75 protein-coding genes are annotated in these 87,144 nt (G+C 66.6%); 47 read left to right on the top strand and 28 right to left on the bottom strand.

The window, feature by feature from the left end:
- Window positions 1-1,761, bottom strand: a 1,761-nt coding sequence (locus ACKAE7_RS03880) for a beta-galactosidase (RefSeq protein ID WP_408978551.1), incomplete at its 3' end; no start/stop codon positions are given.
- A 25-nt stretch (window positions 1,762-1,786) separates the two neighbouring features.
- On the opposite strand from ACKAE7_RS03880, the gene ACKAE7_RS03885 reads away from it, so the two are divergent.
- Entirely contained in the window at window positions 1,787-2,812 is a 1,026-nt protein-coding gene (locus ACKAE7_RS03885; RefSeq protein WP_408978552.1) for a LacI family DNA-binding transcriptional regulator, read from the top strand.
- 29 nt (window positions 2,813-2,841) lie between these two features.
- Here the strand turns inward: ACKAE7_RS03885 and ACKAE7_RS03890 are convergent, their stop codons facing one another.
- The 3 genes from ACKAE7_RS03890 to ACKAE7_RS03900 are packed head-to-tail and all read right to left on the bottom strand — an operon-like array spanning window position 2,842 to window position 6,590.
- A complete protein-coding gene (locus tag ACKAE7_RS03890) occupies window positions 2,842-3,795 on the bottom strand; it encodes a carbohydrate ABC transporter permease (protein ID WP_408978553.1) in 954 nt (317 codons plus the stop codon).
- Window positions 3,792-4,880: an ABC transporter permease gene (locus ACKAE7_RS03895; RefSeq protein WP_408978554.1), complete on the bottom strand. Its 1,089-nt coding sequence runs from the start codon at window positions 4,878-4,880 to the stop codon at window positions 3,792-3,794. Before ACKAE7_RS03895 ends, ACKAE7_RS03890 begins: the two co-directional genes overlap by 4 nt.
- A gap of 12 nt (window positions 4,881-4,892) precedes the next feature.
- Window positions 4,893-6,590, bottom strand: a complete 1,698-nt coding sequence (locus ACKAE7_RS03900) for an extracellular solute-binding protein (RefSeq protein WP_408978555.1) — start codon at window positions 6,588-6,590, stop codon at window positions 4,893-4,895.
- Window positions 6,591-6,785: 195 nt separating this feature from the next.
- Between ACKAE7_RS03900 and ACKAE7_RS03905 the strand changes: the two genes are divergently transcribed.
- Entirely contained in the window at window positions 6,786-9,743 is a 2,958-nt protein-coding gene (locus ACKAE7_RS03905; protein WP_408978556.1) for a glycoside hydrolase family 3 C-terminal domain-containing protein, read from the top strand.
- A gap of 20 nt (window positions 9,744-9,763) precedes the next feature.
- On the opposite strand, the gene ACKAE7_RS03910 is transcribed toward ACKAE7_RS03905, so the two are convergent.
- Together ACKAE7_RS03910 and ACKAE7_RS03915 are read right to left on the bottom strand one after the other, a co-directional pair.
- Window positions 9,764-10,618, bottom strand: a complete 855-nt coding sequence (locus tag ACKAE7_RS03910) for a hypothetical protein (RefSeq protein WP_408978557.1) — start codon at window positions 10,616-10,618, stop codon at window positions 9,764-9,766.
- Between the two features lie 102 nt (window positions 10,619-10,720).
- Window positions 10,721-11,836 carry a LacI family DNA-binding transcriptional regulator gene (locus ACKAE7_RS03915; RefSeq protein ID WP_408978558.1) on the bottom strand — a complete coding sequence of 372 codons (1,116 nt, stop codon included), beginning with the start codon at window positions 11,834-11,836 and terminating at the stop codon, window positions 10,721-10,723.
- 185 nt (window positions 11,837-12,021) lie between these two features.
- On the opposite strand from ACKAE7_RS03915, the gene ACKAE7_RS03920 reads away from it, so the two are divergent.
- From ACKAE7_RS03920 to ACKAE7_RS03955, 8 genes are all read left to right on the top strand, one after another.
- Window positions 12,022-12,888 (top strand): transporter substrate-binding domain-containing protein, encoded by an 867-nt coding sequence (locus tag ACKAE7_RS03920; protein ID WP_190612782.1) that lies wholly within the window; start codon window positions 12,022-12,024, stop codon window positions 12,886-12,888.
- Window positions 12,889-12,975: 87 nt separating this feature from the next.
- Window positions 12,976-13,764, top strand: coding sequence for an amino acid ABC transporter permease (locus tag ACKAE7_RS03925; RefSeq protein WP_066279665.1), 789 nt, complete (start codon window positions 12,976-12,978; stop codon window positions 13,762-13,764).
- Window positions 13,761-14,534, top strand: a complete 774-nt coding sequence (locus ACKAE7_RS03930; protein ID WP_202884286.1) for an amino acid ABC transporter ATP-binding protein — start codon at window positions 13,761-13,763, stop codon at window positions 14,532-14,534. The genes ACKAE7_RS03925 and ACKAE7_RS03930 overlap by 4 nt, the downstream gene beginning before the upstream one ends.
- Complete coding sequence (locus ACKAE7_RS03935; protein WP_408978559.1) at window positions 14,534-15,577, top strand: Gfo/Idh/MocA family oxidoreductase; 1,044 nt, start codon at window positions 14,534-14,536, stop codon at window positions 15,575-15,577. The genes ACKAE7_RS03930 and ACKAE7_RS03935 overlap by 1 nt, the downstream gene beginning before the upstream one ends.
- A 61-nt stretch (window positions 15,578-15,638) precedes the next feature.
- Window positions 15,639-16,820, top strand: coding sequence for an FAD-binding oxidoreductase (locus tag ACKAE7_RS03940; protein WP_188812157.1), 1,182 nt, complete (start codon window positions 15,639-15,641; stop codon window positions 16,818-16,820).
- Window positions 16,821-17,032: 212 nt separating this feature from the next.
- Entirely contained in the window at window positions 17,033-20,518 is a 3,486-nt protein-coding gene (locus ACKAE7_RS03945; protein ID WP_408978560.1) for an SNF2-related protein, read from the top strand.
- A gap of 103 nt (window positions 20,519-20,621) precedes the next feature.
- Entirely contained in the window at window positions 20,622-21,305 is a 684-nt protein-coding gene (locus tag ACKAE7_RS03950; RefSeq protein ID WP_408978561.1) for a hypothetical protein, read from the top strand.
- A 36-nt stretch (window positions 21,306-21,341) separates the two neighbouring features.
- Window positions 21,342-22,322 carry a glycoside hydrolase gene (locus ACKAE7_RS03955; protein WP_408978562.1) on the top strand — a complete coding sequence of 327 codons (981 nt, stop codon included), beginning with the start codon at window positions 21,342-21,344 and terminating at the stop codon, window positions 22,320-22,322.
- A gap of 142 nt (window positions 22,323-22,464) precedes the next feature.
- Here ACKAE7_RS03955 and ACKAE7_RS03960 read toward each other — a convergent pair whose 3' ends face one another.
- From ACKAE7_RS03960 to glnT, 8 genes are all read right to left on the bottom strand, one after another.
- Window positions 22,465-23,754: an ammonium transporter gene (locus ACKAE7_RS03960; RefSeq protein WP_190612664.1), complete on the bottom strand. Its 1,290-nt coding sequence runs from the start codon at window positions 23,752-23,754 to the stop codon at window positions 22,465-22,467.
- A gap of 300 nt (window positions 23,755-24,054) precedes the next feature.
- On the bottom strand, window positions 24,055-24,678 hold the full coding sequence (locus ACKAE7_RS03965) for an XRE family transcriptional regulator (protein ID WP_188812148.1): 624 nt from the start codon (window positions 24,676-24,678) through the stop codon (window positions 24,055-24,057).
- A 49-nt stretch (window positions 24,679-24,727) separates the two neighbouring features.
- The gene (locus ACKAE7_RS03970; protein ID WP_408978587.1) at window positions 24,728-25,978 is read right to left on the bottom strand and encodes an allantoate amidohydrolase; all 1,251 of its coding nucleotides are present in this window, start codon (window positions 25,976-25,978) and stop codon (window positions 24,728-24,730) included.
- Between the two features lie 59 nt (window positions 25,979-26,037).
- Window positions 26,038-27,255, bottom strand: a complete 1,218-nt coding sequence (locus tag ACKAE7_RS03975; protein ID WP_408978563.1) for an FAD-dependent oxidoreductase — start codon at window positions 27,253-27,255, stop codon at window positions 26,038-26,040.
- Window positions 27,255-28,652 (bottom strand): FMN-binding glutamate synthase family protein, encoded by a 1,398-nt coding sequence (locus ACKAE7_RS03980; RefSeq protein ID WP_408978564.1) that lies wholly within the window; start codon window positions 28,650-28,652, stop codon window positions 27,255-27,257. Before ACKAE7_RS03980 ends, ACKAE7_RS03975 begins: the two co-directional genes overlap by 1 nt.
- A 9-nt stretch (window positions 28,653-28,661) precedes the next feature.
- Window positions 28,662-29,399: a protein glxC gene (locus ACKAE7_RS03985; protein ID WP_190612661.1), complete on the bottom strand. Its 738-nt coding sequence runs from the start codon at window positions 29,397-29,399 to the stop codon at window positions 28,662-28,664.
- On the bottom strand, window positions 29,387-30,307 hold the full coding sequence (locus ACKAE7_RS03990; RefSeq protein WP_188812143.1) for a glutamine amidotransferase: 921 nt from the start codon (window positions 30,305-30,307) through the stop codon (window positions 29,387-29,389). The genes ACKAE7_RS03985 and ACKAE7_RS03990 overlap by 13 nt, the downstream gene beginning before the upstream one ends.
- A 52-nt stretch (window positions 30,308-30,359) precedes the next feature.
- On the bottom strand, window positions 30,360-31,775 hold the full coding sequence (gene glnT, locus ACKAE7_RS03995) for a type III glutamate--ammonia ligase (RefSeq protein WP_408978565.1): 1,416 nt from the start codon (window positions 31,773-31,775) through the stop codon (window positions 30,360-30,362).
- Between the two features lie 333 nt (window positions 31,776-32,108).
- Between glnT and ACKAE7_RS04000 the strand changes: the two genes are divergently transcribed.
- The 3 genes from ACKAE7_RS04000 (at window position 32,109) to ACKAE7_RS04010 (ending at window position 35,148) form a co-directional block, all read left to right on the top strand.
- The gene (locus ACKAE7_RS04000) at window positions 32,109-33,107 is read left to right on the top strand and encodes a LacI family DNA-binding transcriptional regulator (RefSeq protein WP_190612658.1); all 999 of its coding nucleotides are present in this window, start codon (window positions 32,109-32,111) and stop codon (window positions 33,105-33,107) included.
- A gap of 140 nt (window positions 33,108-33,247) precedes the next feature.
- Window positions 33,248-34,399 carry a Gfo/Idh/MocA family protein gene (locus tag ACKAE7_RS04005; protein ID WP_408978566.1) on the top strand — a complete coding sequence of 384 codons (1,152 nt, stop codon included), beginning with the start codon at window positions 33,248-33,250 and terminating at the stop codon, window positions 34,397-34,399.
- Window positions 34,399-35,148, top strand: coding sequence for a ThuA domain-containing protein (locus ACKAE7_RS04010; RefSeq protein ID WP_190612657.1), 750 nt, complete (start codon window positions 34,399-34,401; stop codon window positions 35,146-35,148). Before ACKAE7_RS04005 ends, ACKAE7_RS04010 begins: the two co-directional genes overlap by 1 nt.
- Before the next feature lie 45 nt (window positions 35,149-35,193).
- Here the strand turns inward: ACKAE7_RS04010 and ACKAE7_RS04015 are convergent, their stop codons facing one another.
- From ACKAE7_RS04015 to ACKAE7_RS04030, 4 genes are all read right to left on the bottom strand, one after another.
- On the bottom strand, window positions 35,194-37,110 hold the full coding sequence (locus tag ACKAE7_RS04015) for a DUF2264 domain-containing protein (RefSeq protein ID WP_408978567.1): 1,917 nt from the start codon (window positions 37,108-37,110) through the stop codon (window positions 35,194-35,196).
- Window positions 37,111-37,186: 76 nt separating this feature from the next.
- Window positions 37,187-37,924 (bottom strand): ThuA domain-containing protein, encoded by a 738-nt coding sequence (locus tag ACKAE7_RS04020; protein ID WP_408978568.1) that lies wholly within the window; start codon window positions 37,922-37,924, stop codon window positions 37,187-37,189.
- Complete coding sequence (locus ACKAE7_RS04025) at window positions 37,921-39,072, bottom strand: LacI family DNA-binding transcriptional regulator (RefSeq protein ID WP_408978569.1); 1,152 nt, start codon at window positions 39,070-39,072, stop codon at window positions 37,921-37,923. Before ACKAE7_RS04025 ends, ACKAE7_RS04020 begins: the two co-directional genes overlap by 4 nt.
- Entirely contained in the window at window positions 39,069-41,078 is a 2,010-nt protein-coding gene (locus tag ACKAE7_RS04030; protein WP_400620481.1) for a heparinase, read from the bottom strand. Before ACKAE7_RS04030 ends, ACKAE7_RS04025 begins: the two co-directional genes overlap by 4 nt.
- 157 nt (window positions 41,079-41,235) lie before the next feature.
- Here ACKAE7_RS04030 and ACKAE7_RS04035 point away from each other — a divergent pair, with 157 nt between their 5' ends.
- From ACKAE7_RS04035 to ACKAE7_RS04060, 6 genes are all read left to right on the top strand, one after another.
- Window positions 41,236-42,258, top strand: coding sequence for a hydroxyacid dehydrogenase (locus ACKAE7_RS04035; RefSeq protein ID WP_408978570.1), 1,023 nt, complete (start codon window positions 41,236-41,238; stop codon window positions 42,256-42,258).
- Between the two features lie 77 nt (window positions 42,259-42,335).
- Entirely contained in the window at window positions 42,336-43,616 is a 1,281-nt protein-coding gene (locus ACKAE7_RS04040; protein ID WP_191035461.1) for a sugar ABC transporter substrate-binding protein, read from the top strand.
- Window positions 43,617-43,625: 9 nt separating this feature from the next.
- Window positions 43,626-44,561 carry a carbohydrate ABC transporter permease gene (locus ACKAE7_RS04045; protein ID WP_188812126.1) on the top strand — a complete coding sequence of 312 codons (936 nt, stop codon included), beginning with the start codon at window positions 43,626-43,628 and terminating at the stop codon, window positions 44,559-44,561.
- A complete protein-coding gene (locus ACKAE7_RS04050; RefSeq protein WP_408978571.1) occupies window positions 44,561-45,490 on the top strand; it encodes a carbohydrate ABC transporter permease in 930 nt (309 codons plus the stop codon). The genes ACKAE7_RS04045 and ACKAE7_RS04050 overlap by 1 nt, the downstream gene beginning before the upstream one ends.
- Window positions 45,487-46,209 carry a hypothetical protein gene (locus ACKAE7_RS04055; protein WP_400620491.1) on the top strand — a complete coding sequence of 241 codons (723 nt, stop codon included), beginning with the start codon at window positions 45,487-45,489 and terminating at the stop codon, window positions 46,207-46,209. The genes ACKAE7_RS04050 and ACKAE7_RS04055 overlap by 4 nt, the downstream gene beginning before the upstream one ends.
- A gap of 65 nt (window positions 46,210-46,274) precedes the next feature.
- Entirely contained in the window at window positions 46,275-47,963 is a 1,689-nt protein-coding gene (locus tag ACKAE7_RS04060; protein ID WP_408978572.1) for an alkaline phosphatase D family protein, read from the top strand.
- On the opposite strand, the gene gdhA is transcribed toward ACKAE7_RS04060, so the two are convergent.
- Window positions 47,960-49,297, bottom strand: coding sequence for an NADP-specific glutamate dehydrogenase (gdhA, locus tag ACKAE7_RS04065; RefSeq protein ID WP_408978573.1), 1,338 nt, complete (start codon window positions 49,295-49,297; stop codon window positions 47,960-47,962). The two genes, ACKAE7_RS04060 and gdhA, sit on opposite strands and share 4 nt — an antisense overlap.
- Before the next feature lie 204 nt (window positions 49,298-49,501).
- Here gdhA and ACKAE7_RS04070 point away from each other — a divergent pair, with 204 nt between their 5' ends.
- From ACKAE7_RS04070 to ACKAE7_RS04080, 3 genes are all read left to right on the top strand, one after another.
- The gene (locus ACKAE7_RS04070) at window positions 49,502-50,149 is read left to right on the top strand and encodes an AmiS/UreI family transporter (RefSeq protein ID WP_408978574.1); all 648 of its coding nucleotides are present in this window, start codon (window positions 49,502-49,504) and stop codon (window positions 50,147-50,149) included.
- Window positions 50,150-50,218: 69 nt separating this feature from the next.
- A complete protein-coding gene (locus tag ACKAE7_RS04075) occupies window positions 50,219-52,129 on the top strand; it encodes an alpha-amylase family glycosyl hydrolase (RefSeq protein WP_408978575.1) in 1,911 nt (636 codons plus the stop codon).
- 110 nt (window positions 52,130-52,239) lie between these two features.
- The gene (locus tag ACKAE7_RS04080) at window positions 52,240-53,097 is read left to right on the top strand and encodes a prephenate dehydratase (protein ID WP_188812112.1); all 858 of its coding nucleotides are present in this window, start codon (window positions 52,240-52,242) and stop codon (window positions 53,095-53,097) included.
- On the opposite strand, the gene ACKAE7_RS04085 is transcribed toward ACKAE7_RS04080, so the two are convergent.
- Window positions 53,079-54,986: an FAD-binding monooxygenase gene (locus tag ACKAE7_RS04085; protein ID WP_408978576.1), complete on the bottom strand. Its 1,908-nt coding sequence runs from the start codon at window positions 54,984-54,986 to the stop codon at window positions 53,079-53,081. The two genes, ACKAE7_RS04080 and ACKAE7_RS04085, sit on opposite strands and share 19 nt — an antisense overlap.
- A 221-nt stretch (window positions 54,987-55,207) precedes the next feature.
- Here ACKAE7_RS04085 and ACKAE7_RS04090 point away from each other — a divergent pair, with 221 nt between their 5' ends.
- From ACKAE7_RS04090 to ACKAE7_RS04155, 14 genes are all read left to right on the top strand, one after another.
- On the top strand, window positions 55,208-56,695 hold the full coding sequence (locus ACKAE7_RS04090; protein ID WP_190612644.1) for a fumarylacetoacetate hydrolase family protein: 1,488 nt from the start codon (window positions 55,208-55,210) through the stop codon (window positions 56,693-56,695).
- A complete protein-coding gene (locus ACKAE7_RS04095; protein WP_188812106.1) occupies window positions 56,688-57,368 on the top strand; it encodes a GntR family transcriptional regulator in 681 nt (226 codons plus the stop codon). Before ACKAE7_RS04090 ends, ACKAE7_RS04095 begins: the two co-directional genes overlap by 8 nt.
- Before the next feature lie 22 nt (window positions 57,369-57,390).
- Window positions 57,391-58,905, top strand: coding sequence for a 5-carboxymethyl-2-hydroxymuconate semialdehyde dehydrogenase (gene hpaE / locus ACKAE7_RS04100; RefSeq protein WP_191035469.1), 1,515 nt, complete (start codon window positions 57,391-57,393; stop codon window positions 58,903-58,905).
- A gap of 36 nt (window positions 58,906-58,941) precedes the next feature.
- On the top strand, window positions 58,942-60,027 hold the full coding sequence (hpaD, locus tag ACKAE7_RS04105) for a 3,4-dihydroxyphenylacetate 2,3-dioxygenase (RefSeq protein WP_188812102.1): 1,086 nt from the start codon (window positions 58,942-58,944) through the stop codon (window positions 60,025-60,027).
- 2 nt (window positions 60,028-60,029) lie between these two features.
- Window positions 60,030-60,815, top strand: coding sequence for a 2-oxo-hept-4-ene-1,7-dioate hydratase (gene hpaH, locus ACKAE7_RS04110; protein WP_190612640.1), 786 nt, complete (start codon window positions 60,030-60,032; stop codon window positions 60,813-60,815).
- Entirely contained in the window at window positions 60,800-61,624 is an 825-nt protein-coding gene (locus ACKAE7_RS04115; RefSeq protein WP_408978577.1) for an HpcH/HpaI aldolase family protein, read from the top strand. Before hpaH ends, ACKAE7_RS04115 begins: the two co-directional genes overlap by 16 nt.
- 78 nt (window positions 61,625-61,702) lie before the next feature.
- Window positions 61,703-62,755 carry a D-2-hydroxyacid dehydrogenase gene (locus tag ACKAE7_RS04120; RefSeq protein WP_188812097.1) on the top strand — a complete coding sequence of 351 codons (1,053 nt, stop codon included), beginning with the start codon at window positions 61,703-61,705 and terminating at the stop codon, window positions 62,753-62,755.
- Between the two features lie 26 nt (window positions 62,756-62,781).
- Entirely contained in the window at window positions 62,782-63,519 is a 738-nt protein-coding gene (locus ACKAE7_RS04125) for a fumarylacetoacetate hydrolase family protein (protein ID WP_188812095.1), read from the top strand.
- A gap of 118 nt (window positions 63,520-63,637) precedes the next feature.
- Complete coding sequence (locus ACKAE7_RS04130) at window positions 63,638-64,438, top strand: IclR family transcriptional regulator (RefSeq protein WP_408978578.1); 801 nt, start codon at window positions 63,638-63,640, stop codon at window positions 64,436-64,438.
- A gap of 144 nt (window positions 64,439-64,582) precedes the next feature.
- Window positions 64,583-65,932 (top strand): MFS transporter, encoded by a 1,350-nt coding sequence (locus ACKAE7_RS04135; protein WP_188812093.1) that lies wholly within the window; start codon window positions 64,583-64,585, stop codon window positions 65,930-65,932.
- 97 nt (window positions 65,933-66,029) lie between these two features.
- The gene (locus ACKAE7_RS04140) at window positions 66,030-67,013 is read left to right on the top strand and encodes an NAD(P)-dependent oxidoreductase (protein WP_188812091.1); all 984 of its coding nucleotides are present in this window, start codon (window positions 66,030-66,032) and stop codon (window positions 67,011-67,013) included.
- The gene (locus tag ACKAE7_RS04145; RefSeq protein ID WP_188812089.1) at window positions 67,010-67,780 is read left to right on the top strand and encodes an SDR family oxidoreductase; all 771 of its coding nucleotides are present in this window, start codon (window positions 67,010-67,012) and stop codon (window positions 67,778-67,780) included. The genes ACKAE7_RS04140 and ACKAE7_RS04145 overlap by 4 nt, the downstream gene beginning before the upstream one ends.
- Window positions 67,780-68,892: an L-idonate 5-dehydrogenase gene (locus ACKAE7_RS04150; protein ID WP_408978579.1), complete on the top strand. Its 1,113-nt coding sequence runs from the start codon at window positions 67,780-67,782 to the stop codon at window positions 68,890-68,892. Before ACKAE7_RS04145 ends, ACKAE7_RS04150 begins: the two co-directional genes overlap by 1 nt.
- Before the next feature lie 163 nt (window positions 68,893-69,055).
- A complete protein-coding gene (locus ACKAE7_RS04155) occupies window positions 69,056-70,465 on the top strand; it encodes an aldehyde dehydrogenase family protein (RefSeq protein WP_408978580.1) in 1,410 nt (469 codons plus the stop codon).
- A 113-nt stretch (window positions 70,466-70,578) separates the two neighbouring features.
- Here ACKAE7_RS04155 and ACKAE7_RS04160 read toward each other — a convergent pair whose 3' ends face one another.
- A complete protein-coding gene (locus ACKAE7_RS04160; RefSeq protein ID WP_066279770.1) occupies window positions 70,579-70,836 on the bottom strand; it encodes a metal-sensitive transcriptional regulator in 258 nt (85 codons plus the stop codon).
- 120 nt (window positions 70,837-70,956) lie between these two features.
- Between ACKAE7_RS04160 and ACKAE7_RS04165 the strand changes: the two genes are divergently transcribed.
- From ACKAE7_RS04165 to ACKAE7_RS04190, 6 genes are all read left to right on the top strand, one after another.
- Complete coding sequence (locus tag ACKAE7_RS04165; protein WP_188731086.1) at window positions 70,957-71,580, top strand: rhodanese-like domain-containing protein; 624 nt, start codon at window positions 70,957-70,959, stop codon at window positions 71,578-71,580.
- Window positions 71,577-72,476: a sulfite exporter TauE/SafE family protein gene (locus ACKAE7_RS04170; protein ID WP_408978581.1), complete on the top strand. Its 900-nt coding sequence runs from the start codon at window positions 71,577-71,579 to the stop codon at window positions 72,474-72,476. Before ACKAE7_RS04165 ends, ACKAE7_RS04170 begins: the two co-directional genes overlap by 4 nt.
- A gap of 21 nt (window positions 72,477-72,497) precedes the next feature.
- Window positions 72,498-72,794, top strand: a complete 297-nt coding sequence (locus tag ACKAE7_RS04175; RefSeq protein WP_188812082.1) for a rhodanese-like domain-containing protein — start codon at window positions 72,498-72,500, stop codon at window positions 72,792-72,794.
- A gap of 57 nt (window positions 72,795-72,851) precedes the next feature.
- Window positions 72,852-73,214 (top strand): thioredoxin, encoded by a 363-nt coding sequence (gene trxA / locus ACKAE7_RS04180; protein WP_188812080.1) that lies wholly within the window; start codon window positions 72,852-72,854, stop codon window positions 73,212-73,214.
- A gap of 109 nt (window positions 73,215-73,323) precedes the next feature.
- Complete coding sequence (locus tag ACKAE7_RS04185; RefSeq protein WP_408978582.1) at window positions 73,324-74,736, top strand: MBL fold metallo-hydrolase; 1,413 nt, start codon at window positions 73,324-73,326, stop codon at window positions 74,734-74,736.
- 125 nt (window positions 74,737-74,861) lie between these two features.
- The gene (locus ACKAE7_RS04190) at window positions 74,862-76,142 is read left to right on the top strand and encodes an MFS transporter (protein WP_408978583.1); all 1,281 of its coding nucleotides are present in this window, start codon (window positions 74,862-74,864) and stop codon (window positions 76,140-76,142) included.
- Between the two features lie 28 nt (window positions 76,143-76,170).
- On the opposite strand, the gene ACKAE7_RS04195 is transcribed toward ACKAE7_RS04190, so the two are convergent.
- Window positions 76,171-76,521, bottom strand: coding sequence for a helix-turn-helix transcriptional regulator (locus tag ACKAE7_RS04195; RefSeq protein ID WP_229666476.1), 351 nt, complete (start codon window positions 76,519-76,521; stop codon window positions 76,171-76,173).
- Between the two features lie 99 nt (window positions 76,522-76,620).
- On the opposite strand from ACKAE7_RS04195, the gene arsB reads away from it, so the two are divergent.
- The 5 genes from arsB to ACKAE7_RS04220 all read left to right on the top strand — a co-directional run bounded on the left by arsB (window position 76,621) and on the right by ACKAE7_RS04220 (window position 81,283).
- Entirely contained in the window at window positions 76,621-77,715 is a 1,095-nt protein-coding gene (arsB, locus tag ACKAE7_RS04200) for an ACR3 family arsenite efflux transporter (protein WP_188812075.1), read from the top strand.
- A gap of 26 nt (window positions 77,716-77,741) precedes the next feature.
- A complete protein-coding gene (locus tag ACKAE7_RS04205; RefSeq protein WP_190612630.1) occupies window positions 77,742-78,164 on the top strand; it encodes an arsenate reductase ArsC in 423 nt (140 codons plus the stop codon).
- Window positions 78,165-78,232: 68 nt separating this feature from the next.
- Window positions 78,233-79,210, top strand: coding sequence for a thioredoxin-disulfide reductase (trxB, locus tag ACKAE7_RS04210; protein ID WP_408978588.1), 978 nt, complete (start codon window positions 78,233-78,235; stop codon window positions 79,208-79,210).
- Window positions 79,211-79,434: 224 nt separating this feature from the next.
- Window positions 79,435-80,811, top strand: coding sequence for an FAD-dependent oxidoreductase (locus ACKAE7_RS04215; protein ID WP_408978584.1), 1,377 nt, complete (start codon window positions 79,435-79,437; stop codon window positions 80,809-80,811).
- A 31-nt stretch (window positions 80,812-80,842) separates the two neighbouring features.
- A complete protein-coding gene (locus ACKAE7_RS04220) occupies window positions 80,843-81,283 on the top strand; it encodes a low molecular weight phosphatase family protein (protein WP_188812069.1) in 441 nt (146 codons plus the stop codon).
- Window positions 81,284-81,350: 67 nt separating this feature from the next.
- Here the strand turns inward: ACKAE7_RS04220 and ACKAE7_RS04225 are convergent, their stop codons facing one another.
- The 6 genes from ACKAE7_RS04225 to urtA all read right to left on the bottom strand — a co-directional run bounded on the left by ACKAE7_RS04225 (window position 81,351) and on the right by urtA (window position 86,753).
- Window positions 81,351-81,737, bottom strand: coding sequence for a hypothetical protein (locus ACKAE7_RS04225; protein WP_188812180.1), 387 nt, complete (start codon window positions 81,735-81,737; stop codon window positions 81,351-81,353).
- A gap of 183 nt (window positions 81,738-81,920) precedes the next feature.
- Window positions 81,921-82,613 (bottom strand): urea ABC transporter ATP-binding subunit UrtE, encoded by a 693-nt coding sequence (urtE, locus tag ACKAE7_RS04230; protein ID WP_408978585.1) that lies wholly within the window; start codon window positions 82,611-82,613, stop codon window positions 81,921-81,923.
- Window positions 82,606-83,415 (bottom strand): urea ABC transporter ATP-binding protein UrtD, encoded by an 810-nt coding sequence (gene urtD, locus ACKAE7_RS04235; protein WP_408978586.1) that lies wholly within the window; start codon window positions 83,413-83,415, stop codon window positions 82,606-82,608. Before urtD ends, urtE begins: the two co-directional genes overlap by 8 nt.
- On the bottom strand, window positions 83,412-84,572 hold the full coding sequence (gene urtC / locus ACKAE7_RS04240) for an urea ABC transporter permease subunit UrtC (RefSeq protein WP_188812063.1): 1,161 nt from the start codon (window positions 84,570-84,572) through the stop codon (window positions 83,412-83,414). The genes urtD and urtC overlap by 4 nt, the downstream gene beginning before the upstream one ends.
- Entirely contained in the window at window positions 84,569-85,453 is an 885-nt protein-coding gene (gene urtB, locus ACKAE7_RS04245) for an urea ABC transporter permease subunit UrtB (protein ID WP_188731060.1), read from the bottom strand. The genes urtC and urtB overlap by 4 nt, the downstream gene beginning before the upstream one ends.
- Window positions 85,454-85,487: 34 nt before the next feature.
- Window positions 85,488-86,753: an urea ABC transporter substrate-binding protein gene (gene urtA / locus ACKAE7_RS04250; RefSeq protein ID WP_190612627.1), complete on the bottom strand. Its 1,266-nt coding sequence runs from the start codon at window positions 86,751-86,753 to the stop codon at window positions 85,488-85,490.
- Window positions 86,754-87,144 lie beyond the last annotated feature (391 nt).

Below are 87,144 nucleotides of genomic sequence, written 5' to 3' on the forward strand. Positions count from 1 at the left end.
GAGGGGTTCCTCATCGTGGAGATTGACGGGCTGGCCTTCCATCTTGAAGCCAGGCAGTTCAAGAAGGACCGCCGCAGCGCCGGGCCCGTCCAGGCGCAGGTCCTCGGACCAGACGGTGGCCTGGATGCCGGCGGGTGCATCTGCGGAGACGCCGCCCGGGCCGGGCGCCGCGAAGTCAATGCCTATTCCTTCCGCCAGGGGCCGCCATTCCTCGCCGCTGGTGCCGAGCATGGAAGCAAGGACTGACGGGAACCGCCCCTGCCGGAGGTGGCCGTTGCTGTCCGCGACCCCGGTGAAGGGTCCCACGACGGCGGTCCCGCCCCGGTGCACCCATTCCGTCAGGGCTCCGGCATGGTCCTCCGCCAGGAGGAAGAGGCTGGGGACAAGCACCAGGCTGAACCGGTCCAGCGGAGTTGAGGGGTGCACCACTTCCACGGACAGGCCGCGGCGCAGCAGCGGCCGGTAGTAGGCCTGGAGCTGGTCCAGGACGCCGAGCCGGTCAGTGGGACAGTCCGGGGACTCAGCCGCCCACCAGCTGTCCCAGTCGAAGAGGATGGCAATCCGGGACTGCGCCGGAGTGCCGGCGAGGAGCCGCAGGTCCTGCAGTTGGGAGCCGAGTTCCGCGACCTCCCGGAACACCCGGGTGTCCTCCCCTGCCAGCGGCACCACGGCGGAGTGGAAGCGTTCGGCGCCGAAGGCCGACTGCCGGAACTGGAAGAAGCAAATGCCGTCGGAGCCGCGGGCCAGGGCGGAGAACGAGTCCACGCGGAGGGCGCCGGGTTCCTTGGCGCTGTTGTGGGGCCGCCAGTTCACGGCGGAGGCTGCGGATTCCATCAGGAGCCAGGGTGTGCCGCCAGCCAGTCCGCGGCAGAGGTCGTGGGTGAGGGCGCCCAGTTCCCAGGTCTGCGGCTGCCCGGGATCCGTGTACCAGTTGTTGCCCACCAGGTCCGTCTCCGCCGCGAAGCTGAAGTAGTCCGCGCCGCGGAAGAACCCCATCAGGTTGGTGGTGACCGGAACATCCGGGGAGTACTGGCGGATGATGTCCCGTTCAGCGGTGAAAAGTCTGAGCAGCGACTCCGAGGTGAAGCGCTTGAAGTCCAGGACCTGCGTGGGGTTGTGCAGGTACGGGGCCGTACGCGGCGGCAGGATTTCCTCCCAGGTGCTGTAGCCCTGGCTCCAGAAGGTGGTCCCCCAGGCGGAGTTCAGGTGGTCGAGGGAGCCGTAGCGGCGCAGCAGCCAGGTGCGGAACGCGGCGGCCGTTTCGTCGTCGTAACTGATCTGTCCCAGCTCGTTCCCCACGTGCCACATCACCACGGCGGGGTGCTGGCCGTACCGCTCGGCGAGCGCCGCGGTGACCTGCCGTGCGGCGCTGCGGTACACGGCCGACGACGGCGAGAACTGGTTGCGGGAGCCGTACCAGAGCGTCGTCCCGGCTGCGTCCGTGGGCAGTGTGCTGGGGTAGCGGTGTCCCAGCCAGGGCGGCGGCGATGCGGTGGGCGTGGCCAGGCAGACCTGGATGTCTGCCTCCTCCAGCAGGGCAAGGATCCGGTCCAGCCACCCGAAGTCCCAGGTGCCCTCGGTGGGCTGCAGGCGTGCCCAGCTGAAGACGCCCAGGGTGACCAGGTTAATGCCGGCCTCCTGCATCAGCCGGATGTCCTCCGGCCAGCTTTCCTCCGGCCACTGCTCAGGGTTGTAATCGGCGCCGAAGAGCAGCCCGGCCCGCTCTGTAACGGCGCTCAGGCCGTGGCTTCGAGGATGCATGGAATTCCTTGGTTAAATGATGGATATGAGTAATCGAAAGGCTTCAACGGCGGCGACCATCAGTGACGTGGCCAAAGAAGCGGGGGTTTCCACGAGTACCGTGTCCTACGTGATGAGCGGGAACCGTCCCATATCGAAAGAAACCCGCGAAATCGTCGAAGCGGCCATGCGGCGGCTGAAGTACAGTCCCCGGTCCAGTGCCCGTGCCCTGGCCTCGAGCCGCTCCAATGTCCTGGGGCTGGTGGTGCCCCTTCGCGCGGATGTCAACGTGGGTGTGGTGATGCAGTTCGTCACCGCCGTGGTGACTACGGCCCGGACGTTCAACCAGGACGTCCTGCTCCTGACCCAGGACGACGCCGGCAGCATAGAGCGGGTGACGTCCCAGTCCATGGTGGACGGCCTGGTGATGATGGACATCGAGGCCCGCGATCCCCGCATCCCCGTACTGGCCAAGCTGGACAAGCCAGCGGTGCTGATCGGCATGCCGGACGATCCGCGCGGCCTCAGCTGCGTTGACTTCGACTTCGCCGGCGCCTCCCGCACCGCCGTCCGCCATCTGGCCGAGCTGGGCCACCGCGGCATCGCCTTCATCGGTTCCCCGCCCGCCTCGCTGCGGCGGCACGCCACCTACGCGGACCGGGCCCTGCGCGGTTTCGAGGAGGCGTGCCGCGAACTCGAGGTCACCCACGTTTCGGTGGCCTGCGAGGCGAACTCCAAGGACCTGGCCCGGGCGCTGGAGAAGGTCTTCGCCGGCCCGGAGTCCATCACCGCCCTCCTGGTGCACAACGAGGGACTGCTGCCCATCCTGCGGGAGAACCTTGCCGCACACAGCTTCACCGTCCCGGAGGACATCTCGGTGGTTGTTATTGCCCCCGCCGATGTGGCCACGTCCGCCTTCCTGCCCTGGACGGCGGTGTCCATCCCCGCGATGGACATCGGCCGTGCCGCCGTGGAGATGGTGATGGACCGGCTGAGCCTGGCCAAGCCCGCCGAGCTGCGGCTCATTGCCCCCTCCCTCTCCGAGGGGGCAAGCACCGCGGCGGCCCGCTGAAAGCCGCCGCAGCAGGGACACGGGAACGCTCATCCCTTGACCGCGCCGATCATCACGCCTTTGGTGAAGTGCTTCTGCACGAAGGGGTAGACGATCAGGATGGGGATCATGGCGAGCACTATCACGGCCATCTGCAGCGCCGGGCCTGCCGCGGCCCCGGTTCCCACATCCACCTGGCCGGGCACCGAGACGCCCTGGAGCACGTAGGACCGGAGCACCACCTGCAGCGGGTTCATGGAGCTGTCATTGATGTAGAGGATGGCGTTGAAGAACGCATTCCAGTAGCCCACCCCGTAGAACAGTGCGATGACGGCGGTGACGGCTTTGGACATCGGCAGCACGATCTGCGTCAGGGTGCGCCATTCGCTGGCGCCGTCAATCCGGGCGCTGTCCAGGATCCCGCGGTCAATGCCCATGAAGAAGCCGCGCAGGATGATGATGTTGAACACCGAGATGCAGCTGGGCAGGATCAGCGCCCAGTACGTGTTGATCAGGCCCAGGCCGGACACCAGCAGGTACGCCGGGATGATGCCTGCGCTGAAGAACATGGTGATCAGCAGGGTGAACAGGATGGGCGTGTGGGCGAAGGACCCCGGACGGGACAGTCCATACGCGCAGAGGATGGACACCACCATGCTCAGGGCCGTGCCGGTGGCCGTGACGCCCACGCTGACCAGCACCGCCCTGGTGACCACGCCGCCGCTGAGGATCTGCTGGTAGGCGGCGAAGGAAATTTCCCCGGGAACCAGGACCAGTCCGCCGGCCTGCGTGATGGTGGCCTGGGAGGAGATGCTGGTGAGGACGATCGTGTACAGCGGCCCCAGGACTGCCAGGACGACGACGGCGAGCACCACCATTTTGCCGGCCTTCGCCGCCGTTCCGGGTTCTTCGTCCCAGATGGGGCGTTCAGGCTTGATGCGCGGCTGACGGGGCGGCTTGGCGGCGCCGGCGGAAACCTTTGCCTTGCTGGTTAGTGTGCTCATTTGGAATAGACACCGCTCTCACCGAAGATGTGGGCAACTTTGTTGGCAGTCAGGATCAGCGCCAGGCTCACCAGGCCCTTGATAAGACCGGCGGCGGCCGCGTAGCTCCAGTCGCCGTTCTGCACGCCCGTGTAATACACGAAGGTGTCCAGGACCTCGGAGGCCTCGGCGCCCACGGCGTCCCGCTGCAGGATCATCTGCTCGAAGCCCACGGTGAGCGAGTCCCCCAGCCGCAGGATGAGCAGCAGAACGATGACGCTGCGGAGCCCGGGAAGGGTGACGTGCCACATGCGCTTCCACCGGCCGGCACCGTCCACCGCCGCTGCTTCATACTGCGCGGGGTCGATGGCACTGAGGGCTGCGAGGAACACGATGATGCCCCAGCCGGCGTCCTTCCAGACGGCTTGGGAGGTGAGCAGGAACAGGAACGTGTCCGGGTTGGTCATGATGTCCACGGCCTGCCAGCCGTTGGCGCGCAGCGACTGGTTCAGTAGCCCGGCGCCGCCGAAGATCTGCTGGAAGACGGAGACCACCAGGACCCAGGAAAAGAAGTGCGGCAGGTACACCACGGCCTGGATGGCTGCCCGCAGCCGCGGGTTGACCAGGGAGTTGAGCAGCATGGCCAGGGCGATGGGGATTGGGAAGAAGAACACCAGCTGGAACGCCGTGATCACCAGCGTGTTCTTGACGGCCAGCCAGAAGTCGGGATCCGCCAGAACCCGCGCGAAGTTGTCCAGCCCCACCCAGGGGCTGGCCGGAATCCCCACATACGGGGAGTAGTCCTGGAAGGCCACCACGTTGCCCAGCATGGGCAGGTACGCGAAAATCGCCAGCAGGATCACGGCGGGCAGTGCCATGAACACCAGGGAGCGGTCCCGGTTGAACCGCAGTTTGAGGTTGGCCTTCGGCCTCAGGGGGAGGGCCGTGCTGCCGCCAGTTGCCCCGCCGCCACCTGAGCCGCCGCCGCCCTGCCCCGGGGCACCCAACCCGCCGGCCGCCGTCGTAAGTCCTGCCGAGTGCCCACGGGCCGGCGCCGCGGCGACTTCCTGCCGCGGCGCTGCTGTGCGCTCTGTTCCGGTGCTCATCCTCGCCATCTCCTAGGCCAGGAATCCGGCATAGAAGTCCCGGAGTTCGTCGCCGCCCTTGCTCTTCCAGGTGGCGAGTTCGGCGTCGAGGTCCTTCATGCCCTTGCGGCCGCGGATGATGTCCTTGGCAAGGTCGTCAAACGGCTTGGACAGTGAGCCGAACTTGGCCGGCTCCTGGATCTGCATGCCGAAGAAGGCGTCCTCCACAACGTTGGGTGCCTGGCGTGCCTCCCACTCGGACTGGGACTGGACCAGCCCCGGGTACTGGACCATGGAGTTCACGATCGGGGCGTTCACCAGGAACGCGTAGGTGCTGGTGACTTCCTCGGTGCCCTTGGCCGTGGCCTTCGGGATGCCCTGCGCGTCCCTGGTGAAGTGGACGCCCTCCACGCCGTTGTTGATCAGCACGTTCTCCTCGGTGCCGAAAGGGGCCGCCATGAAGTTGGCCAGTGCCAGCATCTCCTCCACCTTGGCGGGGTCCGTTTTCTTGATGAAGCTGAAGATCGCTGCCGGCTGGGCCCGGAACAGGGTGAGCTTGCCGCCGTCCGGGGCGAAGTAGTCCATGGGCTGCATGTTGAACTTCGGGTTGGACGGAAGGACGCGGGCCAGGGCCTCGTGCCAGGAGCCCATGCCGTCGGAGGCCATCAGCGAGGCGCCGGATTCGAAGCGCTGCTTGGACTGCTGCGCGTTACCGGCCACGGCGTCCGGGTGGACCGAGCCGTCGGCAAACAGTTTCGCCGTCCACTCAAGGGCGGCCCGGTACTCGTCCGTTTCCACCTTGTTCTGCAGCTTGCCGTCCACCTGCTTCCACTTGGGGACCACGCCGTGCATGATCTGCGCGCCGTTCCAGACGTCCTCGGAACCCCAGCGGTTCTTGGATTCGTCCGTGAGTTCCTTGGCCAGCGTGCGGTATTCGTCGGCGGACGTGGGCGGCTTGACGCCGAGCTCCTCGAAAAGGTCTGCGCGGTAGAAGATGGCGTCCGAGATCAGGGCACCGGGGTAGGGCAGCCCGTAGAGGCCGCCCTCGAAGCAGCCCATCTTCCACGCCGCCGTCGGAATGTTCGCGAGGTTGGGGTATTTGTTGACCTTGTCCCCGGCGATGAACTCGGAGAGGTCCTGGAAGACGCCCGCGGCCGCCTGCCCGAAGCGCGGCGGCAGGTTCCATCCCGGAATGACCATCCAGTCCGGCACGTCCTTGGGCGAGGCCAGGACTGTCTGCACCTTGTCCGCATAGGCGTTGCCGTCGTTGACCTGGAAGTTGATGGTGGCGCCGAGCTTTTCGTTGACCGCCTGGTAGTAGCTGTTTTGCGGCAGCGCGGGCGGGACAGCCCACCAGGCGGGCGTCATGGCGGTGTAGGTTCCGCCGCTTCCGGGAGGGGTGGGGACGGACTTGACCAGGGACGAGGGGATGCTGGTGAAGCCCGGCGTGGAGCCCTTCACGGAGGGGATGTCCGGGGTGACCAGCTCCAGCGGCTTGTAGGCCGGCACCAGCTTGGCCACCGTCTCGGCCAGGCTGCCGGAGGTGGTTGCCTGCGGCGCGGGGCCGCTGGAGCAAGCCGTCAGCGCAGCCGGTGCAGCGGCGAGGAATACTGCGCCGCTGAGGATGCCGAGGAAGGAGCGGCGGTTGACGCCGGCGGAGGCCTCGTTCAGCAGGCGGCTGGCGGATTTATGGGGGCGTCCCCTTGACGGGTCTACCTGGGAACCGAGCATGACAGCACTCCTTTGTGTGTGAGCCAATGAGGGAAGATTCAATGATTCATCGAACCGATTCGACTTGGATCAGGGTATGACACCAGCACAGGATCCGGCAAGGGCAAAATGTGTTGCGCCTCACAAGTGGGAGTGCAACACTGGGTGTCGCCAGAATTTGTATAAGCGATTCGATAACCCGCTGATTGGACTGCCGTGCGTCTAGAACCCGCCATTCTTCCCTCCCCTGCCGCTGACGCCGCGGGTGACGACATTGTTGATGCCATCGGCGGCGGCGCCACAACGGGCGCGGACGGATACGCTGCAGAGCTGGCCCACCAGATCCTCCGCACGCTGTCCCTCGAGCAGAAGGTGGCAATGCTGCACCAGCACGCCCCGGCTGTTCCGGAGCTGGGGCTGGCGCCTTTCCACACGGGCGCGGAGGCAGCGCACGGTGTCGCCTGGCTGGGACCGGCCACCGTCTTTCCGCAGCCCGTGGGCATGGCCGCCACCTGGGATGCGGACCTGATCGAACGGCTCGGCGAGGCCACGGGCCGTGAGCTCCGCGGGAAGAAGGCGGAGGATCCGTCCGTGGGCCTTAACGCCTGGGCGCCGGTGGTGAACCCGCTCAGGCACCCCTTGTGGGGGCGCAACGAGGAAGGCTTCTCCGAGGACCCGCACCTCACGGCGGAGCTGGCCGGCGCCTACTGCCGCGGCCTCAAAGGCAGGGACTCACACACGTGGCTGACGGTTCCCACCCTCAAGCATTTCCTCGGCTACAACAACGAGCTGGACAGGAACGTCACCTCCAGCAACCTCAGCCCCCGGGTCCTGCACGAATACGAGCTCCCCGCGTACCGCTCCCCCATCGAGGAGGGCGTGGCAGGGGCGGTGATGCTCTCCTACAACCTGGTGAACGGCCGGCCCGCCCACGTCTCCGACCTGGTGCAGTCCGAGCTGCGGCAGTGGCACAACGGGAAGTCGGTCACCATCGTGACGGACGCCGGAGCGCCCGGCTCCCTCTTCAGGGCGGAGAAGTATTTCGACGACGGCCCGGCAGCCTACGCGGCCGCCCTCCACGCCGGGGTGGACAGCTTCACGGACGACGGCGACAACCCGGCGCCGTCCATCGCCTACCTCAACGAGGCGCTTGAGAAGGACCTCATCAGCGAGGCCGACATTGACCGGGCGGTGCTGCGGCTCCTCACGCTCCGTGCCAGGACCGGCGAGTTCACGCCGGAAAACGATCCTTATGCCACGATCGGGACGGACGCCATCGGCGCGGCCGCCCACGTCCGGCTGGCACGGGAAGCAGCCGCAAAGTCCGTGGTGGTGCTGCGCAACGATCCCGGGACCGGGGACGCCTCCGACGCCGGCACCGGCCTGCTCCCGCTGGGCAGCGACCCCGGAACCATCGCCGTCATCGGGACACTGGGGTCCCGAGTGCTGAGCGACTGGTACAGCGGAACCCTGCAGGACGAGGTCAGCATCGCCAATGGGCTGGCCCGCCGCTACGGCGGAGGGACGGCAGCCGGCGTCGTTGCCGAGGAGGGTGCCGACGTCGTTGCCCTGCGGAGCGTCCGGACCGGAGGCTACCTGGGCGGGGACGGCACTGCCGTCCTGACTGCCCAGGCCGCTGTTCCCGGCGAAACGGAGCGGTTTATCGTCAAGGACTGGGGCAAGGGGGAGCTGACCCTCCAGTCGGAACTGACCGGGAAGTTTGTGACGGACACCGGGGACGGGTACCTGCACGCCACGGCTGACCGTGTGGGCGGCTGGGTTGTGCAGGAGACGTTCCGGCTGGACCATGCTGCGGACGGCACAGCCGCGCTGCAGCATGTGGGGACCGGGAAATGGCTGCGGATTGAAGCCGGCACCGCGAGCGCAGCCCTTGTTCCCGGCGCCGGCACAGCCGACCGCTTTGTGCTCCGTACGCTCAAGTCCGGCCACGAGGCCGCCCGGCAGGCCGCCTCCGCTGCCCGCACCGCCGTCGTGGTGGTGGGAAACGACCCCCACCTCGGGGGCCGGGAGACACTGGACCGCACCACGCTGGACCTCCCGCTGGCAGAGCAAGAACTGATCCGCATAGTGCGCGAGGCCAACCCGCGCACGGTGCTGGTGATTGTGTCCTCCTACCCTTATGCACTCGGGGCGCTCGCGGATACGCCGGCCATCGTCTGGACGTCCCACGGCGGGCAGGAACTGGGCAACGGCGTGGCGGACGTCCTGAGCGGTGATACGGAGCCGTCCGGGCGGCTGCCGCAGACCTGGTTCCGCCGGGATGCGGACCTTGCGGACATCCTGGACTACGACATCATCACCTCCCGCTCCACCTACCTGTACAGCCGTGCGGAACCCTTGTTCGCACTGGGGCACGGCCTGACGTACGGCGAGGTGCACTACGAATCGGTTGCCCTGCGCGAACTGCGGGGCGAAGGCCTCCATGGCGCGGACCAGGTGGAACTGGCGGTGGAGCTGCGCAACACGGGTGCGCGCCCGGCGTCGGAACTGGTGCAGGTGTATGCGTCCGCCCCGGGCCACCGCTTCGATTTTCCCCGCCGGCTCCTGGTGGGCCACCAGCGGGTGGAGGTCCCGGCAGGAGGCGCGGCCACGGCAAGGATCCGGGTGCCGCTTCACAGGCTGGCAACCTACAGCGTGGTGGAGGAGCGGATGCTGGTGGAACCCGGCACGTACCAGCTTCTGGTGGGTGCGTCCGCGGAGGATCTTCCGCTGGCCGTGCCGTTCACCGTAACCGGAAAAGCCGGTCCCGGGCGCCGCTCCGGGCGGTGGTTCCGGGCAGCGAACTTCGACTCCTGCCACAATCTGGCCCTGGTGCCCGAAACACCCCTGACCGGCACGGCGGTAGCCCCGGCTGACACTACCCGGCCCGGCTGGGCGCTCTACCGCGGCTGGGAGCCGGCCCCTGCCGACGGCAACCAGGTGCTGCTTGATGTAGTTTCCAGCGAACCCGAAGGCGCTGCCGGCCTGGTGCGCATCCAGATACCCGGACCAGCCGACACCTGGAACACCGTGGGGAGGGCCGAGGTTGCCCCGGGCTACAGCGGAGAGCTTGTGGTTCAGCTTCGCTCCGGCACAGCATTCGGCGACGGCAGCGGCGCCTTCCGGCTGGTGCTGGAAGGCGCCGTTACGGTGAGCCGGGTGCAGCTGGAGTAGGTCTAGCCGGGACGGCCGTCTTAGGCGTCGGCCATCTCAGCGCCTGCTTCTTCGAACTCCACGGCTGCCACGATTTCCTGAGTTTCGGGGTTAATCATGAAGGCCTCGTCCTCCTCCTCGACCATCAGGAACCCGCCGTGGTCGGTTGAGAAGTGCCAGGCCAGGGCACGTTCGCCGTTGTGGACGTAGTTGGGGTCGCCCATGGTGATCTTCAGGAGTTCATGCCCGGCAATGCTGCAGAGTTCGCGGATGATGATTTCGAAGTCGGGCGCATCCTCAAGGGCCTCGGCGTCCGCCTGTGCCTGGCGCTCCGGCAGATCGGGAATCATTGACGCAAGCCGCTCGATGTACGCGCCGACCTCTTCGTCGTCCAGCACCAGCAGCTCCGCCTGGCTGCGGAGCCAGGCGGCGTTGAGTGCCGTAATGTTCTCCCGTTCCAGCAGCTCCTCGAACCCGCCGTCGAGCTCCTCCATCCGGAGGACGCCGTCGGGAACTTCCTCGGAGTCCTCATCCAGGCCGCCGTCCAGGTAGCGCTCCTCGTCCTCCTCGGACAGATCATCAAATGCCTCCACTGCCCGGTTGAACAGGTCAAGATGGGCAGGGGCGCCCATGCCTGCCATGCCTTCCCGGACCAGGGTGTCCGTTTCGGAGCGGTCGACGGCGGTGAAGACGTACTGCGCGAAGCCGCCCTCCAGTGCCTGGGCGAGATAGAAATCCACGTAGTAGCTGCGGACGGCGACAGGCGACATCTCTTCGGTCCGCAGCAGGGCGCCGTGCATGGCATCCACGATGCCGACGTTGGCCTCCACCACGTCCTCGTCAGTCGAATCGATGCTGCTGCTGGTCAGGACGACGGGCTGCTGGCTGGTGATCATGGCAATCCTCACGGCTGTTGACGGGTGGTTCTCGGAACGTTTTTCACGCTACGCGGACCGGGCATGCTCGCCGTTGAGGGGGAAATGAACGTCCGGCGAAGTTTACGTCGCCGGCAGGTTTTCCTTCCGCCGGCCGTGGTGGCTGCCCTTGCCGCCGGACGGCCCGCCCACCGAGCCGCGCTTGACGAGGGTCGCGGCGAATTCGGGTTTGGCCGCCGGCGCCTTCCTGCCCTGGATCTGCCGGATGAGGGCCTCGGCGGCGGCGACGCCCATCTCGTAGACAGGCTGGGCGATCACCGTCAACGGCGGCCTGGTGAGGCGGGTCCAGGCGAAATCGTCGTACATGAGGAACGAGACATCATCCGGGATAGCGAGGCCGAGGTCCTGGATGGCTTCCACAACACTGAGTCCGATCAGGCCGTCCGAGGCGATGATGGCCGTTGCAGGGTCCGGCTGCTGCAGCAGTTCACGGGTGATCTTCTTGATGGTTTCCGGTCCGTCGGCGTTGAAGCGCACCAGATCGTCGGGTTCCTTGAGGCCCGCTTCCCGGAACGCCCGCATGATTCCGTCCCGCCGGTCCGAGATCTGGGAAGAGCCCAGGGACAGGCCCGTGGCGTAGGAGTCATCCGTTCGAAGCGTGGAGATGAAGGCGATCCGGCTGTGCCCGGCCTCAATCAAATAGCGGGTTGATTCATGGGAAATGCCTTCCATGTCCACGGCCACCGTGTCCACGTCCAGCCCTTTGGCCGTGCGGTCCAGCAGGACCAGTGGCCTTCCGGAATGGTGGACGTCCTGCAGGTGCCGGGTCTCAACGGAGGAAGCGGGGGCGACGATCAGGCCGTCTACCCGCTTGTCCAGCAGCACCCTGACGGCGTCCACTTCCGCCGCCCAGTCTTCATCCGTATTGACCAGGATGACGTTGAAGCCGCTCTTTTTGGCGGTGTCCGTGATTCCCCGGGTGGCCAGCCCGAAATGCGGGTTTTCGATATCGCCCAACACCACGCCGATGGTGTTTGATTTTCCCGTGTTCATGCTGCGGGCAAGCTCGTTGGGACGGTAGTTCAGCTCTTCCGCGGCAGCCAGCACCCGCTCCCGCACGTCATCGCTCACCGCCCCGTAGTTGCCCAGGGCGCGGGCGGCCTGGGCCTTGGACACCTGCGCAGCTTTGGCGACGTCGGCAACAGTGACGTCGCGCCGCCGGGAAGCATCAGTACTCATGTCGGCCTTTCGTAATGGACCCTTGACGCCGGAAGTGGCGTCGATTACATTTCTATCCATCGATGTGAGTCCGGTCTCAATCGTAGGCATTGAGACCGGACTCAGCAAGGGTTTCCGGCAAACCCGCCACGGCGGATCTCGATCCTCCATCTCCCCGCTTCCTCACGATTGGAAAACTCGCTGTGATAACTCGAACCACTGTGCGCCCCGCGGCGCTCATTGCCGCGGCCGTTGCCGCCGTCCTGGCACTCTCCGGCTGCGGCGGCTCCTCTTCAGCCTCATCCTCGCCGGCCGAAAACCCCTACGGCCTGATTGAGCCCGGATCCATCCGCGTAGCGAGCCTGGGCGATTCGAAGCCCTACACCTTCACCGACGCCCAGGGTAAGTTCACCGGCTTCGACGTGGAGCTCTTCACGGACGTTGCCGCCCGCGCCGGCGTGGACAATGTGGTCTTCACCGGGCAGGACTTCTCGGGCCTGCTGGCCGCCGTCGCCAACGGGCAGTTCGACGCCGGCGTGGCCGCCATCGGCATCACGGACAAGCGCAAGGAAACCGTCGATTTCTCCGACGGCTACCTGGCCGGGTACCTCACCGTCATCACCACCAAGTCCTCCGGCATCAGCAACGCCGACGGGCTGTCCGGCAAACGCCTTGGCGTGGTGCAGGGAACGCTGCAGGAAGCCTATGCAGTGAAGAATTTCACCTCGGCCGGCCTGGTGCGGTTCCCGGACAACAACACGGCAATCTCCGCCGTCAACAGCGGTTCAGTGGATGCACATTTCCTGGACTACGAAGCTGCGAAGTCCTACCAGGAACAGTTCGGACTGGTCAGCGCCGCGGACATCCCGTCCTTCGACGCGCCGGCCGGGTTCGCCGTCGCCAAGGGCAAGACCGCCCTCAAGGAAGCCCTGAACAAGGGCCTGGCCGAGGCCATGGAGGACGGTACCTGGAAGAAGCTCTACGAGAAGTGGTTCCCGGGTTCCCCAATGCCCGAGCAGTACCTCCCGAAGGCAGAACAGACCGCAACCCCGGCCCCGACAGCAAGCAAGTAGACCACGGGTATGCCCGGGCGGGCCGAACGTTTCCACACCAAGGCCCGCCCGGCTGCCACCGGCACAACTAACACCTGAGAGCATTCAATGGACTGGCTCAACACCATCATCCGCACCTTCTTCGACTTCGGCGCCATGGCCGAAGTCCTGCCCCAGCTCCTGGCGGTAGGCCTCCTCAACACCCTCATCATCTCCGTCGCCGCCACCGTCATTGGCGTGGTCCTGGGCATGGTGGTGGCCGTCATGGGCATCTCACCGTCCAGGTGGCTGCGCATTCCGGCCCGCATCTACACGGACCTCTTCCGCGGCCTGCCGGCCATCCTGACCATCCTCCTGATCGGCCAGGGCTTTGCCCGGCTCAGCCAGTCGATCTTTGGCCCCTCGCCGTACCCCCTGGGCATCATCGCCCTCAGCCTGATTGCCAGCGCCTACATCGGCGAAATCTTCCGCGCCGGCATCCAGAGCGTGGACAAGGGCCAAGGCGAAGCATGCCGCGCCCTGGGGATGAGCTACGGCAAATCCATGGCACTGGTGGTCATCCCCCAAGGCATCCGCCGCGTACTGCCGGCCCTGGTGAACCAGTTCATCGCCATCGTCAAGGACTCCTCGCTGGTCTACTTCCTGGGGCTGCTGGTCAGCGAACGCGAACTCTTCCGCGTGGGCCAGGACGCCGCGGTACTCTCCGGCAACCTCTCTCCCTTGGTGATGGCGGGCGTCTTCTACCTCATCATCACCGTGCCGCTCACCCACCTGGTCAACTACTTCGACAGCCGCTTCCGGGCAGGAAAGCGCCGCCCCTCGGCCCCCACCAGCGGCCTCAACGAAGTCAAGGAACTCGACGCGGCCTCGCCGCTCACTACCGGGAGCAACACATGATCACCACCACCAGCGCCAACCCCACCGCTGACATCGAAACCTTCCACGGCTCCAGCCTGGAGCTGAAGAACCTGACCATGGCCTACGGGGACATCGAAGTCCTCCGCAACGTCAGCCTTACCGTGGCACCCGGCACCACCACCTGCATCATCGGCCCGTCCGGGTCCGGCAAGTCCACCCTCCTCCGCGGCGTCAACAGGCTGCATGAACCCAAAAGCGGAGACGTTGTCCTCGCCGGGGACAGTGCACTGAAGGTCAACCCGGACATCCTGCGCAGCCGGATCGGGATGGTGTTCCAGCACTTCAACCTCTTCCCGGACCACACCGCCCTGGAAAACGTGGCCCTCGCACTCTGGAGCGTCAAGAAGATGTCCAAGGCCGAGGCCAGGGAACGCGCACGCCGCCGCCTGGCCGAAGTGGGACTCGCCGAACGCGCCGACCACCGCCCGCGGGACCTTTCCGGCGGACAGCAGCAGCGCGTCGCCATTGCCCGCGCCCTCGCCATGGAACCGGAGGTGATGCTCTTCGACGAGGCCACCAGTGCCCTGGACCCCGAGCTCGTCAAAGGAGTCCTGACCCTCATGGCCTCGCTCGCCAAACGGGGAATGACCATGGTGGTGGTGACGCATGAGATGGGCTTCGCCCGGAAGGTTGCAGACCAGGTTGTCTTTATGGATGAAGGCGAAGTGGTGGAATCGGGAACCCCCGCGGAGATCTTCGACAACCCGCGCAGCGAACGCCTCCAGCGCTTCCTCTCCGAGGTCCTCTGATGGGCACCGCAGGACAGGGACCCATCCGTACCGCCGTGGTCGGCTTTGGCATCTCGGGACGGGTCTTCCACGCACCCCTCATTGAGGCAAACCCGTCCTTTTCGCTCGATGTCATTGTCACCGCGGACCCGGATCGCGCTGCCGCAGCGGCTGCCCGCTACCCGCGCGCCCGAATCGTGCCGACGGCGGAGGCCATGTTCGCGCTGGCGGCGAACCTGGACCTGGTGGTCCTGGGAACCCCTCCGGCGACGCACTTTGGGATGGCTTCGACGGCGATCGCCCACAAGCTGCATGTGGTGGTGGACAAGCCGTTCGTCACCACCTCGGCCCATGGGGAGGAACTCATGGCCCAGGCGGCCGAGGCCGGCGTGCAGCTGACGGTTTTCCAGAACCGCCGCTGGGACGCTGATTTCCTCACTCTCAGGAAGCTCCTGGATGCAGGCGCGCTGGGCGAGGTCCGGACCTTCGAATCCCGCTTCGAGTGGTGGCGCCCCGAAGGCTTCGGAAACTGGCGCGATTCCGCCACCACAGCCGAAGGCGGCGGGATCCTCCACGACCTTGGCGCCCACCTCATTGACCAGGCGGTCCAGCTGTTCGGACCCGTGGCGCACAGCTACGGCGAAACAGCACACCGGGGACTGGCCCCGGATGCGGCCGACACGGAAGCCTTCGTGTCCCTGCTGCACGATTCGGGGGTGCGGTCCCGTCTGTGGATGAATGGTGCCGCCGCAGTGCCCGGGCCCCGGTTCCACGTCCTGGGCTCACACGCCGGCTACACAAAGTGGGGACTGGACGGCCAAGAGCCTGCGCTCGACGCCGGACTGCCGCCGTCGGACCCGGCATATGGCGTTGAGTCCCAGGAGTCTTGGGGGCTCCTGGGAGTCGACGGCGCAACGGGCGCCGTTCCCGCCGAGCGGGGCGCGTATCCCCAGTTCTACCGGCTCCTCGCCGGCGCCGTCCTGCACGGCGGACCGGTCCCTGTTGACCCGGCAGACGCCGTCGACGTCCTGAAAGTTATTGAAGAAGTCCATGCCCTCGCCTGACGCACCGCGCCTCGGCACATCTTCACACCACCAATCTTCCACACCAGGAAAGCGAGCCACCATGTCCTCCACGAGCCCCGCCAGGAAAGTCGCCGTCATCGGCGGCGGAATCCTGGGCGTTTCCGCCGCCGTCCATCTGGCAAAGGGAGGCGCCCAGGTAACACTTGCCACGTCCGGCCCGTTGGCGAGCGGAGCCTCCGGCCGCTCGATCGCATGGCTCAACTCCTCCGGCGCCCGCTCCGCCGAGTACCACTACCTGCGGATGCTCGCCATCGACCGCTACCGCACCTGGAGCGCGCACCACCCTGATAGCCGCGACTATCTGAGGTTCGATGGTGCGCTGAAATGGGCCGGCCCGGACGAAACCTTCCGCGACACCTTCGCCTTCGAGCGGTCGGGCGGATACCACTCCGTCTGGGTGGACAGCAGGGACGTGGCCCGGATCGCCCCGGACGTGGACGCCGCTGCGGTGGCCGACGAGGGTGCCATCTATAACCCTGGTGAGGGCTGGGTCAACATGCCCGACTTCATAACGGCATTGGCTTCCGAGGCGGCGGAGAACGGGGCGGTGATCATCGAGAACGCCGGGGATGTCCGGGTGGATGTGCGGGACGGCGCCGCGGCCGGCGTCATCCTCGGCGACGGGACGCGGCTGGAAGCCGACCAGGTGGTGCTGGCAACCGGCGGTGAGGTCCCGGCCCAGCTCGCAGCCCTTGGTGTAACGGTTCCAGATGCCACGCCGGCCGCCTTCGTGGTGTTCACCGAACCGCTCGACACGAGAGTGCAGACCGTGCTGAACACCCCGCGCGTCGCCGTGCGGCCCATGCCTGACGGCAGGCTGGTACTTGATGCGGACTGGGCAGAGCAGTCTGTGATCATCGAAGATGACGGATCCTTCACGGTTCCCGAGGAGTCCGTCCAGGGCCTGCTTGAGGAGGCCTCGAAGGTACTCGCAGGGAATCCCCGGCTGACCGCCCAGCGGGTGGCTGCAGGCCTGAAACCCATTCCCGGCGACGGTGAACCGGTGGTGGGCCCGGTGCCTTCGATACCGGGCCTGCACACGGTTTTCACCCACTCGGGCGCGACGCTGGGGCTGATCCTCGGTGAGCTCCTCGCGGAGGAAATCCTGACCGGAACCCCCTCTCCCGTGCTCGCCGCCTTCCGGCTTGACCGGTTCGATGCCGGCGCCCCCGCCCGCGAGGCCGTAGGGACGGGTGCCTGGGCGCCAGTGCACCAGAGCTAACAGTCCGGGAGGTGGTGCGGGCCGGAGCCCCACCCCCTCCCGGGCCGGCAGCGGCATCCCGGCTGCCGCTGCATCCCTGGTTGTCCGTCTGATCCCACCCTGCCGCCCTCAAAGAGCCGGCGGCGCCCTTCGCCCCGCCGGCGAACTAAGATGGATCAGATGACCAACCACCGGCCCGGCCCCGCCGTGGCCTGCTGAAAGTAGCGCGCACCATGCCATCCCAACCGGACGAGAGTGCGGCACTGGCAATACAGACTCCCGCCATCAACGACCGCTCCCTGGCGGCCGGGCTGGCGTATGCCATGGGAAGCCGCGTCTCAGGCATCTCGTTCGACGCCGCCACCGGGCTCATGCTGGGCAAGGTCCGCGGCGGCGCGGACCTGCCCTACTCCACCACCGCCAAGCTGGTCCGCAAGGGCGGCGGCTGGAGCTGCACCGTGGGCGTGTGCAGCTGCCCGGTCCGCAAGGACTGCAAGCACGTGGCGGCGCTGCTCTTCGCCGCCGAGGACAACCCGGCCATCCGCGTCCAGCTGCTCACGCCGTCCACCTCCACCCAGATGTCCCGCACCCCGCCCGGCGCCGCACTGTCCGACTGGGAGCAGGCCCTCAGCCCGCTGATCTCCCAGCCGGGAGCCGCGCCCTCCAACGCCGGAGTGCCGCTGGCGCTCCAGTTCGAGGTGGAAGAACCCGCGCCGCACTTTTCCTACACCGGCCGGCGCGATCCGCAGCGCAGCGTCCGCCAGCTGAAGGCCCGGCCCGTCATCATGGGCGCCAAGGGCAAGTGGATCCGCGGCGACGTTTCCTGGACCACGCTGAACTACCTGAACTTCCGGCGCGAGTGCAATCCCGCGCATGTGGAGTGGATGCAGGAGTTCCTGGCCGCCCACTCCGCGGCAGCCGGCCGGACCTACAACTCCTCCGGCTTCTGGCTCGGGCTCAACTCGTACGCCGGGAAGAACCTGTGGAGCCTGCTGGAGGACGCCGGGAAGATCGGCCTCGCGCTGGTCCACTCGCGCGGCACCGAGCCGGTCCGCCTCGCAGCATCGCCCGCCGCCGTCGGCCTTAATCTGAGCCGTTACGGCTCGCCGCTGGCCGCCCCTTCCGCAGCGGACGCGGCGGTGCCCGCTGCAGCGGCCAAGGACCAGGCGTCCGACGGCGGCCTGGAGCTTGCGCCCGCCATCGCCGTTGAGGGCGTGGAAATTGATCCGGCGTCAGTGGGAACCATCGGCCGCCCGGCCCACGGCATCTTCTTCACCACCGATGCCCTGGCCACCGACGGCGGTGCGCTGCCCGGCGTTGGCGAGGCCACTGCTGGCGAAAACGTGATTACGCTGGCTGCGCTGGAAGGTGGCCTGAGCGAGGAACTTCTGACGTTCGTGACCGCCGGCAGCACGCTGCATATCCCGGCCAGGGACGAGTCGCGCTTCCTGACGGGCTTCTACCCGAAGCTGAAGCAGACGGCCCGGGTCACGGCCCGCGACGAGTCCGTGGAACTCCCCGCCTTGGCTGTCCCCACCCTGTCCCTGCTGGCCAACTACGGTGCCGACCACAGGGTGCGGCTGCACTGGGAATGGCACTACAAGAGCGGAAACCTGGTCACGGCGCAGCCCCTCTGGAGGCACCCCGGCGACCACGGCTACCGCGACGACACCGCGGAAGCCCGGATCCTCGAAGGCCTCGGCCAGCCGTGGGACGTGGTGCCCGCACTGGGTGAGTCCGCCACCGGCGGCTGGGGCACTCCGCGGCTTGCGGCGTCAGCGGAACTGAAGGGCCTGGACACCCTGGCCTTCACCGAGGAGGTCCTCCCCCGGCTGCGCGAAGCCCCGGACGTCGAGGTGGACACCGTGGGCGAGATCGCCGAATACCGCGAGGCCGAGGAAGCACCGGTGGTGTCCATTTCCACCAAGGCCACCGAGCAGCGCGACTGGTTCGACCTCGGGATCCAGATCACCCTGGAGGGGCAGCCGGTCTCCTTCGCGGCCGTTTTTTCTGCGCTGGCGTCCGGCCAGACCAAGATGCTGCTGCCCAGCGGCGCCTACTTTTCCCTGGACCTGCCCGAGCTGCACCAGCTGCGCGCACTGATCGAGGAGGCGCGCTCCCTGCAGGACAACAAGGACGCACCCCTGCAGATCAGCCGCTTCCAGGCCGGGCTGTGGGACGAGCTTGCCCAGCTGGGAATCGTGGACGAGCAGGCGGCCGCGTGGCGTTCAGCGGTGGGCGGCCTGCTTGAAGGCGGCGTGGACGGCCTCCCGCTCCCCGCCACCCTCAATGCGGAGCTCCGGCCCTACCAGCTGGAGGGCTTCAACTGGCTTACGTTCCTGTACCGGCACAGCCTGGGCGGGATCCTCGCGGACGACATGGGCCTGGGCAAGACCGTGCAGGCGCTGGCCCTGATGTGCGCGGCGAAGGAGCTCTCGCTGGCGGCAGCAGATGCTTCAGCAGGCAAGTCCGACGCCGGTGCTCCCTTTTTGGTGGTTGCCCCCACCAGCGTGGTGGGCAACTGGGCGGCGGAAGCAGCACGTTTCGCTCCCGGACTGAAGGTCCACGCCGTCAGCGAGACCTTCGCCAAGAGCAACCAGGCCCCGGCGGAGGCACTGGCCGGCGCCGATATTGTGATCACGTCCTACGCCCTGTTCAGGATCGACTACGAGGCCTACGCCTCCCGCACCTGGTCCGGGCTGGTCCTGGACGAGGCGCAGTTCGTGAAGAACCACCAGTCCAAGGCCTACCAGTGCGCCCGGAAACTGCCGGCGGCCTTCAAGCTGGCCATCACGGGCACGCCGCTGGAGAACAACCTCATGGAGTTCTGGGCGCTCACCTCGATCGTTGCGCCCGGACTGTTTTCCAGCCCCAAGCGCTTCGCCGAGTATTACCAGAAGCCGGTGGAGAAGAACGGCGACAAGGGGCAGCTGGACAAGCTCCGCCGTCGGGTCCGTCCGCTGATGATGCGCCGCACCAAGGACCAGGTGATCAAGGACCTGCCGCCCAAGCAGGAGCAGATCCTGGAAGTGGTGCTGAACCCGCGCCACCAGAAGGTGTACCAGACGCACCTGCAGCGCGAACGCCAGAAGATCCTGGGGCTGATCGAGGACGTGAACAAGAACCGGTTCACCATCTTCCAGTCGCTCACCCTGCTGCGGCAGCTCAGCCTGGACGCCTCCCTGGTGGACCCGGCGCTTTCCGCAGTGCGGTCAAGCAAACTGGATGTGCTGTTCGAGCAGCTGGAGGACCTGGTGGCTGAGGGCCACCGGGCACTGATCTTCAGCCAGTTCACCGGGTTCCTGGGGAAGGTCCGGGAGCGGCTGGACGAGGAGAAGATCGAGTACTGCTACCTCGACGGCGGCACCCGCAACCGCGCGGACGTGGTCAACGAGTTCAAGAACGGCAGCGCTCCGGTGTTCCTGATTTCGCTGAAGGCCGGCGGGTTTGGGCTGAACCTCACCGAGGCCGACTACGTGTTCCTGCTGGACCCCTGGTGGAACCCCGCCTCCGAAGCGCAGGCCGTGGACCGGACCCACCGCATCGGGCAGGCACGGAACGTGATGGTGTACCGGCTGGTTGCCAAGGACACCATCGAGGAAAAGGTCATGGCGCTCAAGGCCCGGAAGTCGCAGCTGTTTTCCGATGTCATGGAAGGCGATGCCCTGGCCGGCGGCGCCATCACGGCGGAGGACCTCGCGGGGCTGTTCAAGGAGTAGCGCTGAAGGCGGGGCTTTGGGCCCTACGCCTGCGCCAGGGCTGGACTTAATCTGGGATAGCAGAGCGACTGGCGGGCGCCTGCCGAATCCCGGGAGGCAAACCGTGAAATCGGCCAATGCGAGCATCATCGCCGGCATCGTCCTGATCTCGGCGGGCGTGCTGTTACTACTGGACCTGCTCAACGTCATCGAGAGCGCCGCCTACGTGCCGATGCTGATCTTCGCCGCCATAGGGGCCGTGTTCCTGTCCCTCTTCATCCGCAGCCCGGAGAACTGGTGGGCCGCCATCCCCGGATCGGTGTTCCTGGGCCTGGCAGCCGTGATTGCCGCCTCCCAATTTACAGACGGCGGCGCCAGCGCCAGTTTCCTGTTCCTGTTCATGGCCACCGGATTCGCCGCGGTCTACCTGCGTCAACGGGGCAACTGGTGGGCGGTGATTCCCAGCGGCGTGATGCTGACGCTGGCCGTCATCGTTACCCTTCCGCAGGATCTGCAGGGCATGCCCGTTGCCGCCGTCCTGTTCCTGGGCATGGCGGCCACCTTCGGAGTCCTGTCCCAGGTTCCCGTGCCCGACGCCGGTCCCGCCGGGCGGATGAAGTGGCCCCTGATCCCGGCGACCGTCCTGGGCGTGCTGGGCGTGCTGGGCGTGATCTTCGCCCTGCAGTCGACGGCACTGCTCATCGCTGCGGACATCCTGGTCCTGACCTTCATGATCCTGGCGGGCGTAGGCCTGCTGGTCTACGCCTACCGCGCCCTACATGGCGGGCACGGCAAGGCGCACGGCTAAGCTGGTACTCCAAGAAACTACAACGTTGGAGAAACAGTGCAAGAGCCGCTCACTCCCCTGCGCGCCGACGCCTTCAGGACGCCGTACCGCGATCCAGTCTGGGACGGCCCGACGGATCCGATCCTGGTTCATGACCACCTCACCGGCGACTGGGTGCTTTTCTACACCCAGCGCCGGGCCACGGCGCCGGGGGTGTCAGGCGTGGAGTGGGTGCACGGCACGGCCATTGGCGCGGCCCGCTCCTCCGACGGCGGTGCAACCTGGCAGTACCAGGGCACGGTGGACGGACTGGTGCCGCCGAAAACTGAACTGCCGGCAACCCTTTGGGCGCCCGACGTCGTACGGGTCGGCGACGAGTGGTTGATGTACATCAGCGTCCTGGGCGGGGTGCGGAAGGACTGGACCGGAAACGCAGAAATCGTGCAGTTCGCCAGCAGGGACCTGGTGGGCTGGGAGTACCTGGGCCCCATCAACCTCGATTCGCCACGAGTGATTGACGCCGCCGTCGCACGCTGCGGGGACGGCCGCTACCGGCTCTGGTACAAGGACGAGGCCCGTGGCTCCAACACGTACAGCGCGGTGAGCGATACCCCGCGTGACCCCTCGTCCTGGACGCTGGAAGGCCTCACCATTCCCGGCCGTCCGCACGAAGGGCCCAAGGTCTTTGCGCTTGAGGGAACGTACTGGATGATCGTGGACGAGTGGCGGGGCCAGGGCATTTACCGTTCGGCGGACGGCACGGGCAGCTGGGTCCGGCAGGAGCACCTGGACGGGCTGATCCTCACCCAGCCGGAGCACGTGGACGGGCGGCCCGTCGTCGGACGCCACGCGGACGTGGTGCCCCTCGCCCCCGGGGAAGACGGCAAGGAGCGGGCCCTGCTGGTCTACTTCACCCACCCGCACTGGGGTGGCGAGGACATCGACACCATGGCCCCGGACCCCAAGACCCGCCTGAGCCACGTCCGCGGCGCGGTGCTGGAAGTCCTGGACGGGAACCTTGTCTGTACTGAACACTGATTTCCGGGCGACCAGGCGCTTCACAACATGACAGAGGACCAACCCCTGGAACTATAAGCCGGCTAATACCGGCACCGGTCCACAGGTTGGCCCTCTGCCTGACTCGTCCTCCGGATGGCACCCACCCGGAATCTTCCAAAACCTACGCGCGCTGCGGAGAGCCCAGCTCCACCGGATCCTCATCCGTAAGGTAAGCGAGCTCGGAGTGTGCCGCGAGGTCGATGCCGCGCATCTCGTCCTCCGGGTTGATCCGCAGGCCGATCGTCTTGTCCAGGATCTTGGCGAGCACCCAGGTGATGCCGAAGGAGTACACCAGCACGGTCACCGTTGCCAGCGACTGGACACCGAGCAGCTCCACGCCGCCGCCGTAGAAGAGTCCGCTGACTCCGTTCGGGGCAGCATCGGTGGCGAAGAGGCCGATCAGCAGGGTGCCCAGGATGCCGCCCACCAGGTGGACGCCCACGACGTCGAGCGAGTCGTCGTAGCCCAGGCGGTACTTCAGTTCGATGGCCAGCGAGCAGACGGCCCCGGCAATCGCGCCGATGGCCACTGCGCCCAGCGGGCTGACCGCGCCGCAGGCGGGGGTAATGGCCACGAGTGCGGAGATCAGGCCGGAGGCTGCGCCCATGCTGGTGGCTGCGCCGCGGCGGAGCCGTTCCACCAGGGCCCAGGCCAGGAGGCCAGCTGAGGCGGCCACAGCGGTGTTGAGGAAGACCACCGATGCCGAGTGGCCGGCGGACAGGGCCGAGCCGGCGTTGAAGCCGAACCAGCCGACCCACAGGAGGCCTGCACCCACCAGCACCAACGGCCGGCTGTGCGGCTTCGCGTGCTCCACCTTGGGCCAGCCCGAGCTCTTGCCCAGGACCAGTGCCAGGGCCAGGGCGGCCGCGCCGGCGTTCATGTGCACGGCGGTGCCGCCGGCAAAGTCGATGGCCTCGATGCCGCTGGCGATCCAGCCGCCGGTCACGCTGCCGTCCTCAGAGGAGAAAGCGAACACCCAGTGGGCAACCGGGAAGTAGACGATGGTGGCCCAGATGCCGGCAAAGAGCATCCAGGCGCCGAACTTCATGCGCCCGGCAGCCGCGCCCGCCACCAGCGCGGTGGTGACACAGGCGAAGAACAGCTGGAAGGCCGCGAACAGTGCCACCGGAATGGACGCCTCTGCGTCCTCGGCCATCAGCTGCCCCAGGCCGGGGAACTCTGTGACGTCACCGATCAGGCCCAGCCCGCCCACTGAATTGCCGAAGGCCAGCGAGTATCCGAACAGTGCCCAGAGGACGGCCACCAGGCTGGCGCCGCCGAAGCACATCATCATCATGTTGAGAATGCGGCGCGAGCCCACCATGCCCCCGTAGAACAGGGCAAGGGCGGGGATCATCATGCAGACCAGCGCTGCGCTGGCCAAAATCCAAGCGACATTTCCCGAATCCATGGGAAACCCCTTTCGTGATGCGAGGAGAGAACGCCAAATCGCCCGTTGGAGCCACTCCGGAGGAGGGACGCGGAGTCAGTACCACGTTCATCGGAGGGCAGCTATTGCCGTCTGGTTCCAACTGTATGGCGGCAGTAATGGGCTGGGTTTCCGGTGTGTTAAATGATCGTTTCAGTCATCCGCACGCGAGTTTCAACCGTCCCGCTGACCGCAGGAGTGCTGCGCAGGAGTGCTGGCCAGCAGTGCTGAAGCCGGAGTGCTGGGCCAGGGTGGGGAAGGCCGGGCGGAGGAAGAAGGACCCTACTTGGCGGAAATGGCCAGGAACGTGATGGGAAGGTCCAGCAGCTCCAACGGCCCGTGCGGCCCTTCGCCGTCCAGCAGCAGGGAATCGCCGGGTTCCATGGCGTACTCGTAGGAGCCGTGGCCGTACACCATCCTGCCGGCGAGCAGGTAGATGAACTCCGTGCCGGGGTGCTGGAACAGCGGGAACACGTCGGAGGCGTCCGTGAGCGTCACCAGCGTTGGCTCCAGGGCATCGGTCCGGCCCTTCAGAGTGCCCAGGACGCGGTATTCGTGGCCGTGCTGGGTGCCGCTGCGGACGGTGAGGCTTCCCTGGCCGCTCTTGGTGAAGGTGGCGTCGCGGTCCGTGTCCGCGCCACGGAACAATGCCGTGACCGGCACTTTCAGTCCATCAGCAAGCCGCTGCAGCGTGGTCAGGGAACATGAGGTGGTGGCAGTCTCCACCCGCGAAATCATCGCCTTGGAGAGGCCTGTCCGGGCGGCCAGTTCCGCCGAGGACAGCCCGGCAGCCGTACGGTAGTGCCGCACCTGGCGTGCGATGACCTGCTCCAGCCGGCCTGCGGCCTGCCCGTCAGCCTGCGCCCCGTCGTCGTCACCGGCGTGATCGGCTGCGTGTTCGGTCATAGCAGCCATCTTAGGCACGGAAGGGCGCGGTAGGACGACGACGGCGGCGCTACCTGGGTGCGCGGGTGTCGCCTGCCAGCCCCGCGAGGGAGTCCGCCAGCGCAAGTGCGCCGGCCTCGGCATCCCGGTCTTCCACCAGCTCTTCGGGGGAATGCGAGATGCCGGTGGGATTGCGGACGAAGATCATGCCCGTCGGCAGGTGGGAGCTGAGGACGCCGGCGTCGTGCCCGGCGCCGGTGGCCAGAATTGGCGCAGCCGGAAGCAGTTCCTGCAGCCGGTCGCGCAGCCCGCCGTCGAAATGCACGGTGGGGCTGAGCGATTCCATGGTCAGGTCCGCGGTGCAGCCCTCCTCCGCGGCGAACACCTGCGCAGTCAGCCCAATGGCTTCCACCAGTGCGGCGGTGACGGAGTCGTCAGGGTGCCGGGCATCGATCCACAGGTCCACGCGGGACGCGATGACATTGGTGCCGCCGGGCACCGGCTGGACCCTGCCCACGGTGGCCCTGGCGTCGCGGTACTTCCGGGCGGTATCGCGGATGCCGACCACCACCTTGGCTGCCGCAATCATCGGGTCCCTGCGGTCCCGCATCAGGGTGGTGCCGGCGTGGTTGCCCTGGCCGCTGATGCTCAGCTTCCAGCGGCCGTGGCCCAGGATGGAGGAGCCGATTGCCACAGGCTGGTCCAGGTCAATCAGTCCCCTGCCCTGTTCCACGTGCAGTTCCACAAAGACGCCCAGCTGCTGGAGCGTCCCGTAGTCCGCTCCGATCAGGCGCGGGTCCTGGCTGTTCGCAGCCGCGACGTCGGCGTAGGTGTTGCCGTCGGGGTCCTTGAGCCGGCGCGCCTTGTCCGGGTCCAGGGCTCCGGTGAGGAGGCGGGAACCCAGGCAGGCAACGCCGAACCGGGAGCCTTCCTCTTCCGGGAAGACCGCGATGGCCAGCGGACGCCGGGGCCGCAGGCCGCGGGTTTTGAGGATGTCGACGGCGACCAGCGCCGATGCAACGCCGAGCGGGCCGTCGTACTCGCCGCCGCCGGGAACGGAATCCAGGTGGCTTCCGGTGACGACGGCGTCCTTCCGGGTGCGTGCTGCGGTATCCCACCAGGCCCAGATGATGCCGTTGTGGTCCGGGTGGACATCCAGGCCGCGCCGTTCTGCCTGCTCAATGAACCAGCCGCGGAGGTCCGTCTCGGCGGTGGAGAACACCGGACGCGAGTACCCGCCCCGTGAGGCGTCCCTGCCGATGGTGGAGATGTCACGCAGGAGGCCGGCAACAGTGGGGGTGCTTGTCCGGCCGGAAGGCAGGGCATCCGCCGTGGGGTCCGCCGTGGGTATTGTCTGTGGAAGGCTCACTGGTATCCGTCCTAGGTGGTCACAGCTGCTGGGGACGCAGTCCGGAACCGGTCCGGAACACCGCCGGAGCCGTCGGCCAGGTCCGCGGCCCACTGCCCGATCAGCGGCGCGAATTTGGCGCCGTGGCCGGAACAGGGGGAGACGATTGTCAGGTTGTCCACGCGGTCGATGAGGAAGTCCTCGTTGGGTGTGTTGGTGAACAGGCAGGTTGTTTCGGCGTAAGGCTTCGGGTCCAGGCCGGGCAGGTAGCGCTGCACGTACTCCACCACCCGGCGGCGGTTGGCGGGGTCCACTTTCCCGGTCTGCCGTGCCGCGGAAGGAATCAGCTTGCCGCCGTTGTACTCCGCCACTTTCTGCCCGGCGAAGCCGGCATCCCGCCCGCCGGGAAGGCCGTAGGCCTGGATGTCCGCAGCCTTGTGGATGAAGGTAGGCCAGCCGCCGGCACCCGGCGCAGCGCCACCGTCGTCATCGTTGGAGGCGTCTTCCTTGGAGGCGTGGTCCGCGGGGGCGTGGTCGCGGTACTTGAAGTGGAAGGCCTGTTCCTGCCGGACGGTGACCTCCGGCAGCCCGGCCACGAAACCTGCCGGAAGGGACAGCCGCCCCAGCAGTGCCGGCAGCCACCCGCCGGCGCTGATCACCACGTTGCCGGCGCCCACCGTCTCCCCTGCAGAAGAACGCAGCCGGTAACCGGTGCCCGTCCGCTCCACACTTTGCAGCTCCCAGTCGGCCAGCAGCCGGACGCCGTGCTCGACGGCGAGGCTTATCATCGCATTGACGGCGCCTTCCGCGTCGATCACCCCCGCGCCGGGGTGCCAGAGGACTTCGGTATCGAAGGCGATCTGCGGCCAGCGTGCGCGGGCGTCGGCCGCGGACAGGAGTTCGTGCTCGATCCCTTCCTCAGCCAGCACCGAGGCCAGCAGCCGGGGATTGCGTTCCGGCCCGTAGTCCACGGCGCCGAAAGGGGTGATCAGGGGCGTGCCGCATGCGGCAGAGAGTCCGTCCCACAGGCCCTTCGATTCCACCACCGCCCGGGTATAGAAGGGGTCGGGGTAGGCGTAGCGGAAGATCCGGGCGGACCCGTGGGAACTGCCGTCGTGGCTGGCCGGGACGTTGCGTTCCAGGATGGTCACCTGGTGCCCCCGGACGGCCAGCTGCCAGGCGGTGGCGGCACCGGCCAGCCCGGCGCCCACCACCACAAAATCTGACGCGCCGGAAAAAGCCTCAGGCATCAGAAGCTTCCCTGCACTCCGGGGATCCACGAGGTGCCGGCCAGCGGCACGCGGGCCATGGCGGATGCCTCGATGGTGAGCGCCACCAAATCCTCGGGCTCCAGGTTGTGCAGGTGCGACTTCCCGCAGGCCCGGGCAATGGTCTGGGCCTCCATGGTGAGGACGCGCAGGTAGTTGGCCAACCGCTTGCCGGCGGCCACCGGGTCCAGCCGGGAGGACAGTTCCGGATCCTGAGTGGTGATGCCGGCGGGGTCGCGGCCATCCTGGAAGTCATCGTAGAAACCGGCTGCGGAACCGAGGGCGGAGTACTCGGCGGCAAATCGTGGATCGTTGTCGCCCAGGGCTATCAGCGCCGCCGTTCCGATCGCCACGGCGTCTGCGCCGAGGGCCATGGCCTTGGCGACGTCGGCCCCGGTGCGGATGCCGCCGGAGACGATGAGCTGGACCTTCCGGTGCACCCCGAGTTCCTGCAGGGCCTGCACTGCCTGCGGGATGGCAGCGAGGGTGGGGATCCCGACGTTTTCGATGAACACCTGCTGCGTGGCAGCGGTGCCGCCCTGCATGCCGTCCACCACCACCACGTCGGCCCCGGACTTCACGGCCAGGGCGGTGTCGTAGTACGGCCGGGAGGCGCCGATCTTGACGTAGATGGGGGTCTTCCAGTCGGTGATTTCGCGCAGCTCGCCGATCTTGATTTCCAAGTCATCCGGGCCGGTCCAGTCCGGGTGGCGGCTCGCCGAACGCTGGTCGATGCCCACCGGGAGGGTGCGCATGCCGGCGACGCGTTCAGTGATTTTCTGTCCGAGCAGCATCCCGCCGCCGCCGGGCTTGGCGCCCTGGCCCAGCACGATCTCGATGGCGTCGGCCTTGCGCAGGTCGTCCGGGTTCATGCCGTAGCGGGAGGGCAGGTACTGGTACACCAGGTGGTTGGACTGGCCGCGCTCCTCAGGCGTCATGCCGCCGTCGCCCGTGGTTGTGGAGGTTCCCACCTCCGAAGCTCCGCGGCCCAGCGCCTCCTTGGCGTTGGCCGAGAGCGCGCCGAAGCTCATGCCGGCGATGGTCACCGGGGTCTGCAGGTGCAGGGGCCGGGTGGCGTGCCGGTCGCCGAGGACTACGTCCGTGTCGCACTTTTCGCGGTAGCCCTCGAGCGGGTAGCGGGACATGGAGGCGCCGAGGAAGAGAAGGTCGTCAAAGTGCGGGACCTTGCGCTTGGCGCCCCAGCCGCGGATGTCGTAGACGCCGGTGGCGGCGGCGCGCTGAATGTCCGCGATAGTGGCGCGGTCGAACGTGGAAGATTCACGGAGGCCCAGCGCGGCAATATCAGGCACACCGGTATTGGGTGCGGGACTGTTCGGTGCCGGGGCCTGGGCAGGAGCAGGAATGGAGGTGATGGTCATGGTGGGCTCCTAGTACTGCGTCGAGTTGTCGACGTGGAAGTGGTAGAGGTTCCGGGCTGAGCCGTAGCGCTTGAAGTCGGCAGGATTGTCCGTGCGGCCGGCGGCGGCGAGCAACTCCGCGAGTTCTGCGAGGTGCTCCGGCATCAACGGTTTTTCGATGCAGTCCGCGCCGAGGGAGGCCACAGTGCCCTTCACGTAGATCCGTGCCTCGTAGATGGAGTCGCCCAGGGCGTCCCCGGCGTCGCCGCAGACCACCAGCCGCCCGGCCTGCGCCATGAACGCGGACATGTGGCCGATGTTGCCGCCCACCACGATGTCCACCCCCTTCATCGAGATCCCGCACCGTGCCCCAGCATTCCCGTCGATGACCACCAGCCCGCCGTGGCCGGTGGCGGCTGCTGACTGGGAAGCGTCTCCCTTGACGTGGACGCGGCCGGACATGATGTTTTCCGCAAGGCCGACGCCGGCATTGCCGTTGATGATGACGTGGCCCTTTTGGTGCATCCCTGCCGCGTAGTAGCCGGCGTGGCCGTCGATGGTCACGTTGATGTCCGCGTCGATGCCGACGGCCAGGCTGTGCTTGCCGCCGGGATTGGCTACAGCCCATGCCTGTCCGCCAGCGGCGTTGTGGACGGCCTGGTTCAGTTCCCGGACGCTGGTGGCGGCCAGGTCCACACTGGTGGTCTCCTGCTCCCGCTCTTGCGGGGTGGTGGTTGCGGTGCTTTCGGGGGCTGTCAGAGTGACCATGTGTAGACCTTTCCGGGTTCCGGTTCAAAGATGCGGGCGTTGTCGATGCCGGGCAGGCCGGCCAGGGCGCGGTACTCGGAGGCCATGGCCACGTAGTCGTCCGTTTCGGCGATGATGGCCGGTTTGCAGGCGATGGGGTCGCGGACCACGGCCATGCTGTCCGCGGTGGTGACCACCAGGGTGTAGAAACCGTCTAGGGCCTTGCCCAGGTTCACCAGGGCTTCCTCGAGGGTGTCGCCCTGCTTCAGCCGGGAGGCGACGTAGCGGGCGCCCACTTCGGTGTCGTTTTCGGAGTCGAACACCACGCCTTCGCGCCTGAGCTCCCGGCGGACAGTGGCGTGGTTGGAGAAGGAGCCGTTGTGGACCAGGCAGAGGTCGTCGGCCACGGAGAACGGGTGGGAGCCGCCGGCGGTAACGGCGGACTCGGTGGCCATCCGGGTGTGGGACAGTCCCTGGCTTCCCGCCATCGCCTCCAGTCCGTGCTCGGCGGCGATTTCCATGGGGTGGCCCACGCTTTTCATGACCGCCACATGCTCGCCGCGGCCAATGATGGTGGCGCCGGGCAGGGTTTCGCTGACCGCTTTCACCAGCAGATCAGTCCCGACGGCGGCGCTCACCAGGGTGGTGTCGCCGACCACTTTGACGGCTGCTGCCGCACCCGCCGGAAGCGCACCGGCAAGGAGAGCCGCGACGCCGGCGGTGATGTCCGCCGTCGTCATTCCCTGGTCCTTGCCCAGCAGGCTGAGGGTGGACATCCCCCGCGAAACCAGGCCGGGGGTGTTGTAGACGGCCAGGCCGGCGGAGTCCGGTCCGCGGTCCACGATCTGGCACAGCATGGAGGACAGCAGGCTGCCCATTTGGGGGTGCAGCGAGGGGTTGCGCAGCTGCAGCGCGGCGATTCCGCACATGGTGGGGGTCCTTACTCAATAGCGTCTGGTGGTGTGACTGGATGGAGGACGGTCAGATCGACGTCAAGTACGTGCGGATTTCCCAGTCGCTGACCTGGTTGTGCCAGCTCAGGAATTCCTCCTCCTTGGCGTCCGCGTAGTACCTGCCGATCTCCGGGTTGCCGCTGAGGCTGGCCAGCATGACCGGGTCCTGCCGCAGGGCTTCGACGGCATGGAGCAGGGTGGCCGGCAGCCGGTGCGCGTCCGGCCTGGACTCGCCGGGACCGGACGGTGCACCCGGGTCGGCGGCTTTCTCCACTCCGTCCAGCCCTGCAGAAATCGCGGTGGCGATGGCCAGGTACGGGTTGGCGGAGCCGTCGCCGGAACGCAGTTCAATCCGTTTGTTGTCCGGGACGCGGATCATGTGGGTCCGGTCGTTGCCGCCATAGGACGCCTTCCGAGGTGACCACGTGGCACCGGATGAGCTGGTGGTGGCGCCTGTCCGTTTGTAGGAATTCACTGTCGGGGCGAGGAACGCCTGGAGTGCCGGAGCATGGTCCAGGATGCCGGCGATAAAGGAGCAGGCGAGGCCGGAAATCCCAAGGCCCCTGCCGTCGTCGTTGTTTCCCTTGCCTTCCGCCCCGCTGCCCGCTGCCGGGAACAGCGCCTCGGCGCCGGACCACAGGGACAGGTGGAAGTGCAGTCCAGTGCCGGTGCGGTCGGTAAAAGGCTTGGGCATAAAGGTGGCCGTCATGCCGCGCTGTTCGGCCAGGATGTTCAGGATGTAGCGGAGGGTGACCACCCGGTCCGCGGTGGTGAGGGCATCGGCGTAGTTGAAGTTCTGCTCGAACTGGCCGGCGGCGTCCTCGTGGTCATTGGCATAGTTGCCCCAGCCCAGGCCGTTCATCGCCTCGGAGATGGAGGTGAGGTGGTCGTACATCCGGGTGACCCCGCGGGCGTCGTAGCAGGGGCGGGGTGAATCGTCCCTGGCGTCGGCGGTACTCAGCGTCCCGTCGTCGTTCTTCTTCACCAGGAAGTACTCCACCTCGGCGCCCACCTTGGCCTGCATGCCCTTCTCCGCAAGGCGGGCCAGGGTGTTTTTCAGGATCACGCGCGGCGCGTAGGGCCAGGGCGTGCCGTTGACGTGGGGGTCGCAGTGGATGATGGCCAGGCCCTCCTTAATGAAGGGCACCGGGGTGAAGGAGTCCAGGTCCGGCACGGCGATCAGGTCCGGGTCCTGCGGCTTCTGCCCCATCAGGCCTGCGGCGAAGCCGGCGAAGCCCATGGCACCGCTTTCAAGTTCGCCGGCGGCTTCTACCGGGACCAGCTTGGCGCAGGGCTTGCCTGTCATGTCCACCAAGGTGGCCAGCAGGAAGCGGACGCCGTGGGCCTTGGCGATGTCTGCCAGGGAAATGGCGGGAGCCCCGGAAACTTCTCGTTCTTCAGCGAACGGCAGGGCAATTACAGCAGGGGTTGCCACACTGGTCATCGAAACGTTCCTGTTCGGTTGGCGTTAGCTATCAGTAAACCTTGTTGCATAAGAGTATCCAAAAATGTGTTTCGCGGGACGGGCGGCAAGGTTAATTTGATGTTTCACGGCAGGCGCTCCCGGAACCGCGTCACGCCAGGCGCCCTCTTGGACGGTCCAGGCTGACAGCCTCCCGGAATCACGGGGGATGCAGCGGCGCGGGAGGCCAAAAGCGTGCCGTGCGTGACGCCGGCCGCGGCTAAGCTGAAGAACAGCAGCCACGGCAGCACGGGCAGGCCGAGCAGGGTGGAGGGCCACAGCCCTCCCTTGAAGCCGCGGAAGGGATAAACGGACATGGCACGAGCGACAGTCCAGGACGTCGCGAAAACGGCGGGAGTGTCCGTGGGGACGGTGTCGCGTGTGCTGAACGGAAGCCCGGCCGTCAGTGCGGCGAGCAAAGAAAAGGTGGCTGGAGCAATCCGCCAGCTCAACTACCGGCCCCTCGCTTCCGCCCGCGACCTGCGCCGTGACCGCACCATGCGCATCCTGGCCCTCGCGAAAAATCTGGACTCACCCATCGTCAGTGAGGCCTTCCGGGGTGTCGGCGATGCTGCCGCCCTGTCCGGATACGTCAGCCTCATCGCACCGACAGCCGGCGAACCCGAGCGGGAACAGCAGCTGGTGGACATGCTGCGCAACGGCTCCGTGGACGGCTTGATCATGTTTTCCCCAACCATGGCTGACGACGAGATCGAAGCAGTGGCCACCCAAATGAGCGTGGTGCAGCTCTGCGAAGTGGCGGACTCGGAGGCGGCGTTCGGCGTATCCATCGATGACCGGCAAGCGGCATACGACATCACGCAGCACCTCATCAAAACCGGAAGCCGGAAGTTGGCGATGATCGGCAACCGGGCGGCGCGCTCCGGCCGGCTCCGGGAGGACGGCTTCCGGAGGGCCCTTGCCGAAGCGGGCCTCTCGCCGGAACACCTGCTGTTCGCAGACGGGGACTTCAACTTCCATTCCGGCCGGAGCCTCACCCGGGAACTGCTGGGCAGCGACCGGCTGCCCGACGCGGTCTTCTGCGGCAGCGACACGGTGGCCGCCGGATGCGTCCGCGAAATTACCGATGCCGGCCTGCGGGTGCCCGGCGACATCGCCGTTGCAGGCTTTGACGACTCCATCCAGGCGGAGATGTGCGTGCCCGGGTTAACCACCATCAGGCAGCCCGCCTACGACATGGGCCGCGTGGCCTTCGACGCGCTCTTCGAGCGCATGACGGAACCCGGGGCGCACCGCCGCGGCCGGACCTACCTCCCCCACGAACTCGTGGTTCGGGACTCAACAAAGGGCTGAAGGGGGTTGACAGCCCAGAACCCCCACTGACAGACTTTTGGAATCGATTCCAGCACTTTCGGGCAGTTCGTATCTTTACGTTGGAATCGATTCCACGCCAAGCAGAACCCACCCAGAATCAAACCAAAGGAAGCAACCCCTTGAACATCGAGCAGTCCCCGGCGCAAGGGGCAGCAGGACAGCAGTCAGCTACACCAGGCGAAGAACCACACTCCAAAGAATTGAGGGTAGGCGTTGTCGGCATCGGCTGGGCCGGACAGCAGCACCTCATGGCCTACAACGGCCTGGAAGGCGTCCGCATCGTGGCGCTGGCGGGAATGGAGGAGGAACTCCGCAACTCGCTGCAGGCCGAATACTCCATTCCGAACGCCTTTGCCGACTGGAAAGACATGCTGGAGCACGGCGGGCTGGACGCGATCAGCGTGGCAGTGCCCACCTTCCTGCACGCGCCCATCGCCATCGCCGCCCTGGAACGGGGAATCCACGTGCTGAGCGAGAAGCCCATCGCGCGCAACGCCGTCGAAGGCCAGGCCATGGTGGATGCCGCCCGCAAGGCGGGGCGCGTCCTGGACGTGGCCTTCAACCACCGCCGCCGCGGCGACATCAAGGCGCTCAAGGATGTCATTGACGACGGCGGACTGGGCCGGCCGTACTACGCCAAGGCCTCCTGGCTCCGCCGCTCCGGCATCCCCACCCTGGGCAGCTGGTTCACCAACCCGGAGCTCGCCGGCGGCGGACCGCTGGCGGACATCGGCGTCCACGCGCTGGACTACGCCCTGCACCTTCTCGGTGAACCCAAGGTGGTGGCCGTCTCCGCCGCCACACATTCGGAGCTTGGCCCCCAGGGGCGGGGCGGTGGAAGCGCCTACTCGGCACTGGCCTCCAGCCACGCATTCGAGGTGGAGGACTTCGCGTCAGCGTTCCTCCGGCTGGAGGGCGGCGGAACTCTCGTGATCGAAGCCAGCTGGGCCACCTACCGGGAAACGGACGACCTTCTGGACTTCACCGTCTACGGCACCGATGGCGGCGCCGAGCTCAAGGTGCAGGGGGCGCCGTTCCCGGCCGTAGGCCAGCTCCGGGTTTTCACCGACAGGGAGGGCGAATCCGCCGACTACGTCCCGCCGGTGCTTCCGGGCCGCGCCCATGACGCAGTGGTGGAAGACTTCGTCACGGCAGTGCGCGGCGGCGAGCAGGCCTGGGGCGAGCACGATGGCTCCCTGGCGCTCTACCGGGCGCAGATCATCGACGCGTGCTACCTGTCCGCACGCGAACAAAGGGAGGTTCGTCTCTAATGAACGACAAGCTGAGAATCCGCGTCTGGAACGAGGGTGTCCACGAGGCCAACAACGAGCCGTCACACATCGGGGAGATCTACCCTGACGGCATCCACGGCGCCATCGCCGCGGGGCTCCGTTCCTTCTACCCCGAAGCGGAAATCACGACGGCGGTGCTGGCCACCGACGACGAGCACGGCCTTGACGAGGACGTGCTCGCCGAGACGGACGTCCTGCTCTGGTGGGGCCACGTGGCCCACCACGAGGTGAGTGACGCCGTCGTCGAACGCGTCCACCGGCACGTGCTCGGTGGCATGGGGCTCATCGTGCTCCACTCGGGGCACTTCGCCAAGGTCTTCACCAAGCTGCTGGGCACCACCTGCTCGCTGGCCTGGCGGAACGACGGCGAGCGCGAGCTCGTGTGGACCGTGAAGCCGTCACACCCCATTGCCGAAGGCGTGGACAGCCCCATCGTCATCCCCGAGCAGGAGATGTACGGGGAACTGTTTGACATCCCGGACCCGGACGACCTGATCTTCATCAGCTCGTTCGCCGGCGGCGAGGTGTTCCGTTCCGGCGTCACCTTCACCCGCGGCAAGGGACGCATCTTCTACTTCAGCCCCGGCGACCAGGAGTACCCGGTGTACCACCACCCGCAGATCCAGCGGGTCCTGGCCAACGGCGTGAAGTGGGCGGCCCAGCCGGAGCTGCACCGTTCCGTCCCGGAGGTCACCAACCCTTCGCGGGACTGGTTCAACGAGGCGTAGGAGTTTTTGTCCAGATACGCAGGGTTGCGGGGCCTTTAAGTCGGCTTATCTGGACAAAAACTCCAATGCGGCGGCGAAGGTGAGGACGGTGCCGTCAGGGAAGCCGAATCCTTCCCCCGGAACAAGGCGGACGGCGTATGCTTCCGCAGCTTCCTCCCCGGCGAGGACGACGACGGCGGCATAGTCGCCGTCGCCAGCCACGCCTGAGGTGCCGATCCAGGGGATAGCAAGGCTCTCCCCCATCGGGTGCGGCGCGTCCCGGCGCCAGGTCCCGGCGTCGTCAAGGCGCAGGCCAAAGCCGGGTACGGGCCGCACCGTACTGGCTATGCCGGATGCCGCATCCACCGGCCAGCCGCCGATCCGGAGCTTCGCTTCCTGTGCCGGGTCCACGCCCCGCACCCGGACCAGCCGCAGCTCCACCGCCCCGCGGGTCAGCGACACCACCGTCACCTCCGGGCCCGGCGTGGCTGTACCCCGGGCGCCGCTGCCGTGGTCCGGCCCGGCGTCCGGATCCACGGAAATCCAGTTGACGGTGCTCCGCGAGGCACCCGCCAGCACCCCGCCCAGGTCCTGCTGCCCGAGGTATTCAAAGCCTGTCCTGTGGGTGGTCTGCCCTGCACTGTCCATCAGGACCACGGCGTTGTCCAGGGACTGCGGTTCCAGGTCCGGGAAGGTGGCGGTGGAGTAGCCCAACCGGGCATAGAGCGGCGAATCCGCCACCTTTACGCCGGCGTTGGCGTGGTCCGTGCCGTGGTTCCGGATCCTCACCACGCCGTCCGCCACCGTCCCGTCCACCTGCCAGCCCGGGGCATGGATAAGCCGCCGGGTGTCGCCGGCTTCCACGGGCAGCGGTTCCTCGACGGCTGTCCAGACGCGGTGGTCCGCCGGCAACGCCAGGCCCAGCATGCCCTTGGCCGCCCAGTACGGTGACCCGGCGCCGGAGTAGGACTGCTTCATCCCCGGGAACTCGCCGTGCCAGCCGATGGAGAGCAGCCCGTCCTCGGTGATGGCGCCCCGGCGGGCAAAGTAGTCCAGGATTCCCGACGCCGCCCGCCGCGTGACACCCGGGCTGAGCCGCGTGTGCCCGGACAGTTCACCGGTCCAGAACGGCGCGGCCGCGGCGAAGCGGTAGATCAGGCTGCGGCCCTGGATGAGCGGGGCGCCGTTGGCCCCCACCAAGTGGACGGCGTCGTCCAGGAAGTCGGCCAGCCTGTCACCGTCAAGCTGTGCCCGGGCCCTGACCCGCGGATCCCCGGGCGCCATCAGCTCCCACAGCTGCGGGTAAACCTGGAAGGCCCAGCCAACGTAGTGGTCAAAGGCACGCTCGGGCCCGTCGGCGAACCAGCCCTGGCTCCGGTACAGGGAGTCGTGGATGGCCAGGCCGGCGTCGATGTCCTGGTCCGAGTACCGGCCGCCCACCGAGGCCAGGAAACTTTCGACGACGATCTGGAACCACACCCAGTTGATGGGCGGGTAGTCCTCCCCGATCACGGTCTCGAACCACGCGATGAGCTGTTCCTGGACGCGCTGCGGCAGCTTGTCCCACAGCATGTCCCGCGTGAGGGCCAGGCCGACGGCCAGCGAGGCCGCCTCCACTTTCGCCTGGCCGAGCTCCCCCGGGGTTGGCCAGCGGTCCGGGTTGGCGGGATTGGTGCCGGCATCCAGCCCCCGGGCATACCAGTCGGCGATCCAGCCAGTGCCGCCCGGGTCCCCCGCCATCCGGAAGGAGGCCAGCAGGAATGTCCGTGCGAACGCTTCGAGAGAATCGCTGCGCGGGCCATAGGCGCTGTTGGCGCCGGGGAGGTGGATGTTCGCGTGGTCCTCAGTGGCATGCCGGTGTGCCGAGCGCAGCAGATAGTCCGCGTAGGCGCACCAGTGCTCGCGGGTCAGGCCGGTGAACGGCGAGAGCTGCCGGTCCAGCGGGGGCAGGAGCAAGGAAACGGGTGGAGCTGTGGCGGGCATGGATTCCTCAGAGGGTCAGGTGGTGTTGGCGGGTCAGGCAAACAAGAGGGTCAGGCGGGCGAAGCAGGTCAACGGGTCAGCGGCTCAGCCAGGAGATGGCCCGCCCCAGCAGTTCCCGGTGTTCGGGCGATTCGTAGGAGGCGGCGTCGTGGCCCAGGGCGTCATAAAACGTGCGGCCGGCCGGATGTCCGTCGGATGACTGGCGGAGCAAGGACCACACCAGCGGGTGCTCAGTGCCTTCATGTGTATGGGTGGCGTGAACGGTGTTGCCGGGGGCGGTGCGCAGCCAACTGTAGCGCTCATCGGGCAGCGTAAAGTCCTGCATCCCCGCAACCAGGGGGCCGGACCCGGGCCGGATCCGGACGGTGGCCGGTCCGTAGTCGGGGTGCATGGACGTTCCGCGGACCCAGCGTCCCCCGAGCCCGCCTTCCCATTCCGGGCAGTCCACGAAGCTGGTGGAGCTGGAGTGGCTCACCAGCATGGGGCGTCCCGAGCCAAGCCACCGCACCAGTCCCGCGGCGGCCACAGGAGTTCCGGGGGACGGACGCCCGTCGCGGGGCAGCCCCACATTGACCACCAGGAGTTCCGGCAGGTCAGTGTCCGCGGTCCCGGCCAGTTCCTCCAGCGCGGTGTCCACGTCGCCGGGAATCGCGACGCCGAACCCCGCCTCCCGCAGCAGGCCGGCCAGGGCGGCGGACGTCTCGGCGAAAGGATGCCACGGGTCCGAGTAGCGTCCCTCACCGCTGAGCAGCAGGGCTTTCGGCGCGGCGGCAGGGTCCCGGCCAGCATCCCGGCCAGTGGGAGGGGCGGTCACTGCGGGACCTGCAGCATGCCGGCTGCCGGGGCCTGCGGGGCGCCCGCCGAGGACTCGCGCAGGATCAGTTCCGGGTTCAGCTCGATCCGGTGCACGGGCCGCATCCGGCCTTCCGCCAGCCGTGCCGCCATCAGCTGCACGGCCACCTTGCCCACGTACTGCTTGGGCGGCCGCACCGCGGAGATGGCCGGCTCCGCAAGGTAGGCCACTTCGTCGTCATACCCCACAATGGCGATGTCCCCGGGCACCCGCAACCCCTTGTCCACGCAGTGCTGCACAAACGCCACCGCCTGCGTGTCGGAGTGGACCAGCATGGCGGTGGTCCCGGTTTTCCGGCACAGCGCCAGGACGTGGTCGAAATGCGTGGCACGCCCTCCGTTCTCCGGCTTCGCCGAATCCTCGTGCACAGAGCCTTCCAGGGGAATCTTCAGCGCGGCAAGCGCCTGGTGCCAGCCGCGCACCACGTGCGGGCTGGTGGGGCTGGAGGAATCTGTGAGGCAGCCGATCCTTCGATGCCCCTCCTGCCACAAGTGCCTGACGGCCATCCCCGCGCCGAAGGCATGGTCCGTGGCCACCCACTCCAGCCGGTGGGCCGGGATCTCAATCGGCGAGCGCCGCTCGGCGAGCACCACGGGGATGGGCAGGGCGTTGAGCCAGCGCAGCAGTTCCTGGCTCTGGTCCCCGGTCATGTCCGGCGCCACGATCAGCCCGTCGATGTTCTGCGTGTCCAGCAGGGCCTGCACCTGGCGGCGGTTATCCGCGGCGTCATAGGCGGACCCCCGGACCAGGATCCGGAGGTTCTGGTCCTCGGCTTCCGCCCGCGCTCCACTGATGACCTGCGGCCAGTAGTAGTCCAGCGACGGCACCACCATCCCGATGGAGTAGCTGTGGTGCGGAGGGCGGCCCGCCGCCGTCGACCGGTCCAACTTGCTGGGCAGGGTGGCGCCGCCGTGCACCCGCGACACCAGCCCCTCGTCCGCCAGGATGTTGACGTCCCGGCGGATAGTCAACTCGCTGACACCCAGCTTCGCCGCAATGCCGCGGACAGTGATGGCTCCGTGGGCGCGGAGTTCCTCCATCAGCCGTTCCCGGCGCTGCAGGGAGAACAGGGACTTCCCTGCCGGTTCGGCGGGTTGTTCCGGGCTCATGGGGTTACCTCCGCGGTGAGGGTGAATGCGCCGGCGGCGCGGGGTCTTGTTTCTGTCAGTTCTTCAGTCATCGGCAGGCGGAACCGCAGCCGGGTCAGCTTTTCGCCCCAGACGCCGGCAAGGAGGGGATCGTCCAGCGGCCATTCGTCCACCAGCACGACGGCGGAGGCGGGCTCCCAGCGCAAGGCTAGGCCCCGGGTTCCGCCAGCGCCGGGGATCCCCACGGGCAGGACCGTGGCTGCCCCCTGTCCCAGCCTGACGGTGCCGGCCGCCAGGTAGGCGATGTCGACGTCGGACGTTCCGTCGTCCCGCGCCCCGTCAAGGTCCCAGCGGTCGGCCACAACGACCTTCCCGGCATTGCGGTCCAGGGATGAGGTGCGGGTCCACGCGTCCGGCCGCAGCCCATACGCCGCGCCGAGGGCCAGCTCAAGGGTGGGCTTGTCGGCCGCCGGTTCTGCCAGCACCACGGCCGCGTACTCCCCGCCGGCGCCTTGCTCCAGTCCGAAGGGCGCCGGGACGCTGTGCCAGGCGCTCTGCATGGCGCGGATTTCATAACGGTCCGGTCCGAACGTCATGGCGGTGTAGGTGGGCTGGCCGGCATCAACCAGCAGGGGAACCCCATCAGCTGCGACCACCACGGAGCCCACATCCTTGTGGTTGTGGTGCTCGCCGTTGTGCCCGCCCTTGGCTGCCAGGAACAGGCCCCGGGACGTTCCGGCCGCCTCCCGCGCCACCATGATCTGGACGGACGGAAACCAGGCGAACGGAACCAGCGGCGGAGTTTCCGCCTTTTCCACACCGGCCTCCCCGCCCACCTCCTCCACCGTGGCCACGAGCGAGTGCAGCACTCGTCCGAGCCCTGCGGCCGCCTCAATCCGGAGGGCCGCCATGGCTGCTGCGTGACGGGCGGCGTCCTGGTCCCCAAGGCGCACCGCCCAGCCGTGGAGTATGTCCCAGGGCAAGGCCGCTGCTGCCTGCGCGGGGCCGTCGGCCACGTTCAGGAACCAGTTGGCGCCGATGTGCATCCGGTGCGGAAAAGCCACCAGTTCGCGGACCACCGGCAGGCCGGCGTCGAGCCCTCCCCCGGTGGCCTGCTCCAGCAGGGCCAGGCCCTCGAGTGCCCGTCCGGCGCCGTTCCACCAGTAGGCGAAGCCCTCGTCGATGGCACCGTCGGCGGGAAGGGAGGCGAGGAAACGGCCCAGGCCCTCGATGCACCGGGCAACTGTTCGCGCCTGGGTTTCGGGGTCATCCACCAGGAAGAGCGCCGCGGCGATCAGGTTGGAGTGGATCCAGGGGTTCCAGTTATGGACGTCCCCGTCCAGTCCCAGCCAGTGCCAGTCCATCCGGTCCAGGAACGGCCGGATAACCCTCCGGGCAGCCTCCCCGCGGATCCGCGCGCGCAGGCCCGGGGCCCGTTCGTCCAGCTGTCCGCCCAGGACATGGTCAAGCCACGCCAGCTGCGCGGCCACTTCCCCGGCGCCGAGGTCCAGAAACGGCCGGCCCAGGTCCGGCACCACTTCCCTGCTGCGGGCAAACACGTCATCGTGGGCGGCCCAGCTCCAGGAGCTTTGCTCACAGAGGAGGTAGGCGCCGTCGATCACCTCGTCCAGCCAGGCAGCCGGCCCTGCTCCTGCGCCGGAAGCTGGCCCACCGTCGTCGGACACCAGGGCCATCACCACGGCGCGGGTCAGCCGTTGCTGGCGGGCGGCCACCAGCCCCTCGTAGGCGGTCCGGTTTCCGTCGCGGAAATACCGCGCATAGTGGGAAACCAGCGGCTGCGGCCACGGCTTTCCCCGCTCGTCGCAGGCCTGCTCGCGCAGCGGACCGAGGACCGCAGCATCTGCCGGGCGCCACCGGAGGTCACCTGCGCCGGGCAGCTCAAGCCGAGCCCGGGCACCGCGCAGCAGGGACACGAGCCCCGAGGCTGAAGCGGCGGCGCCCCAGGCAGTTGCCAGGGGATCGACGCACGTGGCGGCGGGAAGGGCAGCGCCGGTGCGTGGTGTCATCGGGGTTCCTCAAATGTTCGAATGTGAATGTTTTAGAACGAACATGATCAGCTTGGATGATCTGTCTTGTTTATGAGTATCTACTGATTGTTAGATGTGATGCAAGACATGAAACTGAGCCCTGCCGGGCGAACACCACAACCCGAAAGGAGGCGTCGTGTCCCGAAAACCGAAGGCGCTGCTGGTCATGAACCGCGGTACTTTTGCGGACCAGTTTGATGCATCGCGGCTGGAGCGCCTCGCAAACCTGGTGGAGCTTGGCGCGCAGCCGTGGACCACGTCACTCGACATCAAGGAACACCCCGGACTGGCCCCGCGCCTTGCGGAGGTGGAAATCCTCCTCACCAGCTGGGGCGTCCCCCGCCTGGACAAAAATGCGCTGTCACTCATGCCTGGGCTCCGCGCTGTCTTTCACTGCGCCGGGACCGTCCGCAGCTTTGTCAGCCAGGAACTGTGGGACCGCGGCATCCTGGTCACCAACGGCGCAGACGCGAACGCCATCCCGGTAGCCGAATTCACGTTTGCCTCCATCGTCCTGGCCGGCAAAAAAGCCCAGGTGCTGTCCAACGATGCCCGTATCCACAGGGAGGACTGGAGCTACAGCACCCTGCGCGGCGAGCTGGGCAACATCGGGCAGACCATCGGGGTCATCGGCTTCTCCCGCATCGGGCGCAGGGTTGTCCAGCTGGTCCAGCAGCTCCAGGACGTCACCTGCCTGGTGAGCGATCCCCATGCCGACCCGTCAGCCGTGGCCGCAGCAGGAGGGCGGCTGGTGCCCCTGCCGGACCTCCTCGCGGCGTCGGATGTCGTTACCGTGCACGCGCCGGCTCTTCCGGAGACACGGCATATGCTCGGCGCAGCCGAACTGGGGGCGATGAAGGACCATGCCACCCTGATCAACACGGCCCGCGGTTCGCTGGTGGACACCAGCGCCCTGGAAGCCGAATGCGCCACCGGCCGCATCAACGCGCTCCTGGACGTCACGGAACCCGAACCGCTGCCGGCAACCTCCGTCCTGTATGACCTCCCCAACGTCGTGATCACTCCGCACATCGCAGGCTCCCTGGGGAGCGAAACCCGCAGGATGTCCGACGCCGCCCTGAACGACCTGGAACGGTACCTGACCGGACAGAAGCTGCTGGCGCAGGTTGTCTCCGGCGACCTCTCCCTCAGCGCCTGAGCACTCCGGCACCTGAGGCACCGCACCAAATTTCGCCGCAGCCGCGGCAAACCCGCATCCCTAGTAAGGAGAACGCAATGAAGCGCACAACCCTCGCCGCCATCGCCCTGGCAGTGACAGCAGGACTTGGCCTGACCGGCTGCGCCGGCGCCGCCGGTCCCGCGGAACCCCAAAGCCAGGACGGCAAAACCCGCCTGACGGTATCCGTGTGGAACTACGAAGGCACACCGGAATTCAAGGCCCTGTTTGACGGCTACGAGGCCGCAAACCCGGACGTCGACATCGAGCCCGTGGACATCCTCGCGGACGACTACCCGCAGAAGGTGACCACCATGCTGGCCGGCGGGGACACCACCGACGTCCTGACCATGAAGAACGTCATCGACTACGCCCGCTACGCCAACAACGGCCAGCTCCAGGAAATCAACGGTGTGGTGGACACCGTGGGCAAGGACGATCTTGCCGGACTGGACGCGTTCGACATTGACGGCAAGTACTACGCGGCGCCGTACCGGCAGGACTTCTGGCTGCTCTACTACAACAAGGAGCTGCTCAAGGCCGCCGGCGTCGAAGAGCCCAAGGACCTGACCTGGGATGAGTACACCGCGCTGGCCCAGAAGCTCACCACCGAAGAGGGCGGCAAGAAGGTCTACGGCACCTACCACCACATCTGGCGCTCGGTTGTGCAGGCCATAGCGGCGGCACAGAACAACGGTGACCAGATCAGCGGTGAGTACGGCTTCTTCGAAGACCAGTACAACACCGCACTGGAGCTGCAGAAGAGCGGTGCCACCCTGGACTTCGGAACGGCCAAGAGCCAGAAGACCAGCTACCGGACCATGTTCGAAACCGGCCAGGCCGCCATGATGCCCATGGGAACCTGGTACATCGCCGGCGTCCTGCAGGCCAAGAAGGACGGCAAGACAGACGTTGACTGGGGCCTGGCTCCCTTGCCGCAGAAGGACTCCAACGGCAAGGTATCGACGTTCGGCTCACCCACGGCCTTCGCCGTCAACAAGAACGCCGCGCACTCCGAGGAAGCCAGGAAGTTCATCGAATGGGCTGCCGGTGAAGAAGGCGCCAAGGCCATCTCCAAGATCGGTGTGGTCCCGGCCCTGCAGAACGACGCTGTCACGGACACCTACTTCCAGCTCGAGGGCCTGCCCACGGATGAGTTGTCCAAGAAGGCGTTCTCTCCCGACGAAACCGCGCTGGAAATGCCGGTCAGCGACAAGTCTGCCGCCACGGACAAGATCCTCAACCAGGAGCACGACCTCATCATGGTGGGCGAACGCTCCGTGGCAGACGGCATCACCGAGATGGGCAAGCGCGTCAAAAGCGAAGTCCTCGGTCAGTAACAGGCAGCCATGACTACTGAAACACTTCCTCCCGTTGCCCCGGCTCCAGCACCTGCCCACAGCCGGGGCAACCGGAAGCAGGCGCGGCGCAACACGCTGATCGGGTGGACGTTTATCCTTCCGAACTTCCTGGGCTTCCTGGCCTTCACCCTCATCCCCGTAACCGCGGCGTTCGCCCTCTCCTTCATGGAGTGGACCTCGTTCACGGCGCCCCGCTGGGTTGGGCTGGAAAACTTCCAGCGCATGTTCCAGAGCGACACATTCTGGGTGGCGCTGCGCAATACCGTGGTCTACGCCCTGGGGCACGTCCCGCTCACCATGGCCCTGGCGTTGGTCCTCGCTTTGCTGCTGAACCGAAAGCTCAAGGGCATCGGTTTCTTCCGGGTGGCAATCTTCTTCCCCTACATCACCTCCCTGGTAGCGGTGGCGGTGGTCTGGAACATGCTGTTCAGCCCGGACAACGGACCCATCAACCAGTTCCTGAACGTTATCGGCATCGCCGAAACCCCCGGCTGGACCTCCAGCTCCGACTGGGCCATGCCCGCCGTCATCATCACCAGCGTCTGGCGTGACATGGGGTACTACATGATCCTGTACCTGGCCGGCCTGCAGGCCATCCCCACCGAACTCTACGAAGCAGCGGAAGTTGACGGCGCCAGCCCCTGGCAGCGCTTCTGGAACGTCACCATCCCCTCCCTGCGGCCCACCACGTTCTTTGTGGTGGTGATGCTGACGGTCTCCAGCTTCAAGGTGTTCGACCTGATCGTGGTCATGACCAACGGCGGACCGGGACGCGCCACAACCGTGCTGTCCCAGCTCATTTACCAGGAGGGCATCGGCGAAGGGAAGTTCGGATACTCGTCCGCCATCTCGCTGGTGCTGTTCGTCATCGTCCTCACGGTCACCGTCCTGCAGTTCAAGATCCAACAGCGGAGGGAACGCTGATGACCAACATGGCCGAAGACCTCAAGGCTGAGGCGCCCTTCGCCGGGGAGGGCCTGGCACCCGCTCCGGAAGACCGCCGTCGTACGCAGCGCGACTCGCCACGGGAACGGAAGAAGCGCACCACCGACGCCGTCATCTACGGCGTGCTCGTGGTGCTGGTGGCGGCACTGATGGTGCCGTTCATCTGGATGGTGTCCTCCTCGCTTAAGGAGAACAACCAGGTCCTCACGGTGCCGATCCAATGGATTCCGAGTGAATTCGTCTGGAGCAACTACACGGACATCTGGACCCGGATCCCCATGATGGGGTACCTGCAGAACTCGCTGTACCTCGCTGTCATCATCACGTGCCTGCAGGTCCTCACCGGTTCGCTGGCGGCCTACGGCTTCTCCAAGGTGCGCTTCCCCGGCCGGGACGTGCTGTTCCTCGCGTACATCGGCACCATCGCCGTGCCGTGGCAGGCGTACATGGTGCCGCAGTACATCATGATGCAGAACCTGGGCCTGACCAACAGCTTTAACGCCCTCATCCTGTTGCAGGCCTTCGGCGCGTTCGGCGTGTTCCTGATGCGGCAGTACTACTTGACCATTCCGGACGAGCTCTGCGAGGCCGCCCGGATTGACGGCCTGAGCGAGTACGGAATCTGGGCCCGGGTGATCCTGCCGCTGTCCAAACCGGCACTGGCCAGCCTGGCGCTACTGACGTTCGTGAACACCTGGAACGACTACATGGGCCCGTTCATCTACCTCACCAGCAACCGCCTCTGGACCGTCCAGCTGGGCCTGCGTTCCTTCGTGGGCCAGTTCGATGCCGAGTACGCCATGATCATGACCGGTTCCGTGATCTCCGTGATCCCCATCCTGGTGATCTTCCTGGTGGGCCAGCGCTACTTCATCCAGGGCATCGCCACGAGCGGCATGAAGGGATGACCTCCGTGGCGCAGCACCCCACCCGTTCCCGGCGGCGCGGCCTGGCCGGACGCCTTCCCAGCCCCGGATTTGAAACCTTCGGCGGCATCTTCGGCTTCGTCTACACCTTCCTGGCCGGGAACGTCCTGCTGGCCCTGGCGAACGCGCCGCTGGTGCTGTGCCTGGCCCTGGTGGCGGACCCCATCGCCGCCTGGCCGTTCTTCCTTGCGCTTTCGGTGACCGTTCCGCCGTCGCTCGCCGGCCTGTTTGCCTCCTTCCAGGCATTGAACGACGACGGCGCCGCGGTTAAGCCGGTTGCATCCTTCCTCAGGGGCTACTTCGGCGGTTTCCGGCGGGCCGCCCCGCTGGGGCTGGCCGCCGTGGCAATACTGCTCTTCCTTGGCGTGGACCTGGCGGTCACCCTGTCCATGCCGGCAGCGGCCGTGCTGGTTCCCGTCATCGTGGTGGCTGCCGCCGTCACCGTGGCCGTCACCGTAACGGCGAGCGCCGGCGTCGTACTCTTGCCCGAAGCGGGACTCAAGGACCTGCTCAAGGCAGCCCTCTACCTGTGCGTGCAGCGCTGGTACCTGAGCATTGCCGCGCTTGTCCTGCTGGGCATCATCGCCTCTGCCGCGCTGCTGCAGCCCGTGCTGGGCGTGGCCCTGGCGCCGGCCCCGCTGCTCTTCGTGGTGTGGAGCAACTCGGCCTACGCTTTCCACGCGGCGCTCCGCACTCCCTAGCTGCGAATTCCCCAGCTGCGGATTTCCCCATAGCCGGAGCGGGTTCCAGCAGGTACAACTGAAAGATGACTACCCCAGAGCTGGTGCTAGGCCCCATGATGCGGTACGTGGACCAGACCTCGGCGAGCATCTGGGTGGAAACCCGGGACAACGCCCGTGTGACGGTGGCCGCCGGTGCCGGGCAGTGGGAAGCCCGGACCTTCGCCGTCCACGGCCACCACTACGCGCTGGTGGAAGTGGACGGGCTGGAGCCCGGATCCGTGACTCCCTACACGGTGGCAGTCAACGGAGTACCGGTGTGGCCTGAGCCCGGGACGGGGTTCCTGCCGCCGGTAATCGCCACCCTCAAACCCGGCAAGCCGCTGCGCCTGGCCTTTGGTTCCTGCCGCACCAGCGTCCCGCACGACGGGCCCGGAAACCGGAGCCACGGCGTGGACGCCCTGCGGGCCTACGCCCTGGAGATGAGCTCCGGCGGCAAGGAGCCCTGGCCGGACCTGGTGGCGTTCCTCGGGGACCAGGTTTACGCCGATTCCACCAGCGAACAGATGCAGGAGTTCATCAAAGCCCGGCGGGACATCACGGAGCCTCCCGGCGAGGAGCTCAAGGATTTTGAGGAATACGCGCACCTCTACAACCTGGCCTGGTCCGACCCCGCCAACCGGTGGCTGCTGTCCACCCTGCCGAGTGCCATGATCTTCGACGACCATGACATCCGTGACGACTGGAACGCGTCGCGGAGCTGGCGGGAGGCCATGTCCAAAACCACTTGGTGGCACGGACGGATCGTGGCGGGCCTTGCGTCCTACTGGGTGTACCAGCACCTGGGAAACCTGTCCCCACAGGAGCGGGCCGCGGATGTGATCTGGCAAAAGATTGCCTCCCACCGCGGGGACAGCGAACCAGACATCAGCACTGAATTGGACAGTTTCGCCGAACGGGCCGACCAGGATCCCGAAACCTACCGGTGGAGCTTCTGCCGCGACTTTGGCGACACCCGGCTGCTCGTGGTTGATTCCAGGGCTGCCCGGAACCTGGACCCGGAGCACCGCGCCCTGCTGGATGATGCGGAGATGGACTGGCTGGACGCCCGGATGCGCGGCGGTTTCCGGCACCTGCTGGTGGCAACGTCCCTGCCGTTCCTTCTGCCCATGGGCCTGCACCACCTTGAGGCCTGGGACGAGGCAGTCTCCGAAGGCGCCTGGGGCAGGCTCCCGGCGCGGTTCGGCGAAAAACTGCGCCAGGCCGTGGACCTGGAGCACTGGGGCGCCTTCCAGGAGAGCTTCCGGCGGGTTGCCGCGATGGCTGAGGACGTGGCCGACGGCGGCCGCGGACCTGCCCCGGACAGTGTCACCTTCCTGTCCGGGGACGTGCATTTTTCCTACGTCTCCGAGGTGGAGAGGACTGCGGGCAGCCGCATCATCCAAGCCGTCTGCTCGCCCATCCGCAATCCACTCCCGCGGGTGATGCGGTCCTTCGGGGCCGTGATGTCCTACGGCCTGGCCACGCCGATCGGAGCGTTGGCCGCGCGCTCAGCCAAGGTCCCGGACCCGCCGTTCCGCTGGTCCGGGATCAAAGGCCCATGGTTCGACAACAACCTGGCCTGCCTCGAAGTGGTGCCGGAGGGACTGAAGCTGTGGTGGCAGCGGGGCGTCGTGGAGGGAGGCGACAACCTCAACCCGCGCCTGGAACGCGTGGCGGAACTAACGGTCGCTCCCCGCAGGACGGCGGGGAATGCTGCCGTTGCACCGCCCTAGATCAGGCCCTGTGCCAGCATCGCGTCGGCCACCTTCACGAACCCGCCGATGTTGGCGCCGAGAACGTAGTTGCCCGGGTCACCGTACTCGTCGGCCGTGGAGGCGCACCGGTGGTGGATGCCCACCATGATCTCCGTGAGCCGCTCCTCAGTGTGCTCGAAGGACCACGAATCACGGCTGGCGTTCTGCTGCATTTCCAGCGCAGAGGTGGCCACCCCGCCGGCGTTTGCCGCCTTGCCGGGGCCAAAAAGCACGCCGGCGTCCTGGAAGACTGACACGGCCTCGCGGGTGGACGGCATGTTGGCGCCTTCCCCGATCGCAATGAGCCCGTTGCGCACCAGCCGGGCGGCAGCATCGCCGTCGAGCTCGTTCTGCGTGGCGCAGGGCAGCGCCACGGAGGCTTCCACATCCCAGACGGAGCCGCCCTCCACGTAGGAGACGCCGGCGCGGCGTTCGGCGTAATCCTTGAGGCGGCCGCGTTCCACTTCCTTGACTTCGCGGAGAAGCGCGACGTCGAGGCCCGCCTCATCCACCACGTAGCCGGAGGAATCGGAGCACGCCACCGCGGTTGCACCCAGGGATTGGGCCTTGGCGATCGCGTTGATGGCCACGTTTCCGGAACCGGAGACCACCACGCGCTGGCCGTCAAATGATGCTCCGCGGGTCTTCAGCATCTCCTGGGTGAAGATGACCGTTCCGAAGCCGGTGGCTTCAGGCCGGACCAGGGATCCGCCCCAGGAAATGCCCTTTCCGGTGAGGACGCCGGATTCGTAGCGGTTGGTGATGCGCTTGTACTGGCCGAAGAGGTACCCGATCTCCCGCCCGCCCACGCCGATGTCGCCGGCCGGGACGTCGGTGTATTCGCCGATGTGCCGGTACAGCTCGGTCATGAAGGACTGGCAGAACCGCATCACCTCGCCATCGCTGCGGCCGCGGGGGTCGAAGTCCGAGCCGCCCTTGCCGCCGCCGATGGGCATGCCGGTGAGGGCGTTCTTGAAGATCTGTTCAAAGCCCAGGAACTTGACGATGCCCAGGTAGACCGAGGGGTGGAACCGCAGGCCGCCTTTGTACGGGCCCAGCGCCGAGTTGAATTCCACCCGGAAACCGCGGTTGATCTGCACCCGGCCGGCGTCATCGGTCCAGGGGACACGGAAAATAATCTGGCGCTCCGGTTCGCAGAGCCGCTCCAGGATGGCGGCCTCAAGGAACTCGGGGTGCCTGTCATGGACGGGGCCCAGGCTTTCAAAGACCTCAACTACTGCCTGATGGAACTCCGTTTCACCGGGGTTCCGGGCCAGGACTGTGTCCCTGATGGCCTCCAGCCGTGCATCCATGAACTTTTCCTTACCGTGGGCGTACTCCGGAACTGCCGCACGGAGGGCGGCATCGTCCCAAACAGTTTACGTTTCAACCTAACCAATTACGACCGGGCGCTGTTAGGCCACCCCAAAACAATGCCCTATTCTCCGTATTGTGACAAAAACATTCCACTCTATGAGACTTTCAGTGGTTGTCTTCGCAGGCACGGGGGCGTCCTGATGCCGTACGTCTGCCTCCTTCTCTCCGGTGCGGCGCTGCTGGTCAACGGCCTCGCCATCCTGGGGCACCTGCCCCGCCGCGACGCAGCCGTCCTGGGCCTGGTGGTGGGAACCGTGCAGCTGGCGCTCGGCGCCGTCGTGCTGTCCCTGGGCGGTGCGGCCGGCGCGGCGCCAACGGCCGCCGGGATCCTCCTGTTCGGGCTGACCTACGCCTATGGGGGCCTGGACACCCTGCTGGACCTTGGGTCGAAGGGCGTGGGCTGGTTCTGCGGGATGGTTGCGTTCGTTGCCGTGCTGCTTGCTTTCTTATGGCTTCCTGCCGATCCCCTGCTCTCCGTGCTGTGGCTGGCGTGGGCGGTGCTCTGGGGCCTCATGTTCGCCTCCCTGGCCCTGGGCAGGAGCGGGCTGGACCACTTCATGGGCTGGGCACTGGTCCTGGCAAGCCAGGTGACCGCCACGGTGCCGGCCTTCCTGGGAATGGCCGGGCTCTGGCCGCACAGCGCCCAGGTTGCCGCCGGTGCCGCCGGCCTCCTTGGGCTTCTGTTCCTTGCCGCGGGGGTACTGGCCCGGCGGCGGACTGCGGGCGAATGGCGCGCAGCGGATAAACCCGGCACGCTGGCCGCCCTGCCACGGGACGCACGGCGCTAGCCGCCGTGGCATACTGCCGTAACCAGTCCCTGCCGGATCCGCCGGCTGGTGGTCCGGAAGGGGTTTTCAATGCAGGATTCCGTCATGGTGGACGAAACGGTGCGGCAGCACGTCCTCGATGCTCTCGCGCAGGCGGACCTCACCGCGGATCCTGACTTCCGGCGGAGGTTCGACGCGCACTTCCCTGACCTGTACCGCCTGTTCCGGTCCCTGTACGAACCCCGGCAGGACTGGCTGGACCAGCTCATTGCCCTGGTGGTGGAGAGCGCCCGCTCGTGGCAGGAGCGCCCCGCCGACCTGAAGGCCCTGGACGCCCAGCGGGAAGCAGACAGCAACTGGTTCCTGTCCAACACCATGCTGGGCGGCGTCTGCTACGTGGATCGGTATGCGGACAGCCTGGACGGGCTCCGAACCCAGATCCCGTATTTCAAGGAACTGGGCCTGACCTACCTGCACCTGATGCCGCTGTTCCTTGCTCCGGAGCCACACTCCGACGGCGGGTACGCGGTTTCGAGCTACCGCCAGGTCAACCCGAAGCTGGGCACCATGGAACAGCTCCGCAACCTCGCGGCTGAGTTCCGCGGCCACGGCATCAGCCTGGTGGTGGACTTCATCTTCAACCACACCTCCGACGAGCACGAGTGGGCCAGGCGTGCCGCTGCCGGCGACCCGAAGTACAGCGACTACTACTGGATTTACCCGGACCGGACCATGCCGGACGCCTTCGAGCAGAACGTGCGCGAGATCTTCCCGGAGAACCACCCTGGGTCCTTCGTCCACATGGAGGACGGCCGCTGGGTGTGGGCCACCTTCCACACGTACCAGTGGGACCTGAACTACGCCAACCCGGAGGTGTTCCGGGCGATGGCCGGGGAGATGCTGTTCCTGGCCAACCAGGGCGTGGACATCCTGCGGATGGATGCGGTGGCGTTCATCTGGAAGCAGCTGGGCACCCCATGCGAAAACCTGCCCGAGGCCCACATCCTCCTGCAGGCCTTCAACGCCGTGTGCCGGCTGGCCGCCCCCTCGCTGCTGTTCAAGTCCGAGGCAATCGTGCACCCGGACGAGGTGGCACTCTACATCGACCCCGCCGAATGCCAGCTCTCCTACAACCCGCTGCAGATGGCGCTCATCTGGGATTCCTTGGCCACCCGGGACGTCTCGCTCCTGGCCCAGGCGCTGGAGCGGCGGCACAACATTCCCGCGGGCACCTCCTGGGTGAACTACGTCCGCAGCCACGACGACATCGGCTGGACCTTCGCGGACGAGGACGCCGCCGAGCTGGGCATCAACGGCTTCGACCACCGCCGCTTCCTGAACTCCTTCTACGTCAACCGTTTCCCCGGCAGCTTCGCCCGCGGCGTGCCGTTCCAGGACAACCCCAAGACCGGTGACTGCCGCATCTCAGGGACGACCGCGTCACTGTGCGGCATGGAGGTGGAGCCGGCTGAGGCGGTGGAGCGGATCCTCCTGGCCCACTCGGTGGCCTTCAGCACCGGCGGCATCCCCCTGCTGTACCTCGGCGACGAAGTGGGGCAGCTCAACGACGACGGGTATGCGAAAGAGGAAGGGCACGACGCCGACAGCCGCTGGGTGCACCGGCCCCACTATCCGGAGGAGCAGTACGCCCGGCGGCACGATATTTCCACGCCGGAAGGTGCGGTGTACGCGGGCCTGAAGCGGATGATCGAGGTCCGCGGCGCTGCTCCTGAACTTGCGGGAACAACGCTCCTCGATTTCGGTACCCACAACCGGAGCGTCCTGGCCTACCAGCGGCCGGCAAGTGCGGCCGACGGCGGGGAGACGAGAATCCTGGCCCTCGCCAACTTCAGCGACGAACCCCAGACCCTGCCCGCCGAAACCTTCTCCGGTTTCTCAGGCGCCGCCGTCGACCTTCTCTCCGAAGCCGCGCTGCAGCTGGACGAGGGCGTCACGCTCCTCCCCCGCCAGTACCTCTGGCTGCGCGTCACCCCCGTTTAACCCCGCCCCTTCCCAACTAGGTAGCGCTAAGTGTCGTTTTGACCGCCCAAAACGACACTTAGCGCTACCTAGTTGGGCCCGCGGGCACGGGACGTGAAACCATACGGATCATGGCCCAGAAGATTGCGTACCAGGGTGAGCCCGGCGCCAACTCCAATATCGCGTGCAAGCAGATGTTCCCGGACATGGAAAGCGTGCCCTGCGCGAGCTTCGAGGACGCGTTTGAACTCGTGGCCAGCGGCGAGGCGGAGCTGGCCATGATTCCCATCGAGAACTCCATTGCCGGGCGGGTGGCGGACATCCACATCCTGCTGCCCCAGTCCAACCTGCAGATCGTGGGGGAGTTCTTCCTGCCCATCCACTTCGACCTGCTGGGCATCCCGGGCAGCACCATCGAGGGTGCCACGGAGGTCCACAGCCACATCCACGCCCTGGGACAGTGCCGGAAGCTCATCCGCGAGCACGGCCTCAAGCCCGTCATCGCCGGCGACACCGCAGGGTCCGCAAGGGAAGTGGCCGAGTGGAACGATCCGCGCAAACTGTCCCTGGCGCCGCCGCTGGCCGCGCAGATCTACGGCCTGGACGTCCTGGCCTCCCGGGTTGAGGACGACCCCTCCAACACCACGCGCTTTGTAGTCCTGGCCCGGGAGAAGGAGCTGCCGGCCCGCGATGAACTCTCCGGACCGGCAGTCACCAGCTTCGTGTTCCGCGTCCGCAACGTCCCCTCAGCTCTGTACAAGGCACTGGGCGGCTTCGCGACGAACGGGGTGAACATGACGCGGCTGGAAAGCTACATGGTGGGCAACGAGTTTGCCGCCACCATGTTCATGGCCGACGTCGAGGGCCACCCCGAGGACCTGCCGCTGAAGCTGGCCCTCGAGGAGCTGGACTTTTTCACCACGGAGGTGCGGATCCTGGGCGTCTACGCCGCTGCCGAATACCGGACGGGTCAGACCGTCAACGGCTGACCGGCCGGACGGCTTTTGAGGAGCGGCCCGAAGAACTCCGCCAGTTCGGTGGTGGCCGTCAGCGGCAGGACGTTCGCCACGTACTGGTCCGGCCGCACCACCACCACAACACCCCCGCGGTCCAGGCCCCGCAGCTCGAAGATGTCAGCCTTGGGGTCGGTGCCATAGACCTTCTCGTAGTCCGTCAGCCTGAACGGGCCCACCTGCGGCTTGAAAACCGCCGGCACTGCGTTGATGTCCAGCTCCGTGTGGGGCTGCTGGTAGACCACCTTCACGTCGAACCACGCGTCAGGATCAGCGTCCGACGGCGTTGCGGCCAGCGGCGATTCCGTCGCCTCCGCGAGCCATGCGGCAAGTTTGTCCGTGGCAGACCCTGAGCCCGGAAGCGCGGGATCGGCGAAGACGTAGATCCGCCACCGGCCGTCCGCCGTGGCGTGGTGGCCCAGGTGGATGGGGTTGGTGTCTCCCACCCGCACCACGGGGGCCGACTTGAACCGCTTGCCCACTGGAAAACCTGCGGCCAGGTCCTGGTGGTCCGGGCTGCCGACAATGAGCGAGGGCGTGTACTGCGTCATGAAGCCGGCCGGGAACTCGGCGGTACTGACGTAGAAGTCCTCGAGATCGGAGGGGTTCTCGAACTCCTCGGGCTTCTTGGCCATCATGGTGGACCACTCTTTGTCGAAGTCGATGAGGTTTTTCGCCACCACCTGCCGCTCCTCCGAGTAGGTGGACAGCAGGCTTTCCGGGCTGCGGCCTTCCAGGACGTGCCCCAGCTTCCAGGCCAGGTTGAAACCGTCCTGCATCGAGACGTTCATTCCCTGCCCCGCCTTCGCACTGTGGGTGTGGCAGGCGTCGCCCGTGATGAACACCCGCGGCGTCCGCGTGCCGCGCTGGTCCGGCAGGACGTCGTCGAACCTGTCCGTCAGGCGGTGGCCCACCTCGTACACGCTGTGCCATGCCACGTTCCGGACATCAAGGGTGTAGGGGTGGAGGATCTCGTTGGCCTGGTGGATGATCTGCTCGATGGTGGTGGCGCGCACCGCACCCTTGTTGTCCGGATCGACCACGCCAAGGTCCACGTACATGCGGAAGAGGAAGCCGCCCTCGCGCGGGATCAGCAGGATGCTGCCCTTCTCGCCCTGGATGGCGCACTTGGTGCGGATGTCCGGGAAGTCCGTGACCGCCAGGACGTCCATGACGCCCCAGGCGTGGTTGGCGGCATCGCCGGCAAGGTGGCAGCCGATCGCGTCCCGGACCTTGCTCCGCGCGCCGTCCGCCCCGATGACGTACTTGGCGCGGACCACCCGCTCCTCGCCCTCGTTCGCCCCGGAGGCGTGCGCGAGCGTTACGGTCACGGGATACTCGCCCTGGCCGGTGACCTCAAGGCCGCGGAACTCGTAGCCGTAGTCCGGCGCCATGCGGGTGGGCGAGTTGGCCATGAACTCCGCGAAGTAGTCAAGGACCCGGGCCTGGTTGACGATCAGGTGCGGGAACTCGCTGATTCCCATCTCGTCGTCCACGGCGCGGGCGCTCCGCACAATGCGCGAATGGTCCGCGGGGTCCGGCTTCCAGAACGCCATCTCGGTGATCCGGTACGCCTCGGCAATGATGCGCTCGGCGAATCCAAACGCCTGGAAGGTCTCAACGCTGCGGGCCTGGATTCCGTCAGCCTGGCCGATGGGGAGCCGTCCCTCCCGGCGCTCGACGATGCGGGTGGTCACGTTGGGGAACTGCGAGAGCTGCGCGGCGGCAAGCATACCGGCGGGCCCGGTCCCGACAATGAGCACGTCAACCTCGTCCGGGAGCTCGGCAGGACGGTTGATGCCGACGCCGGCTGCAGGCTTGATCCGCGGGTCTCCGGATACGTAGCCGTGGTGGTGGAACTGCACGGGATTCCTCACTTCGTTGTGTGGGTGTTCGGCCGAAAAGCGTGTTCGATAATAGAACTTCAGTTTCCATATAAGAAAGCTGTGCGATTGAGCACCACAGTACGCCACCTGTGACGCGGACTACAAGGGTGCTCAGGATGCCTGTAAATTCGGGGTTGACGCGCGGCGCGCGGCGGGGCGATAGTGATCGTATACGATTTCGTACTTCGCAAGGAGAAGCTGTGGAGCAGGTCAACGGAGACACCCTGGCGGCGGCCCGCAAGGTGGTGGCGGTGCACATCAACTACCCCAGCCGCGCAGCCCAGCGGGGGCGCACCCCGGCCCAGCCGTCCTACTTCCTGAAACCGTCGTCGTCGCTCGCTGTGAACGGCGGCGCCGTGGAACGTCCTGCGGGCTGCGAACTGCTCGGCTATGAAGGCGAAATCGCCCTGGTTATCGGCAAGGCCGCCCGGCGCGTCAGCCTCGAGGACGCCTGGAGCCATGTGGCTGCCGTGACGGCCAGCAATGACCTGGGCGTGTATGACCTGCGCTGGGCGGACAAGGGTTCCAACCTGCGTTCCAAGGGTGGCGACGGCTTCACGCCCGTGGGCCCGGCACTGATTCCGGCAGACGCCGTCGACCCCTCCCGCCTGAGCATCCGCACCTGGCATAACGGCGAGCTGGTCCAGGACGACACCACCGAGGACCTGCTCTTCCCGTTTGCCCGGCTTGTGGCCGACCTGTCCCAGCTCCTCACCCTCGAGGAAGGGGACATCATCCTTACCGGAACGCCCGCCGGCGCCTCCGTGGCCAGGCCCGGCGACGTGCTGGAAGTGGAAGTAAGCACGCTCGACGGCGGCCTCACCACCGGGCGCCTGGTCACCACCGTTGAGGAAGGCGCGACGCCGTTCGCAGACTTTGGTGCCGGCCCCAAAGTTGATGACCTGCAGCGTGAGGAGGCGTACGGTTCCCGCGAAGCGGCCGGGCTTCCCGCCCTCGCCCCCGCGCTCTCCCCGGAGCTGAAAGCCAAGCTCGAAAGCGTTGCGACGGCCACCCTGTCCTCGCAGCTCCGGAAGCGCGGGATGGACAACGTCAGCATCGACGGACTGCAGGCCACCCGCCCCGACCGCAAGGTGGTGGGCCTGGCCCGGACACTGCGCTACGTCCCCAACCGGGAAGACCTCTTCAAGACCCACGGCGGCGGCTTCAACGCCCAAAAGCGCGCCATCGATTCCGTCAACGACGGCGAAGTCCTGGTCATGGAGGCCCGCGGCGAGAAGGGCACCGGGACGGTGGGCGACATCCTGGCCCTGCGCGCCCAGGTGCGCGGCGCGGCAGCGATCATTACCGACGGCGGCGTCCGCGACTACACCGCCGTAGCCGGCCTGGAGATGCCCACTTACTTCGCCAACCCGCACCCCGCTGTGCTGGGCCGCCGCCATGTCCCGTGGGACACGGACATCACCATCGCCTGCGGCGGCGCCACCGTCCAGCCCGGCGACATCATCGTGGCCGACTCCGACGGCATCCTGGTGATCCCGCCGGCCATCGCCGAAGATCTGGCGGAGGACTGCATCCGGCAGGAACAGGAGGAAGCCTTCATCTTCGAAATGGTCCAGCAGGGCAACAGCGTTGACGGCCTCTACCCCATGAACGCCGCCTGGCAGGCACGGTATAGGGAGTGGAAAGCGGGCACTGCAGACCCGGAGGCGGGCCACCCGAATGACTGAGACGGTGACTGAACCTTCCGCTGCGGCCGCTGCGGGGAGCAAGTCCGAGCAGGCCTATCAGGCCGTCAAGGCCCGCATTGTCGAGGGCACCTACTCCCCCGGCTACCGCCTGGTTTTGGGGAGCATCGCCAAGGACCTGGGGGTCAGCGTGGTGCCGGTCCGGGAAGCCATCCGCCGGCTCGAAGCCGAGGGCCTGGTGACGTTTGAACGCAACGTGGGCGCCACCGTGGCCGGCATCGATCCGACGGAATACCTCTACACCATGCAGACCCTGAGCATCGTGGAAGGTGCCGCCACCGCGCTGTCCGCCCCGCTGGTTGATTCCGTGGCAATTGCCCGGGCCCGTGCGGTGAACGAGGAGATGCGTGAATGTCTGCACCACTTTGACCCGGTCCGGTTCACGCAGCTGAACCAGGACTTCCACAGCATCCTCTTCGAGCACTGCCCCAACCCTCACATCCTGGACCTGGTCCACCGCGGCTGGAACCGGCTGGCAGCCCTGCGGTCCTCCACGTTCCGCTTTGTCCCCGGCCGCGCCCACGAGTCAGTGAACGAGCACGAGGCGCTGCTCCAGCTCATTGAATCCGGCGCCACCGCCGACGAGATCGAGAAAGCCGCCCGCCTCCACCGCTCCGCCACCCTGGACGCCTACCTGGCACAAAGCAAGCAGTAAACGTACAAGTTAGGACTCAATGATGACGTCTCCCGTAGAAACCCCCAGCACCCATTACGTGCCGCAGGACCTGCCCACCTCCATCCAGCACTACATCAACGGGAAGTTCGTTGACTCCGTGGGAGGCAAGACCTTCGACGTCCTGGACCCGGTGTCCAACACCAACTACGCCACCGCCGCGGCCGGCCAGAAAGAGGACATCGACCTCGCCGTCGCCGCCGCCCGGGAAGCCTTCACCAACGGCCCCTGGCCAAAGATGAAGCCCCGCGAACGCGCCCGCGTCCTGAACAAAATCGCCGACGCCGTCGAGGCACAGGAATCCCGGCTCGCCGAGCTGGAAACCTTCGACACCGGGCTGCCCATCACCCAGGCCAAAGGCCAGGCCCTGCGCGCTGCCGAGAACTTCCGGTTCTTCGCAGACCTGATCGTGGCCCAGTTCGACGACGCCATGAAGGTCCCCGGCTCCCAGATCAACTACGTGAACCGCAAGCCGATCGGCGTCGCCGGCCTCATCACCCCCTGGAACACCCCGTTCATGTTGGAATCCTGGAAGCTCGCCCCGGCGCTGGCCACCGGTAACACGGTGGTGCTCAAACCAGCAGAGTTCACTCCGCTTTCCGCGTCCCTGTGGGCCACTATCTTCAAGGACGCCGGCCTGCCGGACGGCGTGTTCAACCTGGTCAACGGCCTCGGCGAGGAAGCCGGCGACGCCCTGGTCAAGCACCCGGACGTCCCGCTGATCTCCTTCACGGGCGAGACCACCACCGGACAGACGATCTTCCGGAACGCCGCCGCCAACCTCAAGGGCCTGTCCATGGAACTCGGCGGCAAGTCCCCCTGCGTGGTGTTCGCCGACGCGGACCTGGACGCCGCGATCGACTCCGCCCTGTTCGGCGTCTTCTCCCTCAACGGCGAACGCTGCACCGCCGGCTCCCGCATCCTGGTGGAGCGCGCCATCTACGACGTGTTCTGCGAAAAGTACGCCGCCCGCGCCAAGAACATCGTGGTGGGCGACCCGCACGACCCCAAGACCGAGGTGGGCGCCCTGGTCCACCCGGAGCACTACGAGAAGGTGGCCTCCTACGTGGAGATCGGCAAGTCCGAGGGCCGGCTGCTCGCCGGCGGCGGACGCCCGGAGAACCTGCCCGAAGGCAACTACATCGCCCCAACGGTGTTCGCCGACGTCGCCCCGGATGCGCGGATCTTCCAGGAGGAGATCTTCGGACCCGTCGTGGCCATCACCCCGTTTGACAATGACGACGAGGCCCTCGCCCTGGCGAACAACACCAGGTACGGGCTGGCCGCCTACATCTGGACGCAGAACCTGACCCGGGCGCACAACTTCTCGCAGAACGTGGAGGCTGGCATGGTGTGGCTGAACAGCCACAACGTCCGTGACCTGCGCACCCCGTTCGGCGGGGTCAAAGCCTCCGGGCTCGGCCATGAGGGCGGCTACCGCTCCATCGATTTCTACACCGACCAGCAGGCCGTCCACATCACCCTCGGTACCGTCCACACCCCCAAATTCGGAGCCTGAACCGCCACCCCCCCTCCTCAAAGAAGAGAGAACACCATGACCGACTTCATTCCCACCCCCACGGCCCCGGCGCCGGACATTGTCCGCTGCGCCTACATGGAGATCGTGGTCACCGACCTCGCCAAGTCCCGCGCCTTCTACGTGGACATGCTGGGGCTGCACGTCACCGAGGAAGACGACAACGCCATCTACCTGCGCACCCTGGAAGAGTTCATCCACCACAACCTGGTGCTCCGCAAGGGACCCATCGCCGCCGTCGCAGCCTTCGCCTACCGCGTGAAGTCTCCCGCCGAGGTGGACGCCGCCGAGGCCTACTACCGCGAGCTGGGCTGCCGGGTTGAACGCCGCAGGGACGGCTTCACCAAGGGGGTGGGCGACTCCGTCCGCGTGGAGGATCCCCTGGGCTTCCCCTACGAGTTCTTCTACGAGGTGGAGCACGTGGAGCGCCTCACCCAGCGCTATGACCTCTATTCGGCCGGTGAGCTGGTCCGCCTGGACCACTTCAACCAGGTCACCCCGGATGTCCCCCGCGGCCGCAAGTACCTCGAGGACCTTGGCTTCCGCGTCTCCGAAGACATCCAGGATTCCGACGGCGTCACGTACGCCGCATGGATGCACCGCAAGCAGACCGTCCATGACACTGCGCTGACGGGCGGCAACGGCCCGCGGATGCACCACGTCGCGTTCGCCACGCACGAGAAGCACAACATCATCCAGATCTGCGACAAGATGGGCGCCCTGCGCATCAGCGACCGCATTGAACGCGGCCCCGGCCGGCACGGCGTCTCCAACGCGTTCTACCTCTACATCCTGGATCCGGACGGGCACCGCGTGGAGATCTACACGCAGGACTACTACACCGGCGATCCGGACAACCCCACCATCACGTGGGACGTCCATGACAACCAGCGCCGCGACTGGTGGGGCAACCCCGTGGTCCCGTCCTGGTACACCGAGGCCTCCCTGGTCCTGGACCTGGACGGCAACCCCCAGCCGGTCATCGTCCGGGAGGAAAAGAGCGAAATGGCCGTCACCGTCGGCGCCGACGGCTTCTCCTATACACGGAAGGACGGCGCCCCCGAGGGGGACCGGACAGGTTTCAAGCTTGGGGCGCAGCTGTAGCCATGCTGGATGACAGGACCATCGAGGCCATTGCCGACGAGCTGGTGCAAGCCGGCCGGAACCGGAAGCCCGTCCCGCGCCTGACGGCCCGGTACCCGGAGATGACGGTGGAGGACTCCTACGCGGTGCAGCAGTTGTGGCGGCGGCGGAACGAGGAGGCCGGCCGGACCTTGGTGGGGCGCAAGATCGGCCTCACGTCCAAGGCGATGCAGGCGGCCACGGGCATCACGGAGCCGGACTATGGCGCCATTTTTGATGACATGGTGCTGGAGACCGGCTGCTCGGTGGAGTGGGACCGATACACGCACCCGCGGGTGGAGGTGGAGCTGGCCTTCGTGTTGAAGGACGGTTTGAAGGGCCCCGGCGTCACCATCTTCGATGTCCTGAACGCCACCGACTACGTGGTCCCGGCCCTCGAGATCCTCGATTCCAGGATTGAGATGGAGGGCCGGACCATCGTGGACACCATCTCCGACAACGCCGCCATGGGCGCCATGGTGGTGGGCGGCCGCCCCGTGAAACCGGACGCCGTGGACCTGCGCTGGGTGTCGGCCATCCTCTATAAAAACCAGACAGTGGAGGAGACTGGGGTTGCCGCCGGGGTCCTGGACCACCCGGCCAACGGCGTGCACTGGCTCGCCAACAAGATCGCCGCCCACGGGGATTCCCTGCAGGCCGGTGACATCATCCTCGCCGGATCCTTCACCCGCCCGCTCTGGGTGTACAAGGGCGACACCGTGCACGCAGACTACGGACCCCTGGGGAGTGTCACATGCCGTTTCGACTAGAGGACACCTTCCGGGATGCACTTGCTGCACAAAAAGGTAAAGAAGGCCGGCCGCTGGCCGGGATGTGGGTATGTTCCGGCAGCCCCCTGGTCGCCGAACTCTGCGCCGGGTCCGGGCTGGACTGGCTGCTCGTGGACGCAGAGCACAGCCCCAACGGCCTCGAATCCATCCTCGCCCAACTCCAGGCCATCCACGGCTACCCCGTGCACACCGTGGTGCGGCCGCCGGTCAACGACACCGTGCTGATTAAGCAGTACCTGGACCTGGGTGTGCAGAACCTGCTCATCCCCATGGTCAACTCGGCCACTGAGGCGGAATCCGCCGTGGCCGCAACCCGCTACCCGCCCGACGGTGTCCGCGGGGTGGGGTCCGCGCTGGCCCGCGCGGCACGCTGGAACCGGGTCCCGGACTACCTGGCCCGCGCCGGCGAGACCATCAGCGTCACCGTGCAGATCGAATCCGGCGCCGCGGTCGCCGTCGTGGAAAACATCCTGGCGGTCGACGGGGTCGACGCGATCTTCGTAGGCCCGTCGGACCTCGCAGCCTCGATGGGCCTGCTCGGCCAGCAGGAACACCCCGAGGTGCGCGCCGCCGTCGAACACTGCCTGGCTGCCGCCAAAGCCGCCGGGAAACCGGCGGGCGTTAACGCCTTCAACCCGGACACCGCCCGCCACTACCTGGACCACGGCGCCAGCTTCATCCTGGTTGGGGCCGACGTCGCGCTGCTGGCGCGCGGCTCCGAAGCCCTCGCAGCGCAGTACGTTCAGGCGGCGAAGGATGCCGGCGGCGGCGCCCCCGCCAGCTACTGACATACTGCACGATATTCTGCCAACGGGAATAATCGCCCACTGTTCAGTATATTAGCCATAAGCCAGTATAGTGAACGAATGACTTCTTCAATCACCCTTGCGATCGCTGTACCGCTCGAAGCAGAGCTGGTGGAACAGATCCGCGCCGTCGACCCGGCAGTTACCGTCATCTACGAGCCCGAACTCCTGCCACACGAGCGTTACCCGGCCGATCACGCCGGCGACCCGGCCTTCAAGCGCACTCCAGCCCAGGAAGAGCGCTACTGGGCCATGCTCAACAGCGCACAGGTGCTGTATGGCTTCCCCAACGAAAGCCCCGCAGGCCTGGCCCGCATAGCCCGCGAGAATCCGCGGCTGCAGTGGATCCATGCCATGGCTGCCGGGGCGGGCGGAGCCGCCAAGGCCTCCGGCCTGGACCAGGACATTTTGCAAAAGTTCAAGATCACCACATCGGCCGGCGTCCACGCCCTGCCCCTCGCCGAGTTCGCGGCGCTCGGAATACTCAACGGATTCAAACGGAGCGCCGAACTGGCGCAGGACCAGGCCGCCAGAACATGGCCCGAACTGCGGATTCCCACCCGCCTGGTCAACGGCTCCACGCTGGTGGTCACGGGCTTAGGCGAAATCGGGCTGGAGACCGCACGGATTGCCAGGGCGCTGGGGATGAAGGTCAGCGGGACCAAGCGGTCCGTGGAACACATCGACGGCATCGAGCAGGTGGTGGACAACACCGGCCTTCCGGCCCTGCTGGCCACGGCTGATGCGGTGGTGAACACGTTGCCCGGCACCGCCTTCACGGAGAACCTTTTCAACCACGAAACCTTCGCCGCAATGAAGCCCGGGACGGTGTTCATCAACGTGGGACGCGGCACCGTTGTTGACGAAGAAGCCCTGCTGGAAGCCCTCAACAACGGGCAGGTCAGCTACGCCTGCATGGACGTCTTCGCCGTGGAACCCCTCCCGCAGGACAGCCCTCTCTGGGACCACCCCAGGGTCATGGTCTCCCCCCACACATCGGCCCTCAGCGCAGCCGAGAACCGCCTCATTACCGAGCGCTTCTGCAGCAACCTCCGGACCTTCCTCGACGGCGGCGACCTTCCCCACCTCGTGGATACAGTCCACTTCTACTAAGCCCCAGGGGCACGATCAGGAGACCCATGCGCATCGCAAGAATCAAGACAGCAGAGGGCGCCCGGCACGCGGTGGAACGGAGCGGGACATGGCACCACATTGCTGACCCCTTCGAGGAACCCCTGACCTACACCGGGCACACTACCCCGGCCGCCGACGCCGTATTCCTTGCCCCGGTCCGGCCCGCCGTGGTCCTCGGCATCGGACACAACAGGACACTGAACGACCATCCGCTCCCCATCCAGGCATGGCATAAATCCGTGCACACCCTCGCCAATCCCGGCGATCCGGTGGTGGCCGCCCGGGACCGTGGCACGGTCAACGTGGAAGGCGAACTCGCGGTGGTGATCGGCAAACAGGCGAAGGAACTGACGGCGGAGAACGCCCTGGAGCATATCCTCGGGTACACCTGCGTCAACGACGTGACCAACGTGGACCAGGGCCTGGTGGATGAACGGAATTTCCAGGGCAAGGCCGGCGTCAACTACACGCCCCTTGGCCCCTGGATAGAAACCGACCTGCCGGATCCGGACCTTGTGGGAATCGACGTCATCGTCAACGGAGTGGCCCAAGCGAACTCCGGGACGTCCAACCTCCCCTCCTCAGTGGTGGAGTGCCTCCTCTACGTCACCTCCTGGCTGACGCTGGAGCCCGGCGACGTGCTGATGACCGGGGCTCCCGGCACCGCAGTGGCAGTCCTGCCGGGCGACCAGGTGGACATCGTGATCGAGGGAATCGGAACCCTTAGCAATAGCGTCGCCTGAGCTCCCCTTCAGGAGTACGCCTGGCATAGGGGGCGCGATGACGCGCGCCCCCTATGATGGATGGTGTTCAGTCAAATGAACACCAGCTCGTCCTGCCGCGGCAACCCGAAGGAGAATCATGGCCGATTCCCGCAACTCCGGTCCTCAACCAGACAACCAGGGCAACGCCTCTCCCGCCCCCGCGGTCACGCGGGCGGCTGCGGTCCTGGATGCCCTGGCTTCCTCCGCCACCGGCCGCCTCACCCTCAGCGACCTCTCGCGGGAAGTAGGCATCCCCAAGTCATCCACGTCGAACCTGCTGCTGGCGCTGGAGGAAGCACGGCTCATCAACCGGCAGGGCAGTGAATTCACCCTCGGCCGCAAACTGGTGGAGCTGGGCGCCGCCTACCTCGGCCGGCTGGATGAAGTGCAGGAGTTCTACCGCTACTGCGAGCAGGCTCCCGTCCTGTCCGGCGAGACCGTTCGCATTGCCATGCTCGACGGCCTGAACGTCATCTACCTCGCCCGCTACGAGGGCCATCCTGCCGTACGCCTGACATCGAACATCGGCGACAAAATGCCGGTTTCACTCTGTGCGGTGGGCAAAGCGCTGATAGCAAGGCTTCACGACCATGACATCGAGGAGCTTTTCCCTGATGATGCCGAGCTGCCGGTGCTGACGCCGAAGTCGCTGCGCACAGGTGCCGAATTCAAGGCGCAGCTGCAGACCATCCGCGGACAGGGCTACGCCTTTGAGGATGAGGAATCCACCACGGGCGTGGTCTGCCTGGCCGTTGCCGTACCAACCCGAGGAGCCCACGGCCCCAGCCTGGGACTTTCCGTGACAGCCCTCAAAGCCACATACACGCCCGAGCAGGGTGCCCAGATGGTCAAGGAACTCCAGGAGCTCGCCCACTCACTGGGCAACCCCATGGGGTAGCGGCGGCGCCTCCTTCACAAACGCACCCCCCCTTGCCGTCTGTTCAACTTGCTGTATTGTGTTCAGCATAGTGATCGACGCAACAGGTGTCGTTGCTATCCCACCAGGCCAACGAGGGTCTGGAGTGCGTTTAAGGGAGTTACTGTGACAACTCGTACTAAATCACCGCAGACTGACAGGAACGGCGATGTCGTCGAACCGGAGCAGCTGCGAAGGGCAACGCTTGCCAGCTCTGTAGGGTCAGCCCTCGAGTACTACGACTTTTACATTTATGGCCTCGCGTCAGCACTGATCTTTGGTCCACTGTTCTTTTCCCCCTTGGGTGAAAGCGGCGCAGTCATCGCCTCGTTTGCCACCTACGGCGTCGGCTTTGCCGCAAGGCCCTTCGGCGGGGTGGTCTTTGGCTACATCGGAGACCGCTTCGGCCGGAAAATGGTGCTGATCCTCACCATCGGCCTGATGGGCATGGCGAGCTTCGCCATTGGCCTCCTGCCCACCTTTGAACAGGCAGGAATGCTCGGGGCCGTTCTGTTGGTGGCCCTCCGCATCCTCCAGGGCCTCGGCGCCGGCGCCGAGCAGGCTGGGGCAACCACGCTGATTTCCGAGGTTGCTCCGCGACGCCGCCGCGGGTTCTTCGCCTCCTTGCCCTTCGTGGGCATCCAGCTGGGCACCCTGCTCGGAGCGGGCACCTTCGCCCTGATGGCCCTCGCGGACAGGGATGTGCTGCTGGGCTGGCTGTGGCGGGTACCCTTCCTGGCCAGCGTCATCCTTATTGTCATTGCCGTCTTTATCCGGCTCCGGCTGAAGGAAACCCCCGTCTTCCAGGAACTTGAAAAGCATAAAGCCGTGGTCAAGAACCCGGTGGGCCAAATCTGGAAGCACTCCAAGAAGAATGTGCTCGTCGGGATCGGCCTGCGCATGGGCGAGAACGGCAACTCGTCGGTTTACTCCGCGCTTCTGGTCTCATTCATCAGCCTTCCGGCCGGCGTCTTTCCGGGCGACAAGTTCATTGGCCCAACAGGCCTGCTGATCGCCGCAGGCTGCGCAGCAGTCATGGTGGTCGTCTTCGGCGCCCTGTCCGACCGGTTCGGCCGGGTTCCCGTGTACCGCTACGGGGCACTATTCCAGGCCCTCATCGCACTGCCCGCGTTCTACCTGGTTACGCTGGGCAACGTCACGCTGGTCTGGGCAGTGATGGCGGTGGGCATCGCCCTGGGCGTGCAGTCCATGCTCGGCCCGCAATGCGCCATGCTGCCCGAACTCTTCGGCTCGCAGCACCGGTTCACAGGCGTGGCCCTGAGCCGTGAACTCTCGGCAGTCCTCGCCGGCGGGTTCGCACCCATGATCGGCGTTGCGCTGCTCGCTGCGACCAACCACTCCTGGCTGGTTCCCGCGCTGTACTCACTGGTCCTGGCGGCAATCTCCTTTGTCACCACATTCTTTACTCCCGAAACCAATGGCCGCGACCTGGCGCTCGTGGAGGACGCTAAATAGAAGTCCCTTAACCCTGGGGGCGGCCCCTGCGGGGGCCGCCCCCAGGGTTCGTCAGCAGCCAAGCACCCCCAGCCCGTCCGGTCACCAAAGGTTGAACATGAACAACGCCACCACCTCCACCACTCCCCATTCCCGCGCCGAACGAACCCGTCCGCGTGCCGGGTTTGTCGGGCTGGGGCTGATGGGCGCACCCATGGCCGCCAACCTGCTGCGCGCGGGGTGGTCCGTCACGGGATGGAACCGCTCCCCCGCCGCTGTTGAAGACCTGCTGCGGCTGGGCGGGAGCGGCGCCGCCACGGTGGCAGACTTGAGGGACGAGCCGGTCATCATCTTTATGCTCCCCGATCTTTCCTTCATTGAAGATGCCGCGGCAGGGCTCCTCGACGCATGGCGGTCCTCGCCGCCTGAACCGGGAACGCTCATTGTGGTCATGAGCAGCGTTTCACCCGTGGGCGTCCAGGACTTCGGCCGCGCGGTTATCGAGGCAAGCGGCGGGAACGCCACAGTGCTGGATGCGCCCGTCAGCGGCGGCACGCACGGCGCACAGCAAGGAACCCTGGCCATCATGGCAGGCGGCCCGGAAGAGGACTTCGCGCGAATCCTGCCGGTACTGCAGGCCATGGGTGCAACGGTCCGGCGGCTCGGCGGCCTCGGGGCGGGCTCCCTGGCCAAAGCATGCAACCAGTTGGTTGTTGGCACCACGACGGCGGCACTCGCCGAAGCAGCCGAGCTTGCGGAACGCTCCGGCCTGGACGTCACGGCCCTCTTCGACGTGCTCTCCGGCGGGCTCGCTGCAAGCCGCGTGCTCGAAATCGTAGGCCCCCGCCTGGCAACAAAGGACTACACGCCCACAGGACCGGCCAAGTTCATGCACAAGGACCTGTCTTTTGTTGTGGAGAGCGCACGAAACGTCGGTGCCGCTGCGCCGATGGCGTCCGCCGGGAGAGAACTCTATGCGCAGTTGCTCACCCAAGGCCTGGGGGACCTCGACCTGGCTGTGGTGCGTCAGACCATTGCGAACCTCAGCACCACAAGCGCTTCCCACAGCGGAACCGAAACGGCCAAGGAGACTGCACCATGACTTCACTTTTCGACCTGACCGGGCGTACGGCCCTCATTACCGGCTCCAGCCGGGGAATCGGCAACGCCCTTGCCCGGGCCTTGGCGGATGCCGGTGCAACGGTGGTGTTGAACGGGATGGATGCGGACCGCCTCAAGGCTGCAGAAACGTCCATGTCCGCCGATTTCCCATCCGGCCGTATCCACAGCTGCGCATTCGACGTGACCAAGGACGCAGAAGTGGGCCGTGGGGTGGCGTGGGTGGAGGAGAACGTCGGTCCGCTGGAGATCCTGGTCAACAATGCCGGAATCCAGCACCGGGTGGCCATGCTTGACCTGGACGTCGAGGACTGGGAAAGGGTCATCACCACGGACCTCACCAGTGCTTTCCTCGTGGGCCGGGCGGCCGCGCGCTTCATGATCCCCCGCGGCCGCGGCAAGATCATCAACATATGCTCCGTCCAGGCCGACCTGGCCCGGCCCACTATCGCGCCCTACATTGCCGCCAAGGGCGGCCTGCGAAACCTCACCCGCGCCATGACGGCGGAATGGGCGGCTTCGGGCCTGCAGGTCAATGCCATCGCCCCTGGGTACATCCATACCGAAATGACCCAGAACCTGGTGGACGATGAGCAGTTCAACTCCTGGATCCTGGGGAGAACCCCCGCGCACCGCTGGGGCACCGTCCGCGACCTCGCCGGACCCGCAGTCTGGCTGGCCTCCAGCGGTTCGGACTTCGTGAACGGACAGACAATCTTCATTGATGGCGGAATGACGGTGGTGGTCTGATGCACGCCGTTCCTGATGCTCCTGCAGCCGGCCGGCGCTACCCGTCCGGACTTCCCGCGGCCAGTCCCGCCGTCGTCGCCCACGCGGCAGGCGACCTTCGCATTGACAACATTCCGCTCCCTTCACCCGCTCCGGACCAGGCCGTCGTCGAGATTGCCTACGGCGGCATCTGCGGCTCCGACCTGCACTACTGGCTGCACGGCGCCGCCGGAGAATCCGTCCTGAAGGCACCGATGGTGCTGGGACACGAGATTGTTGGCGTGGTGGTACGCGCGGCAGCGGACGGTGCAGGTCCACCTGAGGGGGCAGCTGTCGCCGTGCATCCGGCCACACCTGGCCCGGGAGCCGGTCCGGACCCTGCCAGGTATCCCCACGACAGGCCGAACCTGTCCCCCGACTGCACCTACCTGGGCAGCGCCGCAAGGTACCCGCATACGGACGGTGCCTTCAGCCGCTACGCCACCTTGCCATCGCGGATGCTGCGGGCCCTGCCCCCTGGCCTGGATCTGAAGACAGCGGCGTTGATTGAACCGGCCAGCGTTGCCTGGCACGCCGTTTCACGCGCCGGTGATATCAGGGGCAAGACCGCCTTGGTGGTGGGGTGCGGTCCCATCGGGGCGCTGGCCGTCGCCGTGCTTAAGCGCGCTGGTGCAGCCCGTATCGTGGCCACAGACCTGCACCGCAAACCCCTGGAGATAGCACAGGCAGTCGGCGCTGACGAGGTGTTGGAAGCAACAGACAGCCAAGCACTGGCAGAGGTCCAGGCCGATGTGGTGATCGAGTCCTCCGGCTCCCACCATGGACTGGCTACGGCCATCAAGGGAACGGTCCGTGGGGGCAAAGTGGTGATGGTGGGGCTGTTGCCGTCCGGACCCCAGCCTGTACTTATTTCACTGGCCATCACACGGGAACTCGAACTTCTGGGATCATTCAGGTTCAACGACGAGATCGATGACGTCATTTCCGCGCTGGGCGACGGGTCACTTTTCGTGGACCCCGTCATCACGCACGTCTTCCCGCTGGAACGCGGGCTCGAGGCCTTTGAGACCGCCAGGAACTCGGCAGGGTCAGGCAAGGTCCTGCTGGACTTCGCTCCCGGCCGCCCCTCCTGACAGGGGCAGGGGCGAGGAGCTGACACTGGCTCCAGGCTGTTCCCTCCACGTCAAGGGCGCTGCGCCCAAAGACAAGAGGCCAGGACCGGGCGTCCAGCACACTGGAAAGCAACCCGCCAGGCCAACCGGCCGGCGTCCTTGCCTACTCGAAGTGGAGTACACCATGGAAACCTACGATGCGCTTCTGGCGTCCGTTTCTGCCGAACCCGGTACCGGCCGGACCATCCTGGACCCCGCCACGGGAGAGCCCGTAGGCGAAGCCCCCGTCCACAGCCTCGAGTACCTCGAGGCGGCAGTCTCCGCCGCACAGGAAGCGCAGCCGGCGTGGGCGGCGCTGGGCCACAGCGCGAGGTCGGCCGCGCTCCTCAAAGCAGCCGACGCCGTCGAACGTTCCGCCGAGGAACTCGCCCAGCTGCTCTCCCGCGAGCAGGGCAAGCCCCTGAACGGCCCCAACGCCCGGTTCGAAGTGGGTGCCTGCGTGGCCTGGCTGCGCGCCACAGCCAACCTGCCGCTTGAGCCCGAAACGATCGTGGACGACGGCCAGATCCGCGCCGAACTCCACTACAAGCCCATCGGGGTCGTCGCGGCCATCGGCCCGTGGAACTGGCCCATGATGATCGCCATCTGGCAGATCGCCCCCGCCCTGCGCATGGGCAACGCCGTGGTGGTCAAGCCCTCCGGCAACACCCCGCTCTCCGTCCTGGCGCTGGCCACCGTCCTGAACGAGGAACTCCCGGAAGGCATCCTCTCAGTGGTCTCCTGCGGCCGGGAAGTAGGAGCCCGGCTCACGGACCACCCCGCCATCGGCAAGATCATGTTCACCGGCTCCACCGCTGCCGGCCGCGCCATCATCAAATCCTCCGCCGACACCGTCAAGCGCCTCACCCTGGAACTGGGCGGGAACGACGCCGGCATCGTCCTGCCCGACGCCGACCCCAAGGCCATCGCCGAAGATGTTTTCTGGGGCGCCTTCCTGAACACCGGCCAGACCTGCGCGGCCCTCAAGCGCCTTTACGTCCACACCGACATCTACGATGCCGTCTGCGAAGAACTCACCGCCGTCGCCGCCGCAATGCCCATGGGCAACGGCCTCGACGAGGACAACGTCCTGGGTCCCCTGCAGAACAAGGCACAGTACGACGTCGTTGCAGGCCTCGTGGAGGCAGCAAAGGCTTCCGGCGCACGCGTCCTGCTGGGCGGAAATCCGGAGCCGGACCAGCCCGGCTACTTCTACCCCACCACCTTGGTCGCGGACATCGACAACGACAACCCGCTCGTTGCCGAGGAACAGTTCGGCCCCGCACTGCCCATCATCCGCTACAGCACCATCGACGAAGCGGTGGAAAAGGCCAACGCCCTGGAGGTCGGACTCGGCGCCTCCGTCTGGTCTTCGGATGTTTCAGCAGCCCGCGGGGTCGCAAGCCGGATCCAGGCCGGCACCGTCTGGATCAACAGGCACGGCGCCGTGGACCCGCGGATCCCCTTTGGCGGCGCGAAGCAGTCCGGGTACGGACTGGAGTTCGGCGTCGAGGGCCTCAAAGCCCTCGGTGTACCGCAGGTCATCAACGGCTGAAACCTGACACGGCAAGAGGGGCACTGCACGCCGACGCGTGCAGTGCCCCTCTTGCGTTTGCCCGCGGTGGCGGGGATCAGCCAGCCTAAAGGCCCGGGCCGGGGCCAGTGTGGTTACGCCAGGGAAAGGAAGAGCTTCTCCAACTCTTTCCTGTCCATGGTGCTGTCCTCGCGGACAATGCACTGCTCCAGGCCGCTGGCGATGATCGCGAAGCCAGCCCTGTCCAGCGCCTTGGATACGGCGGCGAGCTGCGTGACGATGTCCTTGCAGTCCCTGCCCTCCTCCAGCATCCGCGTCACAGCGGCGAGCTGGCCCTGGGCGCGCTTGAGGCGGTTGACCACTGGGGCCAGTTCAGTCGAGTCGAGTTCCATGAGGTCTCCGTAGGTGGGTTCGTGCCTCCAACTATATACCCCTCGGGGTGTTTTGACTACCCCCCGGGGTATCTGTAATACTCGGTGGGGTATTCACCTTCCCCCAACGAGAGGCCAGCAATGACTTCCCCTTCCACCGCACCTGCCGTTACCGCACTCGCCCCTGAAACCCTCCAGTCCTGGTTCAAAGAGCACCAGGACCTCGTGGTGATCGACGTGCGTTCGGCTGCGGAGTTCGAGTCCATGCATATCCGCGGCTCTTACAACGTGCCGCTGCCGTTGCTGTCCGAGCACACGGATGAGCTCGCCGCCCGGCTGGGGTCCCGCGTGGTCCTGGTCTGCCAGTCCGGCGTGCGCGCCGAGCAGGCCCGCCAGCGCCTTGCCAAGGCCGGAATCGATACCGCCTACGTCCTGACCGGCGGCGCACCCGGCTTCGCCGCTGCCGGCGGTGACGTGGTCAAGGGCAAGGACCGCTGGGACCTGGAGCGGCAGGTCCGCCTTGTGGCCGGCTCCCTGGTGGTCCTGGGCCTGGCCGGCGGCAAGTTCGTTTCCCCGAAGATCCGGACGCTTGCCGGGGTCATCGGCACGGGCCTGACCTTCTCCGCAGCCACCAACACCTGCGCCATGGGCCAGGCCATCTCGGCCATGCCGTGGAATAAGGCCGCCAAGGAGCCCACCCGCGAAAGCGCCATCCTTGCCCTGCCCGTCAACACCGAGGTGAATGCCGAGGCCAAGGCATCATGACCCTCACCCTCATCCTGGTCCTGGCCCTCTCGGTGGTCATCGGACTCTCGCTCGGTGTCCTGGGCGGCGGCGGATCGATACTGACAGTCCCGATCCTGGTGTACGTGGCCGGGTTCGAGGCCAAGGAAGCCATCGCAGCCTCGCTGTTCGTCGTCGGCGTCACCTCCGCGGTGAGCGTGTTCAGCCACGCCCGCGGCGGCAGGGTGATGTGGCGGACCGGACTGATCTTCGGCGCGGCCGGCATGGCCGGCGCGTTCGTGGGCGGCCTCCTGGGCGGGCACATCCCCGGCCAGATCCTGCTCATCGCCTTCGCGGTGATGATGGTGGCCACCTCCGTGGCCATGCTCCGCGGCCGGAAGAAGAAGTCCGACGACGGCGCGCCGCCGGTCAAGCACGAACTGCCCCTGGGCAGGGTGCTGCTGGACGGCGCCGTGGTCGGGCTCGTCACCGGCCTGGTGGGCGCGGGCGGCGGGTTCCTGGTGGTCCCGGCCCTTGCACTCCTGGGCGGCCTGCCGATGTCCGTTGCCGTGGGCACCTCCCTGGTGGTCATCGCCATGAAGTCCTTCGCCGGGCTCGCCGGATACCTCACCACGGTCCAGCTCGACTGGGGCATCACCCTCGGCGTGACCGCCGCCGCCATCGTTGGCAGCCTGGCCGGCTCCAAATTTGCCGGCCGCATCCCCGAAGCCGCCCTGCGCAAGGCGTTCGGCTGGTTCGTCCTGGCCATGGGAACCTTCGTCCTCATCCAGCAGGCCCCTGCCGACCTGCGGTGGTTCATCGCCGCCGGAGTCGCAGCCCTGACGGCAGCAACCGCGGGCGTCTGCTGGTTCTTCATCAGCTCGTGCCCCCTGCGCAACCGCACCGGCCGGCGCAGCAACGTCCCCTCACCCGCCTGACCCCGCCAAAGGAGAAACACCATGGCTGAAATCACCATCACCGAAGCAGAACAGCGTCGCTCCACCGCCCGCATCCTCGATGTCCGCGAGGACTTCGAGGTCGAGGAAGGCATGATCCCCGGCGCCCTGCACATCCCCATGGGCCAGCTGCAGACGCGCCTGTCCGAACTGGACCCCGCCGTCCCCGTCATTGCGGTCTGCCGCAGCGGCAACCGTTCAGCCCGCGTGGCCGACGCCCTCAACGGAGCTGGCTTCACCGCGGACACCATGGCCGGCGGAATGATCGCCTGGACCCGCGCCGGCCTCCCCACCACCTGACCCCTGCAGTTCCGTCAACCTTCACCCCAAACAACGCCCGAAAGGACACGAAAGACGATGGCAACCATCGACCTCACGGAACATAGCTTCGCCCAGACCCTGGAGAACAACGAGATCGTCTTCGTTGACTTCTGGGCGGCCTGGTGCGGCCCCTGCCGCATGTTCGCCCCCACCTACGGGAAGGCCGCCGAACGGCACCCGGACATCACCTTCGCCAAGGTTGACACGGAAGCCGAACAGGCGCTTGCCGCAGCAGCGAAGATCACCTCCATCCCCACGCTGATGGCCTTCAAGGACAAGACACTGGTCTTCTCCCAGCCTGGAGCCCTCAACGCCACCGGCCTGGAAGAAGTCATCCAGGCCGTCAAGAACTTGGACATGGACAAACTCCGGGCTGATGCAGCCCAGCAGCCCGCCTGACCCTGGCACGGATTGCCCGCGCACATCCGTCGTTGCGGTATACCCCCAGGGGTATTACACTTGAATCAACACCTCCCCCAAACACCTACTCCACGAAGGAGAGCACCAGATGCTTATCGAGCGTATTTACGATGAAGACCTCGCCCAGGCCAGCTACCTGATTGGCTGCCAGGCCAAGGGTGAAGCCATCGTGGTGGACGGCCGCCGCGACATCGCGGTGTACCAGGATCTTGCAGCAAAGAACGGCATGAAGATCGTGGCCGTCACCGAAACCCACATCCACGCCGACTACCTTTCCGGCACCCGTGAACTGGCCGCCGCCACCGGCGCGAAGATCTATGTCTCCGGCGAGGGCGGGCCGGACTGGCAGTACGAATTCGACGGCGAACGCCTCTACGACGGCGACGCCATCACCCTGGGCAATATCACCATCAAGGCCCTCCACACCCCCGGCCACACCCCCGAGCACCTGTCCTTCCTGGTGACCGACGGCGCCTTCAGCGACCAGCCTGGCTACCTGCTCTCGGGCGACTTCGTCTTCTCCGGCGACCTGGGCCGCCCGGACCTGCTGGACGAGGCAGCCGGCGGCATCGACACCCGCTTCGAAGGGGCCAAGCAGCTCTTCGCCAGCCTGCGGGACAAGTTCCTCACCCTCCCCGACTACGTCCAGGTCCACCCCGCCCACGGCGCCGGCAGCGCCTGCGGCAAGGCCCTGGGCGCCATCCCCTCCTCCACCGTGGGCTACGAGCGCCTCTACGCCTGGTGGGGCCCATACCTCGCCGCCAACGACGAACAGGGCTTCATCAACGAACTCCTCGACGGCCAGCCCGACGCCCACGCATACTTCGGCCGGATGAAGCGCGAGAACCGTGAAGGCCCGGCCATCATGGGCGAACGCACCCCGCTGCCCGAGCTCGCGCCCGGCATCGTCGCTGCAGGCCTGGCGGAGGACACCCTGACCTTCATCGACACCCGTTCCAACAGCGAGGTCCACGAAGGCACGGTAGCCCGCTCCCTGAACGTGCCGGCAGGCAAATCCGTGGCCAGCTACGGCGCCTGGGTGGTCAACCCCGAGGCGGACAAGAACCCGCTGGTACTGCTGGCACCGGACCAGGAAGCCGCCATGGACATGTGGGACCACCTGGTCCGCGTCGGCATCGACAATGTCGCAGGCTACCTCACCAGCATCGACGGGCTCCCCACGGCAACCCCCAAGCTCATCCAGCCGGAGGAACTCGACGGCTTTGACGCCGCCATGGTCCTGGACGTCCGCAACAAAACCGAGCACACCGCCGGGCACATCCCCGGCTCCCACCAGCTCAGCGGCGGCCGCGTCATGTGGCACCTGGACGAACTGCCGGCCAACGGAACAATCGTCACCTACTGCCAGTCCGGCGTCCGGAACTCCGTGGCAGCCAGCGCCCTGCGCCGGGCCGGGTACGACGTCGTCGAACTCGACGGCAGCTACGCCGCCTGGAACGCCTGGCAGCAGACGCGACAGAACGCCGTCTCAGCTAAGTAACCCCTAAGACCGCCCGGGCTGGTCCCCCCCTCCGGCCCGGGCAGCCCGGGTGCGCGCCCCCGCGCGCACCCGGGCAACCTTATGTCCCCCCGAATTCTGTCCCCACGACGAACGGAGCACTCCGCATGGAGGGCAGCATCCTCCCGCGCCATGACCGGGGATCGGCCGGTACCGTGCTGGGCCTACGGCAAAACCTGGCCCAGTTCATGCTCCTGGTGGCAGTCAACGCCCTGGTGGGCGGCACGCTGGGCCAAGAGCGCACTGTGCTGCCGCTGCTTGCAGACCAGGTCTTTGGCCTGGGCCAGTACACGGCAGCCCTGACGTACATCGTTGCGTTCGGTGTCGCCAAAGCTGCCACCAACTACTTCGCCGGAACACTCTCGGACCGCTACGGCCGGAAACCTGTGCTTGTGGCGGGCTGGCTCATTGCGCTCCCGGTCCCGCTCCTGCTGATCTTTGGTGATTCCTGGGGCCTGATCGTCGCGGCCAACGTGGTGCTGGGCATCAGCCAGGGCCTCACGTGGTCCACCACGGTGATGATGAAGATGGACCTTGTGGGCCCCGAACGCCGGGGACTGGCCATGGGACTCAACGAAGCCGCCGGCTACCTCGGCGTTGCCGGCACGGCGCTGGCCACCGGCTACATCGCCTCAAGCTTCGGCCTGCGGCCCTGGCCGTTCCTGCTTGGCGCAGCCTTCATCGCCATAGGCTTGGGGCTGTCCGTACTGACAGTGCGCGAGACACACCACCACGCCAAGGCCGAAGCCGCGGGCCATGTCTCCATCCATGCGGAAGCAGGGGCCGGCCTGGGCACCCGGGAAGTCTTTACGCTCACCAGCTTCCGGGACAGGTCCTTGTCCTCCATCAGCCAGGCCGGCCTGGTGAACAACCTCAACGACGGCCTGGCCTGGGGGCTGTTTCCTGTCCTCTTCGCCGCGGCGGGACTCGGTATTGAACACATCGGCATCCTCGCCGCGGCCTACCCGGCCGTGTGGGGTGCGGGGCAAATGGTCACGGGCCCCCTCTCGGACCGCATCGGCCGCAAACCGCTCATCGCCGGAGGCATGCTGGTCCAGGCCGCGGCACTGGCCATGGTCGCCGTCGGACAGGATTTCGGAACCTGGCTGGCCGCGCTGGTCCTGCTCGGCGCGGGCACGGCCATGGTCTATCCCACGCTCCTCGCGGCGATTGGCGACGTCGCCCATCCACTCTGGCGGGCACGTTCCGTGGGAATCTACCGGCTGTGGCGTGACGGCGGTTTCGCTGTGGGGGCCCTGCTTTCCGGGGTGCTTGCCGATGCTTACGGCATCCCGGCGGCTGTGCTTGCGGTTGCTGCCATCACCGCAGCATCCGGCCTCCTGGTGGCCGTGCGGATGCGCCGGACGGACCACCACCGGCGCGGCTGAGTTCAGCGCAGTGCATCCGGAGGCGCCGTTACAGCGCCGAAAGGATGCCGGCGATGTCGTCCATAACGCCGGGCACCAGCGAGTAGTAGGCCCAGGTGCCGCGTTTTTCCCGGTGCAGGATCCCGGCTTCCACCAGGATTTTCAGGTGGTGCGAAACTGTGGGCTGCCCCAGGTCCAGGGGCTCCGTCAGATCGCAGACGCAGGACTCCCCCGATGCCTCCGCCTTGACGATGGACAGCAAACGCAGGCGGTTGGGATCGGCCAGGGCCTTGAAGACCAGGGCTTTCTGCTGGGCCTCTTCGCTGCCCAGCACCGGCTTGTCCGAGGGAACGCAGCATGAAGCGTCGACGGCGGGAGCAGCAGGGTGGAGGAGGTTCATGACACCCATTATGCACATAGATTGACATTCATCGATATAGCTGGCAATACTTCCTATATCGACTTTCATCAATCTATTACCGAGCAGCGCAGGAGACCCGTGAGCACCCGGACCGAGATACCGCCCACCCAAGGGGAAGAGGCCGTCGTCGGCAAACTCTCCACCCTTGACCGCTTCCTCCCCGTGTGGATCATTGCCGCAATGGCCCTCGGCCTCCTGCTCGGAAACCTGGTCCCCGGCCTCAACATAGCCCTGGAAGCGGTGAAGGTGGGCGAAGTGTCGCTGCCCATCGCCGCAGGCCTGCTGGTCATGATGTACCCGGTCCTGGCGAAGGTCCGCTACGACCAGACCCGCCGCGTGATCGGTGACCGGAAGCTCATGATCTCCTCACTGGTGATCAACTGGCTCCTGGCCCCGGCGTTCATGTTCGTCCTGGCCTGGGTGTTCCTCGCGGACCTCCCCGAGTACCGGACCGGTTTGATCATCGTGGGCCTGGCCCGGTGCATCGCCATGGTGATGATCTGGAACGACCTCGCCTGCGGGGACAGGGAATCCGCCGCGGTCCTGGTGGCCATCAACTCCGTTTTCCAGGTGGTGGCCTTCGGTGCACTCGGCTGGTTCTACCTGCAGCTCCTGCCATCCTGGCTTGGCCTGCCCACCACCAGCGCGGATTTCTCGTTCTGGGCCATCACCCTCTCGGTGCTGATCTTCCTGGGCATCCCGCTGCTCGCCGGGTTCCTCACCCGCACCCTCGGCGAAAAAGCCAAGGGCCGCGACTGGTACGAGGGCACCTTCCTTCCCAAGCTCGGCCCGTGGGCGCTCTACGGACTGCTGTTCACCATCACCCTCCTCTTCGCCCTGCAGGGCGAAACCATCACCGCCCGCCCGCTGGACGTTGCCCGGATCGCCCTTCCGCTGCTGGTCTACTTCGTGGTGGTGTTCGGTGCCGGCATGCTGATCGGCAAATGGCTGGACCTCGGCTACGCCAAAACCACCACGCTCGCCTTCACTGCCGCGGGAAACAACTTCGAGCTGGCCATCGCCGTGGCGATTGGCACCTTCGGCGTGACGTCCGGGCAAGCCCTGGCCGGCGTCGTCGGCCCCTTGATTGAAGTGCCGGCACTTGTTGCACTTGTATACGCCGCACTGTGGGCGCGAAAGCGTTTCTTCACCCCCGCCACCGCTTCCCTCTGACCACCGCCACACCCCGGGAGAACACCATGACCACCGAAACCGCCAAGAAGCCCTCCGTCCTGTTCGTCTGCGTCCACAACGCAGGCCGCTCCCAGATGGCCGCCGCCTTCCTCACCAGCCTCTCCAAGGGCGCCATCGAGGTGCGCTCCGCAGGCTCCCAGCCTGCGGAGCAGATCAACCCCTCCGCCGTCGAGGCGATGGCGGAGGTGGGCATCGACATGTCCGCGGAGGTCCCCAAAGTCCTGACCACCGAGGCCGTGAAGGAATCCGACGTCGTCATCACCATGGGCTGCGGCGACGAATGCCCGTACTTCCCGGGCAAGCGCTACGAGGACTGGGTCCTGGAGGACCCGGCCGGCAAGGGCGTGGAGTCCGTCCGCCCCATCCGCGACGAGATCAGGGGCCGGATCGAGGACCTGATCGCTTCCCTGACCCCCGCCGCCAAATAACTTCCCAAGAGCATCAGGAGATTCCCGTGAGCGAGACCGCGAACGCAGAGAGCGTCAAGGCAGAGACCGTGACCACAGAACAGCTGATCATCATCGGTTCCGGCCCTGCCGGCTACACCGCCGCCATCTACGCCGCCCGCGCCGGGCTGGAGCCCCTGGTCCTGGCCGGCTCGGTCACCGCCGGCGGGGCACTGATGAACACCACGGAAGTGGAGAACTTCCCAGGCTTCCCGGGCGGCATCCAAGGCCCCGAACTGATGGACGGGCTGCAGCAGCAGGCGGAAAAGTTCGGCGCAAAGGTAGTGTTCGACGACGTCACGGAGGTTGCGCTGTCAGGTCACCTCAAGCGCGTGGTCACCGGCGGCGGCGACGTGCACGAGGCGCCCGCCGTCATCCTCGCCACCGGCTCCGCCTACAAGGAGCTCGGACTGCCGGAGGAGAAGAAGCTCAGCGGCCACGGTGTGTCCTGGTGCGCCACCTGCGACGGGTTCTTCTTCCGCGAGCAGGACATCATTGTGGTGGGCGGCGGGGATTCGGCCATGGAGGAGGCGATGTTCCTGACCCGGTTCGGCAAGTCCGTCACCGTCGTGGTCCGCAAGGGTGAGCTGCGCGCCTCCCGGATCATGGCGCAGCGGGCCAAGGACAACCCCAAGATCAGCTTCGCATGGAACTCGGCCATCACCGCCATCCACGGTGACAGCAAGGTCAGCGGCGTCACGCTCACCGACACCCGCACCGGGGACACCCGGGAACAGGCCGCCACGGGCATTTTCGTTGCGATAGGCCACGTCCCGCGCACCGAACTGGTGGCCGGGCAGGTGGACCTGGACGAGGAGGGCTACATCAAGGTGGACGCCCCCACCACCGTCACCAACCTCTCAGGCGTCTTTGCGTGCGGGGACGCCGTGGACCACCGCTACCGGCAGGCCATCACCGCCGCCGGCACCGGCTGCGCCGCTGCCCTCGACGCGGAACGCTACCTCGCAGCGCTCGAGGACGCGGACAGCATCGCCACCGCCCTGGTGGAAGAACCTACCCACGCCTAGAAACACTCTCAGGGGAGGGGGTGAGCTGAATGAGAACAGGATGCTGCGGCGACTCCGGTTGCTGCGACGACGATTCCTGCACTGACCAGGACTGCTGCTGAACCCAGCACGCACCCTCCCCAACTAGGTAGCAGCAAGTGTCGTTATGGGCCCTCAAAACGACACCTACTGCTACCTAGTTGGGCCGCCCACCGCGTAAACCTACGGATGAAACAGAGGACACCATGGACGCAGCACAGAACCTTCCCGTAGCCGTGATCGGCGCCGGACCCGTGGGGCTGGCCGCGGCGGCCCACCTGCTGGAGCGCGGCCTTGAGCCGCTCATCCTCGAGGCAGGCACGACGGCGGGAGCGGCCATTGACCAGTGGCGGCACATCCGCCTGTTCTCGCCGTGGCGGTTCAACCTTGACGCCGCGGCTGTGCGCCTGCTGGAATCCTCCGGATGGGAGGCCCCCCGCCCCACCGCGCTGCCGTACGGCGGGGAACTCGTGGACAATTATCTGGCACCGCTGGCTGCGCTGCCGGAGATTGCATCCCGGCTGCAGACCGGAGCCCGCGTGGTCGCCGTGACCCGGGCGGGGATGGACAAGACCCACACCCGCAACCGGGACACCACCCCCTTTACCGTCCGGGTGGAGCACGCGGACGGTGAAACCCGGGACCACACCGTTGCCGCCGTCATCGACGCGTCCGGAACCTGGTCCCGCCGCAACCCGTTGGGCACCTCCGGCCTTCCCGCCATCGGCGAGGACACTGCAGCGGACCGCATCTCCGCTCCGCTGCCGGACGTTACAGGCCGGGACCGGGCGGCGTTCGCCGGACGCCGCGTCCTGGTGGTGGGCGCCGGCCACTCCGCCGCCAATACGCTGACCAGCCTCGCCGACCTCGCCAGGGAAGAGCCGGAGACCCGGATCCTCTGGGCCGTCCGCAGCGACTCGGCGGCGAAAGTCTACGGCGGCGGCGACGCCGACGGCCTTCCTGCCCGTGGACAGCTCGGCGGCCGCGTCCGGCGCTTGGTGGAGGCAGGAAAAATCGAACTCCACACCGGCTTCGGCATCAGCTCACTGAAGTCCCTCGACTCCCATGTGACGGTGGAAGCCGCAGATGGCCGGACCCTTGATGCCGACGTCGTGGTCCCCTGCACCGGGTTCCGCCCCGACCTGGACATCCTCCGCGAAATCCGGCTGGAACTTGACCCCGCCGTCGAGGCTCCCCGTGAGCTGGGCCCGCTGATCGACCCGGAATTCCACTCCTGCGGCACCGTCCCTCCGCACGGTGCCAGGCTCCTCGCCCACCCGGACAAGGACTTCTATATCGTGGGCATGAAGTCCTACGGCCGGGCACCCACCTTCCTCCTCGCCACCGGGTACGAGCAGGTCCGCTCGGTGGTGGCCGCCCTGGCCGGGGACCGCGAGGCCGCCGACATAGTCCAGCTGGAACTTCCCGAGACCGGCGTCTGCTCCACGGACGCGGGCAGCAGCTGCGACGTCCCGGCCGCAGCAACAGCAGCCGGGCCAGATGCCGGCTGCTGCGCAGCCCCCGAGCCCGTCCTGGTGGGCTTTCCCACCGGGCTTTCCCACGGCCGCTCCGGCGGCAACTAGATCCCTGAACATCGACCTCCGGAGCAGCGCCATGTCCAACCCGAGCCACCAGGCACCCACGTCCAACAAACCCGCCGTCCTCTTTGTCTGCAGCAAGAACGGCGGCAAATCCCAGCTCGCCGCCGGCCTGATGAACCAGGTGGCCAACGGGAAAGTCACCGTGTACTCGGCCGGCACCAAGCCGGGAAAGTCCCTGAACCCCCAGGCCGTGGAGTCGCTCACCGAGCTGGGCATCGACATCAGCGGCGAACACCCCAAGCCTGTTACCGAGGACGTCCTGGACGCTGTGGACGCCGTGATCGTGCTGGGGACGGAAGCGAAACTGGAGCCCCGCGAGGGAACGCGTTTCGAGGTGTGGGAAACCGACGAGCCGTCGGAGCGCGGCATCGAGGGTATGGAGCGCATGCGCCTGGTGCGCGACGACATCAGGTCGCGCGTTCGTGACCTCTATGAAGAGCTGACTGCCGGCTAGCAGCAGAACGTTCCCCGGCAGCGGGGCGCCCGGCCGCTGCGGCCACCGTGCGGTACCTGCGGCCGGTTTACCCCATCGCGGGGGCGGCGGCGGTCCGTCCGGCAAACTGGCGGCGTGCCCAGCGGGCCAGCTTCTTGCCCTTGCCCTTCCACCAGTTGTCCTCGTCCTTGTCGTGGTGCAGGCGGAAGATGATGGCCACCAGCACGAACATGCCCATAACCACATCGATCCAGGACCACAGCACCAGGGCGATGAGCACCGTCAGTCCGTTCACGATGATGGACGGGACGGCCAGGGTGCGGAAGACCGTGCTGGCCAGGTAGCGCCGATGGGACCTCGGGACGGACAGTGCGCGCACCATATCAAAGCAGACACACACCACCACCACCGTCTGACCGATGGCCAGCAGCATCTGGCCGGGAAGCGAGCCGCTGAACGCTGCCACCGACTCCATCCCCGGGCTCATCGGTGCCCCTCAACGGCAGGGCGGCAAGAAGCGAAACCACACATGGAAAACCCCCAGAAACCTTGGAACCACTGCTGCTGATCCAGCAGTGGTTCCATTGAAGTTTCCGGGGGCTCCTGCGGTCACGAGTAGTGGGTACTCTATTTCCGGCCGGCTCACAGTTCCCGGTACTTAAATGAGCATTGCTTTCCGAACGTCAGCCGCGGATCCGGCGCCGCCGGCCCCTGATGACGAAACCCTTCCGGCTGAGAGGACGCAGTAGCTGTCCGCGGCCTGCAGTGCAAAGCCAATGTGCTGCTCCACCAGGAGGATACTCATTCCGTTGCGTTGGGACAGCTGGATAATGGTCGCTTCGATCTCGGCCACGATGTTCGGCTGGATGCCCTCGGTGGGCTCATCAAGGATCAGCAGGCGCGGATCCGTGATGAGTGCCCGGGAGATGGCAAGCTGCTGCCGCTGACCGCCCGAGAGCAGCCCCGCCCGCCGTGCCAGCAGTGGCCGCAGCGCCGGAAACATGTCCAGCGCCTCAGCCACGCGCTCGGCGCCGTTCCTGCGCCCGTCTGCTACGAGCTGCAGGTTTTCCATGACGGACAACTGCCCGAACGACTGCTGGCCCTGCGGCACATAGGCCATTCCACGGTCCACCCGCCGGTGCGGGGGAAGAGCCGAGATGTCCTCGCCGTCAAGGCAGATGCGCCCCGCCATGGGTTTGAGAAGCCCGACGACGGCGCGCATCAGCGTTGTCTTGCCGGCGCCGTTGTGCCCCAGGACAGAGACAACGGCTCCGTCCGGGACGGTCAGGCTGACCCCGGAGATTACCTGGGTGCGGCCGTACCCGGTCTGCAGATTTTCAATATCAAGCACCGGCGGCCTCCACTCCAGAGGACCCCAGGTAAACGTCCTGCACCTTTTTGTCAGCCTGCACCTGCGCCACGCTTCCTTCACTGAGGACCTTGCCCGCTGCGAGGACAGTGACCGACGTTGCGTACTCCCTGACGAAGTCCATGTCGTGTTCAACCACTACGGTGATTCGGCTGGCGGCGATCCGGCGCAGCAGCTCCCCGGTTTCCCCGCGCTCATCCTGGCTCATCCCCGCGATTGGCTCGTCCAGCAGGAGGACGTCCGAATTCTGGACCAGAAGCATCCCGATCTCCAGCCACTGCTTTTGTCCGTGGGCGAGGATACCCGCCATTTTCCCCGTCGCACCTTCGAGTCCAATGATCTCCAGCGCTTCTTCCACGGCCGGATCCACGGTCTTGCGGCGCCGGAGCATTCGAAGCGGCCCGCGGCCGGCGCCAGCAGCGATGTCAAGGTTTTGGAGTACGGAAAGATTCTCGAAAACACTGGCCGTTTGGAACGTGCGCCCCACGCCCAGCCGGGCGACCTGATGCACCTTGCGGCCAAGAATCTCCGTGCCGGTGTGGTTCACCGACCCCGTGGCAGGGACCAGCCCGGTGATCGCATCGATCACGGTGGTCTTCCCGGCGCCGTTCGGACCGATCAAGAACCGCAGGTCGCCCTGGACCACATCGAGGTTGACGTTGTCCACGGCGAGGAACCCGTCAAAGGAAACGGACAGACGGCGGACTTCCAGGTACTTCGGCCGGCCATGGCGAAGCCCTCCGGCGCGCGGCTCACCGTCAGGGAGCAGGGTGGGCGTGGTCATCTGCGGGCCTCCTCAGGCATGGCGGCTTCCTCTTCGGGTTTAAGCAGTGCTGCCGGGGACGCAGGTGCCGGGGCAACCGGCAGCGCCGGCGTTGATGCTGCCGTGCGGAACTTGCCCCGCCTGCCGATCAGAGACGGCAAAGAGGCCAGCCCGCCCGGCATGAAGCCGATGACCAGGATGAACAGCAGTCCCTGGAAGTACACCCAGAAGGAGGGAAAGGTAGAGGACAGGGCGGACTGGGCGGCGGCGACGCTCACGGCACCAAGCACCGGTCCGAGGAGCGTGGCCCGGCCGCCGATTGCCACGCCGATAAGGAATGCGATGGAAGGGATCACGCCTACATCCGCCGGGGAGATGATGCCGACGAGCGGTACGAACAACGCACCTGCAATGCCCGCCAGGACAGCGGCAACCACGTACGTGACCGTTTTGATGGTGGCCGGGTCATAGCCCAGGAAGCGGACACGTTCCTCCTGGTCCCGGACTGCAACGAGCAGCTCCCCGAACCTGCTGTGCATGAGCTGCCGTGCAAGGGCAATGGACAGCAGGAGCACTACTGCCGCGATCAGGTACAGCATTACCTTGTTGTTGGGGTCCTTCAGGTCAAAGCCGAAAAACGACCGGAACCCGCTGAGCCCGTTCGAACCACCGGTGGTGGCCTGTTGGCCGATCAGGAACACCGCGAAAGCGGCTGCCAGGGCCTGGCTGAGGATTGCGAAGTAGGCGCCTTTGACGCGGCGCTTGAAGACTGCAAGGCCCAGGACGAGGGCTACCAGCCCCGGTATCAGCACCACCGCCAGCAGCGTCACAACGGGGCTCCGGAACGGTTCCCACCAGCCCGGCACCTCGCCGCTGCCGTACAGGGACATGAAGTCCGGCACTCCGGACCCTCCGAAGAGCGAGGCGTCCGCCAGCTTCATGTGCATGGCCATGATGTAGGCGCCAAGCCCGAAAAACACCCCCTGGCCCAGTGTCAGCATCCCGCCCCGTCCCCACGCCAGGCCTATCCCCACTGCCACGATCGCGAAACAGAGGAACTTCCCCAGCAGGCCCAGGCTGAACACCGGAAGCACCGCGGGGGCAACTCCCAGCAACAGGAGCGCGCCGAGAGTGAATCCGGCCGCGGTACCCAACCGTCCGCGCAGCAGGCCCATCATGCCAGGCTCCTCGTCTTGAGGCTGAAGATGCCCTGCGGCCGAAGCTGGAGGAACACCACGATCACTATCAGGATGAGGACCTTGCCAATGCTTGCTGTCGTCGAATATTCGAAGACGGACTGCAGCACTCCCAGGGCGAACGCCGCGATGACAGCCCCCTTGACCTGGCCTATGCCGCCGGCTACTACCACCAGGAAGGCATCCACAATGTAGCTGGTGCCGAGGTAGGGGCTCGTTGAACCTATGAGGGTAACGGCCACGCCGGCTACTCCGGCCAGGCCGGAGCCGATGAAGAACGTCAACTGGTCGCTGCGCCGGGTTGAAATGCCGCTGGTTTCTGCCAGGTCCCTGTTCAGCACAACAGCCCGGATGCGGCGGCCCAGCGGCGTTCCCCTGAGGAGGAGGACCAGGCCGGCCAGGCACAACAATGAGAGCGCCAGGATAAAGAGCCGGGTCAGCGGGATCGGCGCGCCCAGCACCTCGATGTTTCCCTGCAGCCAGGCTGGTGCGCGCACATCAACGCTGGGTGCGCCGAAGATGTCCCGTGCTGCCTGCTGCAGGACGAGCGCCACCCCGAAGGTGACCAGGAGCGTGTCCAGGGGCCGGTGATACATGCGGCGCAACAGCACCGCTTCCAGAACCAGCCCCAGGACACCGCCCACCAGGAAACCCGCGGGAATTGAAACCAGCAGTGAAACGCCGGCGTCCGCGATGGCCTGCTGGACCACGAAGGCCGTGTAGGCCCCGGCCATCATGAACTCGCCGTGGGCCATGTTGATGACCCCCATCTGGCCGAACGTCAGCGACAGTCCCAGTGCCGCGAGGAGCAGCACGGAACCGAGGCTGAGCCCGGCGAACATCTGCCCTATCAGGAGTTCCATTCCAGCAGGCCTTTCTTCGCTATGTCCCCGGCTGCTACTTGGCCAGGTCCTTGGCCCAGTCATAGGTGGCCAGGAACGGGTCCGGTTCAACTGCCTCGGGCGAGGACCAGACCGTGTCGATGAGGCCCTCAGAATTGATCTTTCCGATCCGGGGGGTCTTGGTGATGTGGTTGTTCTCCCCGTTTACTGTCACAAGGCCTTCGGGTGCTTCGAAAGTGACGCCGTCAGCAGCGGCCTGCACCTGGTCCACCTCAAATGACCCGGCCTTCTCCACCATGGCTTTCCAGAGGTACAGCGAGGTGTAAGCAGCCTCCATGGGGTCGCTCGTCACCCGCTCAGCGCCGAACTTCGCTTTGAAGGCGGCCACGAATTTTTTGTTGGCCGGGGTGTCCAGGGTCTGGTAGTAGTCCCATGCGGTCAACTGCCCTTCCACATTGTCCAGGCCGACCCCGGGGACTTCCTCCTCGGCTATGGAAACCGAGACGACGGGCATGGTGTCCGCTGTCAGGCCAACGCTTTTGTACTGGCGGAAGAACGCCACGTTGCTGTCTCCATTGAGGGTATTGAAGACTGCATCGGCCTTCGAATCCCGGACTTTGTTGACAATGGTGGAGAATTCCGTGGAGCCAAGGGGGGTGTACTCTTCCCCAAGGATTTCGATGCCCTTGGCGGCGGCGTAGGCCTGGATGATCTTGTTGGCCGTCCGCGGGAAGACGTAGTCGCTGCCTACCAGGAAAAGCGACGTAGTTCCCTGCTCGGCCAGGTAGTCAAGGGCCGGAATAATCTGCTGGTTGGTGGTGGCCCCGGTGTAGAAGATGTTCTCCGATGACTCCAGGCCTTCATACTGCACCGGATAGAACAGCAGTGCGTCGTTGGCTTCGAAGACGGGAAGCATGGCCTTGCGGCTTGACGAGGTCCAGCCGCCGAATACGGCCGCGGTGCAATCCTGCTGGATCAGTTTTCCGGCGCGCTCGGCGAACTTCGTCGGTTCGCTGGCGCCGTCCTCACTGACCACTTGGAGCTGTTTGCCCAGGACGCCGCCGGATGCGTTTATTTCCTCGGCAGCCAGGGTCAGGGAGTCGAACACTGTGCTTTCGCTGATGGCCATGGTGCCGGACAAGGAATTGATGAAGCCCACTTTGATGCTGTCGCCCGAGGTGTCCACACAGGACGTACCGGTGCTGGCCGTGGAGCCCGCGGATGCCGGATCCGCAATTTGACTGCCGCAGCCCGCCAAAGCTGTGGCCACGGCTGCCGCCGCAAGGGGAAGGAAAGCGCGCTTGTGAACCGAAACCTTCATGTGTACCTGCTTCTCACTCCGCCGCTGCCTGGGGCAGCGGCTCGCCTCCGAGGTCCCGGGAAGAGACCCCTTGCGATGAATGTAGGAGCGGATTGTTTCGGTTTCGCGGCGGTTGGTTTCTGAACCGTTTCGTCCCGGTTCATGGTGGCTGCCCAGATGCAGGTGTCCGCGGGAAAAGCGGCCTGATGGCCCGGAATGGATGGAATGAAAGTTAACGTGGGGGAAACGTTCCGGGCCGTAATCTTGGCCCGTTGGGCGGACATAAACCAGGGGACCGTTGATGGCCAGGGTCCACCGGCGGTTCCTTCAGGCGCAGTACCTACCTGCCGATGGCACGCGGCCGCCACAGCACCACGGCCTGCGACCGCGTGCCATCGGCAGGTAGGTACTG

It is taken from the genome of Pseudarthrobacter sp. NKDBFgelt (assembly GCF_046097905.1).
Classification (GTDB): domain Bacteria; phylum Actinomycetota; class Actinomycetes; order Actinomycetales; family Micrococcaceae; genus Arthrobacter; species Arthrobacter polychromogenes.

Coding starts and splice junctions, on each gene's coding strand:
- ACKAE7_RS03960 (WP_190612664.1), bottom strand. CDS start 23,754: ATGGATTCGGGAAATGTCGCTTGGATTTTGGCCAGCGCAGCGCTGGTC.
- ACKAE7_RS04120 (WP_188812097.1), top strand. CDS start 61,703: ATGACTTCTTCAATCACCCTTGCGATCGCTGTACCGCTCGAAGCAGAG.
- ACKAE7_RS04205 (WP_190612630.1), top strand. CDS start 77,742: ATGACCACCGAAACCGCCAAGAAGCCCTCCGTCCTGTTCGTCTGCGTC.
- ACKAE7_RS03980 (WP_408978564.1), bottom strand. CDS start 28,652: ATGACCATCACCTCCATTCCTGCTCCTGCCCAGGCCCCGGCACCGAAC.
- ACKAE7_RS04160 (WP_066279770.1), bottom strand. CDS start 70,836: ATGGAACTCGACTCGACTGAACTGGCCCCAGTGGTCAACCGCCTCAAG.
- urtC (WP_188812063.1), bottom strand. CDS start 84,572: ATGATGGGCCTGCTGCGCGGACGGTTGGGTACCGCGGCCGGATTCACT.
- ACKAE7_RS03910 (WP_408978557.1), bottom strand. CDS start 10,618: ATGATCACCAGCCAGCAGCCCGTCGTCCTGACCAGCAGCAGCATCGAT.
- ACKAE7_RS04130 (WP_408978578.1), top strand. CDS start 63,638: ATGGCCGATTCCCGCAACTCCGGTCCTCAACCAGACAACCAGGGCAAC.
- ACKAE7_RS04215 (WP_408978584.1), top strand. CDS start 79,435: ATGGACGCAGCACAGAACCTTCCCGTAGCCGTGATCGGCGCCGGACCC.
- ACKAE7_RS03885 (WP_408978552.1), top strand. CDS start 1,787: ATGAGTAATCGAAAGGCTTCAACGGCGGCGACCATCAGTGACGTGGCC.
- ACKAE7_RS04030 (WP_400620481.1), bottom strand. CDS start 41,078: ATGACACCACGCACCGGCGCTGCCCTTCCCGCCGCCACGTGCGTCGAT.
- ACKAE7_RS04125 (WP_188812095.1), top strand. CDS start 62,782: ATGCGCATCGCAAGAATCAAGACAGCAGAGGGCGCCCGGCACGCGGTG.
- ACKAE7_RS03985 (WP_190612661.1), bottom strand. CDS start 29,399: ATGGTCACTCTGACAGCCCCCGAAAGCACCGCAACCACCACCCCGCAA.
- ACKAE7_RS03935 (WP_408978559.1), top strand. CDS start 14,534: ATGGGCACCGCAGGACAGGGACCCATCCGTACCGCCGTGGTCGGCTTT.
- ACKAE7_RS04025 (WP_408978569.1), bottom strand. CDS start 39,072: ATGAGCCCGGAACAACCCGCCGAACCGGCAGGGAAGTCCCTGTTCTCC.
- ACKAE7_RS04195 (WP_229666476.1), bottom strand. CDS start 76,521: ATGAACCTCCTCCACCCTGCTGCTCCCGCCGTCGACGCTTCATGCTGC.
- ACKAE7_RS04175 (WP_188812082.1), top strand. CDS start 72,498: ATGGCTGAAATCACCATCACCGAAGCAGAACAGCGTCGCTCCACCGCC.
- ACKAE7_RS04115 (WP_408978577.1), top strand. CDS start 60,800: ATGCCGTTTCGACTAGAGGACACCTTCCGGGATGCACTTGCTGCACAA.
- urtD (WP_408978586.1), bottom strand. CDS start 83,415: ATGACCACGCCCACCCTGCTCCCTGACGGTGAGCCGCGCGCCGGAGGG.
- urtB (WP_188731060.1), bottom strand. CDS start 85,453: ATGGAACTCCTGATAGGGCAGATGTTCGCCGGGCTCAGCCTCGGTTCC.
- gdhA (WP_408978573.1), bottom strand. CDS start 49,297: ATGGATGCACGGCTGGAGGCCATCAGGGACACAGTCCTGGCCCGGAAC.
- ACKAE7_RS04140 (WP_188812091.1), top strand. CDS start 66,030: ATGAACAACGCCACCACCTCCACCACTCCCCATTCCCGCGCCGAACGA.
- ACKAE7_RS04040 (WP_191035461.1), top strand. CDS start 42,336: ATGAAGCGCACAACCCTCGCCGCCATCGCCCTGGCAGTGACAGCAGGA.
- ACKAE7_RS04190 (WP_408978583.1), top strand. CDS start 74,862: ATGGAGGGCAGCATCCTCCCGCGCCATGACCGGGGATCGGCCGGTACC.
- ACKAE7_RS04015 (WP_408978567.1), bottom strand. CDS start 37,110: ATGCCCGCCACAGCTCCACCCGTTTCCTTGCTCCTGCCCCCGCTGGAC.
- ACKAE7_RS04075 (WP_408978575.1), top strand. CDS start 50,219: ATGCAGGATTCCGTCATGGTGGACGAAACGGTGCGGCAGCACGTCCTC.
- ACKAE7_RS04045 (WP_188812126.1), top strand. CDS start 43,626: ATGACTACTGAAACACTTCCTCCCGTTGCCCCGGCTCCAGCACCTGCC.
- ACKAE7_RS03975 (WP_408978563.1), bottom strand. CDS start 27,255: ATGCCTGAGGCTTTTTCCGGCGCGTCAGATTTTGTGGTGGTGGGCGCC.
- ACKAE7_RS04080 (WP_188812112.1), top strand. CDS start 52,240: ATGGCCCAGAAGATTGCGTACCAGGGTGAGCCCGGCGCCAACTCCAAT.
- ACKAE7_RS04095 (WP_188812106.1), top strand. CDS start 56,688: ATGACTGAGACGGTGACTGAACCTTCCGCTGCGGCCGCTGCGGGGAGC.
- hpaD (WP_188812102.1), top strand. CDS start 58,942: ATGACCGACTTCATTCCCACCCCCACGGCCCCGGCGCCGGACATTGTC.
- ACKAE7_RS04145 (WP_188812089.1), top strand. CDS start 67,010: ATGACTTCACTTTTCGACCTGACCGGGCGTACGGCCCTCATTACCGGC.
- glnT (WP_408978565.1), bottom strand. CDS start 31,775: ATGACCAGTGTGGCAACCCCTGCTGTAATTGCCCTGCCGTTCGCTGAA.
- ACKAE7_RS04225 (WP_188812180.1), bottom strand. CDS start 81,737: ATGGAGTCGGTGGCAGCGTTCAGCGGCTCGCTTCCCGGCCAGATGCTG.
- ACKAE7_RS03930 (WP_202884286.1), top strand. CDS start 13,761: ATGATCACCACCACCAGCGCCAACCCCACCGCTGACATCGAAACCTTC.
- ACKAE7_RS03965 (WP_188812148.1), bottom strand. CDS start 24,678: ATGACCGAACACGCAGCCGATCACGCCGGTGACGACGACGGGGCGCAG.
- ACKAE7_RS04055 (WP_400620491.1), top strand. CDS start 45,487: ATGACCTCCGTGGCGCAGCACCCCACCCGTTCCCGGCGGCGCGGCCTG.
- ACKAE7_RS03900 (WP_408978555.1), bottom strand. CDS start 6,590: ATGCTCGGTTCCCAGGTAGACCCGTCAAGGGGACGCCCCCATAAATCC.
- ACKAE7_RS04155 (WP_408978580.1), top strand. CDS start 69,056: ATGGAAACCTACGATGCGCTTCTGGCGTCCGTTTCTGCCGAACCCGGT.
- hpaE (WP_191035469.1), top strand. CDS start 57,391: ATGACGTCTCCCGTAGAAACCCCCAGCACCCATTACGTGCCGCAGGAC.
- ACKAE7_RS04010 (WP_190612657.1), top strand. CDS start 34,399: ATGAACGACAAGCTGAGAATCCGCGTCTGGAACGAGGGTGTCCACGAG.
- ACKAE7_RS04185 (WP_408978582.1), top strand. CDS start 73,324: ATGCTTATCGAGCGTATTTACGATGAAGACCTCGCCCAGGCCAGCTAC.
- urtA (WP_190612627.1), bottom strand. CDS start 86,753: ATGAAGGTTTCGGTTCACAAGCGCGCTTTCCTTCCCCTTGCGGCGGCA.
- ACKAE7_RS04150 (WP_408978579.1), top strand. CDS start 67,780: ATGCACGCCGTTCCTGATGCTCCTGCAGCCGGCCGGCGCTACCCGTCC.
- ACKAE7_RS03940 (WP_188812157.1), top strand. CDS start 15,639: ATGTCCTCCACGAGCCCCGCCAGGAAAGTCGCCGTCATCGGCGGCGGA.
- ACKAE7_RS03895 (WP_408978554.1), bottom strand. CDS start 4,880: ATGAGCACCGGAACAGAGCGCACAGCAGCGCCGCGGCAGGAAGTCGCC.
- ACKAE7_RS04000 (WP_190612658.1), top strand. CDS start 32,109: ATGGCACGAGCGACAGTCCAGGACGTCGCGAAAACGGCGGGAGTGTCC.
- trxA (WP_188812080.1), top strand. CDS start 72,852: ATGGCAACCATCGACCTCACGGAACATAGCTTCGCCCAGACCCTGGAG.
- hpaH (WP_190612640.1), top strand. CDS start 60,030: ATGCTGGATGACAGGACCATCGAGGCCATTGCCGACGAGCTGGTGCAA.
- ACKAE7_RS03890 (WP_408978553.1), bottom strand. CDS start 3,795: ATGAGCACACTAACCAGCAAGGCAAAGGTTTCCGCCGGCGCCGCCAAG.
- ACKAE7_RS04070 (WP_408978574.1), top strand. CDS start 49,502: ATGCCGTACGTCTGCCTCCTTCTCTCCGGTGCGGCGCTGCTGGTCAAC.
- ACKAE7_RS04050 (WP_408978571.1), top strand. CDS start 44,561: ATGACCAACATGGCCGAAGACCTCAAGGCTGAGGCGCCCTTCGCCGGG.
- ACKAE7_RS03990 (WP_188812143.1), bottom strand. CDS start 30,307: ATGTGCGGAATCGCCGCGCTGCAGCTGCGCAACCCCTCGCTGCACCCC.
- ACKAE7_RS04220 (WP_188812069.1), top strand. CDS start 80,843: ATGTCCAACCCGAGCCACCAGGCACCCACGTCCAACAAACCCGCCGTC.
- ACKAE7_RS04165 (WP_188731086.1), top strand. CDS start 70,957: ATGACTTCCCCTTCCACCGCACCTGCCGTTACCGCACTCGCCCCTGAA.
- ACKAE7_RS04060 (WP_408978572.1), top strand. CDS start 46,275: ATGACTACCCCAGAGCTGGTGCTAGGCCCCATGATGCGGTACGTGGAC.
- ACKAE7_RS03925 (WP_066279665.1), top strand. CDS start 12,976: ATGGACTGGCTCAACACCATCATCCGCACCTTCTTCGACTTCGGCGCC.
- ACKAE7_RS03915 (WP_408978558.1), bottom strand. CDS start 11,836: ATGAGTACTGATGCTTCCCGGCGGCGCGACGTCACTGTTGCCGACGTC.
- ACKAE7_RS04170 (WP_408978581.1), top strand. CDS start 71,577: ATGACCCTCACCCTCATCCTGGTCCTGGCCCTCTCGGTGGTCATCGGA.
- ACKAE7_RS03945 (WP_408978560.1), top strand. CDS start 17,033: ATGCCATCCCAACCGGACGAGAGTGCGGCACTGGCAATACAGACTCCC.